Origin of the sequence: Aphanothece stagnina RSMan2012 (genome assembly GCF_046764815.1) — a bacterium.
Classification (GTDB): domain Bacteria; phylum Cyanobacteriota; class Cyanobacteriia; order PCC-6307; family Cyanobiaceae; genus NIES-981.
Genome location: NZ_JBKOUC010000014.1, coordinates 1 through 107,144, shown reverse-complemented (window position 1 = coordinate 107,144; position 107,144 = coordinate 1). Strand labels below are relative to the sequence as shown.

General features: G+C 69.6%; 117 protein-coding genes (1 of these 117 running past the window's edge). 49 read left to right on the top strand and 68 right to left on the bottom strand.

The annotated features are described in order from the left end of the window. Together ACLNEE_RS11030 and ACLNEE_RS11025 are read right to left on the bottom strand one after the other, a co-directional pair. On the bottom strand, positions 1 to 1,194 hold the 5' portion of the coding sequence (locus ACLNEE_RS11030; protein WP_411422799.1) for a fumarate reductase/succinate dehydrogenase flavoprotein subunit. It extends 723 nt beyond the left edge of the window; 1,194 of the gene's 1,917 nt are visible here — the first part of the coding sequence; its start codon is at positions 1,192 to 1,194; its stop codon lies beyond the left edge, outside the window. Then, the gene (locus ACLNEE_RS11025; protein WP_412007095.1) at positions 1,191 to 1,805 is read right to left on the bottom strand and encodes a succinate dehydrogenase/fumarate reductase transmembrane subunit; all 615 of its coding nucleotides are present in this window, start codon (positions 1,803 to 1,805) and stop codon (positions 1,191 to 1,193) included. Before ACLNEE_RS11025 ends, ACLNEE_RS11030 begins: the two co-directional genes overlap by 4 nt. Positions 1,806 to 1,918: 113 nt before the next feature. Here ACLNEE_RS11025 and ACLNEE_RS11020 point away from each other — a divergent pair, with 113 nt between their 5' ends. After that, complete coding sequence (locus ACLNEE_RS11020; RefSeq protein ID WP_411422797.1) at positions 1,919 to 2,311, top strand: transglycosylase SLT domain-containing protein; 393 nt, start codon at positions 1,919 to 1,921, stop codon at positions 2,309 to 2,311. A 36-nt stretch (positions 2,312 to 2,347) separates the two neighbouring features. On the opposite strand, the gene ACLNEE_RS11015 is transcribed toward ACLNEE_RS11020, so the two are convergent. Beyond that, positions 2,348 to 2,563 (bottom strand): hypothetical protein, encoded by a 216-nt coding sequence (locus ACLNEE_RS11015; protein ID WP_412007094.1) that lies wholly within the window; start codon positions 2,561 to 2,563, stop codon positions 2,348 to 2,350. 91 nt (positions 2,564 to 2,654) lie between these two features. Between ACLNEE_RS11015 and ACLNEE_RS11010 the strand changes: the two genes are divergently transcribed. After that, positions 2,655 to 3,320, top strand: a complete 666-nt coding sequence (locus ACLNEE_RS11010; RefSeq protein ID WP_411422795.1) for a Fe2+-dependent dioxygenase — start codon at positions 2,655 to 2,657, stop codon at positions 3,318 to 3,320. 26 nt (positions 3,321 to 3,346) lie between these two features. On the opposite strand, the gene ACLNEE_RS11005 is transcribed toward ACLNEE_RS11010, so the two are convergent. After that, entirely contained in the window at positions 3,347 to 4,903 is a 1,557-nt protein-coding gene (locus ACLNEE_RS11005; protein WP_411422794.1) for a multicopper oxidase family protein, read from the bottom strand. Positions 4,904 to 5,038: 135 nt separating this feature from the next. On the opposite strand from ACLNEE_RS11005, the gene ACLNEE_RS11000 reads away from it, so the two are divergent. Together ACLNEE_RS11000 and ACLNEE_RS10995 are read left to right on the top strand one after the other, a co-directional pair. Further along, a complete protein-coding gene (locus ACLNEE_RS11000; RefSeq protein WP_411422793.1) occupies positions 5,039 to 5,521 on the top strand; it encodes an NUDIX hydrolase in 483 nt (160 codons plus the stop codon). Between the two features lie 162 nt (positions 5,522 to 5,683). Next, positions 5,684 to 5,863, top strand: coding sequence for a hypothetical protein (locus ACLNEE_RS10995; protein ID WP_412007093.1), 180 nt, complete (start codon positions 5,684 to 5,686; stop codon positions 5,861 to 5,863). A 32-nt stretch (positions 5,864 to 5,895) separates the two neighbouring features. On the opposite strand, the gene ACLNEE_RS10990 is transcribed toward ACLNEE_RS10995, so the two are convergent. Both ACLNEE_RS10990 and ACLNEE_RS10985 read right to left on the bottom strand, forming a co-directional pair. Then, positions 5,896 to 6,288, bottom strand: coding sequence for an MAPEG family protein (locus ACLNEE_RS10990; protein WP_411422791.1), 393 nt, complete (start codon positions 6,286 to 6,288; stop codon positions 5,896 to 5,898). 106 nt (positions 6,289 to 6,394) lie between these two features. Continuing rightward, complete coding sequence (locus ACLNEE_RS10985; protein ID WP_411422790.1) at positions 6,395 to 6,826, bottom strand: RrF2 family transcriptional regulator; 432 nt, start codon at positions 6,824 to 6,826, stop codon at positions 6,395 to 6,397. Between the two features lie 182 nt (positions 6,827 to 7,008). Here ACLNEE_RS10985 and chrA point away from each other — a divergent pair, with 182 nt between their 5' ends. Together chrA and ACLNEE_RS10975 are read left to right on the top strand one after the other, a co-directional pair. Continuing rightward, a complete protein-coding gene (chrA, locus tag ACLNEE_RS10980) occupies positions 7,009 to 8,352 on the top strand; it encodes a chromate efflux transporter (RefSeq protein ID WP_411422789.1) in 1,344 nt (447 codons plus the stop codon). A gap of 107 nt (positions 8,353 to 8,459) precedes the next feature. Further along, positions 8,460 to 9,527, top strand: coding sequence for a calcium/sodium antiporter (locus ACLNEE_RS10975; RefSeq protein WP_411422788.1), 1,068 nt, complete (start codon positions 8,460 to 8,462; stop codon positions 9,525 to 9,527). 45 nt (positions 9,528 to 9,572) lie between these two features. On the opposite strand, the gene ACLNEE_RS10970 is transcribed toward ACLNEE_RS10975, so the two are convergent. From ACLNEE_RS10970 to ACLNEE_RS10960, 3 genes are all read right to left on the bottom strand, one after another. Continuing rightward, positions 9,573 to 11,375 (bottom strand): SLC13 family permease, encoded by a 1,803-nt coding sequence (locus ACLNEE_RS10970; RefSeq protein WP_411422787.1) that lies wholly within the window; start codon positions 11,373 to 11,375, stop codon positions 9,573 to 9,575. A gap of 88 nt (positions 11,376 to 11,463) precedes the next feature. Continuing rightward, entirely contained in the window at positions 11,464 to 12,168 is a 705-nt protein-coding gene (locus tag ACLNEE_RS10965; RefSeq protein WP_411422786.1) for a potassium channel family protein, read from the bottom strand. A gap of 173 nt (positions 12,169 to 12,341) precedes the next feature. Beyond that, the gene (locus ACLNEE_RS10960; RefSeq protein ID WP_411422785.1) at positions 12,342 to 13,784 is read right to left on the bottom strand and encodes a potassium transporter TrkG; all 1,443 of its coding nucleotides are present in this window, start codon (positions 13,782 to 13,784) and stop codon (positions 12,342 to 12,344) included. Positions 13,785 to 13,858: 74 nt separating this feature from the next. On the opposite strand from ACLNEE_RS10960, the gene ACLNEE_RS10955 reads away from it, so the two are divergent. The 5 genes from ACLNEE_RS10955 (at position 13,859) to ACLNEE_RS10935 (ending at position 19,817) form a co-directional block, all read left to right on the top strand. Further along, positions 13,859 to 14,491 carry a DedA family protein gene (locus ACLNEE_RS10955; protein ID WP_412007092.1) on the top strand — a complete coding sequence of 211 codons (633 nt, stop codon included), beginning with the start codon at positions 13,859 to 13,861 and terminating at the stop codon, positions 14,489 to 14,491. A gap of 100 nt (positions 14,492 to 14,591) precedes the next feature. After that, a complete protein-coding gene (locus tag ACLNEE_RS10950) occupies positions 14,592 to 16,505 on the top strand; it encodes an NAD(P)H-quinone oxidoreductase subunit F (protein ID WP_411422783.1) in 1,914 nt (637 codons plus the stop codon). Further along, a complete protein-coding gene (locus ACLNEE_RS10945) occupies positions 16,505 to 18,064 on the top strand; it encodes an NADH-quinone oxidoreductase subunit M (RefSeq protein WP_411422782.1) in 1,560 nt (519 codons plus the stop codon). Before ACLNEE_RS10950 ends, ACLNEE_RS10945 begins: the two co-directional genes overlap by 1 nt. Continuing rightward, positions 18,061 to 19,371 carry a CO2 hydration protein gene (locus ACLNEE_RS10940; RefSeq protein ID WP_411422781.1) on the top strand — a complete coding sequence of 437 codons (1,311 nt, stop codon included), beginning with the start codon at positions 18,061 to 18,063 and terminating at the stop codon, positions 19,369 to 19,371. Before ACLNEE_RS10945 ends, ACLNEE_RS10940 begins: the two co-directional genes overlap by 4 nt. A 44-nt stretch (positions 19,372 to 19,415) precedes the next feature. Further along, positions 19,416 to 19,817, top strand: coding sequence for a fasciclin domain-containing protein (locus ACLNEE_RS10935; RefSeq protein WP_411422780.1), 402 nt, complete (start codon positions 19,416 to 19,418; stop codon positions 19,815 to 19,817). A 96-nt stretch (positions 19,818 to 19,913) separates the two neighbouring features. Here the strand turns inward: ACLNEE_RS10935 and ACLNEE_RS10930 are convergent, their stop codons facing one another. Both ACLNEE_RS10930 and ACLNEE_RS10925 read right to left on the bottom strand, forming a co-directional pair. Then, complete coding sequence (locus tag ACLNEE_RS10930; RefSeq protein ID WP_411422779.1) at positions 19,914 to 20,192, bottom strand: hypothetical protein; 279 nt, start codon at positions 20,190 to 20,192, stop codon at positions 19,914 to 19,916. Positions 20,193 to 20,238: 46 nt separating this feature from the next. Then, positions 20,239 to 20,586, bottom strand: a complete 348-nt coding sequence (locus ACLNEE_RS10925; RefSeq protein ID WP_412007091.1) for a hypothetical protein — start codon at positions 20,584 to 20,586, stop codon at positions 20,239 to 20,241. Positions 20,587 to 20,705: 119 nt separating this feature from the next. Here ACLNEE_RS10925 and ACLNEE_RS10920 point away from each other — a divergent pair, with 119 nt between their 5' ends. The 3 genes from ACLNEE_RS10920 to sepF all read left to right on the top strand — a co-directional run bounded on the left by ACLNEE_RS10920 (position 20,706) and on the right by sepF (position 22,822). Next, entirely contained in the window at positions 20,706 to 21,929 is a 1,224-nt protein-coding gene (locus tag ACLNEE_RS10920) for an NAD(P)-binding protein (protein ID WP_411422777.1), read from the top strand. Continuing rightward, positions 21,929 to 22,384 (top strand): hypothetical protein, encoded by a 456-nt coding sequence (locus tag ACLNEE_RS10915; protein ID WP_411422776.1) that lies wholly within the window; start codon positions 21,929 to 21,931, stop codon positions 22,382 to 22,384. The genes ACLNEE_RS10920 and ACLNEE_RS10915 overlap by 1 nt, the downstream gene beginning before the upstream one ends. Before the next feature lie 153 nt (positions 22,385 to 22,537). Beyond that, positions 22,538 to 22,822 (top strand): cell division protein SepF, encoded by a 285-nt coding sequence (gene sepF, locus ACLNEE_RS10910; RefSeq protein ID WP_411422775.1) that lies wholly within the window; start codon positions 22,538 to 22,540, stop codon positions 22,820 to 22,822. Here sepF and ACLNEE_RS10905 read toward each other — a convergent pair. Further along, positions 22,811 to 23,077, bottom strand: coding sequence for a hypothetical protein (locus ACLNEE_RS10905; protein WP_411422774.1), 267 nt, complete (start codon positions 23,075 to 23,077; stop codon positions 22,811 to 22,813). The genes sepF and ACLNEE_RS10905 overlap by 12 nt on opposite strands. A 167-nt stretch (positions 23,078 to 23,244) precedes the next feature. Beyond that, positions 23,245 to 23,883 carry an esterase/lipase family protein gene (locus ACLNEE_RS10900; protein ID WP_412007090.1) on the bottom strand — a complete coding sequence of 213 codons (639 nt, stop codon included), beginning with the start codon at positions 23,881 to 23,883 and terminating at the stop codon, positions 23,245 to 23,247. A 114-nt stretch (positions 23,884 to 23,997) separates the two neighbouring features. On the opposite strand from ACLNEE_RS10900, the gene ACLNEE_RS10895 reads away from it, so the two are divergent. Then, a complete protein-coding gene (locus ACLNEE_RS10895) occupies positions 23,998 to 24,141 on the top strand; it encodes a chlorophyll a/b-binding protein (RefSeq protein ID WP_411422772.1) in 144 nt (47 codons plus the stop codon). A gap of 209 nt (positions 24,142 to 24,350) precedes the next feature. Here ACLNEE_RS10895 and ACLNEE_RS10890 read toward each other — a convergent pair whose 3' ends face one another. From ACLNEE_RS10890 to ACLNEE_RS10875, 4 genes are all read right to left on the bottom strand, one after another. After that, positions 24,351 to 24,827 carry a LexA family protein gene (locus tag ACLNEE_RS10890; RefSeq protein ID WP_412007089.1) on the bottom strand — a complete coding sequence of 159 codons (477 nt, stop codon included), beginning with the start codon at positions 24,825 to 24,827 and terminating at the stop codon, positions 24,351 to 24,353. A gap of 63 nt (positions 24,828 to 24,890) precedes the next feature. Then, positions 24,891 to 25,493: a hypothetical protein gene (locus tag ACLNEE_RS10885; RefSeq protein ID WP_411424737.1), complete on the bottom strand. Its 603-nt coding sequence runs from the start codon at positions 25,491 to 25,493 to the stop codon at positions 24,891 to 24,893. Beyond that, positions 25,493 to 25,903 carry a PilZ domain-containing protein gene (locus ACLNEE_RS10880; protein WP_412007088.1) on the bottom strand — a complete coding sequence of 137 codons (411 nt, stop codon included), beginning with the start codon at positions 25,901 to 25,903 and terminating at the stop codon, positions 25,493 to 25,495. The genes ACLNEE_RS10885 and ACLNEE_RS10880 overlap by 1 nt, the downstream gene beginning before the upstream one ends. An 82-nt stretch (positions 25,904 to 25,985) precedes the next feature. Continuing rightward, entirely contained in the window at positions 25,986 to 26,393 is a 408-nt protein-coding gene (locus ACLNEE_RS10875; RefSeq protein ID WP_411424735.1) for a winged helix-turn-helix transcriptional regulator, read from the bottom strand. 98 nt (positions 26,394 to 26,491) lie between these two features. Between ACLNEE_RS10875 and ACLNEE_RS10870 the strand changes: the two genes are divergently transcribed. From ACLNEE_RS10870 to ACLNEE_RS10855, 4 genes are all read left to right on the top strand, one after another. Continuing rightward, the gene (locus ACLNEE_RS10870) at positions 26,492 to 27,004 is read left to right on the top strand and encodes an NADPH-dependent FMN reductase (RefSeq protein WP_411424734.1); all 513 of its coding nucleotides are present in this window, start codon (positions 26,492 to 26,494) and stop codon (positions 27,002 to 27,004) included. A gap of 44 nt (positions 27,005 to 27,048) precedes the next feature. Beyond that, a complete protein-coding gene (locus ACLNEE_RS10865; protein WP_412007087.1) occupies positions 27,049 to 27,762 on the top strand; it encodes a pirin family protein in 714 nt (237 codons plus the stop codon). A gap of 20 nt (positions 27,763 to 27,782) precedes the next feature. Continuing rightward, positions 27,783 to 28,202 (top strand): hypothetical protein, encoded by a 420-nt coding sequence (locus tag ACLNEE_RS10860; RefSeq protein ID WP_411424680.1) that lies wholly within the window; start codon positions 27,783 to 27,785, stop codon positions 28,200 to 28,202. Between the two features lie 115 nt (positions 28,203 to 28,317). Beyond that, a complete protein-coding gene (locus tag ACLNEE_RS10855) occupies positions 28,318 to 28,557 on the top strand; it encodes a hypothetical protein (protein WP_411424681.1) in 240 nt (79 codons plus the stop codon). A 7-nt stretch (positions 28,558 to 28,564) separates the two neighbouring features. Here the strand turns inward: ACLNEE_RS10855 and ACLNEE_RS10850 are convergent, their stop codons facing one another. Further along, entirely contained in the window at positions 28,565 to 29,161 is a 597-nt protein-coding gene (locus ACLNEE_RS10850) for a DUF2808 domain-containing protein (protein ID WP_411424682.1), read from the bottom strand. A gap of 18 nt (positions 29,162 to 29,179) precedes the next feature. Beyond that, entirely contained in the window at positions 29,180 to 30,445 is a 1,266-nt protein-coding gene (locus tag ACLNEE_RS10845) for a glutathione S-transferase family protein (RefSeq protein WP_411424683.1), read from the bottom strand. A 109-nt stretch (positions 30,446 to 30,554) separates the two neighbouring features. Here ACLNEE_RS10845 and ACLNEE_RS10840 point away from each other — a divergent pair, with 109 nt between their 5' ends. Beyond that, positions 30,555 to 31,073, top strand: a complete 519-nt coding sequence (locus ACLNEE_RS10840) for a phycocyanin subunit beta (RefSeq protein WP_412007086.1) — start codon at positions 30,555 to 30,557, stop codon at positions 31,071 to 31,073. Between the two features lie 71 nt (positions 31,074 to 31,144). Here the strand turns inward: ACLNEE_RS10840 and ACLNEE_RS10835 are convergent, their stop codons facing one another. Then, positions 31,145 to 31,486, bottom strand: coding sequence for a P-II family nitrogen regulator (locus ACLNEE_RS10835; RefSeq protein WP_412007085.1), 342 nt, complete (start codon positions 31,484 to 31,486; stop codon positions 31,145 to 31,147). A gap of 172 nt (positions 31,487 to 31,658) precedes the next feature. Next, a complete protein-coding gene (locus ACLNEE_RS10830) occupies positions 31,659 to 31,883 on the bottom strand; it encodes a DUF4278 domain-containing protein (RefSeq protein WP_411424210.1) in 225 nt (74 codons plus the stop codon). Positions 31,884 to 32,389: 506 nt separating this feature from the next. Here ACLNEE_RS10830 and ACLNEE_RS10825 point away from each other — a divergent pair. Then, a complete protein-coding gene (locus ACLNEE_RS10825) occupies positions 32,390 to 33,871 on the top strand; it encodes an ammonium transporter (RefSeq protein ID WP_412007084.1) in 1,482 nt (493 codons plus the stop codon). A gap of 78 nt (positions 33,872 to 33,949) precedes the next feature. On the opposite strand, the gene ACLNEE_RS10820 is transcribed toward ACLNEE_RS10825, so the two are convergent. After that, complete coding sequence (locus ACLNEE_RS10820; protein ID WP_411424212.1) at positions 33,950 to 34,258, bottom strand: hypothetical protein; 309 nt, start codon at positions 34,256 to 34,258, stop codon at positions 33,950 to 33,952. Between the two features lie 395 nt (positions 34,259 to 34,653). Here ACLNEE_RS10820 and ACLNEE_RS10815 point away from each other — a divergent pair, with 395 nt between their 5' ends. After that, positions 34,654 to 35,544, top strand: coding sequence for a hypothetical protein (locus ACLNEE_RS10815; protein WP_412007083.1), 891 nt, complete (start codon positions 34,654 to 34,656; stop codon positions 35,542 to 35,544). Here the strand turns inward: ACLNEE_RS10815 and ACLNEE_RS10810 are convergent. The 5 genes from ACLNEE_RS10810 to acsF (ACLNEE_RS10790) form a co-directional block, all read right to left on the bottom strand. Beyond that, a complete protein-coding gene (locus ACLNEE_RS10810; RefSeq protein WP_411424214.1) occupies positions 35,493 to 37,847 on the bottom strand; it encodes a CHASE domain-containing protein in 2,355 nt (784 codons plus the stop codon). The genes ACLNEE_RS10815 and ACLNEE_RS10810 overlap by 52 nt on opposite strands. 5 nt (positions 37,848 to 37,852) lie before the next feature. Beyond that, positions 37,853 to 38,443: a LuxR family transcriptional regulator gene (locus ACLNEE_RS10805; RefSeq protein ID WP_411424215.1), complete on the bottom strand. Its 591-nt coding sequence runs from the start codon at positions 38,441 to 38,443 to the stop codon at positions 37,853 to 37,855. 119 nt (positions 38,444 to 38,562) lie between these two features. Further along, the gene (gene hemN / locus ACLNEE_RS10800) at positions 38,563 to 39,915 is read right to left on the bottom strand and encodes an oxygen-independent coproporphyrinogen III oxidase (RefSeq protein ID WP_411424216.1); all 1,353 of its coding nucleotides are present in this window, start codon (positions 39,913 to 39,915) and stop codon (positions 38,563 to 38,565) included. A 53-nt stretch (positions 39,916 to 39,968) separates the two neighbouring features. Further along, entirely contained in the window at positions 39,969 to 40,715 is a 747-nt protein-coding gene (locus ACLNEE_RS10795; RefSeq protein WP_411424217.1) for a biliverdin-producing heme oxygenase, read from the bottom strand. A gap of 91 nt (positions 40,716 to 40,806) precedes the next feature. Beyond that, positions 40,807 to 41,832 (bottom strand): magnesium-protoporphyrin IX monomethyl ester (oxidative) cyclase, encoded by a 1,026-nt coding sequence (gene acsF, locus ACLNEE_RS10790; RefSeq protein ID WP_411424218.1) that lies wholly within the window; start codon positions 41,830 to 41,832, stop codon positions 40,807 to 40,809. A 292-nt stretch (positions 41,833 to 42,124) separates the two neighbouring features. Between acsF (ACLNEE_RS10790) and ACLNEE_RS10785 the strand changes: the two genes are divergently transcribed. Genes ACLNEE_RS10785 through gorA form a run of 3 tightly spaced genes read left to right on the top strand, consistent with a single transcriptional unit; the run spans position 42,125 to position 44,435 of the window. After that, complete coding sequence (locus ACLNEE_RS10785; RefSeq protein WP_412007096.1) at positions 42,125 to 42,403, top strand: ArsR/SmtB family transcription factor; 279 nt, start codon at positions 42,125 to 42,127, stop codon at positions 42,401 to 42,403. Positions 42,404 to 42,405: 2 nt separating this feature from the next. Further along, positions 42,406 to 43,053, top strand: coding sequence for a pentapeptide repeat-containing protein (locus ACLNEE_RS10780; RefSeq protein WP_412007082.1), 648 nt, complete (start codon positions 42,406 to 42,408; stop codon positions 43,051 to 43,053). 17 nt (positions 43,054 to 43,070) lie between these two features. After that, complete coding sequence (gene gorA, locus ACLNEE_RS10775) at positions 43,071 to 44,435, top strand: glutathione-disulfide reductase (protein ID WP_411424221.1); 1,365 nt, start codon at positions 43,071 to 43,073, stop codon at positions 44,433 to 44,435. A 79-nt stretch (positions 44,436 to 44,514) separates the two neighbouring features. On the opposite strand, the gene ACLNEE_RS10770 is transcribed toward gorA, so the two are convergent. The 4 genes from ACLNEE_RS10770 to ACLNEE_RS10755 form a co-directional block, all read right to left on the bottom strand. After that, a complete protein-coding gene (locus ACLNEE_RS10770; RefSeq protein WP_412007081.1) occupies positions 44,515 to 47,265 on the bottom strand; it encodes a cation-translocating P-type ATPase in 2,751 nt (916 codons plus the stop codon). Positions 47,266 to 47,274: 9 nt separating this feature from the next. Then, a complete protein-coding gene (locus ACLNEE_RS10765; protein WP_411424054.1) occupies positions 47,275 to 47,697 on the bottom strand; it encodes a hypothetical protein in 423 nt (140 codons plus the stop codon). A gap of 99 nt (positions 47,698 to 47,796) precedes the next feature. Then, positions 47,797 to 48,330, bottom strand: coding sequence for a ferritin (locus tag ACLNEE_RS10760; RefSeq protein WP_411424055.1), 534 nt, complete (start codon positions 48,328 to 48,330; stop codon positions 47,797 to 47,799). 73 nt (positions 48,331 to 48,403) lie between these two features. Beyond that, positions 48,404 to 48,553, bottom strand: a complete 150-nt coding sequence (locus tag ACLNEE_RS10755; protein WP_411424056.1) for a hypothetical protein — start codon at positions 48,551 to 48,553, stop codon at positions 48,404 to 48,406. A 155-nt stretch (positions 48,554 to 48,708) separates the two neighbouring features. Here ACLNEE_RS10755 and ACLNEE_RS10750 point away from each other — a divergent pair, with 155 nt between their 5' ends. After that, entirely contained in the window at positions 48,709 to 49,446 is a 738-nt protein-coding gene (locus tag ACLNEE_RS10750) for a type 1 glutamine amidotransferase (protein WP_411424057.1), read from the top strand. Here ACLNEE_RS10750 and ACLNEE_RS10745 read toward each other — a convergent pair. From ACLNEE_RS10745 to cysK, 6 genes are all read right to left on the bottom strand, one after another. Beyond that, positions 49,439 to 50,512: a metallophosphoesterase family protein gene (locus ACLNEE_RS10745; RefSeq protein WP_411424058.1), complete on the bottom strand. Its 1,074-nt coding sequence runs from the start codon at positions 50,510 to 50,512 to the stop codon at positions 49,439 to 49,441. The two genes, ACLNEE_RS10750 and ACLNEE_RS10745, sit on opposite strands and share 8 nt — an antisense overlap. Positions 50,513 to 50,635: 123 nt before the next feature. Further along, entirely contained in the window at positions 50,636 to 50,797 is a 162-nt protein-coding gene (locus tag ACLNEE_RS10740) for a hypothetical protein (protein WP_411424059.1), read from the bottom strand. A gap of 129 nt (positions 50,798 to 50,926) precedes the next feature. After that, a complete protein-coding gene (locus tag ACLNEE_RS10735) occupies positions 50,927 to 51,352 on the bottom strand; it encodes a hypothetical protein (protein ID WP_411424060.1) in 426 nt (141 codons plus the stop codon). Between the two features lie 4 nt (positions 51,353 to 51,356). Then, positions 51,357 to 52,727 carry an ATP-binding protein gene (locus tag ACLNEE_RS10730; RefSeq protein ID WP_411424061.1) on the bottom strand — a complete coding sequence of 457 codons (1,371 nt, stop codon included), beginning with the start codon at positions 52,725 to 52,727 and terminating at the stop codon, positions 51,357 to 51,359. Beyond that, entirely contained in the window at positions 52,693 to 53,415 is a 723-nt protein-coding gene (locus ACLNEE_RS10725) for a response regulator (protein ID WP_411424062.1), read from the bottom strand. Before ACLNEE_RS10725 ends, ACLNEE_RS10730 begins: the two co-directional genes overlap by 35 nt. Before the next feature lie 101 nt (positions 53,416 to 53,516). Further along, positions 53,517 to 54,494: a cysteine synthase A gene (cysK, locus tag ACLNEE_RS10720; protein ID WP_411424063.1), complete on the bottom strand. Its 978-nt coding sequence runs from the start codon at positions 54,492 to 54,494 to the stop codon at positions 53,517 to 53,519. Between the two features lie 102 nt (positions 54,495 to 54,596). Between cysK and bicA the strand changes: the two genes are divergently transcribed. The 4 genes from bicA (at position 54,597) to ACLNEE_RS10700 (ending at position 59,239) form a co-directional block, all read left to right on the top strand. After that, positions 54,597 to 56,348 carry a bicarbonate transporter BicA gene (gene bicA / locus ACLNEE_RS10715; protein WP_411424064.1) on the top strand — a complete coding sequence of 584 codons (1,752 nt, stop codon included), beginning with the start codon at positions 54,597 to 54,599 and terminating at the stop codon, positions 56,346 to 56,348. 283 nt (positions 56,349 to 56,631) lie between these two features. After that, a complete protein-coding gene (locus ACLNEE_RS10710) occupies positions 56,632 to 58,182 on the top strand; it encodes a SulP family inorganic anion transporter (protein ID WP_411424073.1) in 1,551 nt (516 codons plus the stop codon). Between the two features lie 77 nt (positions 58,183 to 58,259). Beyond that, complete coding sequence (locus ACLNEE_RS10705) at positions 58,260 to 58,505, top strand: DUF1651 domain-containing protein (protein ID WP_411424065.1); 246 nt, start codon at positions 58,260 to 58,262, stop codon at positions 58,503 to 58,505. Positions 58,506 to 58,567: 62 nt separating this feature from the next. Next, positions 58,568 to 59,239, top strand: a complete 672-nt coding sequence (locus ACLNEE_RS10700; protein WP_411424066.1) for a CPP1-like family protein — start codon at positions 58,568 to 58,570, stop codon at positions 59,237 to 59,239. A 21-nt stretch (positions 59,240 to 59,260) separates the two neighbouring features. On the opposite strand, the gene hslO is transcribed toward ACLNEE_RS10700, so the two are convergent. Continuing rightward, a complete protein-coding gene (gene hslO, locus ACLNEE_RS10695) occupies positions 59,261 to 60,178 on the bottom strand; it encodes an Hsp33 family molecular chaperone HslO (protein ID WP_411424074.1) in 918 nt (305 codons plus the stop codon). A gap of 15 nt (positions 60,179 to 60,193) precedes the next feature. Continuing rightward, positions 60,194 to 60,847, bottom strand: a complete 654-nt coding sequence (locus ACLNEE_RS10690) for an ABC transporter ATP-binding protein (protein WP_412007080.1) — start codon at positions 60,845 to 60,847, stop codon at positions 60,194 to 60,196. A gap of 43 nt (positions 60,848 to 60,890) precedes the next feature. On the opposite strand from ACLNEE_RS10690, the gene ACLNEE_RS10685 reads away from it, so the two are divergent. Next, positions 60,891 to 61,442 carry a DUF3531 family protein gene (locus ACLNEE_RS10685; protein WP_412007079.1) on the top strand — a complete coding sequence of 184 codons (552 nt, stop codon included), beginning with the start codon at positions 60,891 to 60,893 and terminating at the stop codon, positions 61,440 to 61,442. 8 nt (positions 61,443 to 61,450) lie between these two features. Continuing rightward, positions 61,451 to 62,260, top strand: coding sequence for an RsmE family RNA methyltransferase (locus tag ACLNEE_RS10680; RefSeq protein WP_412007078.1), 810 nt, complete (start codon positions 61,451 to 61,453; stop codon positions 62,258 to 62,260). On the opposite strand, the gene ACLNEE_RS10675 is transcribed toward ACLNEE_RS10680, so the two are convergent. Continuing rightward, complete coding sequence (locus ACLNEE_RS10675; protein ID WP_411424069.1) at positions 62,226 to 62,627, bottom strand: hypothetical protein; 402 nt, start codon at positions 62,625 to 62,627, stop codon at positions 62,226 to 62,228. The genes ACLNEE_RS10680 and ACLNEE_RS10675 overlap by 35 nt on opposite strands. A gap of 162 nt (positions 62,628 to 62,789) precedes the next feature. Here ACLNEE_RS10675 and ACLNEE_RS10670 point away from each other — a divergent pair, with 162 nt between their 5' ends. Next, the gene (locus ACLNEE_RS10670; RefSeq protein ID WP_411424070.1) at positions 62,790 to 63,551 is read left to right on the top strand and encodes a DUF92 domain-containing protein; all 762 of its coding nucleotides are present in this window, start codon (positions 62,790 to 62,792) and stop codon (positions 63,549 to 63,551) included. Here ACLNEE_RS10670 and ACLNEE_RS10665 read toward each other — a convergent pair. Both ACLNEE_RS10665 and ACLNEE_RS10660 read right to left on the bottom strand, forming a co-directional pair. Next, positions 63,491 to 64,375, bottom strand: coding sequence for a sigma-70 family RNA polymerase sigma factor (locus ACLNEE_RS10665; protein ID WP_411424071.1), 885 nt, complete (start codon positions 64,373 to 64,375; stop codon positions 63,491 to 63,493). The genes ACLNEE_RS10670 and ACLNEE_RS10665 overlap by 61 nt on opposite strands. Positions 64,376 to 64,484: 109 nt before the next feature. After that, entirely contained in the window at positions 64,485 to 65,165 is a 681-nt protein-coding gene (locus ACLNEE_RS10660) for a GDSL-type esterase/lipase family protein (protein WP_412007077.1), read from the bottom strand. A gap of 125 nt (positions 65,166 to 65,290) precedes the next feature. On the opposite strand from ACLNEE_RS10660, the gene mnmH reads away from it, so the two are divergent. Beyond that, complete coding sequence (mnmH, locus tag ACLNEE_RS10655) at positions 65,291 to 66,319, top strand: tRNA 2-selenouridine(34) synthase MnmH (RefSeq protein WP_411424436.1); 1,029 nt, start codon at positions 65,291 to 65,293, stop codon at positions 66,317 to 66,319. Between the two features lie 76 nt (positions 66,320 to 66,395). Here the strand turns inward: mnmH and ACLNEE_RS10650 are convergent, their stop codons facing one another. The 5 genes from ACLNEE_RS10650 to ACLNEE_RS10630 form a co-directional block, all read right to left on the bottom strand. After that, the gene (locus ACLNEE_RS10650; RefSeq protein ID WP_411424437.1) at positions 66,396 to 67,961 is read right to left on the bottom strand and encodes a PhnE/PtxC family ABC transporter permease; all 1,566 of its coding nucleotides are present in this window, start codon (positions 67,959 to 67,961) and stop codon (positions 66,396 to 66,398) included. Beyond that, positions 67,958 to 68,755 carry an ATP-binding cassette domain-containing protein gene (locus tag ACLNEE_RS10645; protein WP_411424438.1) on the bottom strand — a complete coding sequence of 266 codons (798 nt, stop codon included), beginning with the start codon at positions 68,753 to 68,755 and terminating at the stop codon, positions 67,958 to 67,960. The genes ACLNEE_RS10650 and ACLNEE_RS10645 overlap by 4 nt, the downstream gene beginning before the upstream one ends. A gap of 20 nt (positions 68,756 to 68,775) precedes the next feature. Next, positions 68,776 to 69,006, bottom strand: coding sequence for a hypothetical protein (locus ACLNEE_RS10640; RefSeq protein ID WP_411424439.1), 231 nt, complete (start codon positions 69,004 to 69,006; stop codon positions 68,776 to 68,778). 53 nt (positions 69,007 to 69,059) lie between these two features. Then, entirely contained in the window at positions 69,060 to 69,956 is an 897-nt protein-coding gene (locus ACLNEE_RS10635) for a putative selenate ABC transporter substrate-binding protein (protein WP_412007076.1), read from the bottom strand. Positions 69,957 to 70,021: 65 nt separating this feature from the next. Continuing rightward, entirely contained in the window at positions 70,022 to 71,347 is a 1,326-nt protein-coding gene (locus tag ACLNEE_RS10630; protein WP_459382403.1) for a pyridoxal phosphate-dependent aminotransferase, read from the bottom strand. A gap of 249 nt (positions 71,348 to 71,596) precedes the next feature. Between ACLNEE_RS10630 and ACLNEE_RS10625 the strand changes: the two genes are divergently transcribed. The 5 genes from ACLNEE_RS10625 to ACLNEE_RS10605 all read left to right on the top strand — a co-directional run bounded on the left by ACLNEE_RS10625 (position 71,597) and on the right by ACLNEE_RS10605 (position 77,045). Beyond that, positions 71,597 to 73,285, top strand: a complete 1,689-nt coding sequence (locus ACLNEE_RS10625) for an urea transporter (protein ID WP_411424441.1) — start codon at positions 71,597 to 71,599, stop codon at positions 73,283 to 73,285. Positions 73,286 to 73,353: 68 nt separating this feature from the next. After that, a complete protein-coding gene (locus tag ACLNEE_RS10620; protein ID WP_411424442.1) occupies positions 73,354 to 74,031 on the top strand; it encodes a uracil-DNA glycosylase in 678 nt (225 codons plus the stop codon). Positions 74,032 to 74,084: 53 nt separating this feature from the next. Next, positions 74,085 to 75,329 (top strand): (E)-4-hydroxy-3-methylbut-2-enyl-diphosphate synthase, encoded by a 1,245-nt coding sequence (gene ispG / locus ACLNEE_RS10615; RefSeq protein WP_412007075.1) that lies wholly within the window; start codon positions 74,085 to 74,087, stop codon positions 75,327 to 75,329. Positions 75,330 to 75,421: 92 nt separating this feature from the next. Further along, a complete protein-coding gene (locus ACLNEE_RS10610) occupies positions 75,422 to 76,768 on the top strand; it encodes a S41 family peptidase (RefSeq protein WP_411421386.1) in 1,347 nt (448 codons plus the stop codon). Positions 76,769 to 76,787: 19 nt separating this feature from the next. Beyond that, positions 76,788 to 77,045: a DUF6737 family protein gene (locus tag ACLNEE_RS10605; RefSeq protein WP_411421387.1), complete on the top strand. Its 258-nt coding sequence runs from the start codon at positions 76,788 to 76,790 to the stop codon at positions 77,043 to 77,045. Between the two features lie 56 nt (positions 77,046 to 77,101). On the opposite strand, the gene ACLNEE_RS10600 is transcribed toward ACLNEE_RS10605, so the two are convergent. Continuing rightward, positions 77,102 to 77,260, bottom strand: coding sequence for a hypothetical protein (locus ACLNEE_RS10600; protein ID WP_412007074.1), 159 nt, complete (start codon positions 77,258 to 77,260; stop codon positions 77,102 to 77,104). Positions 77,261 to 77,341: 81 nt separating this feature from the next. Beyond that, the gene (gene mfd, locus ACLNEE_RS10595; RefSeq protein WP_411421389.1) at positions 77,342 to 80,932 is read right to left on the bottom strand and encodes a transcription-repair coupling factor; all 3,591 of its coding nucleotides are present in this window, start codon (positions 80,930 to 80,932) and stop codon (positions 77,342 to 77,344) included. Between mfd and ACLNEE_RS10590 the strand changes: the two genes are divergently transcribed. Then, complete coding sequence (locus ACLNEE_RS10590; protein ID WP_411421390.1) at positions 80,931 to 81,887, top strand: hypothetical protein; 957 nt, start codon at positions 80,931 to 80,933, stop codon at positions 81,885 to 81,887. The two genes, mfd and ACLNEE_RS10590, sit on opposite strands and share 2 nt — an antisense overlap. 33 nt (positions 81,888 to 81,920) lie before the next feature. Here the strand turns inward: ACLNEE_RS10590 and ACLNEE_RS10585 are convergent, their stop codons facing one another. Then, a complete protein-coding gene (locus tag ACLNEE_RS10585) occupies positions 81,921 to 82,739 on the bottom strand; it encodes a hypothetical protein (protein WP_411421391.1) in 819 nt (272 codons plus the stop codon). Between the two features lie 18 nt (positions 82,740 to 82,757). Here ACLNEE_RS10585 and ACLNEE_RS10580 point away from each other — a divergent pair, with 18 nt between their 5' ends. The 4 genes from ACLNEE_RS10580 (at position 82,758) to ACLNEE_RS10565 (ending at position 85,772) form a co-directional block, all read left to right on the top strand. Beyond that, entirely contained in the window at positions 82,758 to 83,594 is an 837-nt protein-coding gene (locus tag ACLNEE_RS10580; RefSeq protein WP_412007073.1) for a TerC family protein, read from the top strand. A gap of 14 nt (positions 83,595 to 83,608) precedes the next feature. Then, positions 83,609 to 83,962 carry a DUF6464 family protein gene (locus ACLNEE_RS10575; RefSeq protein WP_411421393.1) on the top strand — a complete coding sequence of 118 codons (354 nt, stop codon included), beginning with the start codon at positions 83,609 to 83,611 and terminating at the stop codon, positions 83,960 to 83,962. A gap of 336 nt (positions 83,963 to 84,298) precedes the next feature. Continuing rightward, positions 84,299 to 85,573: a DEAD/DEAH box helicase gene (locus ACLNEE_RS10570; protein ID WP_411421394.1), complete on the top strand. Its 1,275-nt coding sequence runs from the start codon at positions 84,299 to 84,301 to the stop codon at positions 85,571 to 85,573. Positions 85,574 to 85,592: 19 nt separating this feature from the next. Next, the gene (locus tag ACLNEE_RS10565) at positions 85,593 to 85,772 is read left to right on the top strand and encodes a hypothetical protein (protein ID WP_411421395.1); all 180 of its coding nucleotides are present in this window, start codon (positions 85,593 to 85,595) and stop codon (positions 85,770 to 85,772) included. Between the two features lie 12 nt (positions 85,773 to 85,784). Here ACLNEE_RS10565 and ACLNEE_RS10560 read toward each other — a convergent pair whose 3' ends face one another. The 12 genes from ACLNEE_RS10560 to ACLNEE_RS10505 all read right to left on the bottom strand — a co-directional run bounded on the left by ACLNEE_RS10560 (position 85,785) and on the right by ACLNEE_RS10505 (position 96,950). Next, entirely contained in the window at positions 85,785 to 86,093 is a 309-nt protein-coding gene (locus ACLNEE_RS10560; RefSeq protein ID WP_411421396.1) for a hypothetical protein, read from the bottom strand. 102 nt (positions 86,094 to 86,195) lie between these two features. Beyond that, positions 86,196 to 87,245 (bottom strand): methionyl-tRNA formyltransferase, encoded by a 1,050-nt coding sequence (fmt, locus tag ACLNEE_RS10555; protein WP_411421397.1) that lies wholly within the window; start codon positions 87,243 to 87,245, stop codon positions 86,196 to 86,198. 19 nt (positions 87,246 to 87,264) lie between these two features. Then, positions 87,265 to 88,662, bottom strand: coding sequence for a TldD/PmbA family protein (locus ACLNEE_RS10550; RefSeq protein WP_411421398.1), 1,398 nt, complete (start codon positions 88,660 to 88,662; stop codon positions 87,265 to 87,267). Positions 88,663 to 88,664: 2 nt separating this feature from the next. After that, the gene (locus tag ACLNEE_RS10545) at positions 88,665 to 90,104 is read right to left on the bottom strand and encodes a TldD/PmbA family protein (protein WP_411421491.1); all 1,440 of its coding nucleotides are present in this window, start codon (positions 90,102 to 90,104) and stop codon (positions 88,665 to 88,667) included. A 186-nt stretch (positions 90,105 to 90,290) separates the two neighbouring features. Continuing rightward, complete coding sequence (gene acsF / locus ACLNEE_RS10540) at positions 90,291 to 91,412, bottom strand: magnesium-protoporphyrin IX monomethyl ester (oxidative) cyclase (RefSeq protein ID WP_411421399.1); 1,122 nt, start codon at positions 91,410 to 91,412, stop codon at positions 90,291 to 90,293. 80 nt (positions 91,413 to 91,492) lie between these two features. Continuing rightward, positions 91,493 to 91,930 carry a DUF2996 domain-containing protein gene (locus tag ACLNEE_RS10535; RefSeq protein ID WP_411421400.1) on the bottom strand — a complete coding sequence of 146 codons (438 nt, stop codon included), beginning with the start codon at positions 91,928 to 91,930 and terminating at the stop codon, positions 91,493 to 91,495. A gap of 203 nt (positions 91,931 to 92,133) precedes the next feature. Continuing rightward, positions 92,134 to 92,658 carry a hypothetical protein gene (locus ACLNEE_RS10530; protein ID WP_411421401.1) on the bottom strand — a complete coding sequence of 175 codons (525 nt, stop codon included), beginning with the start codon at positions 92,656 to 92,658 and terminating at the stop codon, positions 92,134 to 92,136. 3 nt (positions 92,659 to 92,661) lie between these two features. Then, positions 92,662 to 93,330, bottom strand: coding sequence for a flavin prenyltransferase UbiX (locus tag ACLNEE_RS10525; RefSeq protein ID WP_411421402.1), 669 nt, complete (start codon positions 93,328 to 93,330; stop codon positions 92,662 to 92,664). A gap of 3 nt (positions 93,331 to 93,333) precedes the next feature. Then, entirely contained in the window at positions 93,334 to 95,658 is a 2,325-nt protein-coding gene (locus ACLNEE_RS10520; RefSeq protein ID WP_411421403.1) for an RNB domain-containing ribonuclease, read from the bottom strand. Positions 95,659 to 95,810: 152 nt separating this feature from the next. Next, on the bottom strand, positions 95,811 to 96,125 hold the full coding sequence (locus ACLNEE_RS10515) for a TMEM165/GDT1 family protein (RefSeq protein ID WP_411421405.1): 315 nt from the start codon (positions 96,123 to 96,125) through the stop codon (positions 95,811 to 95,813). Between the two features lie 19 nt (positions 96,126 to 96,144). Continuing rightward, positions 96,145 to 96,531 (bottom strand): TMEM165/GDT1 family protein, encoded by a 387-nt coding sequence (locus ACLNEE_RS10510; protein WP_411421406.1) that lies wholly within the window; start codon positions 96,529 to 96,531, stop codon positions 96,145 to 96,147. Then, positions 96,528 to 96,950, bottom strand: a complete 423-nt coding sequence (locus tag ACLNEE_RS10505) for a YkgJ family cysteine cluster protein (RefSeq protein ID WP_411421407.1) — start codon at positions 96,948 to 96,950, stop codon at positions 96,528 to 96,530. The genes ACLNEE_RS10510 and ACLNEE_RS10505 overlap by 4 nt, the downstream gene beginning before the upstream one ends. Positions 96,951 to 97,193: 243 nt before the next feature. On the opposite strand from ACLNEE_RS10505, the gene psb30 reads away from it, so the two are divergent. After that, positions 97,194 to 97,337 carry a photosystem II reaction center protein Ycf12/Psb30 gene (psb30, locus tag ACLNEE_RS10500; protein WP_412007072.1) on the top strand — a complete coding sequence of 48 codons (144 nt, stop codon included), beginning with the start codon at positions 97,194 to 97,196 and terminating at the stop codon, positions 97,335 to 97,337. A 60-nt stretch (positions 97,338 to 97,397) separates the two neighbouring features. On the opposite strand, the gene ACLNEE_RS10495 is transcribed toward psb30, so the two are convergent. Next, complete coding sequence (locus ACLNEE_RS10495) at positions 97,398 to 98,876, bottom strand: chloride channel protein (RefSeq protein ID WP_411421409.1); 1,479 nt, start codon at positions 98,874 to 98,876, stop codon at positions 97,398 to 97,400. Continuing rightward, entirely contained in the window at positions 98,876 to 100,780 is a 1,905-nt protein-coding gene (recJ, locus tag ACLNEE_RS10490; RefSeq protein ID WP_412007071.1) for a single-stranded-DNA-specific exonuclease RecJ, read from the bottom strand. Before recJ ends, ACLNEE_RS10495 begins: the two co-directional genes overlap by 1 nt. Positions 100,781 to 100,886: 106 nt before the next feature. Between recJ and ACLNEE_RS10485 the strand changes: the two genes are divergently transcribed. The 3 genes from ACLNEE_RS10485 to ACLNEE_RS10475 are packed head-to-tail and all read left to right on the top strand — an operon-like array spanning position 100,887 to position 103,002. Next, positions 100,887 to 101,624 carry an HAD-IA family hydrolase gene (locus tag ACLNEE_RS10485; protein WP_411421411.1) on the top strand — a complete coding sequence of 246 codons (738 nt, stop codon included), beginning with the start codon at positions 100,887 to 100,889 and terminating at the stop codon, positions 101,622 to 101,624. An 11-nt stretch (positions 101,625 to 101,635) separates the two neighbouring features. Beyond that, complete coding sequence (locus ACLNEE_RS10480) at positions 101,636 to 101,968, top strand: DUF565 domain-containing protein (protein ID WP_412007070.1); 333 nt, start codon at positions 101,636 to 101,638, stop codon at positions 101,966 to 101,968. Continuing rightward, complete coding sequence (locus tag ACLNEE_RS10475; RefSeq protein WP_411421413.1) at positions 101,968 to 103,002, top strand: hypothetical protein; 1,035 nt, start codon at positions 101,968 to 101,970, stop codon at positions 103,000 to 103,002. The genes ACLNEE_RS10480 and ACLNEE_RS10475 overlap by 1 nt, the downstream gene beginning before the upstream one ends. Here ACLNEE_RS10475 and rpmF read toward each other — a convergent pair. After that, positions 102,963 to 103,142 (bottom strand): 50S ribosomal protein L32, encoded by a 180-nt coding sequence (gene rpmF / locus ACLNEE_RS10470; protein ID WP_411421414.1) that lies wholly within the window; start codon positions 103,140 to 103,142, stop codon positions 102,963 to 102,965. The two genes, ACLNEE_RS10475 and rpmF, sit on opposite strands and share 40 nt — an antisense overlap. Positions 103,143 to 103,229: 87 nt before the next feature. Between rpmF and ftsH the strand changes: the two genes are divergently transcribed. Further along, the gene (ftsH, locus tag ACLNEE_RS10465) at positions 103,230 to 105,245 is read left to right on the top strand and encodes an ATP-dependent zinc metalloprotease FtsH (protein WP_411421415.1); all 2,016 of its coding nucleotides are present in this window, start codon (positions 103,230 to 103,232) and stop codon (positions 105,243 to 105,245) included. Here ftsH and ACLNEE_RS10460 read toward each other — a convergent pair. From ACLNEE_RS10460 to ACLNEE_RS10450, 3 genes are all read right to left on the bottom strand, one after another. Then, positions 105,189 to 106,148, bottom strand: coding sequence for a cupin domain-containing protein (locus ACLNEE_RS10460; RefSeq protein ID WP_411421416.1), 960 nt, complete (start codon positions 106,146 to 106,148; stop codon positions 105,189 to 105,191). The genes ftsH and ACLNEE_RS10460 overlap by 57 nt on opposite strands. Before the next feature lie 82 nt (positions 106,149 to 106,230). Continuing rightward, on the bottom strand, positions 106,231 to 106,506 hold the full coding sequence (locus ACLNEE_RS10455) for a MoaD/ThiS family protein (RefSeq protein ID WP_411421417.1): 276 nt from the start codon (positions 106,504 to 106,506) through the stop codon (positions 106,231 to 106,233). Between the two features lie 70 nt (positions 106,507 to 106,576). Beyond that, a partial coding sequence (locus ACLNEE_RS10450) for a threonine synthase (RefSeq protein WP_412007069.1) occupies positions 106,577 to 107,144 on the bottom strand: 568 nt, incomplete at its 5' end.

Below are 107,144 nucleotides of genomic sequence, written 5' to 3'. Positions count from 1 at the left end.
GATGCGCATCGGGGTGGTGCAGGGGTCGTCACCGGTGATGCGCTCGTACATCTCGAGGAGGTTGCCGTAGCGGGAAGTGATCACCGCCTCCCCCTGATCGCTGATCGCATCGCGCAGATCCAGGTAGACCGAGCGTCCTCCCGGACCCACGCCATACCCGGCGTTGCAGAGCTCCCGGGCGCGGCGGGAGGCGACATCCCGCGGAACCATGTTGCCGTAGGCCGGATACTGGCGCTCCAGGAAATAATCCCGTTCGGTCTCGGGAATCTCTGCCGGCGGACGGGTGTCCTCCTTCTGCCAGGGCAGCCAGACGCGGCCGTCGTTGCGCAGGCTTTCACTCATCAATGTGAGCTTGCTCTGGTACGCATCGCCGCTGGGAATGCAGGTGGGGTGGATCTGGGTGAAACAGGGATTGGCGAACAGGGCTCCCTGGCGATACGCCCTCCAGATCGCACTGGCGTTGGATTTGAGGGCATTGGTGGAGAGGAAATAGACGTTGCTGTAGCCGCCGGTGGCGAGCACCACCGCCTGGGCGGTGTGCACCTCCAGCGCGCCGGTCAGCAGATGGCGGCAGACCACCCCGCGCGCCACGCCCTCCACCGTGACCAGATCGAGCACATCGCGGCGGGGCAGCAGTTCGACCCGCCCAGCCGCCACCTGGCGCATCAGGGCCTGGTAGGCCCCGTACAGCAACTGCTGGCCGGTCTGCCCGCGGGCATAGAAGGTGCGACTGACCAGGGCGCCGCCGAAGCTGCGGGTGGCCAGGGTGCCGCCGTATTCCCGCGCGAAGGGCACCCCCTGGGCCACGCACTGGTCGATGATGGAGCTGCTGATCTCCGCCAGCCGGTGACAGCCGGCCTCCCGGGCCCGGAAGTCGCCGCCCCGCAGGGTGTCGGCGAACAGGCGGCTGACACTGTCCCCATCGACGGCCAGAGGGCGGGCGGCGTTGATGCCTCCCTGGGCGGCAACGGAGTGCGCCCGGCGCGGGCTGTCGTGGAAGGTGAGCACCTTCACCCGATAGCCCTGTTCCGCCAGGGTGGCCGCTGCCGAGGCGCCGGCCAGGCCGGTGCCCACCACCAGCACGTCCAGCCCGCGCTTGCGCAGGGGACTGATCAGCGGCAGCGATTCCCGGGTTCGTCGCCAGGCCTCCGCCAGCGGTCCGGCCGGCAGGCGGGGATCGGGAAGTCCGCTCATGGCTGGACACCGACCCACGCCGGGATTCCGAGCATCAGAGCCACCAGCGCAAAGCCGCCGCCGACGAGCACGGCCAGGCTCCGTCCGCTCAGGCGGATGGCGAGGGCATTCGACGGGCTCAGCAACCCCAGACTCCGCTGGGCGGCCTCGCCGCCATGGAAGAGGTGCAGGCCGGCGGCCAGTGCGCCGCAGACGTACAGCAGCAGCAGCGCCGGCTGCCGCAGCACCTCCTGCAGGGCGGCCAGCTCCAGGCCGGCGGAGGGACGCGGCCAGCGCAGCTGGACGAGATGCACCACCAGGAACCCGAGCAGCACGGCCCCTCCCCCCGCCTGGAACCGGGCTGCCCAGGCGGCCAGCGGGTCCCGCCGACGGCTGCTCAGGCGCGCGCGGTTGCCGGCCCTGGCGTTGCCCCAGGCCTTGTGCAGGCTCAGGCCGATGTGGGCCAGGGCCACCGCCAGCAGGGCGAGCTCCGCGGCCGGCAGCCAGGGGGCCTGGTGGAGGTGGGCCGCGTAGCGCTCGAAGGGGGCCGGGGCGACCACCGCCAGGGCAACACCGCCCAGGTGCAGCACCAGGAACAGCACCAGCAGCAGGCCCGTCCAGGAGAGGACCATCCTCGACCAATCCGCCACTTGCAGGGCACCCGGTTCTGGCGGCTCGATCGTAGGCAGCCCCTGGCCTGAACCCATGGGGCCCGGTACGTTCCGGTCCATCGCTCCTGCTGGAGATGGCCCTGCTGCTCCGGCCCTTAGGCCGCCCTCTGACCCTGCTGCTGCTCACGGGCCTGGGCCTTCTCGGGGCCGCGATCCCGTCCCGGGTTCTGGCCAACGAGACTCCCCGCGCCAATGCCCTCGCGGCGATCCGCCAGGTCTGGCCGGAGGAGCACATCGACAGCGCCATCCGCTTGGCCCATCTCGAGAGTGGCCTCTCGCCAACAGCCCGTGGCTGTGCCGGCGACTGTTTCGGCCTGTTCCAGATCCACTACATCGCCAACCGCCGGCTGATGGCGGCCATGGGGATCCACAGCCCCGAGCAGCTCCTGGATCCCATCGTCAATTCAACGGTGGCGTATCGGATCTTCCGCGAATCGGGCTGGGGACCCTGGGGCGTCGAGCCCTGAGCCGCCTGGCGGGCTCTCCGCGATGCTCAGGCCGTCTCAGCTCTCACCACCTTCGCCGCCTTCCCCACCTTCGCCGCCCTCGTTGTCCTTTTCGGCGTTCTGCTCGGCCGGTGAGCTGCCGGGAACGACCGTCTCCATCTGCTTGCCCCCCTGTTCACCGCCCTCCATGGGTTCCGGTGCCTTGCCGCAGCCCACGGTGGCGGCCACCAGACCAGCGGTGGCGAGGAAGAGGGCAAGGCTGGGGCGGGCCATGGCATGACACTGAGGCTGGTCCATTGTTGGAGGTGCTGCGCCAGGGGAGCTGCGCTTTTGCGACACCCCTGGGTGCCTTTCGTCACATCCGATGCGTTTCACGCTTGAGCCGCTGCTGGAGGCCCGTCAGCTGGAGGACCTCCGCAGCGCCCTGCTGGCCGATTCCGACGCCTGGCGTCCCGGTGCCGAGACCGCCGGCTGGCATGCGCGCACCGTCAAGCACAACCGCCAGCTCGACCGCACCTCTGCGCTCCAGGCCCGGCTGGCTCCGCGGGTGCTCGAGCCCTTGCTGCACCACCCCCTCATCCAGTCGGCCGCCCTGCCCCTGAGGGTGCACGGGTTGCTGTTCAGCCGCTCAGGGCCTGGGGAGGGCTACGGACGTCACGTGGACAATGCCTTCATGGCGGAGGGCCGCAGTGACCTCTCCTTCACCCTGTTCCTCAGTGATCCGGCCGCCTACGCGGGGGGAGCGCTAGTGCTGGAGTCGCCATCCGGGGAGGAGGCCCTGCGGTTGCCGGCGGGGCATGCCCTGGTGTACCCCAGCACCCTGCTGCACCGGGTCGAGCCCGTGACCCGGGGAGAGCGCCTGGTGGCGGTGGGTTGGATTCAGAGCCGCGTGCGCCATGCGGATCAGCGCGAGCTGCTGTTCGAACTCGACACAGCCCGCCGGGCGCTCTTCCGGCAGGAGGGCAAGAGCGAGGTGTTCGATCTGATCAGCCGCAGCTACACCAACCTGCTGCGCCGCTGGGGGGAGTGAGCCCCGTAGCCAGGGGGAGGGCGACCTCAGGCGATCTCCAGGATCCCCATCATCCCGCGCTCCTCGTGGTCGAAGATGTGGCAGTGGTACAGGGTGCGACCGGCAAAGTCCCGGAAGCGGATCCGCAGCCGCACGGTTTCGCCGGGACGCACCAGCACCACGTCCTTCCAGGCGCAGTGGGCACTGGGGATGTCCTGGCGGCTGATCACCTGGAAGGGGTTGATGTGCACGTGGAAGGGGTGATCCATCACCCCGTCGTTGGTGATCACCCAGTCTTCGGTCTCCCCCAGCCGCACCGTGGTGTCGACCCGGTCATGGGCGTAGGCGCGGTCATTGATCAGAAACGCCATCCCCAGCCCTGGTGCCATGGCGTGGCTGAGCCTGAAGTGTCGGGTGCGTGAGGGGGCCGGCAGGGGCTCGACCGCCAGCAGCTTCCGTGGCAGGGCCATCGGGGCCACCGATCCCTCGTAGCGCAGGGTGGCCAGGACCGCCGGGTTCTGCGCGGAGTCCCCGCGGCCCGGCCCCCTCCGCCCCATGCCGCCGTGATGGCCCCAGCCCCAGGGCCCCCCACCCATGCCGCCCCCACCCATGCCGCGCCCTCCCATCCCCTGCAGGCGGTCGTAGGGAAGGTCCAGCAGCCGGAAGCGGCCCCCCTCCCGATCGCCCCGCACCAGCACCTCGGCCCGCTCCCCTGGAGCCAGCAGCAGCTCCTCGAGCTCCACGGGGGCCTCGAGGGCGCCGCCATCGGTGGCGATCAGATGGAAGGGGTGGCCCTCCAGGGCGAGGCGCCAGATGCGGGCATTGGAGCCGTTCACCAGGCGCAGCCGCAGCAGGCCGCCGCGGGCGATCGCCAGGTCCGGCGCGAGGCTCCCGTTGACCGTGAGCACCGACCCTTCGCGGCCGAGCATGGTGTTCATGCCGGGACCCATACCACGACCCATACCGGGCCCCATGCCGGGCCCCATGCCGAAGCCCCCGCCGCTTGCCGCCGTGAGGCCGTCGGCGGGAAGGTCCTTGAGGAAGAGCACCTCGTCGGGAACGGCGCCCAGCTCCGGCAGGTCGTCGAGGCCCCCCCGCACCAGCAGCACCCCCCCGAGACCACCGAAGACCTGATCGGCCACGTGGCCGTGGCGATGGGGGTGGTAGTAGAAGGTGCCGGCCGGATGGTCGGGCGGAATCGTGAAGCTGTAGGTCTGGGATCCCCCGGGCGGCACGCTGAGGAAGACGTTGTCGGCCTGGCCATCGGGCGGAATGTGCAGCCCGTGGTAGTGCAGGTTGGTGGGCTGGCCCAGACGGTTGTGCAGCTGGAGGCGCACCCGATCCCCGGGTCTCACCTCCAGCAGCGGACCGGGCAGCAGGCCGTTGTAGGTGAGCACGGGCCCTGTCACCCCCGGAATGGGCAGGTTCCGCACCTCAGCGACCAGATCGAGCTCCAGGCGGCCGTCCACGGAGCGCAGCCGTGCGGGCAACCTGGCCGGGGGAGCCGTGCCGGGACGGCTCAGGCCCGAGCGGCCGATCAGCACCATCCCGGTGGCGGCAGCCGCCAGGGTGAGGAAGGAGCGGCGGGGCAGGGCAGGGAGCATGGATCGCGTGCCTCCCTTGGGATGGCCTCAACCTAGGAACGCCGCCGCGTCCCGGCCGCTGGCCCTCCAGGCCTTCGCTGCCTGAGGATCTCCCCGTGCCCTGTCTGCCATCAGCTGCGTGCCAGCGCGAGAACCATGACCGTGGAAGTGGCCCTGGCCGTGCTGGAGCGTCAGGAGCGTTGGCTGCTCCAGCTCCGCGACGACATCCCCGGCATCGTGGCCCCGGGAGCCTGGGGGTTGTTCGGGGGCCATCTCGACCCGGGAGAGACCGCTGCCCAGGCGGTGCGCCGGGAATTGCTGGAGGAGATCAACTGGTGGGCTCCATCCCCCCTGCCCTTCTGGTTCTGGCACCACAACAGCCAGCGCATCGCCCACGTCTTCCGTGCCTCCCTGCCCGTGCCGCTGGCGTCGCTGACGCTCCTGGAGGGCCAGGACATGGTGCTGGCCAGCCTCGAGGAGCTGCGCAGCGGCCGCCTCTGGAGTCCGCGGTTGCGGCAGCACCGGCCGCTGGCTCCCTCGCTCCAGTGCGCCCTCGCCGCCCTCGACCTGTGCCGACCCCATGGCCACGGGGCAGATGGGGGTTATGGTGAAGTGTCCGGCAGAAGCCGGCAAGCTTGAAACGCTTGCGCAGGCCGGATCCAGCACCAGACGCTCCCTGCGCTTCCTGGGGGCAGATCCACAGGTCGTGTCTCGACCTGATGTGGCTTCACGGAACCACCGCTGCTGCGGTCAGGGTCCCGGTTGTCCCGGTGCGCAATCCATATCCGATCGTCCACGTCCATGGCCAACCGTTTCTTCTCCAACCCCTCGCTTCAGCGCTCGTTGCTCGCCCCAGGGCGGGCCGGCAAGCCGACCTATCCCAGCTGCCCGATTCAGCTCGGTTCCCGTGGCGGTGCCGCGGCCCAGGGCGGCTCGGGGCACAATCCGCTCACCTGGGAAGAGCTGCTGGGCCAGCGCTGATTCCCTGCGCCGGGCACCCCCCCGGGCCGGTTTCAGCCGAGCGCCCCGAGCGCCCCGACCAGGGCCATCACCAGCAGGGCCGCGCTGCTGAGAAAGGCAATGCCGAAGCCCGGGCCCCGCTTCTCGGGAGCCTGGATGTACCCCACGGCATAGGCAATGCGGCCGGCGACCCAGAGAATCCCCAGCACGTCGGCCACGCTGCCCCTGCCCAGCAGGCTGGCCAGCCAGTAGCTGGGCAGGAAGAAGACCAGCTGCTCCAGGGTGTTCTGCTGAACCCGCACCACCCGTTCGAACTCGGCTGGCCCCGTCATGGCAGGGGGCTTGACCTTGTACTGAACCCGGGCCCGGCCCACGGCCAGGGCGGCCACCTGGTAGACGAGCAGCGCGGCAATCGTCACCAGCGCTGGAATCGCCAGGTTGGTCATGGGGGCAGAGCAAGGCCTCCCCATCCTCGCCAATGTCCCCGCCCCTGGGCGGAAAGCCCCGAACCGGCTGTGCCGGGGAGGACTCCAGTCAGATGGAGAACGCCAGTCAGATGTAGAACATCGCCGAAGCCTGCAGCTGGCTGTCCCGTTCTTCCACCAGCTTGGCCAGGGTGACGGTGCTGAGCACCTGATGCCGTGCCTGTTCCACCTTCCTCTCCAGCGAGGCCAGCACGCGGAACACCAGCCCCTCCCGATCCGGGGCCGGACTGCCCTGCCGATCGCCATCCAGGCAGGCGATCACCTCGGCGACGCTGATCGTGTCCGGTGCGCGGTTGAGCTGGAACCCTCCCCGTGGTCCGCGCACACTCCGCAGAATCCCGGCCTTGCGCAGGCTGGTCAGCATCTGCTCCAGGTAGCGCTCCGGGATGCCATGGCGGCGGCAGATCTCGGCGGTCTGGAGCAGGCCTCCGCTGCCATGGACCCCGGCCAGCTCGATCAGGGCCACCAGGCCGTACTCGGTTTTGGCGCTGAAAGCCATCGGCAGGGTCGGTACCACCCCATTCTGGCAGTCAAACAACGGCGTGCTGGTGGGGAATGTGGAAGTCGCTAGGGCAGCACTTCCCTCGTTCTCCGATCCTGGTGGCGTACTTTTTCCGGCAGACGGCAGCCTCAGGGGTTTCCTCCAGGATGGAGCCCTGACCCGATCGTGGTGCGATCCCGATGGCCCCGGCCGATGGCGTGACCCTGGCCGCAGCGTCCCGCGTCTGGTTCCGGCTCGGCCTGGTCAGCTTCGGTGGCCCCGCCGGCCAGATCGCCCTGCTGCACCGGGAGGTGGTGGAGGACCAGCGCTGGCTCTCCGAGCGGCGTTTCCTGCACGCTCTGAATTACTGCATGGTGCTGCCCGGGCCCGAGGCCACCCAGCTGGTCACCTACCTCGGGTTCCTCATGCATGGGGTGATGGGGGGGCTGGTGGCCGGGGGTCTGTTCCTGCTGCCCGCCCTGGGGCTGCTGATCGGCCTGGCCACCGTCTATGCCCTCTGGGGAACGCTTCCCCTGCTGGCCTCGGTGTTCTGGGCGCTCAAGCCCGCCGTGCTGGCGATCGTGCTGCAGGCCGCCTGGCGGCTGGGTCGGCGCACCCTGCATCACCCCTTTCTGGCCCTGCTGGCCCTGGGGTCGTTTCTCGGCCTCACGGTGGTGGGGATGGCCTACCCCCTGGTGGTCGTCCTGGCGGCCCTGGCCGGCTGGCTGGCCGGTCGCTGGCGGCCGCGCTGGGTCGTGCTTCCCGATCCGCCGGCCCCGGGGCTGGCGGAGGCCCCGATCTCTCCGGTGGAGGCTGCGCCCGCCCTGCATGACGACGCCACCGCCACGCCACCCCATGCCCGGGCAAGCGGAGCTTCCCTGGCTGCCGTGATGCTGCTCTGGGGGCTGGCCTTCGGCGTCCCCCTGGCGGGGCTCAGCCTGATCGGGGGCTGGAACGGCCTCCTGGCCGTCATGGCCCGTTTCTTCACCCAGGTGGCTCTGGTGTGCTTCGGCGGGGCCTACGCGGTGTTGCCCTACGTGGCCCAGGCGGCGGTGGAGCAGTTCGGCTGGCTCTCCGCCGCCCAGATGGTCGATGGCCTGGCGCTCGGGGAGACCACCCCGGGGCCGCTGATCATGGTGGTGGCCTTCGTGGGCTTCATGGGGGGGTGGAGCAGCGGGCTGTTCGCTCCGGCCTCGCCGTGGCTGGGGGCGGTCGCCGCCACCCTGGTGGTGGTGTGGTTCACCTTTCTGCCGTCCTTCGGCTTCATCCTGGCGGGGGCCCCGCTGGTGGAGGCCAGCCGGGGCGACCTGCGGCTGGACGCCCCCCTCACGGCCATCACGGCGGCCGTGGTGGGGGTGATCGCCAGCCTCGCGGTGCTGTTCGCCGGGCCGGTGCTGTGGCCCGAAGGCACCTTGCAGCCGGCAGGGCTGGGGCTCGCGCTGGCGGCCCTGGCGCTGCTGCTGCGGGGGGGCTGGGGGGTGACGGGGCTGATCGCCCTGGCGGCCGTCCTGGGGATGGCGCGTGCCCTGGTCAGAGGCGGCTGAGGCAGGGCGTTTCGGTTGGAAACGCTGGCCTTGGTTTGCTCAGCACCGTTCCGGGGCCTCCTGGCCTGCAGAATCTGGCGCAACGCCTTTCGCTCCCCAGAGCCCCCATGGCCCTCCTGCCGAGCTTGCTGCTGATCGTGGTGGGCATTCTGCTGCTGTTCGGCGGCGGCGAATTCTTTGTGGCCGGTGCCACGGCCCTGGCCCTGTTGCTGGGCATCCCCCAGATCGTGATCGGCCTGACCGTGGTCTCGCTGGGCACCAGCGCCCCTGAACTCTTCGTGAGCATCATCTCCACCCTGCGAGGGGACGATGCCATTGCCGTGAGCAATGTCGTCGGCAGCAACATCTTCAATGTGCTGGTGGTGCTGGGCCTCAGTGCCGTGGTGGTGCCGCTGCGGGTGAAGAGCCGGCTGGTGCGCCGCGATGTGCCCTTGCTCCTGGCCCTGTCGATGTCGGTGTGGGGGATGGCCTCGGGCAACCGCCTCTCCTGGCAGGCGGGTCTGGCGCTGCTGGTGGGCCTGGTGATCAATCTGGTGTGGGAAGCCCGCACGGCAGGCGAAAACCCCGAGGAGGTCGGTGAGTTCGACGCCAGTGAGTCGGGCAGTCCCCTGGGGGCATCGCTCCGTCTCGGTGGCGGACTGGTGCTGCTGGTGCTGGGATCGCAGTTGCTCGTCAAGGGGGCGGTCGACGCGGCCGTGGCGCTCGGCGTCAGCCAGACGGTGATCGGTCTGACGATCGTCTCGGCGGGCACCTCCATGCCCGAGCTGGTCACCTCCGTGGTGGCCGCCTACCGCGGCAAGGCCGATCTGGCGATCGGCAACGTGGTGGGGAGCAATCTGCTCAACCAGTTCCTGATCCTGGGGTCCTGCGCCCTGCTCTCGGGGGGACGGGGCCTGGCGGTGGACCCCGTGATGGTGAGCCGCGATCTGCCGATCATGGTGGCCACGACCCTGGCCTGTCTGCCGATCTTCTGGACCCGGGGGGTGATCACCCGGCTCGAGGGTGGGATTCTCGTGCTCCTCTACGGCCTCTACCTGGCCGAGCAGGTGCTCAGCAGCATCACCAGTCCGCTGAGTGATGAATTCCGGCTGGTCTCCCTGGTCGCCGTGGTGCCCGTCGTGCTGGTGTTCCTCGTCTGGCAGACCCTGCGCTGGCTGCCGCAGCGCCGGGTCTGAAGCGCGGGTCTGAGACGCGGGGCTGCGTGGATCGAGGCCCACCAGTCACAGGCCGAACTGCAGCAGCACCAGCCAGGGCACCAGCAGGCTCATCATCAGGGTGAGGGGAAAGCCATAGCGGGCCACATCGAGAAACCTGTAGCGCCCGGGTCCGAACACCATCAGGTTCGTCTGGTAACCAACCGGGCTGAGGAAGCTCTGGCTGGCCCCGAACAGCACCGTGAAGATGCCGGCCATGGGCGGGATGCCCAGGCCGACGGCGAGCTTGGCGGCCACCGGGATGAGCATGGCCACCGTGGCGGCGTTGCTCATCACCTCCGTGAGCAGGGTGGTGAACAGGAACACCGCCACCAGGGCCCAGTACAGGGGCCAGTTCCGCAGGGAGCCGAGCAGGGAGGCCGCCAGAATCTCCGCCAGGCCGGTCTTCTCCAGCGCCACGCTGAAGCTGGCCAGGGAGCCCAGCAGCAGGATCACATCCAGACGGATGGCACGCTGCAGCTCGCCGGGCCGCAGGCAGCCCGTGGCCACCATCGCCACCGTGCCCAGCAGCACGGCCGCCACGAGGGGCAGCAGCTTCAGGCCCGGCAGCAGGATCGCCAGCACGGCGATCGCGATTGCCACCCGCTTGCGGCTCACCGTCGGCAGGTCATCCTCCAGCTGTTCGAGCACCACCAGGTCGTTGTTGGCCTGCAGGCCGCGGATGGCATCCTTCGGGCCCTGCAGCAGCAGCACGTCCCCCTCTCGCAGCACGGCCTGACCCAGCCGTTCCCGCAGCACGGCGTTGCCGCGCCGCAGGGCCAGCACCGTGGCGTTGTACCGCTGGCGGAAGCGCAGATCCCGCAGACAGTCGCCCGTCAGGGTCGAGCCGGCCGGCAGGAGCACCTCCACCATCCGCTGGCCGTTCTGGGGGTCTGCGGGGTCCAGGGCGGGCTCCTCCTCGGGGGTGGGGGCCAGCACCACGGTGTGTTCCTGCTGCAGCCGCAGCAGATCGTCGCGGGTGCAGCGCAGCACCAGCCGGTCTCCCAGCATCAGGCGCCGGTCGGCCAGCGGCGGCAGGAACCGCTCCTGGCCGCGGTGCAGCTCCAGCACGTCCACATCAAAGCGCCGCTGCAGCCGGCTGCCGTGCAGCGACTGGCCCACCAGTTCGGAGCCGCGTGGAATCTGGACCTCGGTGAGGTAGCCGCTCCTCGAGAAGCTGCCCACCAGGTCGTCGTCATTGCTGCCGCGATCCGGCAGGAAGCGATCGGCCAGCAGCACCATCCCGAGGCTGCCGCCGAGCCACACCCCCAGGCCGATGCCGGTGAAGCTGAACAGGCCGAAGGCGCCGTAGCCCAGCTTGTTGCTCACTTCGCTGGCCAGCAGGTTCACCGAACTGCCCAGCAGGGTCAGGGTGCCCCCCAGCACCGTGGCGAAGGAGAGGGGCAGCAGCACCTTGGAGGGGGAGATCCGGCGCCGGTGACACCAGCCCTCGACCACCGGGAGCAGGGAGGCCACGATCGGCGTGTTCGGCACGAAGGCGGAGACCGGCGCCACCACGGCCGAGAGCAGCAGGATCATCCGGCGGGGACTGCGCACGGCATCCGAGCCGATCAGGCCGCGCAGCCGGTCCAGTCCTCCGGACCGGAACAGCCCTGCCGCCAGGGCGAACAGGCCGATCAGGGTCAGCAGGGCCGGACTGCCGAACCCCTCGAGAGCCTCGGCGGGTTTGAGCACCCCGGTGGCCATCAGCAGCCCCACGGCCAGCAGGCCGGTGACCTCGGGAGCCAGCCAGCCGCTGATGAACAGCACCACCGAGAGGGCCAGCACCGCCAGGGTGATCAGGGCCCCCGGCGTGAGCAGGGACGGCATCAGAGGCATCGGGGCCGGGGCCGCAGGCGCGGCCAATCTACGGTTTGTCGATCGGGCTTACGACTCGGCGAGTCCCGGGGCGGCCGGCCTAGCTGCCCGGCAGCTCCGCCAGGTCGTCGGTGGCCCCCATCACCACCAGCAGCTCGCCCTTCTGCAGCACATGGGAGGCCGGCGGATTCACCGTGAGCTGGTTGTCCGGACCGGCGGCCAGCACGCTCACGTTGTAGTTCTTGCGGAGGTTGAGATCCCGCAGGGAATGGCCGATGAAGGGGCCCGGCACCCGGATCTCCTCGATGCTGTTGCGGTCGTCGAGCCGCAGCCGGTCGAGCAGGTTGGGCCGCACCAGCTCCAGCCCCAGCCGCTGTCCCTGCATCTTGGAGGGGAAGATCACCCGGTCCGCCCCCACCCGCTGCAGCATCTTCATGTGAAGGTCGTTGGTGGCCCGCGCGATCACCTGCTGCACCCGGCTGCCTTCGCTGTCCTTGGCGATCAGGGTGGCGGTGATGCTCACCTCGATCGGTTCGCTCATCGCCACCACCACGGTGGTCACATCGAGCACCCCGGCCGCCCGCAGGGCCTCCTCATCGGTGCTCTCCAGCACCCGCGCCGTGATCGAAGGATCGATCTTGTTCAGCTCGTCGATCGCCCGCTGGGAATTGTCGATCGCCAGCACATCGGCCCCGGCCCTGCTCAGCTCGATGCAGACCGCCGAGCCGAAACGCCCGACGCCGATCACCGCGAAGCTGCCCTTGACGCGGCTCTCAGCGGGATTCCAGTGCCACCAGTTGCTCATGGTTCAGGGGGGTGGGTCCAAGCATGGGCCATCACGGCGAAGCGGATGGGCAGGGGGTTGAGGCGGCCGGACGTGACGCGACCGGGTTGAGGGGGGCGGGCCTGACCCGACCGATCTTGGAGCAGGGGCGAGCGATTCAGGAGCAAGCGACAGGGGCCACATCCAGGAGCCATCTAGATGAACAGCTCCTCGCGGGGATAGCCCACCCGGGAGTGGCGACGGCTGCCATACAACGCCGTGAGCAGAAGCAGGATCCCAAGTCTGCCCACGAACATGCCCACCATCAGCACCAGCTGACCCCAGCGGTTCAGCTCGGCGGTGACCCCCACATCGAGCCCGACGGTGGCAAAGGCCGACATGCAGGTGAAGAGCTTCTCCAGAAAGCTGAAGCTCGTGCCGTTGGGCACCCCCGCGGCCGTGGGACCCAGCCCGAGCAGCAGCGCCATCAGCAGCACGAAGATCAGCGAGGCGATGGTGACCCCGATGGCGCGCAGCACCACGCTGTCGGGAATCTGACGGCGATGGATCACCACCTCCTGGCGCCCCTGCAGGGTGGAGCGCGTCGCGGCCATCAGGGTGGCGAAGGTGGTCGTCTTGATCCCGCCGCCGGTCCCCCCGGGGCTGGCGCCGATGAACATCAGCACGATCACCAGCAGCAGCCCGGCATCGGAAAAGGTGGCGGCCGAGATGGGCACGCTGTTGAAGCCGGCCGTGCGGGAGGTGATCGACTGGAACAGGGTCACCTGGATTCGCTGTGCCCAGCTCAGGGGTTCCATCACCCCGCCGGTGGCGAAGTGTTCCGTGAAGAGGAGACCGAGCGCCCCGAACACCACCAGCAGCAGGGTGGAGCGCAGCACCAGGCGAGAGTGGAGGCTCAGGCGCTTCAGGCCCCGCAGCCGCTGACGGTTGGCCCACAGATCGTTGATCACCCGCCAGCCGATGCCCCCGATCACGATCATCGTGGCGATCACCCCATTCACCACCGCACTGTCGCGGTAGCGCTCGAGGCTGTCACTCCAGAGCCCGAAGCCCGCATTGTTGTAGGCGCTGATCGCGTGGAACAGGGAGGCCCAGAAGCGCTCCAGGGGGTTGGCGATGTCGGTGAACCCGAAGCTGTAGAGGACCACCGTGCCGAGCCCCATCACGCAGCTGCCGGTCAGCAGGATGCTGTTGAAGGTGGGGCCGATTCCCCCCACGCCGAACTGATCGAGGCACTGCCCCTTGTCCAGGCGGTTGCGCAGTCCGCCATGGCCCTGCACGAAGCCCTGCAGAAAGGTGGTGATGGCCATCAGCCCCAGGCCGCCGGTGATGATCAGGCCGGCCAGGGTCACCTGGCCGAAGGGGGTGAGATCGCGGCTGATGTCGATCACCGACAGCCCCGTCACCGTGATCGCCGAGGTCACCGTGAACAGCGCTTCCCAGAGGCCCACGTCCTCGGTGGAGCAGAGGGGACTGGAGAGCACCACCGTGCCGGCCGCGATCACCAGTGCCCCGGTGACGACCGTGAACTGCGGCACGGTGAGGTGGTGACGCCAGCGCTGGAAGGCGTTCCACGCGGAGGTGGCGGGCTGCAGCCGCATGGGCTGGAGGGTCTGCGGGATGTCAGGAGGCGGCATCGCCGCAGCGGCCGGGCCAGGGGTTCTTAACCTAAACCCTTTGCTCCCAAGGGATCTTGCCTGTGCCGGCAGCCTTGCCCACGGATCTGACCGGCCTGATCAGCGGTGCCGTGGAGGCCAATCCCCTGCTCGGCTACGGCGTCATCGCCCTGGTGATGCTGCTGGAGAACGTGATTCCGCCGATCCCATCGGAGGTGGTGCTGCCCCTGGCGGGCTACCTCGTCTCGCGGGGCCAGCTGGCCCTGCTGCCCACCGTGCTGGCGGCCCTGGCCGGCACGGTGCTCGGCGCCTGTTTCTGGTACGGCATCGGTCGGCTGGTGCCCGAAGAGCGGATCGAGCGCTGGCTGGCCCGCCACGGGTCGCGGCTTGGCCTGGTCTCCGAGGATCTCGCCCGCAGCCGCCGCTGGTTCGCCGCCCACGGGTCGGCCCTGGTGTTCTGGGGCCGGATGGTGCCGGGCGTGCGCACGCTGATTTCCGTGCCTGCCGGTCTGGAACGCATGCCCCAGCTGGCCTTCCTGGCCTGGACGACCGCCGGCAGCCTGATCTGGACGGTGGCCCTCACCCTGGCCGGCCGCGCCATGGGCCAGGGTTACGCCCAGGTCGCCCGCTGGCTTGGGCCCCTGGCCCAGACCGTTGAAATCGGCCTCATCGTGGCCCTCGTGGTGGGGGTGGTTGCCCTGGTCATCCGGGCGACTCGGCAGCGATAACGAACGCTTCTGGCAGGCATAGGACTTTTGTTTTCCTGCGGCGCTCAAAAGAGCCCACTGCCGCTTAGGTTTCACGCCCCACCTGGAATCCTTTGACTCCATGACCGTCGCGCTGCTGGAGACGGCCTGGCTGGTTCCGCTCTATCCCCTTCTGGCGGCCCTGCTGTCGCTGGCCTGGTCGCCGGGCCTCATTTCCCGCACCGGGCCGCGCCCCTGCGGCTACCTCAACCTGCTGATGGTGAGCGCGGCCTTCGTGCACAGCGTCGTGGCCCTCACCGCCCTCCACACCAACGCCCGTGCCGGGGCCGAGGCCCTCTACCGGCCGATCACCTTCGGCTGGACCTGGCTGGACACCGCCGGGCTACGGATCGGTTTCGACGGCCTGATCACCGAACCGGCCCTGGTGGCGATGACCGTGATCACCGGCCTGCACGTGCTGGTGCAGCTCTATTCGATCGCCTACCTGGAGATGGACTGGGGATGGCCGCGGTTCTTCGGTTCGCTGAGCTTCTTCGAGGCGGGCCTGTGCGCCCTGGTGCTCACCGATTCGCTGTTCTTCAGCTACGTGATTCTCGAGCTGCTCACCTTCGGCACCTACCTGATTGTGGGCACCTGGTACAACCAGCCCCTGGTGGTGAAGGGCGCCCGCGACGCCTTCCTCACCAAGCGCATCGGCGACCTCATCCTCCTGGCCGGGGTGATCGCCCTGCTGCCGCTCACCGGCACCTGGAATTTCCACGGCCTGCAGGGCTGGGCTGCCGATCAGATCAACAACCACAACACCCTGCCGCCGGCGATCACCCTGATCCTGCTGGCCCTGATCGCCGGCCCGATGGGGAAGTGCGCCCAGATCCCCCTTCACCTCTGGCTCGATGAGGCCATGGAGAGTCCGCTGCCCTCCACCGTGCTGCGCAACTCCGTGGTGGTGGTGGGCGGTGCCTGGGTGCTGCTGCGGCTCGAGCCCCTGATCGAGCTCAGCCCCCTGGTGCAGACCGTGCTGGTGATCGTGGGCGGCACCAGCGCCCTGGTGGGTTCCCTGATCGCCTTGGCCCAGATCGACGTCAAGCGGGCCCTCTCGTTCCTCGTGAGCAGCTGGCTGGGCCTGCTGTTCGTGGCGGTGGGCCTGGGGGGGATCGACGTGGCCGATCACCTGATGCTCGTGTACCCCCTGGCGATGGCCCTGATGCTGATGGCGGTCGGCGCGATCGTGCTGACCAACATCACCCAGGACCTCACCCAGCTGGGTGGTCTCTGGAGCAAGCGCCCCCTGATGGGCCTGGCCTTCCTCACCGGCGCGGCCGGTCTGATGGCCCTGCCCCCGTTCGGCGGTTTCGCCGCCCTGCGGGAGCTCCTGGAGCTCACGGCGGCCAGTTCCAGTCCGGCGGTGCTGGGCGGCGTGGTGCTGATCACCAATGCCCTGATCAGTGCCGGGCTGATCCGGGTGTTCGGCCTGATCTGGGCAGGCCGTCCGTCGGTGTTCACGACGCGCTCCCCGGAGGTGTTGTGGCTGATGGCCCTGCCCACGTTCGTGCTGATGGGTCTGATGCTGCATCTGCCCCAGCTGCTGGTGATCAACGGCGTGTTCTCGCTCTCGCCGCTGCCGGGATGGGGACCGCAGGCGCTGCCGCTGCTGCTCTCCACCCTGGTGGGAGGCGGTCTCTCGGCCGTCTTCTACCTGCGCCCCCACCCCCTGGCCCACCTGCCGGCCGCCCTCGGAGGTCTGCAGGACTGGCTGGCCCACGACATGCAGACGGAGCGCTTCTACCACCGCACCGTGGTCTGGCTTGTGGTCTCCCTGGCCCGTCTGAGCGCCTGGTCGGATGACCGGCTGATCGACGGCTTCAGCGGCGCCTCAGGCAGCGCGGCCATGGCCGGGGCCCGTCGCCTCAGCCTCACCACCTCGGGCCGCTCCCAGCTCTATGCCCTCACCCTCGTGCTGGGGGTGGTGTTGATGGCCATCTGGCTGCTCGCCACACCCGCCGCCGCCCCTGAACTCGTCCGCCCTTTCAGCTGATGGGACCCACTCCGCTACTGCTGCTGCTGGCCCTCCCCCTGGCCGGCACCCTGCTGCTCCCCCTCCTGCCGGCTGGCCTCGCCTCCTGCCGCGTGCGCACGCTCGCCGCCCTGCCACCTGCCCTGCAGCTGCTCCTGGCTCTGGTCTGCTGGCGTCACCCCCCAGCCGACCTGCAGCTCCCCTGGCTGCCGAAGATCGGGCTCACCCTGGGCCTCGGCCTCGATGGGCTCTCCCTGCCCCTGGTGCTGCTGAGCGCCCTGCTCACCACACTCGCCGTCCTGTCGGCCCCGGCCGACCAGGGTCGCCCACGCCTCTTCTTCGCCCTGATGCTGGCCACCAACCTCGGCGTGGTGGGTGCCTTCCTGGCGCGCAACGCCCTGCTGTTCCTGCTGGCCTTCGAACTGGTGCTGATCCCGATCACCCTGCTGGTGGCGATCTGGGGCGGTGAGCGCCGGGCCGGGGCCGCGGTGCGGTTCCTGCTCTACAGCGCCGTGTCCGGCCTGGCCCTGCTGATCGCCGTTTTCGCCTTCGCCTGGTTCAACCCGGCCGGGCCGTCGTTCGGGTTCGACGAGCTCCGCAATGCCCAGCTCCCCCCTGCGGCCCAGCGCTGGATCCTGGCGCTGCTGCTGCTCGCCTTCGGCCTGAAGCTTCCGGTGGTTCCCCTGCACGGCTGGCAGCCGTTCACCTACGGCCAGGCGTCCATCCCCGTGGTGATGCTCCTGGCCGGTTCGGTTTCCAAGCTGGGGGCCTACGGGCTGCTGCGCTTCGGTGTCGGTTTCCTGCCCGACGCCTGGGCCGCCTGGTCCCCCTGGATCGCGGCCGTCGGTGCGATCACCACGGTCTACGGCGCCCTCAACGCCCTCGCCCAGAGCGACATCCGCCGCCTGATGGCGTTCAGCTCACTGGGGCACATGGGTCTGCTGGTGTTGGCGCTCTCGGCCGCCACGCCCCTCAGCCTGCAGGGGGCGATTGCCCAGATGCTGGCCCACGGGATGATCGCCGCGCTGCTGTTCGCCTGTGTGGGGCTGATCGAGCGCAAGACCGGCACCAGCCAGATTCCGGAGCTCTCGGGCCTGATGAATCCGCTCCGGGGACTGCCGTTCACCATGGGCATGCTGCTGCTGGCGCTGATGGCGGCAGCGGGCATTCCCGGCCTGGCCGGCTTCCCTGCCGAGCTGATGGTCTTCGAGGGCAGCTGGACCGCCTTCCCCCGGGCGACCCTCGTGAGCCTGATCGCCTCAGGCATCACCGCGGTGTACGCCATCCGCCTGTTCAACCGGGTGGGCTTCGGCCGGCTCGACAACGAGCGTGCCGACTGGGCCCACACCCGCTGGGGCGAGCGGGCCCCCGCCATGGCCCTCACCCTGCTGGTGATCGCGGCAGGCCTCTGGCCCGGCTCCCTCACCGGCTGGAGCGAGGCCGAATCGGCCGGCCTGGCCCTGCGGGCCCAGCCATTCCTGGTGGATCCGGCAGCCGTCGCGTTCGCCGCTGCCCAGAGGTCACCCGTCGCGATCGCCTCCGCCACAACTCTGACCGCATCGCCCCTGCTGTCGTCATGACCCCCCCCACCGCCACGGCCCCCGAGACCGTCACCCAGCCCCTCATCCCCCCCTCCACCCATCGCTATGCCGATGTGATCCACCGGCTCGAGGCCGGCGGCTCGATGCTGCCGGACACCCCGGAGAACCTGATGCAGATCATCGGCATCTACAAGGCCTATGCCGTGCCGATGGACTTCTACTGGCGCGACCTGCTCTACATCGCCGAGCAGGTGTTCCTGGACCCGCTGCCGGCGTTCAAGTACTTCATCAGCCAGGAGTATCTGGACAGGCCCAACTCTTATCAGGGGGATCAGTCGAAGCTGCGCATCTGGCGCGGTGGCGAAAAGGCCCACCCTGAACTTCTGGAGTTCATGGCCAAGGGGGAGACCGGCAAGATGCCGAAGCTGCTCCATCACCTCTGGCACGACCGGATCAACATGGAGTTCGCCGAAGCGTGCATGGAGGCCATGCTCTGGCACCAGGGCATGGGCGGGCGCTTCTACGACTATCTCGACAGCGACACCTACCGGGCCAATGCGGATCGGGCCATCAAGGCCTACTTCCGCGGCAACCCGCTGATGCTGGGGCTGTATCGCCTGTTCCCCGAGATGTTCATGGAGCAGGTCAAGAAGATGAGCTACTACGCCAACCTGGGCTTGTTCTGGGAGGTGATGGCGCCCGTCTTCTTCGAGATGAGCGACATTTACGACGAGGGCGGTTTCAAGGGCGTCCCCGATGCCATGAACTTCCTGGTGAACGGCATCTTCGCCGTGGCGGGGCGGCCGATCTACCACCACGTGTACATCAGAGGGGAGTGCTTCGAGATCATCCCCAAGAGCGAGGGTTTCACCTGGCTCTACGAAGCGGCGCTGCCGTACGTGGAGGCCGTGTTCTACCGCACGGCACCGTTCCGCGGCACCAAGAGCTACAACGCCCAGGCCTACCAGGTGCCGGGCGATCAGGCCGACTTCCACTACGGGATTCTCTACGCCGATGTGTTCCCGGTGGGCTCCGCCGGCATCCCGCCGACCCTGCTGATGCAGGACATGCTCCATTTCCTGCCCCCCTATCTGCAGGACATGTACAGGCAGCACAGACGCGGCGAGGCCGATCAGCTGATCCAGCTGGGCATCACCTTCCAGCGCTCGATGTACAACGTGACCTCGGCGGTGATCCAGGCCCTGCGCTGCGCCCTGCTCTATCCGCTCGACGACACCGATCCGGAGCACCTGATGGCGAACCGGCGCTTCTTCGAGGCCCAGATGGACCGCTTCCTGCGGCCGGAGGCCCGGCTGCCGCAGATCCAGACCCAGGACTACCGCTGAGGGCCCCCGTCGGCTCGCTCTGTCCCACCCTGCCGTTCCCTGTCATGGCCACGATCCTCGAGACCGCCGCCGCAGCGGGCTGTTTCCAGACCCTGCTCGCCGCGGTGGATGCCGCCGGGCTGCGCGCGGCCCTGGAATCCGCCGGGCCCTTCACCGTGTTTGCGCCCGTGGATGCCGCCTTTGACGCGCTTCCCCCGGGCACCGTTCAGACCCTGGTGGACAACCCCCCCCAGTTGGCGCGCATTCTCAAGTTCCATGTCCTGGCGGGAAGCCATCGCCGCTCCGATCTGGTGCTCAAGCCGGAGTGGAGCAGCCTGGAGGGTGCCCCGGTGCCGATTCGGCGCAGCGAGCCCTTTGAGGTGAAGAACGCCACCGTGGTGACCGCCGATGTGGTCTGTGACAACGGTGTGGTTCACGTGATCGATCGGGTGATCCTTCCGGGCTGATCCCCGCCGCAGGACCGTCGCCTCCTTGGGCAGGAGTGTTCCCGGCAGGGGGGCAGGAGTGTTCCCCGCAGGGGCTTCGCCGAAGCCGAGATGCGCTCAGGATTCGTCGCGGGAGCCGGTCCGGGAGGTTCTGGACTCGATCCGGATCGCCTCCGCTTCGGTGCCGGCTTCTCCTTGGGGGGTGGCCTGCCGCAGCACCAGGTCGGCGATCACGGTGAGGAGCACGGCGGTGGCGGCGAAGCTCGCGATCAGCACCACACTGCCGAGATCCTTCCAGCTCCATGGCGGTCGTTCCCTGCGCAGCAGGGCATCCATCGGCTGGCTGCATTGGCTGCAGACCAGTCCGCCGCCCGGCTCAGCTGATTTGCTGAGCATCCGACAGCCGCATCTGGGGCAGGCCATCGGCGCCAAACAACATCCATTATGGCCGCCCGGCTCCGGAGCGCTCGCCGGCAGGAAGGGGGCCATCGCGGTCCGAGCGGAACTGCAACCGCATCCCCCCCAGGTGCCGCTCCACCAGCTCCACCAGCTTCTCGAAGGTCTGGTGGGTCTGGGGGGCACGCAGTCCCATGGCTTCGCGACTCAGCAGCACCAGCTCCAGCACCTTCCCGTCCGCCTTCGACTGCACATCGGCGAACAGCTGCATCCGCTGGCTCTCGCCACCGTGCTTCACCATGGCGCCGAGATGGGCGGAGGTGCGGTGGTCGACCTCGGCGTTCAACCCGCCGAGCACAGGGGTGAGGGCCTCCAGGATCGCGGCCGATTCCATCTGCGCTTCAGGTTTGAGAACCAGCAGAAACCGCGCCATAGGGTCCGTCGTTGATCCCGACGCTACAGCGGCTGGGGGGCTGCCATCCTGTGGGGAAGGAGCCGGGGGAAACTTCTTCGATGCCCCGATCCCGCGCCGCTTCCGTTGCCGTGATCGGGGCTGGTGTCGGTGGCTGCGCCCTGGTCGCCCAGCTGCGCCGGCGCGGCTTCCGGGGCCCGCTCAGCCTCTGGGAGACGGGCCGCGGGCCCGGCGGCAGGGCCAGCACCCGCCGCTCCCGCTCGGATCCTGCCCTGGCCATCGATCACGGCTCGCCGCTGCTCAACATCACGGCGGAGGCTGGGCCTGAGCTGCTCGCACCGCTGCTGGCGGGTGAGTGGATCACCCCTTGGTCCGGACTGATGGCCCTGCTGGAAGGGGAGTCGAAGCTGCACATCGGCCGTCCCGACGCCCTCGGTCTCGGCGCCCTCTATGCCGGCCGTGGCGGCATGGACCACCTCTGCCGGGGCCTGCTCACCCTGGCGGAGGCGGCCGGTCCGTCCGTCCAGGCCCACTACGGCACCCTGATCCGCCATCTGGAGGTCGGCCCCTCCGGCGCCTGGCGGCTGCTCGATCGGGACGGGGTCCTGCTCGCAGAGGCGGACTGGCTCGTGCTCGGCAGCACGCTGCTGGCCCATCCCCGCAGCTGCCTGCTCTTCGACTGGCCGGAGGTCCCGATGGCGCGCGCCGCCGCCGCTCTGGGGGACCTGCAGCTCGACCACGCCCTGACCACCATTGCCGGCATCCGCTGGGAGGCGCGCAGCAATCTGCTGCTGGTGTTCGATGCGGAGCGGGCCATCCCCTGGCGCTCCCTGCCCTTTGCGCTGGTGAACTTCGATGCCGCGGCCCAGCAGCGCTGGGGGCTGCGGCGGATCAGCATTCAACCGTTGCCCGATGGCCGCTGCGTGGTGGTGGCCCACTCGAGCGATTCCTTCGCCGCCGATCACCTGGATGTCTACGGTTCCCGCTCGGCCGCCGCGCGGATGCTGGCCCTCCCTCCCGATGAAGGGCGCGAGGAGACCGTGATCGAGGCCCTCTCCCAGGCCGTGGTGCAGTGCCTGGCTCCCTGGATCGACGGGGTGGAGGTCAGCAGCGCCGACTCCCAGTTGATGCGCTGGGGCGCCGCCTTCCCGGTGCCCCCCGGTCTGCCCTCGGAGCTGATGCTCTGTTCCGGCAGTCGCGTCGGCTTCTGTGGGGACTACCTCACAGGGGTCGGCTTCGGACGCATCGAGGGAGCCCTGCGCAGCGGCGAACGGCTGGCGGATGGTCTGCTGCAGGCTGGTGGCGTGGAAGGGAGGCGGAGCTGATGCCACGGCACGAGGACCGCGGCCCGGGAGCATCCCGCCGGCGTCTGCCGGGACTGCTGCCGGTCCTTGTGGGCTGGCTGATCGCCATCCTGGCTCTGGTGTCCGGCCCCGCCGTCGCCCCGGCCTGGTCGGCTGCCGCGGCGGAGAGCCGCTACCGCTGCGACGGTGACGTGCTGGTGGCGCGGATGGAGAACGGCGCGGTGGATGCCATCGGCATTCCCAACACCCTGGCCGGCACGCTGCCGGGGGCCTACGTGGTGATCGACTGGCGCGGCGAGCACCTCCAGTTGCCCCGCAGCAACCAGGCCGGCGCACCGCGCTACAGCGATGGCCGCTGGTGGTGGAGTCTGGAGGATCCGCTCAGACCGGATTTCCGCCAGCTGCGCGCCTCCGAGACCCGTTTCCACTGTGTCCCGGAGACGGGGACCACTACGCTCCCCCCTCCAGCCCGGTAGCTTGCCTGGGTCGAGGTGGACGATGCCCCCATCCCCTGGGGGTGTTTTCCGAGATGGGGCCCCCCGGGGCCCCTTTTGCTGTGTTGCGATGGCCGTACCGCCGTCGGGCATCCTCCTCCCCACCCGACTAGCGTTGAGTCACACGCAGTGGTCATGCAGAGTCCGTTCGGCGACTGGCTGCCTGAAGTGGTGGTGTTCAACCCCATGCGCTTCGAAGAGGCTCAGGCGATCGTGCTGGCCGTGCGGGAGCTCAAGACCGTGCTGGTCAACGCCGGGGCCATGGAGCGTGGGGAGGCCCAGCGTCTGATCGACTTCGTGGCCGGTGGCGTGAGTGCCATGGACGGCCAGGCGGAATGCCTCGACGAGGTCACCTTCGTCTTTGCGCCGGAAGTGATCCGCCTGCGACGGGACCGCGGTCCAGAAGCCTCAGGCGACTGAGGCCACCATGCTGAGCTGAAGCCAGCACCCCCCGGGTGCCAGCTTCTCGACCACCACGCTCTGGTGCCGCTCCAGCGCCACCTGCCGGGCAAAGGTCTCCGCGTCGTCGCGGTTCAGGAACCGTGGGGCCAGCACCTGCTGCGGCACGGTCTGTTCACGCTCGATCCGTGGACGGACCCGATAGCGCCCCAGTTCGGAAGGGCCGTCGCTTTCCTTCTGGCCCGTGCTGTCCTGCAGGCCGATGGTCGGCGCCATGCCGGCTTCTGGTCCGGCGCAACCGTCTTCCCGTGAACGCCTCGGCCCCAGGAAGCAACCGCCTTCGGAAACTGGCTTTTGCATGAAGCCATTGTGAAGCAGTCCTGGAGTCGGGGTCCTTCCCTTCAGAGTTTTGCCGGAATTGGGTCCACGGGCTCAGCCTGGGCTCAGCCTTTCAACAGCTCGGCGCTCAGACGCTCCAGGGCGATCGGCGAGCAGATCAGCTGCCGGTGGGTCCAGACGGGCAGGCATTCCCGGCGTCCCAGCGGCAGCACGGCGCGCCAGCCCGGGACCACCATCAGGTCGGCCGGCGAATAGAAGCTGCAGCAGTCCACGTCCTGCAACGGTGTGGGATCGCTGTTGAGCTCCTGGAGCAGTCGGCTGCCGAGCTTCATGTCGGCGATGCCGGCCAGCATCCAGCGGGGCCAGGGCTGGGCCACCAGGGATCCCTGCTGGGGACTGCCCACGCCGATGAAGCGGCGGGTGCGGCGGTGCCCCCCCATGCGCTGGATCCAGACGCGGCCGATCAGCCCCCCCATGGAGAACCCGAACAGATCGATCGGTTGATCCCGCCCGAAGCTGGCTTCGATCCGCACGGCCAGCTGCTCCGCCAGGGTTGCCACCGGAACCTGCCCCAGACCATGCGGAAGATGGGGGATCAGCAGGGGCTGGCGCCGATCGGCCAGCCGGCGCCTGAGCGGCTCGAACAGACGGGGCGTGTCCCAGAGCCCGTGAACCATCACCAGGGGCGTCCGGTCATGCAGGTTTGGCGCTCCCATCACGCCGGTGCCCGCTCCGGGGTCCACGGCACGGCCACCCCCCGGGGCCGCCCGCGGCAGAGGGCGGATCCCCTCACCTTCACCATGCTCCACAAACCTTCATATCCCGTTACACTGTGCCCATCCACCGCCACCTCACCCATGGCTGACACCACCAACCGCTTCGGCTTCGTCGCTTTCGCTGAAACCTGGAATGGCCGCCTCGCCATGATGGGCTTCGTGATCGGCCTGGCCACCGAAATCCTCACCGGCCAGGGCATTCTCGCCCAGATCGGCCTCGGCTGAGCCCCCCGCCAGCCCGTCCCCCTGACCCCCTGACCCCCCTGGCATCGTCAGGGGGGGTTTGCTGTCGCCATCCATGCCCGCTCCCCAGCCGTCCTCCTCCCTGGTGGTGAGGCTGCAGATCGCTGCCGCCGTGTTCCTGCCGATGGCCCTGCTGGGGCTGTGGCTCCGCTCCCAGGGATTCTGGTGATCCGGGCCGGGTCTGCCCCGCTTCAGCGCGCCCGGGGCAGCAGGTGGTGCACCGCGTGGATCACCACGCCCCAGATCAGCAGGTCGGGATCACCCTCCGCCACCGGGATGGGCGGGATGGTCGGATCACTCGCCACCAGGAGCCAGGACGGCGGGCGACCGCCCAGGCGGCGCAGCACGAAGCGGCCTTCGTGAACAGCCACCACCAGGCACCCGGGCATGGCATCCACGCTGCGGTCGATCACCAGCAGGTCCCCGTGGTGAATGCCGGCGTCGCGCATGGCCTCTCCCTCCACCCGCATCAGAAAGGTGGAGGTGGGCCTGGGAATGAGGGCCGCGTTCAGGTCGATCGTGGCCTCGATGTAGTCGTCGGCGGGGCTGGGGAACCCGGCGGCCACGGTTTCGGTGGCCAGCGGCAGCATCCCGGTGGAGGCCTCGCCGTCGATCGATCCGAGCCACACCAGGTCGGCGCCGCTGCCGCCGGCTGGAGTGGGCGCCACCTTGACCACAAGACCGCCCGCAGTACACCTGTACCATAGGCGGTTTCGTGGGCCGCGGCGTGCTCAGCCGCCGCAGCCGCGGCGGATCACCTCCACCTGGAGGTCCTCCAGCTCCGGGTCCGCAGGGGCTTCCGGCGCAAAGAGCAGCGACCAGGCCACGGGCACATCGCCGGCTTGGAGCGCCGATTCGATGGCGGCGAGCCAGTCGGAAGCCTGGCGTGCGAGCTGGCGGATCAGCCGCTCGGTTGTCGCCATCCGGGTTTCCGAGGCGCCGACCAGGTGCACGTGGGCAAAGGCTTCGGCAGGGGCCTCGCTCGGGCGGAGTTGCAGCAGGATCAGCTCGCCTGGGCCGATGGGGCTGGTGGGCCAGTCCAGGGGGGTGCGGATCGGCTGCTCGCGTGTGCCGGTGAGGATCCAGGTGGCCGCTCCCGGGCGGGCGATCCGCAGTTCAAGCAACGGCTCGACCACGATCAACCGCGGTCGGGATACCGGCACGATGCCGAGGGCATCGGCATCCTCCACCGGCTCGACCCGCGGGGTGACCACGCAGACGGCCACGGGGGGCTCCGGTTGCTGGATGGCCAGCATGGGGCTGGGGCCGGCCGCATCGGCGGGCACGACCAGCAGGCCTGCCAGCAGCAGCAGGGTCGTCAGCCGATGGGGCATCAGCTGAAGCCTGGGAAGTCGTGCAGCTGATCGCGGAGATCACCCAGTTGCGAGGGCGCGGGGTTCTGACCGTTGCGTCGCATCAGCGAGCGCAGGAAGGTGGTTTCGAAGTTGATCGATTCGGTGAACAGGGCACCGGCATACACCGCGTGGGTGAGGCGATCGACCCAGAGAATCCTGGCCTGGGAGTGGATCGGGGTCCCCACGCTGGGGTGGTGCATGGTGATGGGCCCCTCATGGCCGATCTCCACAAGGCTGGTGGTGGGGAACAGCAGACAGGCGCCGGACAGGCTCACATCCCAGAGACGACCATGCAGGGGTTTCGTCTCGATCCTGGTCTCGACACGGAAATCGACGCGGATGGACATGCTGATGGCCGGCACCACCTGACGGGGTTGCCGGCGCGGCACAAAGAAGGAGTCAGAGTTGGGTTGAAGTGGCACCGTCCGCGGTCAGGGCGAGGCACCATCTCAATGAGCCCGCGCTGCAAGCCTACGCAGTAGGACGCGACCCAGCCACGGGGGCGGTGATGGTTCTGTCAGCGGTCCTGGGGCTGCCAATCCGCTCTCCCCAGGCATGCAGACCATCCAGGACCGGCAGGAGTTCCCGTCCCAGGTCGGTGAGGGCGTAGTCCACCCGGGGTGGCACCTCGGGGTGGATCGTGCGGCTGAGCACGCCATCGGCTTCCAGTTCGCGCAACTGGGCGGTGAGGACCTTCTGGCTCACCCCGGGCAGAGCTTTGTGCAGATCCGAAAAGCGACGCACGGCCTGAATCAGCTCCCGCAGGATCAGCAGCTTCCAGCGCCCCTGGATGACCCGCAGGGCCACTTCGGCCTTGCAGTGGGTGTGGTCGTGGCTGCCCAGAAATCCCTGCTCGTTTGGATCGCCCTGCCTGTCCATGGGTTACCGCCAGGTCACCAACCCACCTTCTCGTACCGTCTTGCCCCCGTGGCGTGAGGTAGCCCACGATCGGGCGAGAGACCTTCGAGCCTCCAGCCATGACCGACCTGCTTGTCCTTGCCGCCAGTCATGGGGAGAACCTGCTGATGGCCGAGCGGTTCGCCGCCGCGGCCAGGGCCCGGGATCGCAGTGCCGAGGTGCTGGACCTCACCGAGCTGGCGTTGCCGCTGTTCACCTCCCGGAAGCAGGCCGAACCAGCCCCTCCAGGCCTGGCGGTGCTGCAGAGCCGGTTGGCGGGGGCACCCCGCTGGGTGATCTGCACGCCGGAGTACAACGGCTCCATTCCCCCGGTGCTCACCAGTGCGATCGCCTGGCTGTCGGTGCAGGGTGAGGACTTCCGGAGCCTGTTCAACCAGCGGCCAATCGCCATCGCCTCCCGCTCCGGCGGGGGTGGCCACACCGTGCTGGTCGCCCTGAGGCTCCAGCTGGCCCATCTCGGGGCTGAGGTGGTCGGCCGTCAGCTGGTGAGCACCGCGGCCACTCCCGCCAAGGACAGCTCCATCGACGATCTCGTGGACCGTCTCTTCGCCCACGCCGTACCCCGCTGCTGACCTCCGCGACGACCTCTGCGACGACCTCTGCGATGACCTCTGCGATGACTTCCGCCGACGTTCTGGCGCCCCTGCTCCTGCGCCCCGCCGCTGAACGGTTCCACAGCCAGCTGGACTGGCTGGACAGCTGGCATTCCTTTTCCTTCGCCAGCCACTACGACCCGGCCTGGATGGGCTTCGGGCCGCTGCGCGTGATCAATGACGACACCCTGGCTCCTGGCCGCGGATTTGGCCTGCATCCCCACCGCGGCATGGAGATCGTCACGGTGATGGTGGAGGGCCAGCTGACCCATCGCGATTCGATGGGGCATGCGGAGGTCCTGCGGGCCGGTGAGGTTCAGTGCATGAGTGCCGGCACCGGGGTGGTGCACAGCGAGATGAACGAGGGCGATCGGCCCTGTCGTCTGCTGCAGATCTGGATCGAGCCCACCAGCCCCGGCCTGCCACCGACCTATGCCCAGAAGGCCTTTGCGCTGGATGGGGGTTGGACCCCACTGCTCGATCCGCACGGGGCCCACGGTGCGCTGTCGGTGGGTCGGCCGGTGCGGTTGTGGCGTTCGAGGCCCGGGGCCGGTGACGTGCTGGATGTGGCGATCGCACCGGACCGTCTGGGCTGGCTGCAGCTGATCGCGGGTGACGGCCGGATGTCGGGTCGAAGCCTGCGGCAAGGCGATGGGATCGGTTTCTCCTCCGGTGCTCCGCAGCGCTTTGAGGCAGGATCGGCGGGCGCTGATCTGCTCCTGTTCGAACTGCGCTAGCCATGACCCAGCATGGAGAGGTGGTTCTCCTCCCAACCCGGCTCGCGATGCTCCAGCCTCCGCGCGGCTACCTCACCCTGGCCTGGCTGGGCCTGGTGGCGAACATCCTGATCGTGCCGTTCACGCTGGGCGTCATCCTGCTGGATCCCACCTGGCGCGGCGTGCACATCGCCGTCGGATCCAGTGCGGTGCTGCCCACGGCCGCCGTTGGTCTGGTGGGCGCGATCGCCCTGTTGCGCTGGCGGGCCTGGGGCCAGATCGTGGCGATCGTCGGCCTGTCGATGAGCCTGGCCGTGGCCCTGCCCTACGGCATCGTGCGACTGGCGCTGCTGCCCGAGGGGCGGCCGCTCACAGCGATCGCCGCTGCCCTGCTCTGGACGGTCAACATCGCGGCCCTGGTGTTCTGGTGCCGGCCCTCCATCCGCCGCTACCTCACCTGAGCCCACGGGGCCGGCTGCCGGTCAGGCCGTCCAGGACACCGAAAGATGTTGTGAAGGTGACAGTTTCAGGCTGGCACACCGGCGATGATTTCATCCAGATGTCGTGTTGTGAGAGATGGCTCCAGTCCACGCCCAGCATGTGCGCCACTACCGGCTCGTCGATCAGCAGGGGGCTCCCCACCCGGTGCTCGACGACCTCTATGAATCCCTCGACGCCGCCTGGGCTGAGGCCATGGGCTGGTGGCAGGAGCAGTTCGGGGCCACCCAGGACCCGGTGGAGATCGGCGTGGAGGTCAGCACGGCCAGTGGCGACTGGCGCACCCTCCGTTTCCCCGGTGGGTTTCCCGGCATCTGAGCCGGTTTCAGCGCCAGTCGGGGTCGTAGATCCTGAGGGTGGCGAATCCCAGCGACACGGCTGAGGGGTTGGGGCCCGCCGGCAGGGCCATGACCTGGAACAGGTAGGTGTCCGACATCGAGGGATTGGCCCATGGCTTCAGCATCACGGTGAGGGTCGATCCGGGAGGCACGGGCTCCGGAAACCGCACGGTGACCAGGCGCTCCTCCTGGTCGAACGCTGCCTCCACCGGCACGGCCGGGCCTTCGCGACGGGGTTGACCGAGAAAGGCGCGGGTGCGGCCGGGGCTGAACTGGAACTGGGTATCGACACCGCGCGTCTGGCGAAACTGCAACTCGCCGAGGGCGGCGCCGGCATCCTCCGCCAGGACCACGGTGAAGTAGTACTCGGCCGAAGGCTGGGAGACCGTGCTGTTGTAGCTGCGCAGCGTGACCTTCCAGGGGGGGCGCGTGAAATGGGTGGCCCCGCGCAGCTCCAGGGCCCTGAGCGGCGCCGGCGGCAACAGGCCCGTGGCAATCGCGCCGAGCCCTGCCGTCACGACCAGGGGAGCCAGGTGCCGCAGCAGGGTGGCGGAGACGCGGGGGGGGACGCCAGGCGGGGTCATGGCTTCGCGGGGGCCTGCTCAGACACTAGGTGGGCTGGTCAGAAAGGGCCGGGGATCCTGGTCGCGTCGGTGTCTCTGGGGCAGGGCGGTTCCCTGGCCCTGCGGGTCCAGGGGATCCCGCAGGGCGGTGTCCTCGAGGGCCTGACGCAGACGCCGCGCGGCGTGCAGCGGCATGTCGCGCGGCACGCTGATCCGGTCGCGCAGGTAGCGAAGCCCGGGGGCCGTTCCCGGCGGCGGCGGGCAGGCCATCGGGCTGATCAGCTCGGTGAGGGCACAGCGCAGGGCCGTGTCCATGGCCGGATCGGCCAGGGGGGGGCGTTGCAACAGCGTTGCGCGGTGGCGCAGCACCCGGGCCAGGGCCCGAAGGGCCGCGTCCGCCGGCTCCGCGGCGGCAGTTTCAGGGTCGGTGCCGTCGGCGAGGGTCAGGGGCCAGGGGCCGTGGTCGATGCGTCTGGCCAGCAGCTGTTGCCCGGCTGAGCCATTGGCGTAACAGCCCCCCATCTGGGGGGGGAGGTCGTGGGCATGGGTATGGAAATCGCCCTGGGTCCCGAGGTAAGTGGCGCGCTGCTCGAGGGCCCTGAACCAGCCGCCGATGGCGGGGTGCGCCTCGCGGAGCAGGAAGCCCTTGTAATAGGCCAGGGAGGCATTCATGCGCTCGAGGTAGGGCACGAACACCAGGTCGGCCGTGGACAGCTCCCCCAGCAGAAAGGGGCCGTCCCCGGCTGTGAGGGCCTCTTCCATGGTCTCGGCCCAGCGCTGGAAGCCCTGGCGCGCCTCCTGATCATCCCTGGGGCTGGACGCCGGGTAGCAGAGCCACTGGCACCAGGCACGGAACAGCATCCGCTCCAGCCGCCGCAGCGCCAGCACCTCCGGATCGCCCATGCCGCGCTGGAGGGGGCCGAAGGCCAGCTCCAGCTCCTCGAGGATCCGGTCGCTCTCGGTGATCAGGCGGCCGTCGAGCTCCAGGGCCGGCAGCATCCCGGAGGGCACCCGATGCCGGTACCAGCTCTCCTTCTCCCCGTAGCAGACCATCGTGACCTTGCGGATCCTGTAGGGGATCTGCCGTTCCTCCAGCCAGAGCCACACCTTCTGGCAGTAGGGACACCAGGCGTGGTGGTCCCGGTAGAGCGTGACGCGCACGGCGCTCTCGGACTGGCCGAAGAGCCGCAGCACGGCCTGGGCATTGGTGGGGCCATGGATCCGGGCCAGCTCCTCCTCCCCCGCCGTGGGTACGGGGGCGTGGGCCTCGAGCTCCTGCCACTCCATCACCGGCGTGGATGTCATCGGGCTGGTCAGGGGAGGCCCGTTCTAGGTGATGGCCTCGGCCTGCCGTTCGCGTCAGCCAGGCCAGGCTTCTTAGGCTTCACCACGGCAGTCCATTCCGTTCCATTCCATGTTTGACGCCTTCACCAAGGTCGTGGCCCAGGCCGATGCCCGCGGCGAATTCCTCAACCCCGGCCAGATCGATGCGCTCGCCGCCATGGTTGCCGATGGGAGCAAGCGCATGGACACGGTGAACCGCATCACCTCCAACGCTTCCAAGATCGTCACCAACGCCGCTCGCGATCTCTTCGATCAGCAGCCTGCTCTCATCGCCCCCGGTGGTAACGCCTACACCCACCGCCGCATGGCTGCCTGCCTGCGTGACATGGAGATCGTCCTCCGCTACGTCACCTACGCCATCTTCACCGGTGACGCCTCCGTTCTGGAAGATCGCTGCCTCAACGGCCTCCGCGAGACCTACCTCGCCCTCGGCGTTCCCGGCGCTTCCGTCGCTGAAGGCATCCGCAAGATGAAGGACGCCGCCATCGCCATCGCCAACGACCGCAACGGCATCACCCCCGGTGACTGCTCCGCCCTCATGAGCGAAGTCGGCACCTACTTCGACCGCGCTGCCGCCGCTGTCGGCTGATCGGCCTGATCAACCGATCGACGCCATCGCCTTACGAAGGCTCCGGGTGCCAGCCCCGGAGTCCTTCATGTTCAGCTCAACGTGCTGTCGCCCGTTTCTCCGGTGCGGATGCGGATCACGGTCTCCACGGGCGTGACGATGATCTTGCCGTCCCCGATTTCACCGGTGTGGGCGGTGGTCCTGATGGCCTCGATCACCGAATCCAAGGACTGATCGGTCACCACGGTGGTGATCTGCATCTTGGTGAGGAGTCTCGCCTCGACCTTCACGCCGCGGTAGACCTCGGTGTGCCCCATCTGTTTGCCAAAACCCTGCACCGGGGTGACGGTCATGCCGTTGATGCCGAGGGCCACCAAGGCTTCCTTGATGGCGTCCAGCTTCTCGGGGCGCACGACGGCTTGGATCTGTTTCACGCAATACAGGACCTTGTGTCCCAGGTTTAAGGGCTGATGGGGTGGCGTTCTGTAGCAATGACACCCTTCTTTGACATTGTGGCCCCTTGGTGGCCCTGTTCGTCCTGCCCCTTCCCGGCTGGCCGCTGGCCTCTGCCACCGTCAGGGCACAGCGACCGCCGGGCCATGGGCCTCAGGCGTGGCCGTTGGCCTGCTGGGTGCTTTCGCGGGAGTGGTGGTGGTAGCTGGTGCCGCGATACTGCAGTTCCACCAACGGATCCACCGGGGCGGCTTCGTGCCGCAGCGGGGCAAAGAAATGGCGGCCGCGGTAGGTGTGCTCCACCGCCTCAGCGGAGGGGTGCTCGTGCTGGTCGGCGTTGTAGGGGATGCCGCGGTAGCGCAGTTTGGAATCGCTCATCGTGGGGACCTCTTCGGAAAGGAGAGCAGACGGTCCGTCAGAGACGGCCGGGGTGAAGGAGAGGAGCGTTGCTTCACCCGGCCATGGCCGGGTTACTTCCAGCAGACGTCTTGCCGGGGATACCGCGTGCTGCCGGACGCTGATGGACAGAGGCCGGGCAGTCGAACGGGGTGGACCGGGACGTACAGATCAACGTTTTGTCCTGTTGTCCTGCAGGCCTTGTTCCACAGGGCTTGCCCTGCAGCCTGTACCTGCCAGGCCTTTTCTAGCGATTGCCGCTGTCCATGGTGAACATAATTCCGTCTTTTTAACAAAGCTTATTTCGGGCCGGCTCGGCAGTGGCGGCGCGCGCACCTTCGGTCGTCCGCGTCGCCGCCGCGGAGGTCGGCGCCTCGAGTTTTCTGTATCGAAAAGAACATCGGAGTGACCGGCTTGCGCGCATTGTCACTTCCGATGGATGTCCGATGGCATCCAACCCCACCGTGCAGCCGCCTTCTGAACTGCCCATGACCATCGCATCGCACCCTCCCAGGCGACCGAAACGCCTCAGGGAGGCGAGTTTGTCGGATGCCCCCTCGCTTTTGCTGGGTCGCATTCGTGGCCTTTCCTCCAGCCGCCTCGTCTGGTTGGCCTGCGTTCCCGTGGCCCTCTTCGGCCTGGGTGTTTTCAACCTCACCGCCCACGCCGCCGAGCTGCCGGAGCTCACCCCAGCCTTCCTCGCCAACAACTTCTTCCTGTTCATCTGCGCGGTGCTGGTGATCTTCATGAACGCCGGCTTCGCCATGGTGGAAGCCGGGCTGTGCCGTCAGAAGAACGCCGTCAATATCCTGTTCAAGAACCTGCTGGTTTTTGCCGTTGCCGTTTCGGCTTACTGGTTCATCGGCTACAAGCTGATGTACAACGCTGACTGGGTCATTCCCGGTTGGTTCAAATTCGGGGGCCTGTTCTTCGATCCCACCGTCACCCCCGAAATGGTGACCGAGGGCAAGCTGGTGCCCAGCGTCGACTTCCTCTTCCAGGCCGCCTTCGCCGGCACGGCCGCCACCATCGTCTCCGGTCTGGTGGCCGAGCGGATCAAGTTCGCCGAATTCGTGGTCTTCTCCCTGCTCCTGGTCGGCATCGTCTATCCGATCCTGGGGAGCTGGCAGTGGAACTTCCCCGATGATGCCGGTGCTGGCGGTGGCTGGCTCAGCACCCTGGGCTTCATTGATTTCGCCGGTTCCACGATTGTGCACTCCGTCGGTGCCTGGGCCGGCATCGTCGGCGCCGCCCTGCTCGGCCCCCGCATCGGCAAGTTCGTGGGAGGCAAGCCCCAGGCCATTCCCGGTCACAACCTGGCCATCGCCACCCTGGGTTGCCTGATCCTCTGGATCGGCTGGTATGGCTTCAACCCCGGCTCATGGCTCTCCCTGGCTCCTGAGGTTCCCTACATCGCCGTCACCACCACCCTCGGTGCTGCCGGTGGTGGCATCGCTGCCACGCTGACCTCCCAGTTGCCCGGGATGGGACCCGACAAGCGCCCTGGCAAGCCTGACCTCACGATGACCATCAACGGCATCCTCGCCGGCCTGGTCGGCGTGACCGCCGGTTGCGACGGCTTTTCCATGCCGGCCGCCTGGGTGGTGGGCTTCTTTGCCGGTGTGATCGTGGTGTTCTCCGTCGCCTTCATCGACGCCATCAAGATCGATGACCCCGTGGGTGCCTTCTCCGTCCACGGCAGCTGCGGAGTCTGGGCCACCCTGGCCGTGGGCCTGTTCAACACCGACAAGGGCCTGTTCACCGGCCATGGCTTCAGCCAGCTCGGCATCCAGTTCGTCGGGGTCATTTCCTACGCCGTCGCCGCGGTTGTGGCCTCGCTGATTCTCTGGTCGATCATCGGAGCCGTCTTCGGTGGGCTTCGCGTCACCGAGGAAGAGGAGATCATCGGCCTTGACATCGGTGAGCACGGCATGGAGGCCTATCCGGATTTCGCCCCCAGTGCGAAATAGGCCGCTCATCGGCTGACCCTCAACGTTGCTCCATCCCCAAGTCCGCTCCTCCAGGAGCGGACTTTTTTGATGCTGAGGTCAGTTGGTGTTGCCCGCGCCGCGCGACTTCCTGGAGCTGGAGTTGAACCCATCTTCGGAGTTTTCGGAGGCGGGCTGGACGACCGGGGCGCTGGATCGGATCCGGCTCGGCGCGGTGCTCATGGCCTGTGGATTGGAGGCCAGGCCCACCGGCGCCACCGATCGGCCGGAGCTCTTGCCCGGCTCGGCCTGCACCGGCCAGGTCCCGAGGCCGATCAACAGGGTGCTGGCCAGGATCAACCCCGCGGCGAAGGGGCGGCGGGAGCAAGCCAGGCGCGACGCCAGGCGCGAAGGGAGGAAGCGGGGCATGAAGGGTTGCCTGCCGTGGGTCACCCATCACTGTCACGGCCCAGCCGATGGGAGGCATGCCTTCGATGAGGTATCTCTGCCTCCTCCTGATCGATCACTACCACCAATGAAGTAGGCCGAGTTCCATGGCAGAGGAGCCAGGTCCGCAAGCCACTCCTGCGGTTGAACACAGGTCACGATTGATGAAGTTGGCAGCCATCTTGACCGCCCAATCCCTCGTTTTCACGATACATTGACATGCCATAGAAATCCTGGCCTTCCTTTCCTGTTGATCAACTAGCTCAACAGCCTTGGTTGTTCTTGGCGGGTTATGGCATGACAGTTCTGGCGGCCGATTCATCTCTTCGGGCCGATTCATCTCATCGGGGCGATCAAGATGGTTGATGTTGATCAAGATGGTTGATCAGGAGGATCTGGAAGCCCTCGACAGTCTGCTCTGGATGTCGAGTTCCCATCGTGCGGCCTCGATCACCCACACCAACCAGAGCACGGTCATCCGCCGCACCCATAAGGTGCTCTCCATCTTCGGTGGCCATGTGGCACGCACGCCGCGAGGCTGGCGGGTCCGCGGAGCTTCCGAGATGCTGAAGCTCGAGCGCAGGGTGCACCAGTGTTTCCGCTTCCGCGCTCGCCGCCCCCTGCGACTGCATGCCCCCTACTGGTCGTCCTCGGAGCTGTGGCGTCTGCCGATGGGGCCCTGGATCTGCAATCCTCCCGATCGCACCCATGCCTGTGAGAACCCCCTCGACCTGCTCACCGAGCGGATCATCGATGCCTGTCTGCTGACGCCCACCCAGCTTGAGGAGATCAGCCCTGAGCAGGCAGCAGCGCTGGCGATGTTCCCCATCTACCGCAGTTCGATCGATCTGCTGATCTGGGCGGGGCCGGCCACCGCGGCGGTGACGGCCGAGGCCAGGTCAGCGGATGCTGCCGGTGGCGGGGCGTCTGCGGTTCAGCTGCACCTGTTCCCGTTTCTGCCCCACTCCTGTCGAAGCCGATCTGCGGCCTGGTTTCAGCAGAACGGGGATCAGGATCTTGAGATTCCTGCGATCAGCAGCATTCAGAGGGGGCCGCGCTACCGGGCAGCCTTTCTCACCCCCGAAATGCTGAGGCCTCTGGGGCTGCAGGTCGTCACTGAGCATCAGGTTGGTCTGCCCTACACGGAAACTCTGGTGTACCTGGCCGAGCATGCCGGTGAGCCCGGCACCCATCAGTTGATCGACGTTCTGGTGGATCATTTCGCCGCGCGGCCGTTTCCGGTGGGCCGTGAGGAGCGGCGCCGCTGAGCCATGGATGCCGCGCGCTGACGGCTGCGGCGCCAACTCGGGACTGCTGGAAAACCGATCACGACCCTTGCCCCTCCCAGGGGGGATCGGCCCAGCTCAATCGTGCCCTGATGGTTCTCAACGGCACACTTCACCAGGAACAGCCCGATGCCCATGCCCTCCGGCTTGTCGCTGCTCAGCACGAGGGCCTCGATCTCCCGCATGCTCTGGGGAAATCCAGGCCCGTCATCTTCCACGTCGAGCTCCACACCCAAGGGGCTATCCCGCAGCGCGAGCCTGAGGAGGCCTCCGGGGCCGGTCGCCGCGATGGCGTTGCGCATCAGGTTGACCACCATCAGCTGCAGCTGATTTCTGTCGCCTTCGATGGGATGGGGCTGCTCCAGCCCCTGGGTCTCCAGGGTCATCGCCTGCAGCTCCAGATCTCCCTTGAGGACCAGCAGCGCTGACTCCACGGCCTCGCGGAGGTCGAGGGGCCTGAGCTGAGGCACGTCGTTGCCAAGCAGGTTGCGGATCCCGTCGAGGGCACCACTCACCTGACGGGCATCCCGCACGATGCCCTCGGCCAGGGCCGAGAGCTGATCGTCCCGTGGGCTTGCAAGACCTGATCGCTTCGGCAATCCCTGGATGGCGCGAGCCTGGAGCAGCAGGCGCGCCAGCGGCTGCTTGATTTCGTGGGCCTTGGCCGCCGCGGTGAGGCTGGTGCGCAGCTTGCGCTGCAGTTGGGCCTGACGGAGACGTTCCGTGCCGGTGGTGAGCAGCAGGAAACCTTCCAGCGGCGCACTGATCAGCAGACCCACCAGGGGGATCCAGGCGGATCGGCTGTCCAGTCCATCCATCCCCCAGGACGGTGTCGGAGTCACTTCCAGCCGCCAGGCCTGTCCGCCCACCTCGAGGGGCCTGCTGAGGCTGTTGGCGTCGCTCCGGGCTGACGGCGCGATGGCTTCAGCGGCTGGAATACGGGCCAGTTCGCCGGGCTCACGCCCCGGGCGGCTCTCCAGCAGTCGCAGTTGAAACTGCCGCCAGGCCGGATCCCTGAAGCTCTCCTTGAGCAGATCCCCCAGCCGGTACACCCCCACCACGTAGCCGCGGGGAGCCTCGATGGGAAGGATCAGCAGCACGCCCTTCTGGCCGCCACGCTCCTGCACCAGCTGGATCGGAGGTGTGGCCTTCGGGCTGCCCGCGGCACGCGCGGCGTGGAGCGTCGCGGCACGCACAGGATCGGAGCCGATGTCGAACCCCAGGGCCGCGCGGTTGGCGTTCAGCGGCTCGATCAGCGCCACCGGCACCAGGGTCGGGCGCCGGCCGGCCGCCACGAAGCTGCCATCCCGCTGGCGTTCGGTGATTCGGAAGCCGCCGCGGCCAGGGAGCTGCCGTTGACGGGCTTCGAACGAGCTCCGCCCCTGGTCGGGCACCTCCGGATTCCAGGAGAGGGCGTGGAGGCCCGAGAGCCGCTTGAGGTGGCTGGTCGTATAGCGGCTGAATTCCTCTGGCGACGGCTCCCCGGTGGCTTGGATGAGGCTCTGCAGGCCGTACAGAGCCTCCTCATGGGCCAGCAGGGTGCGGCGCAGACTTTCCTCGGCCAGCGTCGCCCGCTGCTTCAGGCGCAACGCCAGTTCGCGCTGTTCGAGCCAGCTGGCATGAAGCAGGGCCACCAGGGTGACGGCCAGAACGAGCAGGGAGGGCAGGGCCACGATGCGGCGACGCCCCCGCCAGAGGTCGCGCTGGGATGGCAGGGCCATCAGGGTGAGTGGGGCGAACACGATCACCCCGATCGCGTCGCTTGCCCACCAGGTGAGCCAGGCCCGTTCCAGCTCGGCCTCAGGGATCACCCCCGCCGCCAGGAGCGTGAGCACCCCCACCGTGGCGCCGATCAGGCAGGCCAGCGGTCCGGCCAGGGCGATGAAGTCGAGGATCTCACCGCTGCGCAGCAGGGATGGGCGCGGGCCGAGGCGTCGCCGCACCAGCTGGGCGCCCAGTTGGGCCTGAAGGGTGGTGGCGAGGCTCACCCCGGCCGCCCCCAGCAGGGTGGCCGGCAGCGTGAGGCCGCTGAGCGTGAGAACCGCAAGGCTCAGCAGGAAGGAGCCGATGGCCAGGCCCACCCGGCGGCCTGGCCGATCGGGGACCATCATCCCCAGGGCGATGCCGGCCGCCGGCCAGAGCGGGTCGGCCCAGCCGGTGCCTCGGAGCGCGGCCCAGGAGAGGGCTCCGCCCAGCAGGTAGAGCGCGCTCATCTGCAGGCAGGCCCGCAGGGGCTGGCCGGCGGGCTGTGCCAGCGTTCGCCCAGGCTCGCCGGGGTGCGGCATCGGGATCAGGCCTGCTGCGGCAGGTTCCCTGAGGCCAGCAGCACGAGTTCAGGCCCCTTGAATCCCAGCTTGGCGATGATGTTGCGCCGATGGGTGCGGGCCGTCAATGTGGAGATGGTCAGGCGGCGGGCGATCGCTTCGCTGGAGCACCCCTGCCCGATCAGGGCGAGCACCTGCCGTTCCCGCGCGGTGAGTGCCGCGAGCGGGTCGTGCTGGTTCACGGTTCCCACCCGGCGTTGGACCTCCCGCTGGAGGGTGAGGTGGAGGGTGTCCACGGCGCTGCCCTTGTCCACCACGGCCAGGATCGCCTCGTGCAGGCGGCGGGAGCAGGACAGCCGATCGCTCTGGGCGGAGAGCACGACCACCCGGGCAGTTGGATTGTCCTGCAGCAGGCATTCCGCCACCTCCACCCCCTGCCCGTCGGGGAGGAGCAGATCCATCAACAGCAGATCAGGCCTGTGGGCACGGCAGAGGCGCTTGCCGTCCTCCACGCTGTGGGCGACATCCACCACCGTGAGACCAGGGATCCGATCGAGCTCATGGTGCAGAAGCTCGGCCAGCAGAACCTGGTCCTCGAGGATCACGGTGTCAACCACGAACCTGAAAAGCCCTGGACCCATCAACCGTATCGGGCCTTTCAGGGTGGGGGATCTGATCGTCACGTTGCATCCTCAAGGATGCGCAGTCAGCATCGTTGGCGAAGCGGCCTGACGTTTCACACCAGGCGCGATCCGCTCGCCCGGCGTCGCTGCTCGGGATCGAGCACCGCGGCGATGCTGCGGATCAGCCAGCGCCCCTCCGTGGTCACGCGCACCCGTCCGACTCCCTCAGCCTGGCTGAGCTGCACCAGCCCGTCGTCGGCCAGGACCTGCAGCTCGGCCCATTCCAGGCCGAAGCGGGCCAGGTCCAGCTCCACCTGGAAGTGGCACATCACCTCCTTGATCAGCTCCCGTCGCTCGAGCACCGCCGCCTCCCGCACCGCCACGCCCCGCTCCACCGGCAGCCGGCCGGCTTCGACGGCGCTGCTCCAGGCCCGGAGGCTGCGCTCGTTCTGGCAGGTGAGGTGGGAGAACTGGCTGATCGCCGTGGGACCGACACCCAGCAGCTCCAGCTCCCCGCCGGTGGTGTAGCCCTGGAAATTGCGGTGCAGGCTGCCGTTGCGGGCCGCCACGGCCAGGGCATCGCCCCTGAGGGCGTAGTGGTCCATGCCGATGGCGTCGTAGCCGTGGTGGCTGAGCTGCCGGTTGGCGTTCTCCAGCATGGCGATGCGCTCGCGCTGGCTCGGCAGGTCGTCCGCGGCGATCCGGCGCTGCAGCGGCAGCTGCTCCGGCAGATAGGCGAAGGAGAAGAGAGAGATGCGGTCGGGCCGCAGCTCCTGCACGAGCTCCAGGGTGAGTCCGAAGCGCTCCGGAGTCTGGAGGGGCAGCCCGCAGATCAGATCCACATTGATGCTGTCGAAGGCCGCCTCGCGCAGCCACTGCATCGAGCGGCGCAGCTGCTCCACCGCCACCACCCGGTTCACCGCCTTCTGCACCTCCGGGTTGGCGTCCTGGATCCCGAAGCTGATGCGCCGGAAGCCCAGCTCGCGCAGCTGCAGGGCCTGGTCCCGGCTGAGGAACTCCGGGTTCACCTCGATCGAGGCCTCCAGGTCGTCCTCCAGCTCGAAGTGGCGCTCGATCAGCTGCCAGAGCTGGCGCTGTTCCTCGGCGTTGAGGTAGTTGGGGGTGCCGCCCCCCCAGTGCAGCTGGGCCAGCCGGCGTCGCCGGGGCATCGCCGCCGTCACCAGCTCCAGTTCCCGGGCCAGGGTGGCGAGATAGGGCGCAACCACCTTCGAGCCCCGTTGGGTGGTGACCCGGTTGCAGCCGCAGTACCAGCAGGCATGGCGGCAGAAGGGCACATGCACGTAGAGCGACAGGGGGGCCTCGCTGGGCCGGCCCAGCTGGGTGCGCAGCTGGCTCTCTCCCACGGCGTCGGTGAAGGCCGCGGCGGTGGGGTAGCTGGTGTAGCGCGGCACCGGCTTGTCGTACTTGAGCAGCAGCTCCAGCGGGGTGAGCAGGGTGGCGGCCATGGCAGGGGAGGGGGAGACGGGGTGGGCTGGAGAGGGGGGCTGGGGGCGGAGCGTCAGCGGATCAGCGCCAGTTCGGCCAGCAGCGACTGGGTGGCGCCAAAGGCCAGCTCGGCCTCCTCCAGCAGCTCCTGTTCCTCCTGGTCGGAGAGCTGCAGCTGCTCGAATCCCTCGTGCAGGGCGGACTTGAGCTCGCCCGTGGGCCGGTCGAACACCCAGAAGTTCAGGTTCGGCAGGTCGTGGCGCTCCAGGATCTGCCGCGCCTGTTCCGCCAGCTGCTGGCCTCCCGAGAGGTCCCCGCCGTAGCGGACGTAGGCATGGGCCATCAGCCGGTGGGGCGCCTGGTCCGCCAGGACGCGCAGCTGCTCCAGCCACACCGCCGCCGCTGCCGACGGGGGCGTGGCCGGCAGGCTCGCCAGGATGGCCTGGTCGTGGCGCAGGGCTGCGGAGCGCTCCAGGGCCGGCCAGGGCCACGGATAGCAGCAGGATCCGAGGGCCGCAGCCACCGCGGGGAGCCGGCTTTCCAGCAGCGCATAGGCCGGGGCCAGGTTGCGGATCAGGGCCGCCAGTTGCAGCGGTGTGGCCGCGCCGGCCAGCAGCGCCCGGGAGAAGGGCATGCCTTCGGCCTGGTGGTGGGCCCGGCCGATGCGGGCGTGCAGCTGGCGCACCCGCCGACCCAAGGTCCGGCGATGCTGGGCGTCAGCGACACCGGCGTGCTCCGAGATCGAGGGGGCTGTGGCGCTGGGTTGGCAGGTGGTGGGTCGGGAGGTGGTGGCTGTAAGGGGGCTGACGGGGGTGGCCATGGGATCACAGGGGGTGAAACCTCGCCGCAGGGAGGGGCGGGGATGGAGGGAGCGGTCAGGCGAATTGGCTAAAAACAGAACAACGATGCCGTTATTCTGTTTTGCATGGTGTGGCCATGGCGGCTGGGGTGGGCAGCATCGGCTGGGCGAACTGCCTGATCAGCAGCCCGGCCAGCTCCCAGCGCAGTGCCAGCTTCCGCAGGCCCCGGCTCTGCCGCTGCGAGCGAAACGTGGCCACGATCCGATCGCGCAGGCCGAGGAACTCACTCCCTTCCAGGTCGAACACCCAGGGGAAGGCCCTTCGGGCCGTGCGGTTGGTCTGCTGCATCACCTCGGCGTCGAACTGGTTGGGATCCATGCCGAGGATCCGGTAGAAGTCACCCCGCTCGCAGACGGTGAGGCTGTGGGTCAGGAAGACACTCCACAGGAAAAAGCGACTCAGCAACTTGCCGGGGAAGCCGCGTTTCAGTTCCGGCCAGCAACGGATCAGCATGTTGAAGATGTCGCCGTGCCGGTTCTCGTCCTGACACCAGGGTTCGAAGAAGTCGAACAGGGGTGCAAAGTTGTGATCCGGATTGGCCTTCAGGTGGCGATCGATGAGGATGTAGCGCCAGTAGCCGATTTTCTCGGACAGATAGACCGAATAGAGAACCCAGCTGAGTGGGAACCAGGTGATCGGACGCTTGCTGCTCAGGGTCGGCAGATCGATCGTGATCGCCTCGGCGACCAGGGCACGGTTCAGAAAGCCGGCGTGGCGGGCCTCGTCCCGTGCCATCAGCTGGAACAGCTCACCCAGGTCCGTCCGGCCGGCCTTGTGGAGCCTCCGGGAGAGTTCCTTGAACAGCAGAAAACCGGAGAATTCCGAGACACAGGAGCGCACGAGATAGCTTTCATAGGCTTCCTTCTCCTCCGCTGTCAGGCTGCGCAGGCGCTCGAGGGGCGCCCGGCGGTCGAAATGCTCGCGGTTGTAATCCGTCTGCATCTCCTTGAGCATGGCCTCGAAGGCGGGTCTCTGGTCCTCCAGGTCGGTTCTGGCGGCCTTGTCGATTTCCGTGGTGTAGAACCGCGGCGTGAGGAGGTCTTCGCGGAGGTGGGGCGCGGCGGCGGTGCTCGTCATGCTCGGGCGGGGACGGCGATGAAGGGGTGTCGGACTGCGGGGCGACCTGCGAAGGCCGGGCGGCCGGCTCCCAACAGATAACACCAGCGTGATTCCATGGAATCGGAGAAACTTGAAACTGTCTCAATCCGCTACCAGGTCAGCGCGTCAGCCCAGTAGAAGGAAGGCCTGTAGTGTGGAACGGCGGAGCCAGGGCTGACCCGCCCCTGCCCCCGCAGCCTCGCCTGCTGCCTGCCCTGCCCCCTCCTCTGCCCCCTCCCCTGTCATGGAAGCCCTCGCCGAGTACTTCAAGGTGTTCTCCGAGCCCAACCGGCTGGCCGTGCTGGAAGCCCTGCGGCAGGGGCCGTTGAATGTCACCGCCGTGGTCGAGCGCACCGGCCTCAGCCAGGCTCTGGTCTCCAAGCACCTCAAGCTCCTCACCATCGCCGGGGTGGTCAAGCGCAGGCCCGAGGGAAGCCTCGTCTTCTACGAGGTGCTCGACCGGAGCGTCTTCAAGCTGCTGGCCCAGGCCGAGAAGCTGCTGCTCAGCTCGCGCCGTCAGCAGCTCGATGCCCTGGCGGCCATTCTGTGAGCGTGTCCCGCCTGCCCGCCAACCTGCAGGAACTGCGTACGGCCCTGGCCGAAGGTGAACGCCGTTTCCCGGGCTTGCGGCTCGGGGATCTCGACGGCGTCGATCTCGATCTGGCCGCCTGCGATCTCCATGGCGGCTGTTTCAAGGAGGCGCGCTTCGGCCGCGCCATCCTGCGCGGGGCCAATGTCGAGGGCTGCTGCTTCCAGCAGGCGCTGATCTGGGGGGCTGACCTCTCGGCGCTGCAGGCCCGAGGCTCCCACTGGCACGAGGCCGATCTCTCGGGTTCCAGGCTGCAGGGGGCTGATTTCTCCGGCGCCCTGCTGCACCGGGCCTGCCTGCGCGGGGTGGTGGCGGCGGGAAGTCTGTGGCGGCAGGCCCGGCTGGTGGAGGCTGATTTCCGCAGCGGTCTCGACCAGCTCACCGATCTCGGCGGCAGTGACTTCCACGGTGCGGACCTGAGCTTCGCGCTGTTGCAGGGGGCCCAGCTCCATGGGGCCGATCTGCGCACGAGCTGCCTCTATGGCGCCAATTTCACGGGAGCGGACCTGCGGGAGGCCGACCTGCGGGGTTGTGATCTGCGGGATGTGCAGCTCGGTGGCGCCATGCTGGAGGGAGCCCGCTTGGATGGGGCCCCGTTCCCCCCTGCCTGAGCGCCGCGAGAGGTTGCATGAGCGAGTCCTTTGATCTGATCGTGCTGGGGGCCGGTTCGGGTGGTCTGGCCGCCGCCAAGCGGGCCGCTTCCTACGGGGCCAGGGTGGCGATCGTGGAGGGTGATCGGGTGGGCGGCACCTGCGTGATCCGCGGCTGCGTGCCCAAGAAGCTGCTGGTGTACGGCTCCCAGTACCGCCAGCTGCTCGCCGATGCCCCGAGCTACGGCTGGCATCTCGGTGCGGTGCGTTCGGACCCGGCCACCCTGCTGGCGAACGTGCGGGCGGAGGTGGATCGGCTCAACCAGTTGCACATCGGTTTTCTGGAGAAGGCCGGCGTTGAGCTGGTGCGCGGCTGGGGCCGGTTCAGGAGTTCCGACTGCGTCGAGGTCACGGCCGCCGATGGCTCGGTGCGGGAGTTGCAGGCGCAACGGATCCTGATCGCCGTGGGCGGCCGCCCCCACCGCCCCCACATTCCCGGTGCCGACCTGGGCTGGGTGAGCGATGAGCTGTTCGAGCTCGAATCCCTGCCGGATTCCATGGTGGTGGTGGGGGCCGGGTTCATCGCCTGCGAATTCGCCGGGATCCTCAACGGTCTTGGGGTGCAGGTGACCCAGCTGGTGCGGGGTGATCACCTGCTCCGCGGTTTTGACCGGGAGGCCAGCCTTGCCGTGCAGGAGGCCATGGAGGCGGCCGGCATCGTGCTGCGGTTCGCCCACTCCCCGGCGGCCATCACCGGGGAGTGTGCTCCCGGCGATCTCACCGTCACCAGCCAGAGCGGCGAGCAGTTTCCCTGTGGCGGGGTGTTGCTGGCCACCGGCCGCCGCCCGTTCCTGCAGGGCCTCAACCTGGAGGGGGCCGGCGTGGCCGTGGAGGGGCATCGCATCCCGGTGGATCCCGAGCAGCGCACCAACGTGCCCGGCATCTATGCCGTCGGCGATGTCACCGACCGGATCAACCTCACGCCGGTGGCCGTGGATGAGGGGAGGGCCTTCGCCGACAGCGTCTTCGGCGCCAAGCCCAGGCGTGTGGACCACAACCTGGTGGCCTGTGCGGTCTTCTCCCAGCCCGAGCTGGCGTCGGTGGGGCTCACCGAGGAGGAGGCCACCGAGCGCCATGGTGTGGAGGGCCTCACCGTGCACCGGGCCCGTTTCCGGCCGATGAGTCAGGCCCTGCCGGCCCGCGGTCCCCGGGTGCTGTTGAAGCTGATTGTGGAGAACGCTTCCGGCAGGGTGGTGGGCTGCAGCATGGTGGGTGAACATGCCGCAGAAATCATCCAGATGGCGGCGATTGCGATCGGGATGGGGGCCACCAAGGCCGATTTCGATCGCACCATGGCCCTGCATCCCTCGGTGGCCGAGGAGTTCGTCACCATGCCCGGATGATCCGCCGCCCGGATCTGCGGATTCCAGGGCCGGAGCCGGCTGGACCCTGACCGGGCTGGTCCCGGTGTGCTGGTCCCCTTCAGGGGGCGTGCCACCAGCGTTTGCGGGCGTCGTCGGCCAGCACGATCACCAGCGGTGTGAGCCCCATCCAGCCGAGCCAGGCCGCTGGAAAGGGCGCCATGGAGAAGAGGGCGGCCAGGGGGGGCACGGTGATCAGGGCCAGGGTGAGCAGGGTCTCGGCGCCGATCCCCAGCAGCAGCAGGGGGTTGGCCCGCCAGGTCGCCAGCCCCAGCTGGCTGAGGGCGGGCTGGCGCTCGCTCCTGCAGGCCAGCAGCACCCCCAGCTGTCCCAGCACGATCGTCGTGAAGGCGGCGGCGGAGGCCTGGTGCTGCAGGTCCAGCACGTCCGCCCCGGCGCTGCCGTCCAGCAGCGATGGGGCGAGGTGCCGCAGTGTGAGCGCGTCGACGCCCTGGGCCTGCCAGGCCAGCAGGTAGGCGCTCAGAGAAAGGGCGCCCTCGATCAGCCCCAGAAACAGATAGGCCCGCACCAGCAGATGGCGATCCAGCAGGTGCCGATCCCTGGGGCGCGGAGGCTGGCGCATCAGACCGGCTTCGGGCGGCTCCGCCCCCAGACCCAGGGCCGGCAGCAGGTCGGTGCCCAGGTCCACCGCCAGGATCTGCAGCACGGTGAGGGCGGCGGGGATGCGCAGCACCACCATGGCCAGGAACGGCAGGATCTCCGGCACGTTCGAGGCCAGGATGTAGGTCAGGAATTTGGCGATGTTGGCCACCACCGAGCGGCCGTAGCGCACCGCCGTCACGATGGTCGCGAAGTTGTCATCCGTCAGCACGATGTCGGCCGCCTCCCGGGCCACATCGGTGCCCACCAGTCCCATCGCCACCCCCACGTCCGCGGCCCGCAGCGCCGGGGCGTCGTTCACGCCGTCCCCCGTGACGGCCACCACCTCCCCGAGGCTCCGGTAGCTCCGCACCAGCCGCAGTTTCTGCTCCGGCGCCATCCGTGCGAACACCAGCCTGCTGCGGTGACGGAGCAGCTGGCGCAGCTGCACATCGCTGATCTGATCCAGATGGTCACCCTGAATCACCCGCACCGGGTCGGCGTGGACCGGATGGGCCGCACCGATGGGGGGATCCAGCAGGCCGATCTGGTGGGCGATGGCCTGGGCGGTGAGGCCGTAGTCGCCGGTGACCATGGTCACCTTGATGCCCGCCTGGTGGCAGAGGCGGATGGCCTCGGGAACCTCGGGGCGCGGCGGGTCGTAGAGGGCCACCAGGCCCACCAGTGTCAGGTTCTGCTCGAGCTCCTCCGCCGGGGCGGTGAGCAAGCTCCCCGAGCCCGGCCGACGGGCCACGGCGAGGACGCGGTAGCCCTGGCGCGCCAGGGCGTCGTTGGCCGCCGCTGCCCGGCGGCGCCCCTCGTCGTCCAGCGGCACGGCGCCACGGCCCGTGAGCTCGGCCCGGCAGAGACCGATCAGCTCCGAAGGAGCCCCCTTGGTGAGCAGCAGCAACTGCTCCCCGTGCTGCACCACCACGCTCATGCGGCGCCGGCGCGAGTCGAAGGGCAGCTCGCGCCGGCGGGGCTGCTCCGCCTGAAGGGTCTCCAGCGCGAGACCGCGCTCGAGGGCGGCCTGGACCAGCGCCGTCTCAGTGGGATCACCGATGCTGCGCAGCCCATCCGCGCTGCGCAGCAGGTAGGCATTGGAGCAGAGGCAGGCCGCCTCCAGCAGCTCGAGGTCCAGCCCCGGCTCTTCTGTGGGGAGCCAGGTGGCCTGCAGGGCCATGCGGTTGCAGGTGAGGGTGCCGGTCTTGTCGCTGCAGATCACGCTGACGGAACCGAGGGTCTCCACGGCGGAGAGCCGCCGCACCAGCGCCCGCCGTCGTGCCATGCGCTGCACGTTGATCGCCAGGGCCAGGGTGACCGTCGGCAGGAGCCCTTCGGGCACGTTGGCGACGAGGATCCCCACGGCGAAGACCAGGCTCTCCAACGGGCCCATTCCCACGAACAGCAGGCTGAGGCCGAAGGTGACCAGCCCCATCAGCAGGGCGATGGTGGTGATGGTGCGGACGATCCGTCCCACCTGGCGCTCCAGGGTGCTGGCCCCCCGCTCCGTGGCGGCCGTGAGACTGGCCACGTGACCGAACTCGGTGTCACTGGCCGTGGCGTAGACGAACGCCTCTCCCCGTCCAGCGGCCACGGTGGTGCCCGCCAGCACCAGGTTCGCCCGCTCGCGCATCGGCATGGCCGGGCCGTCGGGGGGAATCGGCTCGGCATGGCGGGCCACCGGCACCGCCTCACCGGTGAGGACCGCCAGGTCGACACTCAGCTCGGTGGCGCTCACCAGCCGGGCATCCGCGGGGACCTGGTCCCCTTCCTCGAGGGTGATCCGGTCGCCGATCACCAGCTCGGCGGCGTTGATCTCGGCCAGGTGGCCATCCCGCCACACCCGCACCTGGAGCGGCAGGGCATGGGTGAGGGCCTCGAGGGTCCGCTCGGCCTGGAATTCCTGCCAGAAGGAGAAGAGGCCGTTGAGCAGCACCACGGCCCAGATCGCCAGCCCCAGCTCGGGCGTGCCCGCGGCGAAGGCCAGGGCCCCGGCCACCCACAGGAGGATGGCCATGAAGTGCAGCAGCTGGTCGGCCAGCCGCAGGGCCAGGGAGCGCCGTTTCGGCGGCGGCAGCCGGTTGGGGCCGAAGCGCTCCAGGCGCAGTGCGGCCTCCGCGCCGGAGAGTCCCTCGGGGGCGGAGAGGAGGCCCGCCACCACCGCGTCCGGCCCGAGGGACCAGATCGGCTCGGATGCCGATAGCAGCATGCTGGAGCCCTAGGGCGTGGAGCCGGGCAGGCCCCACTGGGCCCGCAGCTGCGCGTTGCTGAGTTCCCAGGCGTGTTCTCCGGCGGCGACGCTGTGGGGGAGGCGGCGGGGAGTCAGGCCCCGCTCGGCGAACACCGCCGCGAGTTGCTCCTGATTCCGTTCCGCGGCGGCGATCAGGGCTTCGAGGTGGCGGGAACCGCCGGCCACCTTCCGCATCTCGTCATTGGCCCGGCAGAGGCGCAGATCCTCCAGGTGGAGCTCGAGCCAGGTCCACTCGTAGAGGAGCATCGGCTCGCTGCAGTGATCCAGGTGGTGGCGGTAGGGGGCTGCCTCGAGAAGCTGCGGTTCGCCGGCATCGCGGGCGGAGGTCCCGCTGGCGGCCCCATCCCGGCTGGCCCCCAGCCGCTCCATGATGTCCCGCAGGTAACTCATCGATTGCCCGACTGCTGTCCCCATTCTCGTGGGGGGGACCCGGTGGGGCCACGGCTGCCGGCGGGACCGGCACGGGACGCCCTGGCGGCGCCCGTCAGCTCAGGGCTGGTCGGTGCTGAAGCCCAGCATGGTGGCCTTCACATGGGCCAGGGCCGTGCCCTCCAGGAACTGCTGGTCGAGCAGCAGCAGGGCGGCGGCGTTGTCACCGGCCAGGCGCAGCCGTTTGCGCACGAAACGAGCCTCGGCCTCCTCCTTGATCTGTTCGGCCACGAACCAATCGAGCATGGCGGAGGCGCTCCGGTCGGATGAGGCCTCCGCCAGGCTGTAGAGGCGGTTGATCGAGGCGGTGACCTCCTTCTCCATGTCGTAGACCCGATCGAAGAGGTGCTGCACCGACTCCCAGTGCCTTTCGGGAGCCTGGATCGTGGGCAGGACCACTTCCTCGTCACAATCCACGAGGTAGGCGATCATCCGGGCCGCATGGGTCCGCTCCTCGTTGCTTTTCTCCAGCATGTAGCTCGAGAAGCCGGCCAGGTCCTTCTCCCGCAGCCAGATCGACATCGCGAGGTAGCTGTGGCTGGCCTGGAACTCCGATTCCAGGTGCGCGTTGATGGCTTGGGTGAGGTTGTTCAAGGCAGGGCAGCTCCGCTGCAGCTGGGCCGCTCCAAGGCTATGGACCCATGGGGCGCCGGTTCTGATGGCACCTTCAGCCTCGGGTGCTGGGGCGGCCCGGCAGGCTCCGGCGAATTTCCCGGGGGGACGGACGCCATGGCTGGGGCAGTTGGAGCTGCTGGTCCGCCCAGTGGGCGGTGAGGGCTGCCAGCAGGCTGAGGCGGTTGCCTTGAAGTCGAAGCATGGGCGATTCCGGGGCTGCGATCAGCCTGGCGGCTGGACCCGGCGGCAGGGTTGTCGCAGGAGACGTGGCCGGGCAACCAAAGGCACAACCCCAACGCCCGGTGCCGCAGGGCCGGGCGCCATCGCCGAGGATGGGGACCTGCCGGGCCCCAGCCGATGCCCCGACTGCTCGTTGTCCAGCACCTCGAGCGGGAGGGCCCCGGGCTCTTCGCCCAGGCCGCCGCGGCACGGGGCTGGGAGCTGCAGGTGTTCCGGCCCGATCGGGGCGAGCCGCTGCCGGAGCCAGGGCCCGGGGATCTCCTGCTCGTGCTGGGGGGACCGATGGGGGTCGCGCAGATCGGTGATCCGGCCCTCCCCTGGCTCGCGGCGGAGGTGGCCCTGCTGGAGCGGGTGCTGCGGCAGCAGCGGCCCGTGGTGGGGATCTGCCTGGGGGCCCAGCTGCTGGCCCATGCCGCGGGGGGTGCGGTGGAGCCCCTCGCGATCGGCACCGCCGCCACACCGGTGCGGGAAGTGGGGTGGGGCGCCGTGAGCTTCAGCCGCACCCCCGAGCAGGAGCCGCTGCTGGTCGGACTCGACCCGAGCGAGCTGGTGCTCCACTGGCATGGCGATCGCATCCTTCTGCCCGAGGGGGCGACCCTGCTGGCCTCCAGCCTGTTGTGCCGCGAGCAGATGTTTCGTCTGGGGAGCCGTGCCCTCGGCCTGCAGTTCCATGTGGAGCTGCTGCCCGACGATCTGGAGCGCTGGCTCCAGGAGGATGGGGCCTATGTGGAGGAGGCGCTGGGACCCGCTGGTGCGGTTCGCCTGCGCGAGGAGGCCGGCCGCTGGGGCGATCGGGCACGGCGGCAAGGGCGCCGGCTGATCGACAACCTGCTGGATGGGATGGCGCTCAGCTGAGCGGCAGGCCCGGTTCACGGCGGGGCAGGCGTGGGCCGCGGCTGGGCTGGAGGGCCTGGGGCAGGGCGTTGGGCGGGATCGGCCTGAGGGTGTTCAGGTCGTAGGTGGTTTCGCGGGCGGTGGTTGCGTCGGCGGTGGTTGCGCTGGAGCCGGCGGCGGGGAGCTCGAGCAGGGTGAGGCTCTGGCTCGGGGCTGGCGGGTTCTGCAGCAGACGTCGGGGACCACTGCCCATGGCCCCGAGGCTGAGCAGATTCAGGCGGCCGACCCGGCTGGGGAAGTAGGCGTGATGGTGCCCGCTGATGTAGGCACTCACCCCATGACGTTCCAGCAACTGCCGCAGGCGCTCGGGTTGATCGAGCACCTCCCCGGGCCGATCGCGGCCCTGGCTCACGGCGTAGAGGGGGAGGTGACCCACCACCAGCCCCAGTCGGGCTGAGCGGGCCGCCGGAGTGCCCAGCTGCTGCTCCGCCCAGGCCAGCTGCTCGGCGTCAAGCGTCGCTGAGGAGGCATCCAGCACGAGGGTGAAGACGCCGCCCTCCAGCAGGCTGTAGCGGAACGGGAAGGCCGCGCCCTCCACGACGTTCAGGCCGAGACTTGCGGCGCGGGGCCGCCAGAACGCCTGGGCCCGCTGACGGTCCAGGGCGAAGGCGAAGGCCCCGTTGCGGCGGCTGCTCGACGCATCGTGGTTGCCCATGGCCGGAGCAAAGGGGATGCCGGCGCTGCGCAGGGGGGCCAGGACCCGGTCGGCGAAACTGGCCCACATGGCATCGAGCTGGGCCTGGCTGAGCCCCGCTTTCTGCCCGGCGACCATGTCGCCGGCGCACAGCACCAGATCGGGCCGCAGGGAGAGCAGCAGCTCCACCCCGCGTGCCACCTGGGGCACGTAGTGCGTCGATCCGTAGCTGCTGTTGAGGTCGCTGATCAAGGCGATCCGCAGCGCCCCAGTGGACTGCCCTGCGGCGTGGGCTTCTCCCTGCCAGGCACGGCTGAGCAGCACCCCAGCCCCCAGGGCACTCAGCTGAAGCATCCGGCGACGGGAGAGTGCCGGCTGGTGGGGGAGGGGCATCGGGGCTGCTCAGCTGGAGCTCAGGGCCGGCCGCCATCCTCCCGCGGGGGCTCGGCGCCGGCCACCGCGGGATCAGAAGAGCGCCTCGATCAGATGAGCTCTCCGATCAGAAGAGCTCGGCGATCAGAAGACTGCCAGGGAGATGCCCAGGCCCACCACCATGGTCGCGATCAGAGCCGTGGCCCAGAGGGCGTGGGATTGGGCGTCCGCCAGGGTCTCCCCCGGCACGGCGGCGACTTCGTCGGCGTAGAGGTTGTCGTGGTTCTCCATGTCATGGGTATGCATGACGCCGTCTCCTCTCGCGGTACGGTCACCGTAGGCAGACCTCCCACGGTCGCCAGGTCGGCGCAAAGACGCGTTACAGCTCCAGCGGGGGTCCGCTTCCGATGAAGGGACCCCGAACGGCTCGCCGGATCAGGCGTCAGCCCCGCCCTTGGAGCCCTTTTTCCCTTTGCCAGGGCCACCCACCGGCGCCTTGATGCCATTGCGCTCGTAGATCTTGCGCATCTCCTCGCGGTACTGGCTGCGCAGCTGCCGGGTGGCCATGCGTTCTTCCTTCATGCAGGCGCGAAGGGCCTGCTGGTCCTTGGCCGCCTGCGTGCAGCGCTGGCCCTTCTGCTGGATGGTCAGGCGTTGCTGCTGCTGCTTGAGGAGCAGGGCCTTGCGCTCGGGAAAGACCTTCTCCTTCTGGGCCGGGGTCAGCCGCTCCGGTGGTGCCGAGTCCTGGGCGGCGGCGGGTGAGAGGGCCCCGAGGGCCATGCTGAGGCTGAGGGCGCTGGCGCAGCCGCAGGCGGCCAGCAGGCGGGGAAGGGGCATCCGGGCGGTTGAAAGGGGAGACATGGACTCAGGAGGACTCAACGCCCTTCATCCTGGTGGCTGGATCTGACGCGGATCTGTCTGGATCGCGCGAAAGTGTGACCAGATCTGACAGGGACCGACCCCGCAGGCCCAGGACGAAGCCTCCACCCTCCGGGTGTGCATGGATCAGTTCGCCGTTGTGGGCCAGGGCCGCCCGCTGGGCGATGGCCAGACCCAGGCCACAGTGGCCGTCACCGCCCCGGGCCTCATCCAGCCGGCGAAACGGCTGCAGGGCCTGCTCCCAGAGGTGCTCGGGGATGCCATCGCCCCCGTCGGCCACCGTGATCTCGAATCCGTCGCTTCCCCAGGGGCGCAGGCCGAGCCGGAAGGGCGCACGGCCATGGCTGGCGGCATTGTCCAGCAGGTTGCCGATCGCCCTGCCCAGGCTCACCGGCCTGACCCAGGCGTCAAGGGAGACGAGGTCGAGCTTCAGCGGCGTCACCGCGCTCTGGCCCGCCAGTTCCGCCAAGAGGGCATCGAGGGATACCTGAACGGGGGCTTCGTGGCTTTCCCCGCGCGCGAAGGACATGAACTGCTGGGTGATGCGCTCCAGGGCATCGAGATCCCCCTGGGCCTTGGCGGCCTCCTCGGGACGCATGGGCTGATCCTCCGCCAGATGGAGCCGCAGCCGCAGGCGGGTGATCGGCCGGTTGAGGTCATGGCCGATGCCGGCCAGCATCGTCTCCCGCTCGCGGCGGGCCTCGTCCAGCCGCCGCAGCAGGGCGTTGAAGCGTGCCGTGATCTGCCGGACGGCGCGGGTGCCGCGCTCCGGCACCGGCCGGGGATTGCGACCTGTCCCCAGCTGCTGAAGCGAGATCTCCAGCAGCTGTAGGGGGCGCTGGACTTCCAGGCTGAGCACCAGCGTCGTCAGTCCCAGGCCGGTCGCCACCAGGGAGAGCACCAGCGACAGGGTGTCGGGTGGCCAGCGGCGCGGTGTGGGAGGAGCCACGAAGAGCCAGATCGGCTCGAGCGGTGAGACCATCTCGACCCACAGCCCTCCCCCGGCGGCCACCACATCGCGGCAGTAGCCCAGCTGGCGGCAGAGTTCGGCGCGAAGGGCCAGGGCCTCGGCCCTGCCGCGTCGGCTCGACGGTGGGGGACTCTCGGCGAGTTCCAGCCCGCCGAGCTCAGCGACCGCATCCATCGGGTAGCGCTCCAGGGCCAGTTCACCCAGCCGCAGGCTGAAGGCCACCTCCGAGCCGAGCTGAACCATCTGGGACCGCGCGATCCGTCGACTCAGCAGGGCCTGGACCACGATCAGGCTGAGCAGCCACAGCACCAGGCCCCCGAGTCCGTAGCCCAGCAGCCTCAACCAGCGGTGGCTAGGCGCGGGGCCGGCCATCGGGGACGAAGACATAGCCGTAGCCCCACACGGTCTGGATGTGGCGGGGGCGGGAGGGATCCTCCTCGATCAGGCGCCGCAGCCGCGAGACCTGCACATCCATGCTGCGGGCATCGGTTTCGCTGGTCGGTCCACGGGAGAGTTCGATCAGCCGTTCGCGGGAGAGGGGGCGGTGGGGGTGCTGGGCAAAGGCCAGCAGCAGACTGAATTCACCGCTGGTGATGCTGATCGGCTCGCCGCTGCGCAGCAGGTTGCGGCTGCTGGGCTCCAGGCACCAGGGGCCGAAGCTGATCGGGGTGGCGTCGGCCACCGGTGTTCCGGCGGGGCCCTGACCCCGGCGGCGCAGCACGGCCTCGATGCGGGCGGTCAGTTCGCGGGGCAGGAACGGTTTGGCCAGGTAGTCGTCGGCGCCCTGCTCGAGGCCGATGATCCGGTCCACCCCATCCCCCCGACCGGTGAGCATCAGCACGGGCAGGTCATCCCCGGCATCGCGGAGCCGGCGCAGCAGGCTGAGCCCATCGTCGCCGGGCAGCATCAGGTCCAGCACCACCAGATCGGGGCGCTGGTTTTCCAGACGGGCCTTCAGTTGCTGACCATCCGCCAGGCAGCGGACCTCGTAGCCCTGTTCGCCCAGGTAGCGGTGGAGCATCTGCCTGAGTTCCGGATCGTCGTCAACGACCCAGATGCAGTTGGTTCGGGCCATGGCGTGGGGTGGCCTGGATCGGGCGAGGTGCGCCAATCTTGATGCCACACCCCGGTTGGGCGGTCGACGCACTGTCCCCTCCAGCTCTGGGCCCGCCGGTTTCAGACCACAGCGAGTCCGCTCTCGTTGAACACGCCTTCGAACAGGGCCGAACTCAGATAGCGCTCGCCGGAGTCCGGCAACACCACCACGATCGTCTTGCCGGCGTAGGCCGGATCCGAGGCCAGGCGCAGCGCCGCACAGGTGGCGGCACCGCAGGAGATCCCGGCCAGGATGCCCTCCTCCCGCATCAGCCGTCGGGCCATGGTCATGGCCTCCTCGTCGGTGACGGTCTCGACCCGGTCGACCAGATCGAGGTCGAGGTTGGCCGGCACGAAGCCGGCACCGATGCCCTGAATCTTGTGGGGGCCGGGCCTGAGATCCTCGCCGGCTCGGCTCTGGGAGATCACCGGACTGGTGGCCGGCTCGACCGCCACCGATTCGAGCGGTCGGCCCAGGGTCTGCTTGATGTAGCTGCTCACGCCGCTGATGGTGCCCCCGGTGCCCACACCGGCCACCAGCACATCGATGCTGCCTTCGGAGTCATCCCAGATCTCGGGCCCCGTGGTGTCGTGGTGGATGCGGGGGTTGGCCGGGTTGGCGAACTGCTGCAGCAGGACGTAACGGTCGGGTGCGGACGCGGCCAGCTCCTTGGCGGCACTGATCGCCCCGGGCATCCCGAGGCGGCCTTCGGTGAGGAGCAAGCGGGCGCCGTAGGCCGTCAGCAGTTTGCGGCGCTCCAGGCTCATGGTCTCCGGCATGGTCAGCGTGAGCGGGATCCCGCGGGAGGCCGCCACGAAGGCCAGGGCAATGCCGGTGTTGCCGCTGGTGGGCTCGATCAGTTCCTTGCCGGGTCCGAGCAGTCCGTCCTGCTCGGCCTGCCAGATCATCGCCGCCCCGATGCGGCATTTCACCGAATACGCCGGATTGCGGCCTTCGATCTTGGCGAGCACCCTGGCGTGGCAGCCCCGGGTGACCCGGTTGAGCTGCACCAGGGGAGTGCGGCCGATGCTGAGGCTGTTGTCGGCGTAGATCGCCATGAAAGAGCGCCGTTCCTGCCGCCCAGCCTAAAGATGCTGCCGTCAGCTTCCCAGCGATCCCCTCGTTCCTAAGGTTCGCCCAGACCCGCGGCTGAGCGCGCCATGGCCACAGTGACGGCGCCACCCGGGCGACCCGCCTTCCGCCTGCTGAACCACTTCAGCAGCAGCAACATCAGGGGCGACCTGTTCGGTGGCGTCACCGCGGCGGTGATCGCCCTGCCGATGGCCCTGGCCTTCGGGGTCGCCTCCGGCGCCGGTGCCGCCGCCGGCCTCTGGGGCGCCGTGCTGGTGGGCCTGTTCGCGGCCCTGTTCGGCGGCACCCCCACCCTCATCTCCGAGCCCACCGGCCCGATGACCGTGGTGATGACCGCCGTCATCGCCAGCCTGATCGGCCAGGCCCCCGACCGGGAGACCGGCCTGGCCATGGCCTTCACCGTGGTGATGCTGGCCGGGGTCTTCCAGATCCTGTTCGGGGTGCTGCGCCTCGGCCGCTACATCACCCAGATGCCCTACACGGTGATCTCGGGCTTCATGAGCGGCATCGGCATCATCCTGATGGTGCTGCAGCTCGGACCGTTCCTCGGCCAGGCCATCCCCAGGGGCGGCGTGCTCGGCACCCTCACCAACCTGCCGGGCCTGATCGCCGCCACCCGACCGGCGGAAGTGACCCTGGCCCTGGTGACCCTGGCCATCCTCTGGTTCACGCCGGCCCGCATCAAGAAGGTTGCCCCGCCCCAGCTGATCGCCCTGATCGCCGGCACGATCCTCTCGCTCACCCTGCTGCGCGGCGCCGATGCCTCCGCCGAGGTGGAGGGCATCCGCCGCATCGGCGCGATCGCCTCAGGCTTCCCCCATCTGGTGACGCCCCACTTCGCGCTGCCCCAGCTCCAGCTGATGCTGGTGAACGGCGCCGTGCTGGGCATGCTCGGCTGCATCGATGCCCTGCTCACCGCCGTGATCGCCGACAGCATCACCCGCACCGAGCACGACTCCAACAAGGAACTGATCGGTCAGGGCCTCGGCAACCTCGTCTCCGGCCTCTTCGGGGGCATCGCCGGCGCCGGCGCCACCATGGGCACCGTGGTCAACATCCAGGCCGGCGGCCGCAGCGCCCTCTCCGGCCTCAGCCGCGCCCTCATCCTCATGCTGGTGATCCTGGTGGGCGGTCGCCTCGCCGCCCAGATCCCCCAGGCCGTCCTCGCCGGCATCGCCCTCAAGGTCGGCTTCGACATCGTCGACTGGAGCTTCCTCAAGCGCGCCCACCGCATCTCGATCACCGGCGCGCTGATCATGTACCTGGTGATCGCCCTCACCGTGCTGGTCGACCTGATCGCCGCGGTGGGCATCGGCGTGTTCATCGCCAACATCCTCACCATCGACAAGATGAGCGCCCTGCAGAGCAGGGCCGTCAAGTCGGTCTCCACCGGCGATGGCGACCTGCTGCTCGAACCCGAGGAGAAGCGCCTGCTCGATCAGGGCCAGGGCCAGGTGCTGCTCTTCCAGCTCACCGGCGCCATGATCTTCGGGGTGGCCAAGGCGATCGGCCGCGAGCACAACGCCATCGGCGACTGCAAAGCGGTGGTGTTTGATCTCAGTGAGGTGTCCCACCTCGGTGTCACCGCCGCCCTGGCGGTGGAGAACGCCGTCGAGGAAGCCATCGAGAAGGGCCGCCAGGTGTTCGTCGTCGGCGCCACAGGCACCACCCGGGCGCGGCTCGAGAAGCTCGGCCTGTTCGCCAAGCTGCCGCCGGAGAACGCCAGCCTCAGCCGCTCCGAGGCGCTGCAGCGTGCCGTGGATGGCCCCGGGGCCAATGGCGCCCCGGGGCGTGACTCCGCTCAAGGCCTGAGCCCGTAGGGCTCGGCGGCGGCGGCGCTCAGCGTCGGGAACCGATCGGCCTGGGACGGAAGAACTCCGGGTCGTAGTGGAGCCGCTCGATCAGGTCGGCGTAGCTGCGCCCCAGGCTCCCCTCCGGCTGGGGTGGCATCGGGACGGGCTCACCCGGTCTGAGAAGGTGGAAAGGGTGTGGTCCGGCTCCGGCTCCCTCCCGGGTGACAACACCCGCCAGCTCAACGCGGTGGAGCCCCGGGATGGCCCGACTGCCATCCACGCTGTCCTCCCGCGCTTGTCTTCTCCCGCGATGCTGTTCCCGTTGCGTGTCTCGCTGCGTGAGTGGTGGCAGCAGCCCCACCGCGACATTCTCTCCGGACTGGTCGTCGCCTTCGCCATGATCCCGGAGGCCATCGCCTTCTCGGGAATTGCCGGCGTGGATCCGCGGGTGGGGTTGTTCGGGGCGTTCGCCCTGGCGGTGACCCTGGCGGTCGTGGGCGGTCGCACGGCGTTGATCACCTCGGCCACGGGCTCCACGGCCCTGCTGATGACCGGCCTGGTGTCCCAGGGGGAGGCCCTTGGCGAGGGCCTCGGGCTGCAGTACCTCCTGGCCGCCGGCCTGCTCACCGGTCTGCTCCAGATCGCCTGGGGCTACCTGCGGCTGGCCCACCAGATGCGCTTCGTTCCCCAGCCGGTGATGGCCGGTTTCGTGAACGCTCTGGCCATCCTGATCCTGCTGGCCCAGCTGCCCCAGCTGGGGCTCGACGTGTTCCATCCGGAGAAGGTCGTGGTCCAGCCTTCCCAGCTGCCGGCCGTCTGGTTGCTGATGGCCCTCACCCTCCTGCTGATCTATCTGCTGCCCCGCTGGACCCGGGCAATCCCGTCGGCCCTGATCGCCATCCTGATCACCACGGGGATCGCCATCGGGTTCCGGCTCGATGTGCCCACGGTCGCTTCCCTCGGAAGCCTGCCCAGCGGTCTGCCGGTCCTGGGTCTCCCCGCGGTGCCCTGGGATCTCAACACCCTGGGCATCATCCTGCCGACCGCCCTGGCCATCTCCCTGGTGGGGCTGATGGAGACCTTCCTCACCCAGGACATCCTCGACGATCTCACCGACCAGACCAGTCCGAAGGATGTGGAGGCCAGGGGCCAGGGCATCGGCAACATCGTCAGCGCCCTGTTCGGTGGGATGCCGGGCTGTGCCCTGGTCGGGCAGTCGGTGATGAACGTGGGCTACGGGGGGCGGACCCGCCTCTCGACCCTCACATCCGGTGTGAGTCTGCTGGCCATGATTCTCCTGGCCCAGGAGTGGGTGAACCGGATCCCGATGGCCACCCTGGTGGGGGTGATGATCATGATCGCCATCAACACGGCCAACCTTCGCTCGATCACGGAGATCCGCCGGATTCCCCGCAGCGACACCGCCGTGATGGTGGTCACCGTGGTGATCACCGTGCTCACCCACAACCTGGCGATCGGCCTGCTGTCGGGTGTGGCCCTGGCCGGCATCCTGTTCAGTCGGAAGGTGGCCAAGGTGATCGAGGTGGCGGCCCATCGCGAGGCCGACGACCATCGCGTCTACACCGTGCGAGGACAGCTGTTCTTCGTCAGCAGCATCTATTTCCGGCAGGGTTTCGACGTGCATGAGCATCCCGCCCGGGTCACGATCGACATGGGTGACGCCCACATCTGGGACCAGAGCGGCGTCGCCGCGCTGGACCAGGTCATCCGTCGCATCAAGCGAGGCGGAAGCGCCGTGCAGGTGATCAACCTGAATCCTCCCAGCGCCGATCTCTTCGCCCGCATCGGCGTGGCGGAGGAGGCCGGAGGCCGCGGTGGTGAACCGGCCCCAGCCCACTGATCGGCGAGTGTGGCCGCAGGGCGTCCACACTCGCCCTGCGGCCGCGCCAGACTGGTCTGTAACGAACCATCACGGCGATGCCCAAGCCGCTCTGGCTGGTGCGTCCCCGCCCGGACGGGGGATGCGACTACGTGAGCTTTCAAGTCGATTCGGTCACCGGCTCTGCGCTGGCTCCCAGTGTCGAAATGCGGGAAGGCAGCCATCTCCCCCCCCAGATGCCGCTGCTCAAACGGCGCCATCGCCTCGACCCTGACGAGGCGGAGCGCTGCCAGATGCGCCTCCAGAAAGAGGGAGGTTTCCGTTGCAGTGAGCCGCTCTTCTAGTCAGGCCTCGATACGCTCGGAGCAGGCGAACGTGCCCACCGCTGATCCCGCTGCTGATGGTGATGTCCGACCCCTCCGACCAGCAACCTCCGGGGGCCGAACCTTCCGGCCCCTACGAACGCCTCGGCATCACCCCTGAGGCGTCCTTCGAGGAGGTGCAGGCGGCCAAGCAGGCTCGCCTCGCCGACGCCGGCGACGATCCGTTGGCCCGCTCCAGGGTCGAGGCGGCCTATGACGCCCTGCTCATGGAGCGCCTGAAGCAGCGCCAGGCCGGCAAGGTCAGCACCGCCGCCCGTACGGCTTCGGCCCGCGAGCAGCTCGCGCCACCACCACCTCGGCTGGCCTTGCCCGCCCTGCCCCAGCTGCCCATGCCCAAGGTGGCCGCTCCGGCGATCGGGATGCCCCATTTCGCCCTGGCCGAAGGACAGGACCTGGCCCTGACACTGGGGGGCTTCGGCCTGCTGCTGGGCCTGCTGCTGCTGTTGCCCAACGCATCCGTCGAACTGATTCTCGCCCTCACCACCGCGCTCTGTGTGGTGTGCCTGCAGCGCCGGCGCCGCCGCTTTCTCGCCGCGGTGGGCTGGGGCTTCGCCGCCCTGACGGTGGGCCTGATTCTCGGTGGGCTGGTGGCCGGGGCCACTGGGCTGCCTGCCGGCTTGCCGTTGACGGATCAGCAGATCCAGGGACTGCCGGCCCTGGCGCTGCTGTTCCTGGTCTCCCTGCTGGTCGCCTGAGCACGGCTGCCGTGCCGCGCTTCAGGCGGCGGGGCTGAGCTCCTCGATGAGCCCCTGCAGTTCATCGGCATTCACCCGGTACACGGCACTGCAGAAATGGCAGGTGAGTTCGGCCTGGCCGTCCTCTTCGAGCATCGAGCGGAGCTCCTGGCGCCCGAGCAGTTTCAGGGCTCCGAGGCTGCGGTCCCGGTTGCAGGGGCAGCGGAAGCGGACCGGTTGCAGCGGCGTGTCGCTGCCGAGAGGTTGGGGATCGAGGTCCGGGAAGATGTCCTCGAGCAGGGTGAGCAGGTTGCCCTGGCAGGCCTCCAGCCGGCTGCTGAAGCCCGAGATCTCGCGGCAGCGCTCCTCCAGCAGGGCCACCAGCGCGGGCTCGCGCGCGGCCTTGGGCAGCACCTGCACCAGCACGCCGCCGCTGCAGCGCACACCGCTGCTGTCGATCCGTTCCCCGACGAACACCGCCGAGGGGGTCTGTTCGGAGTGGGCCAGGTAGGAGGCGATGTCATCGCCGATGCCGCCGCTCACCAGTTCCACGGTGGAGCTGAACGGCTCCCCTTCCCCCCAGTCGCGCACCACATGCAGGTAGCCGGTGCCGGTGGCGGTGCCGAAGTCGAAATGGCGGCTTCCATCCGGCTCCTCGACCAGATCGAGTTCCAGTCCTGGGTTGCCGACGTGTCCCCGCACGGTGCCGTCCCGCCCGGCATCCACCATCAGACCCTTGAGGGGGCTGTCGGAGGCGATGCGGAGATTGACCCGGCCATGGGCGATCTTCATCGAGCTCGCCAGAAGCAGCCCGGCACTCATCGCCCGGCCGAGCAGGGCGGTGGTGAGAAAGGAGAGCTGGTGCCGCTGGGCAGCGGTGCGGCTGGTCTCGGTGGTGGTCACCGCCACCATGCGGATGCCGCCCCCGGCAGCTGTGGCCCGCAGCAGCTGATCCCCCACACTGGCTCGATGCACTCAGGGCATCGTAAGGAGGGGGGCCGGCGCCAGCGGGACCAGAGTGCCGTCCTCCAGCCGCCAGCCGGCCGTCACGGCTCCCCGGAACAGCTCCGGTTCGTGGGTCACCACCAGCACGGCCCGTTCCCGACCCAGCACCTGGAGCAGGCTGATGATCTCGGCCCGCACGGCCCAGTCGAGGCCGGCGGTGGGCTCATCCAGCAGCAGCACCTGGGGGTTGCGCAGCAGCTGCACGGCCAGGGCCAGCCGCCGTTGCTGGCCGCCACTGAGCTGCTCGGGCAACTGCCGGGGGGAGAGGCCGCCGAGGCCCACCTGCTCCAGCACAGCCTCCACCCGCCCGCTGTCCAGCCGCCGGTGGCCGAGCTTCAGTTCCTGCCCCACGGTGAGGCCGAGAAAGTGGCGTTCGGGAAATTGGAACACCAGGCCGCACAGCCAGCGCCGTTGCCGCGAGCTCAGGGGCTGGCCCTCCCAGCTGATCGTGCCGCGATCGGGTGAGGCCAGACCGCTGATCACCTCGAGCAGGGTGGTCTTGCCGCCCCCACTGCGGCCCGCCACCAGGCCGATCGAACCTGGGGCCAGAGACAGGTTGACGTTCTGCAGGATCGGCCTGGTGGCCGTGGCCGGCTGGTATCCGACGCCGCACAGTTCGAGCATGGGCCCAGCATGGCCCGGCGGCAGCCGGCACCCCATCCGCCCCATGCGCGCCGGCGTCGTGGTGGATGTCGTGGGGGATAGTGAGGCCATGTTGCCGCGCGCGGGCCTGCCGCGTGTCCTGGTCATGGAGGTGCGCTTCCGCGAGTTCGATCCCTTCAACTGCTGGATCTGGATGCGCTTCCCCAGCACCCCGGGCCAGGGGGAGCGCGGCTATGTGGAGACCGCCTTCGACAGCTGGTTCTTCCTCGGCAAGCTGGGCGGGTTCAACGCGGAAAATCTTCAGGCCCATGAGGAGGGGGCCGAGCTGAGCTGGATGGCGTACGACAGCGACGGCGCCGCCACGGCGATGCCGGCTCTGATGCACAACATGGGGCCGATGGAGTACGAGGGCGCCTGGGCCCGCTGCTGGGTGGATCTCGGCACCAGTGACGCCTTCGGCCTGGACGTGCTGATCAACACCCTGCGGCAGCTCGACAACGATGTGCTCGAGATCGAGGAACTGCTGATCGGCGGTGTCAACGAGGACTGGCCCATCGAGGAGCAGCCGGAGGCGATGTTCCCCATGCTCGACGGCCTCTCCGATGACGCGGACTGAGCGCAGGCGTGGTGCGTGAACTGAGGCGGGTGCTGCTGGATCCGCTGCGGCTTGCGGCCGCAGCGACGGAGGGCCGGGTGTCCCTGGAGGCTGCCGAACGCCACTACCTGAGGCGGGTGCTGCGGCTGCGGCCTGGCCAGGCGTTCGGCGTGGTGGACGGCCGGGGGCATCTCTGGTCAGCCCAGCTGGCCGAGGGAGCCAGGGCGGATGGGGCCTGGGCCGTGCTGGAGCAACCGCTGGCGGAGCCACTGGCCCGAGAGCCTGCGCCCTGGCCCTGCCTCGGGCTGGCGGTGGCCCCCCCGCGCCGCGACACCGGCGTCCTGCTGCGCATGGTCTGCGAGCTCGGCATCGATCGGCTCCAGTGGCTGCAGGCCGAGCGCAGCGTGGCGGCGGCTGAGGCGATCCGCGCGGATCGTCAGGAGGCCGTGCTGCGCGAGGCCCTGGAGCAATGTGAACGGCTCTGGCTGCCCAGCTGCCTCGCGCCGGAACCCGCCTGCGGCTGGCTGGCGGCGGCTCCGGGGCAGGGACTGGCGTTGTTGGCCACGACGCGCAGGCCTGGGCTTCGTTCCCTCGGAGCGGTGCTGCAGGACTGGGCCGGACCCACGCCACCCGATTCGGTGACCGTGGCGATCGGTCCGGAGGGAGGCTGGAGCCCCAGCGAGGAAAGGGTCGCCGAGGCCGCGGGGTGGCGGCCGGTCAGCCTGGGGGAGGGCATCCTGCGCAGCTCGACCGCCGCCGTGGCGGCGGCGACACGGCTGGCCGCCTGGCGGGAGGACCTGCCGGTCAGTTGCGGAACATCCCCGAGGCCATGCCCTTGAAGACGGCCAGGTTGGCGCCCGGGCGGCGGCGGCGCATCGGCAGGGCATTGGCCGGGTTCAGGCACTCCGGGGCATAGGTCGCCATGGAGGGGGGGGGCAGCGCCTCCTGGGCGGCCCGCAGCTCGGCGGCGATCGCCTCGGCCGTGGTCAGGGGGGAGGCTCCACCGGCGGGGCTGCTCTGCTGGGCTCCAGGCTGGGCTGCCGTCTGGGCAGGAGCAGGTTGGGAGCCGGCCGCCGCCGCGGGTTGGGCTGAGGTGGCTTGGGCAGCGGGCTGTTCGGCGATCGCCACCTTCACCGGCTTGGCCTCCTTGGTGCCGCCCTCACCGCTCAGATCGAGGAAGAAGGAGCCCTTGCGCTTGAACACCATCGCGTCGGAGACGGCAACGTCGTGGGCTGATTATCCGCTGGACCGGCCGCCCCGGACGGCCGGCTTAGGGCAGTGCAACACATCCGGCCAGTCCAACCCAGCCGAGCCGTGCAACCCAGCCGGATGCCCCGCCCCGTCAGCGCCTCCCTGCAGACTGGACCTGTGACTGTGCTGTCCCTTCCCCCCCAGCTGCCGCTCACCTGGGGGAGTGCCCTGCTGATCAATGGAGCCCTGATCGCCGCCGTCCAGCGGCTGCCCTTGCTCACACCGGCGGGCTGGGTGCACGCGGGGATCCTGGGCACCGTGCTCTGGGGCACCCTCGGCCCGCGGGGCTGGCTGGCCGTGGTCGCCTATCTGCTGCTCGGGTCCCTGGTGACCCGGCTCGGCCTGCGCCGCAAGCAGCAGGCGGATCTGGCGGAGCGCCGCGGCGGGCGGCGTGGCCCCGAGAACGTCTGGGGCTCGGCCGCCACCGGTGCGGTTCTGGCCGTGCTGGTGGTGCTGCTTCCCGCCGCCTGGCAGCCGCCGCTGCTGGTGGCCTTCGCCGCCAGCTTCGCCGCCAAGCTGGCGGACACCTGGGGCAGTGAACTCGGCAAGCTCTGGGGCCGTCACACCCTGCTGATCACCACCCTGCGTCCCGTGCCCGCGGGCACGGAGGGGGCGATCAGCCTGGAGGGCACGGCGGCCAGCCTGGCCGGCGGTGCGCTGATGGCGGGGGTGATGCTGGGGCTGGGGCTGATCAGCGGCTGGCGCGACTGGTGCCTGGTGAGCCTGGTGGCTCTGGTGGCCACCCTGCTCGAGAGCTGGATCGGTGCCACCCTGCAGCCCCGCTTCCATTGGCTCACCAACGAGCGAGTCAACGCCATTCAGACCACCCTGGCCGCGCTCCTGGCCCTGCTGCTCTGGAGCGTGCTCGCCTGGCGCTGAAGCCTGGCCAGCAGCTGATCGCCCCGCCGGCGACAACGCTGGGGGGGCTGGCGCAGTTCAGCGGCCAGGTCCCGCCAGCTCAGGCCCTCCATCCAGCGCCCCTCGAGCAGCCGTCGATCGGCCAGGGGCAGCCTGGCGAGCTGGTCTTCCAGCCAGCTCAGTTCGGGATCCACCTCGGGGCACGCGCCCGATCCGGGGCAGGCGGCGGGGTCCGCCAGCTGGTCGAGCCAGCAGCCGGCCGCCCCATCGGCTTCGCCACCCTCCGGCGGCCCATCGAGGCTGCGGAGCTGCAGGGCCCGCTGCACCCGGCCCGCCTCCTCGAGCTGCCCCACACTGCACTGCAGCGCTGCAGCCATGGCGGCGTTGCCGGCCGGGGGCAACCCGGCGGCGCGCCGTTCTTCCATCCAGCGCTCCGCCCGCCGGTGGAGTTCCCGCAGGCGTCTGGGGGTCTGGATGGGTTGCTGCCGGTCGCGCCGGTCCTGGAGCATGGCGCCGCGTACGCAGGGCACGACATAGGTGCTCAGGCTCACGGCCCGCCCGGTGTCGAATCCCTCGACCGCCCTGACCAGCCCCTCGTAACCGGCCGAGCAGAGCTCATCGAAGGGCTGACCGGTGCGGCGGCTCTCCCGCTGGGCCACCATCCGCACCAGGGCCATGTTGTTTTCCACCAGGGCATTGCGCCACTGCAGGCGCGCCCCTGGCCGGCGGCAGCGGCCCAGCTGCCGCAGCAGGGCCCGGTTGCGGATCTGGATGGCGTTGGCCGCCTGGGGGTCCCGTTGAAGCGGGTCGAGGGTTGCGGAGGGATCCCGGGGATGGGAGCGCATGGGGTGGTGGAGGGCTCTCCTTCACCGTCCCCCCGGGCGGCGGGGAAGGGCCTCGCCTCCCGGGGGGATCCTGCATCGCTCGATCGGGTGAGGGGTCAGGGGCCCAGGATCATCCCGACACGCCGGTGACCGCGCGCAGGGGCTCCAACCCAGCCCAGGCGAGCAGGGCCGGCCAGTCGCGCACCCGCCGGTACACCTCCCGGTGCCCTGCGCTGTTCAGGTGCAGACCGTCGCCGCTCAACCAGTCGGGCCAGGCCGGGTCACTGAGCAGCTGACGCAGCAGCGGCAGAAACGGCACATCGGCTTCCAGGCAGGCCTGCTCCAGCAGGGCCTCATAGCGCCGGACCTGCTCGAGGCTGTACCAAAGCACATCGGCAAAGGGCATCGCCTCCTCCTGCACCGGGCTGAGACCGAGCACCAGCACGGGAGCCAGTTGGGAGGCCCTCTGCAGCAGCTGCTCCAGGCCGAACAGGAAGCCATCGGCATCGAGCTGCGGCCGTCCGTCCGGGCGGCCCACCCGGGCGGTGTCGTTGAGCCCCACCGCCAGCAGAATCCCCTGCGGCTGCTGGCGACGCAATTCGCCGCGGCAGCGCACGTCATGCTCGAGCCGGGCCGCCACCCTCTCGAGGCCATCGCCCCGGACCCCGAGGGGGTAGACCACCGGTCCTTCGGGCAGCCCCATCCAGTGGCGGCGCAGCCGTTCACACCAGCCCCCCTCCTCCGGGTCGCCCCAGCCGTAGACCCCGCTGTCCCCGATCACGATCAGCTTGCGCGGAACGGCGACGGCCATGGGCTGAGCGAGCGGCGGCATGGACGCCGATCCTGCTGCAACGGAGGCCGAGGGCCGGCGGGCGCAGGGCCGGCGGGCGCAGGGCGGCTGCCGGGGAAGATGGGGGCCGTTGTGCCCCCACCGCCATGGCCGCCCGCCAGCCGGTTGGCGATTTCCTGCTCCAGGGGGGACCGCTGCTGGATGTGCGCACCCCGGCGGAGTTTCTGCAGGGCCACATCCCCGGCGGCCGCAATCTGCCGCTGTTCAGTGACGAGGAGCGGGCCGAGATCGGCACCCTCTACAAGCAGGAGGGGCGCCAGGCGGCGGTGCGGCGGGGCCTGGCGCTGGTGGGACCGCGCCTGGAGAGCATGGCGGCGGAGCTGCTGGCCGTGGCCCAGGCCAGTCCGGGTGTTCCCCTGCGGCTCACCTGTTGGCGGGGCGGGATGCGCAGTGCCAGCGTCGCCTGGCTGGCGGAGCAGCTTGAGCTTCAGGTCCTGCTGCTGGAGGGTGGCTACAAGGCCTACCGCCGCTGGGTGCTCGACCTGTTCGAGCAGCCCTGGCCCCTGAGGTTGCTGGGGGGACGCACCGGCACGGGCAAGACGGACCTCCTGCTGGCGCTCGCCGCGCGTGGCGCGGCGGTGGTGGATCTGGAGGGGCTGGCCCACCATCGGGGCAGCAGCTTCGGGGCCCTGGGGCTGCCGCCCCAGCCCAGCAGTGAGCACTACGAGAACCGCCTGGCGGCGGCCCTTGCGCCCCTCGCCTCGGCGGGGGAGATCTGGCTCGAGGCCGAGAGTGCCCAGGTGGGTCGCTGCCGGATCCCGCTGGCCCTGTGGCGGCAGATGCAGGGCGCCCCGGTGCTCGAGGTGCAGCGGCCGCTGCAGGAGCGGGTGGAGCAGCTGGTGCGCATCTACGGGACGCAGGATCCCGATGCCCTGGCCGAGGCCACCCGTCGGATCGCTCGGCGCCTCGGACCCCAGCGCACCGCCCTGGCCCTTGAGGCGATTGCCGCGGCGGACTGGCCCGCGGCCTGCCGCCAGATGCTCGACTACTACGACCGCTGTTACGACCATGAGCTGAGCCACCACCGGTGCCACCCGGTCGATCTGGGCGGCCTGGATGCCGCGGGGGCCGCCGGGCTGCTGCTGCGCCAGGGGCTGGTGCGGCCCCGGGCCTGACGGACTGGTGGGCTCAGCGACGCCCCGCTCAGGCACAGCCGTGCTCAGGGACAGTGCTGCTCAGGCACAGCCCTGCTCAGTGGATCGGGCCCGTCAGCCGCTGCCTGGCGCGGTCACTGAGGTGTTCCCCCACCAGGGTGAGCGTGGCGAAGGCCAGCGTGAGGGCCAGCAGTTGGTCGAAGGCGAAGGAGCTGAGTGACTCCAGCAGCTGGCTGCCGAGGCCGGTGGCTCCCACCAGGCCCACCACCACCGATTCCCGCAGGATCACATCGGCCCGGTAGGCCCCATAGGCGAGGTAGGGGCGTGCCAGCGGGCTGAAGCGGCCGTAGAGCAGGGCCAGGCGTGGACCGCTCCCGGCGCAGGCCAGGGCCTGCTGGGGGGCGGAGCCGGTGCCTTCGGCGGTCTCCAGCAGCAGCCGGCCCAGGATGCCGAGATTGTGCAGACCCAGGGCGAGGGCGCCGGTGAGCACTCCGGGCTTCAGCACGAACAGCAGCAGCAGGGCCGTCAGGGGTGGGGGCCACAGCCGTCCCAGGGCCCAGGCACCGCGCAGGGCCAGCCTCCCCCACGGCCAGGGCTGCACCAGCAGCAGCAGCAGCGGCGCCCCACCCACCGCCAGGCAGGCGGCCAGGGCCGTGAGCAGCAGGGTGTTGGCGATCAGACCCGGCCACGGCAGGGCCATCACCGCCGCCCAGTCGGGCGGGGGGAGCGGGGGCATTCCGTCCCAGCGCAGCAGGGCGGCCGGATCCACCTGGAGGGCCCAGGCCACACCGGCGAGCAGGGGAAGCAGGCACAGGCTGGCCAGCAGGATTTCCCGGCCCTGGTGGCCGACGCTGCGCTGCTCGAGGGCGAACCGGCCGGGCATCGACCAGCGCCGCCGCAGCCAGCCCACCAGGCTTTCGAGGCTGAGCATGGCCGCCAGCAGCACCCACAGGGCCGTCCAGAGTTCATGGAAGGCCAGCGACTGGAGGGTCAGACGCAGCTCCGTGCCCAGTCCGCCCAGCCCGAACACCCCCAGCAGGGTGGCGCTGCGCAGGGCGCATTCCAGCCTGTAGCCGCCGTAGCTGATCACCTGCGGCAGCAGTGGCGGTCCCAGGGCGGTGAGCAGGGCGGCCGGGGCCGGGGCACCGCTGTTGCGCAGGGCCTCCAGCCCCTGGGTGGGCAGGGCGTCGAGCTGATCGCTGACCACGCGGGCGACCAGGGCTCCGAAGGGCAGCGCGATGGCGGCGACCGCCACGACCGGCTGCAGGCCCACCAGCTGCAGCAGGGCCAGGCCCCAGAGGAGTTCATGAACCGAACGGGGAAGGGCCAGGACCCGGCGGATCCATGCCGCCGCTGCCGCACTGCCCGTGCAGGTCCGCCAGACCAGCCGTGAGCTGAGGATGCCCAGACTGAGGCCGATCACCAGGCTCCCCGCCCAGCCGAGCAGCGCCATCCCCAGGGTCATCCCCAGACCCTCCAGCACCGAGCGCAGCACGGTGGGATCGAGGGAGGGCTGCAGGGCCGCCCCCAGGAACTGCCCCACCAGCTCCCAGCCTCCGCCGTGGCCGATGGCGGGGAGCAGCAGCAGCACCGGCACCAGCACCAGGGCCGGCATCAGGACCCACAGGGGAGCCGCCGGCCGCAGGGGGATGGCCTGGGTCATGCGCCAGCTCCAGCTCCAGTGCTGGCAGTGGAAGTGGCCCCCCTGTACAGGCCCTCGAGCTGCTCGTGCTGCAGCTCCTTCACCGGCAGGTCGAACTGCACCCGTCCCTGCCGCAGGCCCACCACCCGGTCGAAACCGTCCACCAGATCCGGTCGGTGCAGGCTCAGCAGCAGGGCCCTCGGGGCGTCCCCCTGCGCCAGCAGCAGGGCCAGCAGGTCCCGGGCCAGGCGGGGATCAAGGCTGGCGAGGGGTTCGTCAGCCAGCAGCAGGACGGGGTCCTGGCGCAGCAGCCTGGCCAGGGCGACCCGCTGGCGCTGCCCTCCGGAGAGGGCGCAGACCGGCTGGTCGAGCAGCAGAGGATCGAGGTCGAGCCGCCGCAGCACGGCCCGGCAGGCCTCGCTCTCCAGGGGCAGCAGCAGGTTCAGCAGGGCCCGGGGCCAGCCCCAGACCGCCAGGCGGGCGGCGTTCAGGTTCTGCTGGACGGTGAGCTCCTCGATCAGGCGGAGGTCCTGCCAGAGGGTGCCGATCCTGGCCTGCTGGCGTCGCCGCTGCCGGCTGGAGCGGGCCATGGGCTCCCCCTGCCATCGCACGGTCCCCTGCTGGGGTGGGAGCAGGCCGTTGGCAACGGCCAGCAGACTGCTCTTGCCGGCGCCACTGGGGCCCAGCAGCGCAACCCGTTCGCCAGGCCGGAGGCGCAGGGAGACCTGATCCAGCCGAGGCTGCGTGCGGCCCGGCAGGCTGATCTCCTCCAGTTCCAGCACCGGGGTGGCCGGTGGTTCCGCCTGCGTGGCCATCGGGCCATGCTGCCTGGCGGTCAGTCCAGTGCGGCCAGCTTCTCCGCCAGCAGCTTCTCCAGGTCGACCCGCTGGGCCGGGTCTCCGACCAGCCGCAGTTCGCCGGAGCCGGGCCACCAGTTGAGCCGCAGATTGCTCTCGCCGTCATCGAAGACGGCCATCTCGAACGGGCCCTTGTGCTCCCAGTGGCAGGGCAGGCCGAGGCTGGCCACCAGCGCCTGCAGGTCCTGGAGCGATCCGTGGAAATGCATCGGACTCACCGCAGCGGATCGAACCTAGGACCGGGTCCAGGCCAGGGGCGATCTCAGCGGATCTTGCCGATCTGCCGGCCCACCTGCTCGATCTTGGCGTAGGCCGCCGGGTTGACGGTGGTGAACTGCTGGGCTCCGAACAGGCCGAGGATCTGCTTCTGCTCAGGATCGCTGGGGCGCCAGCTGAGGATGGCCTGGCGAACCTTGCGGCTGAACCCCTGGCCGAAGCGCTGATCCAGGTCGGGCTGGCCGAGCCAGAGGTAGTCGGGGTAGCTGGGGGTGCGCCAGATCTGGATCACCTTGGCGCGGTTCGCCTTGCCGCTGCGCAGGCTGCTCTTCCACACCTGCTCGTTGACGACCCCGGCTTCGTAGGCACCGCTCTGGACCAGGGCGATGGTGGCATCGTGGCTGCCGCTGAATCCCGGCGCCCCGCCGGCGAACTTGTTGAGGCCCACGCCGGCCTGGCTGAGGAAGTACTGGGGCATGAGCCGGCCGGAGGTCGAGCTCTCCGAGCCGAAGGTGAAGCGCCTGCCGATCAGCGCCGTCAGTCCCTTCTGGTTGCGGATCGGCTGGATGCCGCTGCGGGCGTTGGCGATGAACACGCTGTAGAACTGGGCATCGATGTCCCGTTGGGCGAGCATCTGGGCGCCGGGCTTCTGCAGCCTGGCCTGGACACCGGTCAGGCCCCCGAACCACACCAGATCGAGGTTGCCGGTGCGGAAGGCGCTGACGGCGGCGGTGTAGTCGGTCACAGGGACGTACTGGACCTTCACCCCCAGCTGCTGGGAGAGTTCGTCGGCGACGAGGCGGTAGAGCCGGTTCAGCTTTTCCGGATTCTGGTCGGGGATCGCTCCGATCCGAAGCACCTTCTGGCTCTGGGCCTGGGCCGGCGGCAGCGGGTCGGCGACCAGGGGCAGGGGCCGGGGTGCCACGGCTGGCACCAGGGCCATGGTGAGGCCGGCAAGGAGGCCGGCCCAGCGTTGTCGGGAGCGCATCGGGGCTGAAAAGACGGGAGTCAGAGGCCGACGAGGAAGCGCTGGAGGCGCGCCAGGCCGTCCTGAATGGTGGCAGGCGAGGCGGCGCAGGAGAGCCGGATGCAGCGGTCATCCCCGAAGGCCACGCCGGGAACCACCGCCAGGCCCACCGCATCGAGCAGACGGCTGCAGAGGGTCATCGAATCGAGCCCGTAGGCGCTCACGTCAGGAAAGGCGTAGAAGGCACCCTCCGGGGGTTGGATCATCAGGCCGGGCAAGGCCATCAGTCCCTCGGTGAGCAGGGTCCGGCGCTGGTTGAACTGGGCCGCCATCTCCTGGACGCAGCTGCGCGAACCCTCCACCGCGGCCAGGGCGCCGTACTGGGCAAAGGTGCAGACGTTGCTGGTCGTCTGGCTCTGGAGCGCACTGGCGGCGGCGACCACGGTCTGGGAGCCGGCCAGCCAGCCGATGCGCCAGCCGGTCATGGCCCACCCCTTGGCGAAGCCGTTCACGGTGAAGATCCGATCCGCCAGGTCGGGTGCCACCGCCGCGAAACTGTGGTGGACGTGCCCCGGCGCCAGCAGAAATTCATAGATCTCGTCGCAGACCACCGCCACCTGGGGATGGCGTCGCAACACGGCGGCGACGGCCTCCAGTTCGGGACGGCTGAGCACCATGCCGGTGGGATTGCCCGGGCTGTTCAGCACCAGCAGCTTGCTGGCGGGCGTGATGGCCCGCTCCAGCTGCTGCGGATCGAGCCGGAATCCCTGGGCCGCCTCGCTGGCCAGCACCCTGACCGAGGCCCCGGCCAGGCGGGCGATCTCGGGGTAGCTCAGCCAGTAGGGAGCCGGCAGAAGCACCTCATCGCCCGGACCCAGCAGGACCTGGAACAGGTTGTAGAGGGCCTGCTTGCCCCCATTGGTGACCAGCACCTGGTCGGCGCGGGTCGGGACGTGGTTCTCGCGGCTGAGCTTCTCGGCGATCGCCTCCCGCAGGGCGGGTTCCCCGGCGGCGGGTCCATAGCGGGTGTGACCGTTCTCGAGGGCCCGGGCCGCTGCCTGCCGGATGAAGGCCGGGGTGTCGAAGTCCGGCTCGCCTGCGCTGAGGCTGCAGATGTCGCGGCCTTCGGCGCGGAGCTGCTTGGCCTTGGCGGCGATGGCGAGGGTGAGGGAGGGCCGCAGGGCCCGGGCCCGATCCGAGAGCCGCAGTGGCTCGGCCTCCGGCCGGCCAGAACTGGCGACGGCGCTGCCGATGGCCCTGGCCTGTGGTCCTTCCACCGAGGCGGCGGAGCGGTCAGCCCTGGCCGCAGCGGCGACAGCACCGGTGGCGAGTGAACTTGCAGCGACAGAATCGGCGGAGGCCAGCATCCCTGAATCCGACATCGGCGGGGGGCCGACGCTCGAATGGCGCGGCTTCAGCTTCTTGGCCATCCTGCCTCAGGCCCAGACCCGGCCGGGTTCAGGCGCTCACCATTCGCCATGCCGCCCATCGGGCGCCGGCCTGGGCGGTCCCGGTAGCCAGGGTGACGGCGCTCCCGGGCGGGGCGAAAGAGATTCGAGGCGTTCTGCTCCAGGGATCGCGGAGTACGCCGCGGCGAAGCTCGCCATGACCTCGCCATGACCTCGCCTGTGACCGGAACAGAGGTGGAGAACGGCTCCCAGGCGACCGCCTACGGACTGCTCCAGGCTCTGCTGCCCGAAGTGCCCCGCTCCAGCAGTCGTCTTGAGCGGCTCCTGCCGACCAGCGGAACCTTGCATGCCCTCACGGATCCCTGGATCAGCGGACGTTCCCATCTCGCCGAGCTCTTTTCCGGCCTGCGTTCCGTAGGCCAGGTCATTCTGATCAACAATCCCCTCAGCGGGGCTTTGCTGCTGCTCGCTCTGATGCTGCAGTCCGGCCGGATGGCCGCGTTCGCTGTCCTCGGCATTGCCGGTGCCCAGGCCATGGCCATGGCCATGAGCTGGGATCCAGCCTCCAGGAGGCAGGGGATCGTGGGCTTCAACGGGGCTTTGGTGGGTTGCGCCGCTGCCACGCTTGCGCACCCTGCCGGCTCCGCCCTGGCGATCTGGCTGGTGCTCGTACCGCTCGCGGGCGCTTTGAGTGCGGTCCTGCTGGAGGGTCTGAGGAGCTGGTGGTTCGGGAGGACAGCCTTGCCCCCCCTTTCCCTGCCGGCTTGCCTGATCGGCTGGCTGCTGCCGCTGGTGCTGGCTGGTCTCCGGGGAGCCGGCCTGGATTCCGATCCGCTGACACCCTCTCTGGCCTTGTCAGCGGCCGGGGGGATCTCCTCGATGCCGTGGCTGCTCCAGGCCGTCGTGCGTGCCTTCGGTCAGGTGTTTCTGTGTACGGGCATTAGCAGCGGAATGCTGGTGCTCCTGTCGGTCCTTCTGGCCAGTCCCGTAGCGGCACTCCTCGGGAGCCTGGGGGCGCTCACGGCGGCGCTGACCGGCCTGTTGCTGGGGCTGAACTCGTGGGAAGAGGTGATCTCCGGGGGGTTCGGCTTCAACGCTGTCCTGGTTGCCATCGCCTTGGGCGGCATCTTTTTCGCACCCACCCGCCGGAGCCTGCCGATCGCCCTCGCCGGCGCAGCGCTCACCATTCCGCTGGAACGGATCCTCCTTGCGCCGTTGACCAGGGTTGGCCTGCCCCTGTCCTCCCTCCCCTTCGTGTTCACCACCTGGCTGCTGCTTGTGATGGTGCGCAGACGACACCCGGCCCTGGTTCCGGTCGCCCTTCACGCGATCCTCACCCCTGAGGAGCATCGCCGTCGTTTTCGTGTGGCACGCCGTCTGCTCGCCGACTTCCGCCTGCGCCTCCAGCATGCGGCCTCCCCGGGGGCCGCTGCGGGGCCATCCCTGGCCTCCTTGATGGCACCCGATCGGCTGGGGAGATTGCGGGATCTCTTCCGCCAGCTCGACCTCGATTCCAGCGGCTGTCTATCCCTGGAGGAGCTGCATCGTGCGGTGGCCGGCGATGGTGCTCAGCCGAGTTCGTCGAAGGTCACAGCCCTGCTGGATCGGGTGCTGCAGCACATGGATCTCAACGGAGACGGCCGCCTGGATGAAGCGGAATTCGTGGAAATGGCCCTGCGTCTGCAGCGCCTTTCCCAGGGACACGAGCGGCTGCTGACCTACCTGCTGCCCCTCGATGCCAATGCCGATGGTCACCTCGATCAGGCTGAACTTCGCCGGTTGCTGCACAGTGTCGGTGCCCGTCCCCTTCAACCGGAAGAGGAGGTGAAGCTGTTCGGTTCGCAGCAGCGCCCCCTGAGCTGGGGCGACTTTGTCGATCGGCTTCTGCTCGGCTGAGCCGTAGGGTCAGGCTCGGCAGCCCGGCGATGCCCTGAAACAGGATTCCAAGGAACGGTTCGCGGCCGATGAACCCTTTGCCCCCTCCCGAGAGGTCCAGCAGCCAGCGTTCTTTCACGCCAGGCGCTTCAAACCCGGCCCTGCTTTCCACCAGCGAGGATTCATTCGCTGAGCTGGCAGCCGCCTGCTCCGACTGCCGCTGCTGCGGCCTGGTCGAGGGGCGGCAGCAGGTGGTGGTGAGCCGCGGCAATCCAGCGGCTCGGCTGATGGTGATCGGTGAGGGCCCCGGTGCCCAGGAGGATGCCCAGGGACTGCCGTTCGTGGGACGGGCCGGCCAGCTGCTCGATCAGATGCTGGCGAGCGTGGCGATCGATTCGAACCGGGACGCCTACATCTGCAACGTGGTGAAGTGCCGTCCACCGGACAACCGCAAGCCCAGCGCCGAGGAGATGGCGGCCTGCACCCCCTGGCTGGAGCGGCAGATCCATCTGGTGGACCCGCCAGTGATCCTGCTGGCGGGAGCCACGGCGATGCAGGGGGTCCTGGGAATCAAGGGGGGGATCACCCGACTGCGGGGCCAGTGGCGGCAGGGCAGCGGGCCGGTGCTCGGCGGCCGCTGGCTGCTGCCGATCTTCCACCCCTCCTATCTGTTGCGAAACCCCTCGCGGGAGCAGGGGAGTCCCAAATGGCTCACCTGGCAGGACCTGCAGGACGTGCGGCGGCGCCTCGATCAGCTCGCCGCTTGAGCCCCGTTTTGTGACAGGCTTTGGCCCGTCCGACCAATCGGCCCCCCCCCGCCATGACCGGCACCCTGGCCCGTCCCGACACCACCCCAGCGGAGCTCCCCGCCGACTGGGCCAGCAATCCGCGCTACGACACGGTGATCCGGCGCCGCAAGACCCGCAGCGTGCGGGTGGGTGACGTGTGGGTGGGCAGCGACCACCCTGTGGTGGTGCAGTCGATGATCAATGAGGACACCCTCGACATCGAGGGGGCGACCGCCGGCATCCGCCGCCTGCATGAGGCCGGCTGCGAGATCGTGCGGCTCACGGTGCCGAGCCTCGCCCATGCCAAGGCCGTGGGCGAGATCCGCAAACGTCTGGAGGACACCTACCGGCCGGTGCCCCTGGTGGCGGACGTGCACCACAACGGCATGAAGATCGCCCTCGAGGTGGCCCAGCACGTCGACAAGGTGCGCATCAACCCGGGCCTCTACGTGTTCGACAAGCCCGACCCGAACCGCACCGAGTTCACCCCCGAGGAGGTGGCCGCGATCGGCGAGCGCATCCAGACCACCCTTGAACCGCTGGTGAGCCTGCTCAAGCAGCAGGACAAGGGCCTGCGCATCGGCGTGAACCATGGCTCCCTGGCGGAGCGGATGCTGTTCACCTACGGCGACACCCCCCTGGGGATGGTGGAGAGCGCCATGGAGTTCATCCACATCTGCGACCGCCTCGATTTCCACAACATCGTGGTGTCGATGAAGGCCTCCCGTGCCCCGGTGATGCTGGCCGCCTACCGGATGATGGCCGACCGCATGGATGCCGAGGGGTTCCCTTACCCGCTGCACCTGGGGGTCACCGAGGCGGGCGACGGCGACTACGGCCGCATCAAGAGCACCGCCGGCATCGCCACCCTGCTGGCCGAGGGCCTGGGGGACACCATCCGCGTGTCGCTCACCGAGGCGCCGGAGAAGGAGATCCCCGTCTGCTACTCAATTCTGCAGGCGCTGGGGCTGCGCAAGACGATGGTGGAGTACGTGGCTTGCCCCAGCTGCGGCCGCACCCTCTTCAACCTGGAGGAGGTGCTGCACAAGGTGCGCTCCGCCACCGCCCACCTCACGGGTCTGGACATCGCCGTGATGGGCTGCATCGTCAATGGCCCCGGCGAGATGGCCGATGCCGACTACGGCTACGTGGGCAAGACCCCCGGCACCATCTCCCTCTACCGCGGCCGGGAGGAGATCCGGCGGGTGCCCGAGGCCGAGGGGGTGGAGGCCCTGATCGCCCTGATCCGGGAGGACGGGCGCTGGGTCGATCCCTGATCCGCCCTGACGACGGTTATCCAGCCCGTGGGTTCGCCGTTCGGGGGCGCTAGCTTGAAGCTCAGTTAGCCGGGCCTGCAAGGCTCTACGAGATGGGCAGCGCACGCACCAGCCTGATCGTGCTGGTCGGACTTGGTGCCTGCGCAGCCACGGCGGTCGTGGCGCGCGAGGCGGTCACGCCCCCCGGGGGGACCAGCCGCATCACCGACAGTCCGAAGGAGGTGATCGACCAGACCTGGCAGATCGTCTTCCGTGACTATCTGGACATCAACGGCAAGTACACCCCGGATCAGTGGCGCAAGTTGCGCAAAGACGTGCTCGCCAAGAGTTACGACACCCCCAAGGATGCCTACGAGGCCATCCGCGGCATGCTCGGCACCCTGGATGACCCGTACACCCGTTTCCTGGATCCGCGCGAATTCAAGGAGATGCAGATCGACACCTCCGGGGAGCTCTCCGGGGTGGGAATCCAGCTGAGTCTCGACAAGGACACCAAGGACCTGGTCGTGGTGGCCCCCATCGAGGGATCGCCGGCCTCCCGGGCCGGGGTGCAGCCCAAGGATGTGATCACCGCCATCGACGGGAAGAGCACCAAGGGGATGAGCACCGAGGATGCGGTCAAGCTCATCCGCGGCCAGGCCGGCACCACGGTGACGCTCACCCTGCGCCGCAAGTCCCAGGTCCTGGAACTCCCGCTGGTGCGAGACCGGATTGAACTCCATGCGGTCGACCACCAGATCAACGCCACCCCTGATGGGGTGAAGGTGGGCTACATCCGTCTCAAGCAGTTCAACGCCAACGCCACCAAGGACATGCGCCTGGCGGTGAGGGATCTGGAGGAGAAGGGCGCCCAGGGCTATGTGCTCGACCTGCGCAGCAATCCCGGCGGCCTGCTGGGCGCCAGTGTGGAGATTGCCCGCCAGTGGCTCAATGAGGGCACGATCGTGTCCACCAAGACCCGCAACGGCATCACCGATGTCAAGCGGGCCACCGGCCGCGCCCTCACGGACAAACCGCTGGTGGTGCTGGTGAACGAGGGCTCGGCCAGCGCCAGTGAGATTCTCTCCGGTGCCCTGCAGGACAACAAGCGCGCCGTGCTGGTCGGTCAGAAGACCTTCGGCAAGGGCCTCGTGCAGTCCGTACGTGGCCTCTCGGATGGTTCCGGCATGACCGTGACCATCGCCAAGTACCTCACCCCCCGGGGCCGGGACATCCACAAGCACGGGATCGATCCCGACGTGCCCGCCAAGATGACGGAGCAGGAGGCCCAGCGCCTGCGCCTGGAGGACCTGGGTACGGCCAAGGACACCCAGTACCGCGTGGCCGAATCGACCCTGCGCAAGCGTCTTCAGGCGACCAACACCGTGGGTCGCTCCTACAACCCCGCCAGCACGAACCTGCCGGCCGCCCTGGGCGCCTCGGCCCGGCCGTCCAACTGACGCCTCGGCCGCCTCTGACGTGCTGACCAAATCGGAGACGACCCCTGCGCAGGCCGGCCCCTCGATCTGGGCCTCGAAGCCCTGGTGGTGTCAGCCCTGGAGCATCGTGCTCACCGGCATGGCCGTTCCCACGGCGAGCTGGGTGACCCTGCACCGCTGGTGGATCACCGTGCCTCTGGCGGTTGGCGTGCTGCTCTGGTGGTGGCTGTTTCTGTTGGTCGTGCCGGCGGCCTACCGGCGGGGCGAACTCGAACCACAGGAAGGTCCACCGGCCTGATGCACGGGTGCCTGATGGAAGGGTTCCCGGCCTCTGGAACGGCTGATCCGGTCGGCTCAGGCGACGGGCTGCATCAGGCCGCCACCCGGATGGGAGTCGTCGTCGTCGTTGTTTTCACCGGGGGTGCTGAGCAGGGCGTAGAGACCCAGGACGAGGCAGCTCAGGACCATGCCGATCAGGCCGATATCCGAAGAGAGGCCGGCTCCTGTCGTCATCACCTCACCCATGCCGGCCCGTTCATAAAACTCTCAGGATCGTAACGAAGGTTTGCGCTCTTTGGGGGCGCTCCGGCGGCATCAGACCGTCAGCACCGCCTCGTTCTGGGCTGAGGCCTGCTCCGCCCGCTGGGCATCGGTGAGGCCATCGCTGCCGGGGATCTGCTCGGCCATGGCCTTGAGCCAGGTCATCAGCTCCTCCACCTGCTTCTCCATCGGCAGCACCGCCAGGCCCCGGGCCAGCACCTTGGCGGTGCTGCCCGCTCCGGCCTGGTACACGAGCCTGCCGTGCAGATGCTGGGGCAATCCCTGGCGCAGCAGCCGGAAGGCCGGTTCCTCCATCGGCGTCTCCAGGGCGATGTTGGGTTTCTCGGGCTTGATGCGCGAGAAGCCGCAGCGCCTGGCCAGCAGCTTCAGCTCCATCAGCTGCAGCAGGGAGATCACCGGTGCGGGGATGGCCCCGTAGCGGTCCACCCAGCCGGTGGCCAGCTCCAGCAGCGCCACGGAGCTGTCGCAGTCGGCGGCTGCCCGGTAGGCGGCCATCTTCTCGTCGTTTTCGGTGATCCAGTCGCCGGGGATGAAGGCCGTGATCGGCAGGTCGATCTGGGTGTCGTCGACCGCCGGGATGTCCTGACCCTGGATCTCGGCGAGCGATTCCTGCAGCATCTCCATGTAGAGGTCGAAGCCGATGGCCTCCATCTGGCCGCTCTGCTCCACCCCCAGCAGGTTGCCCACGCCGCGGATCTCCATGTCGCGCATGGCCAGCTGGTAGCCGCTGCCCAGCTGGGCGAATTCCTGGATGGCCCGCAGCCGCTGCCGCGCCGCCTCGCTCAGGGAGGCATCACCGGGATAGAACAGCCAGGCATGGGCCTGGATGCCGCTGCGGCCCACCCGGCCGCGCAGCTGGTAGAGCTGGGCCAGGCCGAACCTGTGGGCGTCCTCGATCAGGATCGTGTTGACCCGCGGGATGTCCAGGCCGCTCTCCACGATCGTGGTGCAGAGCATCAGATCGGCTTCGCCGGCATTGAAGGCCACCATGGCGCTCTCCAGCTCCCCCTCGGCCATCTGGCCGTGGGCCACCAGCAGCCGCAGGCCGGGGATCATCAGCCGCAGTCCCTCGGCCACCTCCTCGATGCCCTCCACCCGCGGCACCACGTAGAAGATCTGGCCGCCGCGGTCGAGCTCCTGGCGGATGGCGCTGCGCACCGCCTCCTCATCCAGGGCGGCCAGGTGGGTCTTGATCGGGCGGCGCAGCGGCGGCGGCGTGGTGATCAGGCTCATCTCGCGCACGCCCGAGAGGCTCATGTACAGCGTGCGGGGGATCGGCGTGGCGCTGAGGGTGAGCACGTCCACGTCCTTGCGGAGCGCCTTGATCTTCTCCTTCTGGTTCACGCCGAAGCGCTGTTCCTCGTCCACCACCAGCAGGCCCAGCTGCTTGAACGTGGTGCTCTTGCCCAGCAGCTGGTGGGTGCCCACCACCACATCCACCGTGCCCGCCGCCAACCCCTCCTGGATCACCTTGCGTTCGCCGGCGGTGCGGAAGCGGTTCAGCAGGTTCACCTTCACCGGATAGGGGGCGAAACGCTCCGAGAGGGAGCGCCAGTGCTGCTGGGCCAGCACGGTGGTGGGGGCGAGCATCGCCACCTGTTTGCCCGCCGTCACGGCCTTGAAGATGGCGCGGATCGCCACTTCGGTCTTGCCGAAACCCACATCGCCGCACACCAGCCGGTCCATCGGCTGGGGCCGCTCCATGTCGCGCTTCACCTCGGCGATCGCCTTCACCTGATCCGGGGTGGGCTCGTAGGGGAAGGAGTCCTCCAGCTCGTTCTGCCAGGGGCCGTCGGGGGGGAACGGGAAGCCAGGAGCCTGGTGACGCTCCGCATAGAGCTTGACCAGATCGAGCGCCACCTTGCGCACCGCCTTGCGGGCCCGCTCCTTGGCCTTGCTCCAGGCCGTGCCGCCCATCCGGTTGAGGTCCGGCGGGTTGTCGCTGGTGGCGCGGTAGCGGCCCAGGCTGCCGAGCTGGTCGGCGGCGACCCGCAGCAGCCCATCGGCGTACTGGACCACCAGGTAGTCGCGCTCCTCGCCGCCGATGGCCAGCTTCTCGAGCTTGAGGAAGCGGCCGATGCCGTGGTTGCGGTGCACCACGAAGTCGCCCGGCTGCATCTTGTTGGGATCCACCGTGCGGCTGGCGGCCTTGCGGCGGCGGCGCACGTAGCCGGTGGCGGCCAGGGCGTGCTGGCCGAAGAACTCCCGATCGGTGATCAGCACCAGCTTCCAGGCCGGCAGCTGCAGGCCCTCCAGCTCGGCGGTGCCCCGGGTTTTCAGGGCCACCGGGGTGTTCTGCTCGATCAGCCGCTCGATCGCCGGGGTGTCGGCCGGGTTCGGCACGAAGCGGGTGATGCAGTCGTGCTCCTCGAGCAGGGCCACCGCCCGGGACGGCTGGGCGGAGAGCAGCCACACCCGCGCCTTCTCCTGCTGGAACCCCTTGATCAGGGAGGCCAGCTTGCCGAAGGCGTTCGGGTGGGCCGGCACCGAGCGGGACGCCAGATCGAAGCTGTTCGGATGGCTGTCGCTCTCGTGCAGTTCGGCCAGATCGAAGCCCGCCAGGGCCGTGGCATCGGCCAGAGCGCTCTCGGGGGAGCGGTGCAGCTGTCCGGGGAGCAGGGAGGCGGCCGCCGTGGCATCGCCGTGGCCGAGGCGTCGGGCCAGCTCGGCGCAGACATCGCCATGGTGCTCGCTGGCATGCTCGAACCACTGCTGGCCATGGGCCAGACAGTGGCGCCGTTCATCGATGGCGATGAGGGTGTTCTCGGGGAGGTAATCCAGCAGGGAGGCCGGCCGGGACCAGGCGAGTCCCATCAGGCGGCGCATGCCCTCCGGCGTTCCCCCTTCGAGCAGCTCCTCGGTGGCCTCCGGGCTGAGCAGATGCTCGAGACCCTCCGGGATCACCTCCCGCAGGGCGGCGGCGATCAGCGGGCCGTACCCGGTGGGCGTCAGGCGCACCACCTCGGTGGGGTCGAGCGAACGCTGGCTGGTCGGATCGAATTCGCGCAGCTTCTCGAGGTCCTCGCCGAAGAACTCCAGCCGCACCGGCAGTTCGGCGCTCACCGGGAACACATCGACGATGTCGCCCCGCCGGCTCCAGGTGCCCTCCTGGTCAATCGTCGGCACCCGCTGATACCCCAGCCGGGTGAGCGTGTCGCCGAGGCTGTCGAGGTCGAGGCGCTGGCCTTTGCGCAGGCTCAGGCAGCGGGCCCTGAGCGTGTCGGGTGGAGGCAGATGGGGCTGCAGGGCCCGTTCCGTGGCCACGATCGCCATGCGTGCGGGGCCCGGGTCCAGCAGCTCGCCGAGCACCTGCAGCTGGCCCCAGGTGATCTCACTGGTGGGGTCGAAGGGCTCGTAGGGGCTGCCCTCGCTGGTGGGATAGAGCTGGCTGCTGTTCCAGCCCATCAACTCGAGCAGAGCAGCCCAGCGCCCGGCCTCCTCCAGGGTGGGCACCACGACCAGCAGCGGAGCCTCGGCCACCCCAGCCAGGGCACTGCTGATCAGGGCCCGGGTCGCCCGTCCCGCGCCGCTGAGCCTCAGCCGCTCCGGGCGTCGGATCCGCTCGAGAACCTCCCCGGTCAGGGGCACCTGCTGCAGCTGACGCACCAGGGCGGAGAGGGGCATGGCGACGGTTCCAGCGATCCCCGATCTTGCCAACCGGCACCACCGCGATGCAGTCCCTGGTCAGAATGGGCAGGTGGCGCGCTACGTCTGCCCCTACTGCCGTCCCCGGCCGCTGGCGATGCTGCGCCGGCCCGATGGGATCTGGATCTGCGCCCGCTGCGGCGATCCGCTGCAGCGGCTACCGGCGGTCCGCCCTCTGCCGGCCCTGGCCGGCCTGCTGGTGGCCCTGGGCCTGGGGGTGGCCTTTCTGCCCTGGCGGCGCTCCCTGCCCCTTCCGCCGGCCCCCGCCCTGCAGGAGCTGCTCCAGCCGCCGCCGGAGGCCCTCGCCGCCCTCTCGGCCCCCGGCGGGCTGGAGGGCATCGACGAAGGCAACCTGCTGCAGCAACTCGAGGTGGCCGATGCGGCCTGGACCCCCCGCGTCGAGCTGCTGCCGGATGGCCGCACCCGCTACCACTACCAACGGCATGCGGGGGAGCCCCGCCTCTCCCTGAGTGAGATCCGCCAGCGGATCGCCGACCCCCCCAGCTTCCGACTGGAACAGGCTGCCATCAGCCAGCTTCTGGCGGTTCTGGGCCGGGCCGGGGTGCGTATCCAGCTGGTCCAGCCCCGCAAGCAGGGGGCCGCAGCCGAGTGGGACCCCGGTTCGCGGACCCTGCGCATCAAGCCGCGGGTGGTGGCCAGCGGCAGCCGCGAGTTCGCCCGGGTCCTGAACCATGAGGCCATCCATGTGGCCCAGAGCTGCAGCCGAGGGCATCTGCGCGCCATGCCCAGGCCGCTGGGACTGTCCCAGCAGCTTCCGGTCCATCTGGCGGGTGTCCTGCGGGAGTCGGTGTACCGCCAGGCCTCGCCCCAGGTGCAGTTGCTGGAGCGGGAGGCCTATGCGAACCAGCACCGCCTCGGGTTCGGCGCCGACCTGGTGGGTCGGCACTGCCGCTTGCGGGGAGCTGGGGCCTGAGGCCTGGCCGGAATCCGGCCCGCCGGGATGTGATCAGGGCCCTGCGGCAGGCCCGTGCATCGCGGCAGGCCCGTCCATCCCGGCAGGGCCGTCCTTGTCGGCAGAGCCGTTCATCAGGGCCTCTTCCAGGAGCATGTTGAACTGCAGCAGCTGGGTGTCGCTGAGCTGCTGACGACTGGTGAGCGAAAAGTGCTGTTCCAGGCACTGCCTGCCGCGGGCGGCATCCCAGCCGAGCTGACCCAGCAGCTGGTCGCACTGGGCCAGCAGGTCCCGGCGTCGCAGGGGCACAGGGGCACTCTCCGGGTGACTGTCCGGCGGCAGGGCCCGGAGGGCCTGCAGGTAGGCCTGCAGGTCGGCGTAGGTCGTGAGTCTGTGGCGGCTCGGATGGCCGAAGGCCCGCTCGAGGTAGGCCCCCTCCTGCTCCCGTTGCCAACCCAGGCCCCGCAGCAGCAGGTCGATCTCGGCCAGCTCACTGCTCCAGTCCTCGGGATCGGCCGGCGGCTCCAGTCCGCGCTCGGCCGCCGGCATCGCCCGTGCCGGACTGGTGGCAGGGGATTCGGCCGGTGCCGATGGAGGGGCCGCAGTGGCCGATGGGGCCGATGGGGCCGATGGGGAGGGGGCCGGTGCCGATGGAGAGGCGGCCGGGGGCAGGGGTGCCGGTGGTGGGGCCGGGGGACGCTGCGGCGGATGGCCCAGCCGCCGCTGCAGCCGTTCGAGGGCCCGGTCTTCCGCCTCCTCCGCCGTGGCGGCTTCGCCGAGGGCGCTCCCCAGCAGCGCTCCGGCCTGGTGCGCTGACACCTCCACCACGCGGGATCCGGATTCGGCGTGCACCAGGCGGGCCTGCAGCTGCATGGGGCACTCGAGGCTGGGTTGGCACTTCCTACAGTGCAGCCTCCGCTGGCCCCGATGGAAGCCGAGTCGATTCAGAGCCTGACCCCGCTGTTGCGCGAGGTCGACCAGTGGCATGAGCTGCTGCTGCTGCTGCCCCTGCTGGTGGCTCTCGAGGCCGTTTTATCCGCTGACAACGCCATTGCCCTGGCGGCCATTTCCAGGCGCCTGCATGACCGGGCTCGCCAGGAGACGGCTCTCAACCTCGGCCTGCTGCTGGCCCTGGTGTTTCGCCTCGGCCTGATCCTGGCCGCCGAGTGGGTGCTGGATTTCTGGCCCCTGGAATTGCTGGCGGCGGGCTATCTGCTCTGGCTGTGCGGGCGCCATCTGGTCACCGTGTTCCAGGAGGGCGAAGACGTCGAGGACGATGGGGCCGACATGGCGAGCACCCTGGCGGCCGGAGCGGCTGTGGCGGATGGTCACGAGACGCACCACCATCACCACCACCACGCCACCGCCAGCCTGGGGAGCGTTGTGGCCACCCTCGCCGTGACGGATCTGGCGTTCTCGATCGACAGCGTCGCCACGGCGGTGGCGGTGAGTGATCGTCTGGCTCTGGTGATGGCTGGAGGGGTGATCGGCGTGATTGCCCTGAGATTGACGGCCGAGTTGTTCATCCGCTGGCTGGAGATCTTCCGCCATCTCGAAACCGCCGGCTATCTGGCCGTGGGTCTGGTGGGCGTGCGGCTGCTGTTTCGCTTGGCACTGCCTGAGCTGGTGCCCCCCGAATGGGCCCTGCTGCTGGTGGTGGCATGCCTCTTCCTATGGGGATTTTCGGTGCGGAACGCTCCCCGCGATCCCCTGGCCCCGGCCGACTGAGGGGAGAGGCGGGGATGCGGGTGGAACTGCGCCAGATCGGCAATGACCGGCTGCTCGAGACCCTCGAGGTGGAGGCCCTGGCCGAGGTGCCCCAGCCGGGTCGCTGGCTGGAACTGGGCAGCCGCAGTTTTCTCGTGCTGCAGCGCCGCCACCGCTATCAGCTGCGGCGCGGCCGCTACGAGCTGGTGGCGGTGGCCCTGCAGGTGAAGGTGGAGGCCAGGCCCGTCGATGCGCGGCGCTGGGGTCATGGCTGGGTGATCGGTGATCCCCGCTGCCGCTTCAATGCCCGCAGTCCCCTGCTGCGCTGCGCCGTGCTCCCGGATGGTCCCTGCGAGCAGTGCGCCCACTTCTCCCCCGGCATCGGCTGATCCCGCCCCCGACGCTCCGAGCCGGGGGCGACGGACGATCGCCTCGCTCCCCCTGCCGATCCCGCCAGCGCCGAGGCTGAACGTCTGGACGTGCCGGCGATGGCACGGTGGCTCCAACGGCGGCCCAGGCGAGCCGGCGGGCTGGCAGGGCCGCCCGTAGGGTGAAGGCACGATCGCGCCCCTCTTTCCCCCATCGCTCCTTCCTCCCGTTCCGCCGCCTCCCCAGCCGCCAGTCAATCCAGCGCTGAGGCCCTCCCCCTCGCGGCGCCCGCCTCCGGCGGAGAGGGCGGCCCCGGGTTCGCCGATCTGGGTCTGGGGCTGCCCATCCTCAAGGCCGTGAGCGAGAAGGGCTACACGACCCCCTCGCCGATCCAGCAGCAATGCATTCCCACCGTGCTGGCCGGCCATGACGTGATGGCGGCGGCCCAGACAGGCACCGGCAAGACCGCCGGGTTCACCTTGCCGATGCTGGAGCGGTTGCGCCACGGACCCCATGCCCGGGGAGGGGTGGTGCGCGCCCTTGTGCTCACCCCGACACGGGAGCTGGCCGCCCAGGTGGCCGACAACGTGGCGGCCTATGGGCGTTACCTCGACCTCCGCAGCGACGTGGTGTTCGGCGGCGTGAAGGTCAACCCCCAGATCCACCGGCTGAGGGCCGGAGCCGACATCCTCGTGGCCACGCCGGGGCGGCTGCTCGATCTGCAGCAGCAGGGGGCCCTCCGACTCGATCGCGTCGAGATCCTCGTGCTCGATGAAGCCGATCGGATGCTCGACATGGGCTTCATCCGCGACATCCAGAAGTTGATCGCCCTGATGCCTCCGAAGCGCCAGAACCTGCTCTTCTCGGCCACCTTCAGTCCGTCGATCCGCAAGCTGGCCCACGGGCTGCTGCATCAGCCCGTGCAGCTGCAGGCCACACCGGAGAACCGCACGGCTGCCACCGTGGAGCACCTGCTCCACCCCTGCGACATGGCCCGCAAGCCGGAGTTGCTCTCCCACCTGATCGCCGGCAACGACTGGCAGCAGGTGCTGGTGTTCGCCCGCACCAAGCATGGGGCGAACCGCATGGCCGAGCGGCTCTGCCAGGAGGGCATGGTGGCCGCGGCCATCCACGGCAACAAGAGCCAGGGCGCCCGCACGCGGGCCCTGGCAGGGTTCAAGAGCGGTGAGGTGCGGGTCCTGGTGGCCACGGACCTGGCGGCGCGGGGCATCGACATCCACCAGCTGCCCCACGTGATCAACCTCGATCTGCCGAACCAGGCCGAGGACTACGTCCACCGGATCGGCCGCACCGGCCGCGCCGGCCACCCCGGCCATGCCATCTCCCTGGTGGCGGCGGAGGAATGCGAGCTGCTGCGCGCCATCGAACAGCTGATCGGCACCCGTCTTCCCAGTGAGGAGGTGCCGGGCTTCGAACCCACCGTGCTGCGCGCTCCCCCCCTGGATCTCAGCGGCGGTCGCGGCGGGCGGCGACCGGGGGACGCCCGCCGGAGTGGCGGTCGCGACGCCGGGCGGCAGGGGGCGGGTGGACGGCGGGCCGGCGCTGCTCCCGCTGTGTCCGCAAATGGCAGCAAACGACACAACCGGGGACGCGGGCCTCGGCTCGGATAGGGCCGCAACGACTTTCCCCATGCCCTACGAGCCCGGATCCCCTGAATGCCGCGTGCTGATCGACTGCAAGAGCCAGATCGAGTCGATGCTGCTGGCCCTGGATCGCATCGAGAACAGTGCCCACATCCGTGACCAGCTCAGATCCGTCCACAACCAGCTGGAGGGCCTGCACGCGCTGTACCGGCGGTCCAGCCCCTAGCCGAACCGGCTCCTAGGCCGTGCGGGTGGCGCTGTCCGAGCTGGCGAGAAGCTCCAGCTCCTTGCACAGGCCGTAGGCGCAGGCGAGGGTGGGTGCCTGTCTCGGCACCTCCGGGAACTGTTCATGCCGCACCACGTAGTGGCCGGAGGTCTGGCGGAAGATCCGGCAGCCTTCGCCGCCATCGGCCACGTAGGACAGTTCGGTGACCCAGCCCTCCGGCGATGGGGCCCGCTCCCCCGGACCCCTGGACTCCGGTTTCTTCCGGGCCGCGGAACCTGTTGAGGCGGCCTTGAAGTACCAGTTGAAGGAACCGATGGCCATGGGTCCACTCCCAGCACTTGCTCCAATCTGACCCCGCGATCAGGTGGCGCTCATGTCAGGGGACCCTGACCACACACAACTTATCGATGGGTTCCCGCCGCTTCAGGCCCCCGCCAGCTCGGAGAGATTCCCTGCCCCCTGACCGAGCTGATCCCCTGGACGTGCGTCGAGCTGCTGGATCAGCCCCTGGCCGCTGCAGGCCCGTTTGCCCTCCAGCTGGGCTTCGCGGATCAGCAGCGGGCAGCCACTGCTGGCCACCACCAGACCGCTGCGGCTGTCCAGGGCCAGCACGGTCCCCGCTGCGCCGCTGCCGCTGGGCCAGCGACCGCACAGTTCAGCGCCTTCCGCCGAGAGCTGCTCACCCAGACGGGCCACGAGCGGTTCGGTGGCCAGCAGCTTGAGTCGACGACCCCGCCAGAGGGAGTGCGCAGCCGGATAGAGCCCCATCACCTGGCGGTGGATGGCCAGGGCCGGCCGGTTCCAGTCGATCAGGTAGTCCGCCTTGTCCAGCTGACGCGCGTAGGTCATGCCCTCCTGGCTCTGGGTGCGCACACCCAGCCGCTGCAGGCGTTCGGCTTCGGGCCCCGGCCCCACGGCGGCGATCGCCGCCATCGCTTCCACCAGCAGTTCGCCCGTCAGGTGGGAGAGGCGGCGGGCGAGCTGGTGGGCGTTCTCCAGCAGACCGATCGGGATGCGTCGCTCCAGCAGCACCGGACCGGTGTCCAGGCCGGCCTCCATGGCCATGATCCCGACGCCGGTTTCTCGGTCGCCTTCCAGCAGGCTCCATTGGATCGGCCCGGCCCCGCGCCAGCGCGGCAGGAGGGAGCCGTGGCCGTTCCAGCAGCCGAGGGGTGGCTGGGCCAGCACATCCGGGGGAAGGATCTGGCCGAACGCCACCACCACGTAGACATCCGCTCCCAGCCGGGCGAGGGCGGCCTGGCACTCGGGTTCGCGGCGGATGCGCTCCGGGGTGAACACGGGCAGCTGCAGCTCCACGGCCCGTTGCTTGACCGGTGAGGGCACGAGCTGGTTGCCTCGCCCGCGGCGTCGATCCGGTTGGGTCACCACCCCCACCAGGGTGTGGCCCGCCGCCACCAGGGCATCCAGGCTCGGGACCGCGTAGGCGGGGGTGCCCCAGAACAGGATCCGCATCGCCCCGTCCCGGCCCCCCTCAGGCTTCGCCGGTGACAGAGAGACCTTCCACCCACACCAGCGGGCAGAGGCCATCCGGCGTCAGCTTGGCTTCGCCCTCGAAGCCGATGATGCCCTGCAGCACCTGCCGGATGTCGCCGGCCACGGTGGCAGCCTCGATTGATCGCGCCTCGCCGTTCTGGATGAGCCAGCCGTCGAAGGGAAGGGAGAAGGCCCCCTGGCTGGCCTTCACGCCGGCATGGAGAGCGGAGAGCGAATCAATCCACACCAGGGGTTGGTCGGCGCGGAACCGATCCAGTCCCTGCTGGCCGCCGCCACTGCCCGGGGTTGGGCCGATCTCGAACCAGTCCGGTCCCACGGACACCTTGGCGCCGAGCCCGGCGTGACCTGTGGGGGCGACACCGAAGGCCCGCGCCGTGGCCTCGGAGTGGAGGAAGCTCGTCAGCACCCCGCCCTCCACCAGGGTGAGCCGCCGGGTGGGGGTCCCCTCGCCATCGAAGGCGGAGGCCCCGATGTTGCCGGGATGCCGGCCGTTGTCGTGGATCGAGAGAAACGGCGCCGCCAGCTGCTCGCCCAGGGAGTCGCGGTGGCTCAGGCTCACCCCATCCAGCACCGCCCGGGCATTGAACACACTGCTGAAGGCGCCGACCAGATCGAGGAAGGCCTCCGGGCTGAACACACAGGTGTAGCGGCCGGTCGCGATCGGGGCGTAGTCCAGGTGGCTGATCGTGCGTTCCGCGGCCTCGTCGATGCAGCCCTGGATGTCCAGCTGGGAGGCGCCATGGGCCAGGCGGACGGCTCCGGCACTGCGGGGCTTGCGCCCGGTTTCCTCGGCCCGGGCGTAGAGGTAGAGGCTGGCTGTGGTGAGCTGCTGATGGCGGCAGGCCCCGGCGCTGTTCAGATAGAGGCGTTCACTGCTGCGCTGGGCCAGCCCGTTGTAGGGCACGGTGGCGAAGGCGCTGTGCCGGCCGAGCAGGGAGGCTTCCGCCTGCTTCAGCGTGTCCAGCAGCTGGAGGATCGGCTGCGGGGCATGGCGGGGCTGGTCCAGGGGCTCCAGCGGAGCCGTGGCCAGGGGGGAGAAGGCCGGAGTCTCGGCGGGATTGCCGAAGGCGCTGGCCCCATGGGCTCCGGCCAGGGCCTTGGCCAGGCCTTCCTCGGAGAGATCGGAGGTGCTGGTGATGCCCACCAGTCCGTCGCCGTTCCAGACGCGGATCGTGATCGCGCTGCGCTGGGCCCCCTTCATCTGCTTGGCCTCGCCGCGGTCCACCTGGACCGAGGTGTCGGTGCTGCAGGAGGCGCCCAGGTCCCATTGGCCGACCCCGTGCTGCCGGGCCAGGGTCTCCAGCCGCTCCCGCAGCTGGGGGCCATCGAGCCCGGGGGCCTGATCCGGCATGGTGCCGGCCGTTGCGGTGGCCATGGTCAGCGTCCCCCCACGGTGATCGAATCGACCTTGATGTGGGGCTGGCCCACGGTCACGAAGATGCTGCCACTCACGGAGCCGCAGAAGCCGGCCGCGAGGTCGAGGTCGTTGGCGCACATCGAGATGCGAGGCATCACCTCTCGGGCTTCGCCGATCAGGGTGGCCCCCTTGACCGGTTTGGTCAGCTGGCCGTTCTCGATCAGGTAACCCTCCTCGACTGCGAAGTTGAACTGTCCGGTGGGACCGACGCTGCCGCCTCCCATCGACTTGCAGTACAACCCTTGGTCCACCGAGGCGATGAGCTGCTCCGGCGTGTGGGGACCGGCGGCGATGTAGGTGTTGCGCATGCGACTGGCGGCCGCAAAGGTGTGGCTCTGGCGGCGGCCACTGCCGGTGCGGGCGTGGCCGGTGCGCAGTTCCCCGGCGCGGTCGCTGATGAAGCGCTGCAGCACCCCGTTCTCGATCAGCACCGTGCGCTGGGCCTCCATGCCCTCGTCGTCGATCGAGAGGGAGCCGAAGGCCCCATCGCTCAGCCCCTCATCAATCGCGGTGACGGCGCTGTGGGCAATCGGTTCGCCCACCTTGTCGGCAAACGGGGTGGTGCCCCGTTCCACCTGGGTGGTCTCCAGCAGATGGCCGCAGGCCTCATGGAAGATCACCCCCCCGAAGCGGTTGGCCAGCACCGCCGGCATCTGGCCGGCCTCCACATAGTCGGCGTAGAGCATGGTGGCGGCACTGGCGCAGACCTCCTGGGCACTGGCGTCGGCATCCCAGTGGCGCAGATCATCGGGACGGCCGGAGGTGCCGTAGCGACGTCCCAGCCCCGCCCGGTGGTCACCGTCGGCCACGAGCACGTTGAGGCCCAGGGATTGATGCAGCCGGATATCCCGCGCAAAGGTGCCATCGCTGGCGGCGACGAGAATCTCCTGCCAGTCGCGGGCGTAGCTGCCGCGGCGGACCTGCAGATGGCGGCCGTGCTGCTCCAGGCGCGCCGTGCCCTCCAGCAGTTTGCGTCCCGCCTCCGCCAGGGCAGGGCAGCGCTCGAGCCAGTCGGCCTTGGTGGTCCCGAAGTCCCGCAGGGCGGGCAGGCCGTCGAAGCCTGCACGGCCGTGCTGGAGGCGCTGCAGCCCCAGCATGCCGAGAGCCTGATCCAGCGCGGTCAGGAGGCCCCGCTCACTGAGGTCGTTGGTGCTCACGAAGCCGTCACGGTGGCCGAGGAAGACCCGGATGCCCGCGCCCATGCCGAAGGATGGGCTGACGCTGGTGATGCTGTCCTGTTCGGCCAGCAGGCCCAGGTGGTCGGTGCGCTCCAGAAAGACTTCCACCAGGTCGGCACCGGCGGCTCGGCCGGCAGCCAGGAGGGGCTCCAGCCGCGCCATCCAGGACTGGTCCAGGCGCTGCAGGCTGGGCGGAGCTGTCGACACGACCACGGTGTTCAAGGCGGTGTTGAGGGCAGTGTTCAGGGTGGCGTTGAGGGCGGTGACCCGGTCGCTGATCGGGGGGCGGGGAGAGCCGGGCTGAGGTCCGTCCGGAGGGGTCCTAGCCAAAAGGCCCCGGTTGCGGTGACCGGGGCCCTGGGGAGTGACCGCTGCAGGCGGTGGATGTCAGGGGAAGGGGCCTGCCGATCAGCGGACGGCGGGCTGGAACTCCTCGCTGCGGATGGGTTTCATCAGGAAGAGTGCGGCCATCTCGGCAGCATTGGCGATCCAGTAGGGGAGTTTGCGGATCGCCTTGAGCGGGGCCGGTGCTCTGCTGGCGTCGGCGCTGCTGAGCTTGGCGTTGTTCTCCACCAGCCGCTCCAGTCGGTCCCAGAATCTGGGGTTGCGGACGTCGAGAACCACGGGGAAGACCCTGGCGGAGGTCTCGTTGGTCTTGTCGATCACGTACTTGTCGTACGCGCGGGCATCGAGACCGAGGGCTTCGTAGAACTCCTTGCGGGCCACGTCGCGCACATACATGGTGGCGAACACGGCGAGCAGGAAAAAGCGGCACCAGAGCCTTGCCCGCAATCCCCGGACGGTGTCGGGCTGGGCCTTCATCAGGGCATCGAAGAAGTCGCCATGGCGGTTCTCGTCCTGGCACCAGTTTTCGAAGAAATTGAAGATCGGGAAGATCTTGCTCTCCGGGTTCTTCTCCAGGTGCCTGTAGATGGCGATGTAGCGCCAGTAGCCGATCTTTTCGCTCAGGTAGGTGGCGTAGAAGATGAATTTGGGCTTGAAGAAGGTGTAGGCCTTGTTGGCCGTCAGGAAGCCCAGGTCAAGCTGGAGGCCGAAGTCGCTCATCGACTTGTTGAGGAACCCGGCATGGCGGGCTTCGTCGCGGGCCATGTGGGCGAAGCACTCGGCCAGCAGAGGATTCTTGTCCTTGATGCGCCGGCTCAGCTCCTTGTAGAGCAGAAATCCGGAGAACTCGGAGGTGCAGCTCTGCTCCAGGAACTCGACGAAGACCTTGCGGGTTTCGGGATCGAGTTTGTCGGCGGCGCCCTCGAACTCCTCGTTGCGGACGAAGTGGTGGCGGTTGTAGTCCTTGCGGAACTCTTCGCAGATGGCTTCCAGTTCGACCTCGTTCGGCCGCAGGTCCATCGCGGCCATCGCGTCGAAGTCGGTTGTGTAGAACCGGGGCGTCAGGATGGTGTCCTTCACCGGGTCCTTGATCGCCGGGGAATCCGGGGTGCCGACCGGCTGGCCGGAGCTCTGGCCGGACGCAGGTGCGGCGACGGAATTGGCTACAGCGGTGGGTGGCACCATCAGGTGGAGCGGCACAGGGCGTGCCTGCATCGTAGGTGGCGCGAGTCCGAGCGGGGCGCGGATGTAACGCCGGCGCCCGCTCAGTTGGCCCCCAGCCACTTCTGGCCGTTGAGCCGCTGCACCAGGCGCGAGACCAGCAGCGCCAGGGTGATCTTCTTCTCGTCGATCAGGAAGGACTCCACCAGGCTGGGCTCGGCTCCCGCCTCAGCCACCAGCACGGTCTTCGGCGCGTTGAGGCTGGGGCTGGTGAAGCAGAGCCAGAAACGCCGTTCCCCCGGAAGAACGCCGACCACCATCGAGCAGGGGCTGCCGATCACCGGCATCGGCCCCTCACGGAAACTGAGGCTGGGTTCAGCACCGCCATAGCTCTGGATCTCCTTGACCAGGGCCGGGATCAGCAGCGAGGGGATGAACGTGTTGAAGGGGGTGTCTTCAGGGGCAGGAGGCTTGGCGGCCGGCTTGGCCGCGGCTTTGGCGGCCGCGCCAGCGGTCTCCGGAGACTTGGTGGATTCACTCACCGGACCTGGCCTCGATCGTCGTCTCGGCAGACTTTAGGTGGCTTCGATTCGGTGGTAGTGATGAGGTGGATCCGATGAGGTTGTTCTGATCCGTGGGCTCGGATCGCTGCTTCCGATCACTGGCCCGGATCCCTGGCTGCACCCGGCGGCCACGTCTCCCGCCCCTGGCGGCCACGTCTCGTGCCCACCCGGTCGCGGGATCCCTACCAGGCGTCGCTCGGCGCCTGATCCCAGCCATCATCGGCGCTCCGATCCCACCCCCCAGGGACCGGGCCGCTGGGGCTGCTGCTGCTGGCTCCGGCCACGGGGGCCTGGTCCTGCCCCCGTCGGATCACCCGGTAGGGCACGGCCACGGTGGGACTCGCCTCCCCGGCGGCCCGGGTCGGTCCTGCCGTCGCCCCGGGCCAGGGGGCGGGCTGGGCTGGTTCGGGAGCGCGCCTGCGGGGGATGTCGCGATCGCTGGCGGTTTCGGGCGTGCTCAACGGCCGGCGCACCTGGCGTTGCAGCCGTCCTGGGGCGGTGCGCAGGGCAAGGCCGGTGCCCAGGGCACTCAGACCGGCACCACCGGCCGCGGCCACCATCAGCCAGACCCCGATCGGCAGGGCCGGGGACGTCCAGGTGAGCAGCCGCAGGGCGACGGGGGGCCTGGGGTTGAAGGCCCCGACCAGAAGCACCGCCAGCAGAGGGGCCAGCAGGGGAAGCAGCAGCAGCTGTCGCACCAGGGCCAAGACTCAGGGCAGCGGGAGCAGGGAGCCTGGAGACTCCTGGGTGGACGCGTTCGCCGAGTCTGCTCCCCTTCCAGGGCCCTGCCAACGCTGCAGCTGGCCCAGCTCGAAGCCGAGCAGGTCGAAGGTGCGGATCACCAGAAAATCCACCATGTCCTCGATCGTGCGCGGCTGGTGGTACCAGGCCGGTACCGGTGGCGCGATCCGTGCTCCGGCCTCCGCCAGCGCGGTGAGGTTGCGCAGGTGCACCAGATTCCAGGGCGTTTCCCGCGGGCAGATCACCAGCGGGCGCGCTTCCTTGAGATGCACGTCGGCGGCCCGCTCCACCAGGTCCAGCGCCACGCCGGAGGCGATCCGGCCGACGGTGCCCATCGAAGCCGGCAGGATCACCATGCCCCGGGTGCGGTAGCTGCCGCTGGCGATCGCCGCGGCCTGGTCATTCCAGCGGTGGCAGCGCAACCGGCCGGTGCGACAGCCCGTTTCCTGGCGCCAGAACCGTTCCTGGGCCTCAGGTTCACTGGGGACGCGCAGCCCCAGTTCCGCCTGCCACACCCCGATGGCTCCCCGGCTGGTGACCATCTCGACGGCCTGGCCGGCCTCCAGCAGCAGCTGCAGGGCCCGCCGCGCCAGGGGCTGCGCCGAAGCGCCCGAGACGGCCAGCACGACGGGGTCCATGGCTCAGGCCTCGCTCAGGACCGGGATGGTCTCGAAGGCCGTGGAGGTGGTGTCGTCATCGTCGTTGTCGCCGCCATCGTCGCCGTCGTCCTCGTAGCCCTCGGGCAAGAGAACCCCCAGGTCGATCTGGTGCCGCAGCGCGTCGACCTTCTGGATCTCCACGTCCACCTGATCCCCGAGCATGTAGGTGCGGCGGTTCTTGCGACCCACCAGCCGGTTCTGGCGGGAGCGGTACTCGTACCAGTCGTCCTTGAGCGAACTGACGTGCACCAGGCCCTCGACATTCGAAGGGGGCACCTCGACGAAGAAGCCGTAGCTCTGAACCCCGCTGATCACACCCGGCAGCACCTGGCCCACCAGCGGTTCCGCCTGACGGGCCTGGGCCATGGCCAGGAGGTCGGCTTCGAGCTCCGCCAGGAACCGCCGCTTGCCGTTGAGGCGCTGCAGAAGTCCGTGGGTATGGGCCTGGAGGAACGGCTGCAGGGCACTGTTGGGCAGCAGGGGCCAGTCGATGGCGCCGTGGCAGGAGTCTGAGGCCAGATCCACGCCGATCTTGTGACGCACGCTGGGGCGGTCCTTCCCTTCGGTGAGCAGAAGCACCAGCAGCGACTGGTTCCAGAGGTCGGCGTAGTGGAGGGTGGGGCAGCTCCAGGGCGCCAGGGCGGCCTCGTCGCCGTGCAGGCCGGCCAGGGCATGGTCCCCGGGTTCGCTGGCCAGGGAGATCGGCCTGAGGATCGCCTTCATCTGCTGCTGCAGGGATCGGCTGCGGTCGGTGGCGGCGAAGGCGGCGGCCAGCTCCGCCCCGCTGGCGTTGCCTTCCTCACCCAGCTCCAGGGGAATGTCGAGGGCCAGGGCGGCCTTGGCCACATCGTTGAGGTCACTGGCCTCCGCCGGAGGATTGACGGCATAGATGGCCGGCAGTTCGAGCGCCCGGAGGTGCTGCCCCAGGGCCCGGTCCGCCAGCAGCAGGGCCTCCCGCAGGATCGCCATCGGGTGATGGGGCGGCAGCTGCACCATCCATCCCCGGGTGGCGGCGTCGGGTCCCGGAATCGCCAGGTCGCCGAGACTCTCGATCGGGGGCATGGGCAGGTCGAGGTCGATGGACCCCTGATCCAGGCGTCGCTGGCGGAGCAGCTCGCCCAGGGCGATCAGCTGCTCGAGCTGCTCGATCTGGTCCTTGAGCGGTTTGAGGGCCGCGGGGGTGGTGCGGCTCTTGGGCTTGCGCTCCGCCAGGGCCGTCAGGGCGCTGGCCCCGACGACGGCGGCAGGCTTGATCTGGCTGAGGCAGAACCGGTAGTGCTCCAGGACCCCCTCGCTGGAGAGGTCCAGTCCGACCGAGACGGCCGCCTGCGCCTCGCCGACCCTGAAGGCCGCGGCCTTGGTCAGGGCGGGGCTCAGCAGCGGCAGCCACTGACGGCCGAGGCAGAGGGCATCCGCCTGGTCCCGCAGCCAGTGGTCGAGGCTGCTGCCGAAGCCCAGCCGCTCGGCCACGGCGGGGGTGTGGATCCAGAGGGTGCAGCCACCCTCGCGCTGCTCCAGGGCGAGGGCCGGCAGGTCGGGGGCCTCCTTGCCCTGCCAGTCACTCAGCAGCAGGCTGTTCTGGGCGGTGAGATCGGTGCGCTCCTTCGGCGCCGGCAGCTTGAGGGTGGCCCGGGGGGCGGCGGGTCGCGCGTGGAGGCGGTGCTTGGTCAGCAGCAGATCCCGATCCGCCGCTTCACCGCCGTTCACGGGCAGCCGCCGGGCCACATGGCCCTGGGGAGCGAACTGGGCCACGGGGTACCGGTCGATCTGCACCTCCACCACCGAGGCGTGGTCGGGATCGAGATAGGCCGCGTCAGCCTCGGGGAGGCGCACGCTGGTCAGCAACCGGTCGTCGAGGGGGGTGGCCACCAGCTGATCCTGCTGCTGTTCGACCTGGGCCAGCAGGGATGGGGTCTGCCGCTCCAGGATGCACTGCACACCGCCCTCGGGGGAGCGCCGGCGTCCCCCCTCGCGGGTGACCTTCACCAGGACGCGATCGCCGTTCCAGGCGTGGTTGAGCTGATGGTCGCGGATGTAGATGTCCTCTCCGCCGTCTTCACGCAGGGCGAAGCAGAAGCCCTTGCTGGAGCAGCGCAACCGGGCCGGGATGAGCTCGGGGTTCTCCTGGCGCCGCAGGCCTGAATCCTCCTGGGCGAGGAGGCCGAGCCTGATGAGCGCGTCGAGTCCGATCTGCAGCTGACGCTTGTCCTGGTCACCGCTGAGGCCCAGGGCCTTCTCCAGCTTGACGATGGGCAGGGGCTCCCCGGCGGGAAGCTGGTCGAGCAGGTCGGCGACCGTGAACTTCATCGAATCAGCGGCTGGTTGGCGTGGTCCGCCGGGGGGAGCCCAGGGGGCCGGCGGAGGGGTGCATGGGGAGCGGGCCCTCCGGACTCGGAGCGATGCCCACGAAGCCCCTGCTCCCTGATCGGCTGACTTTAGGCAGGCGAGTGGCCAGGGGCCTAGGCCTGGCCGGAATCCTCGCTTGCCTCGGCTTCCGCCTCGGCGGTCGCCTTGAGGATCAGCCGGATCCCCAGCACCAGGAAGCCCGCCGAAGCGGCCAGTTGGAGGGCATTGGTGGGGATCACGGCGGAGAGGGATCCCCCCGCCCCCGCCCCCAGCAGGCTGGCCAGCACCAGGGCGGTCGAGCTCCCCGCGAACACCGCGCCCGGGCGTGGTGAGGTGCCGCTGATGGTCACGATGGCCAGCTGGGTCTTGTCGCCCAGTTCGGCGAGGAACACCGTGGCGAAGGTCGAGGCGAGGAGGGGGAGGTCCATCGGAACGGGAGGCAGGGCCTCAGCTCAGGGGCAGATCGGCGGGCGAGGGGGCCAGGTTGACCACCGCCTGGCGCCCCAGCCAGAGCCCCAGGGCCACCATCAGGATGCCGGCCAGCCGTTCCAGCTGCTGGGCGGGCATCACCCCGGCCAGCCAGCGTCCCAGCAGCACCCCGACCAGGCTCGAGCAGATCAGCGCCAGGGAGGCCCCCACGAACACCAGCACGGGCTGGCCCGACTGGGCCGAGAGCAGCAGCGCCGCCAGCTGGGTCTTGTCGCCCAGTTCGGCGAGGAACACCGTGGTGAAGGTCGTGATGAAGGCCACGCCCCAGCTGCTGCCCCGCGGAGAAGGGGCTCCCGCCGCACCGGCCTCAGCACCGGCTTGATCGTCTTCGGGATGGCTGCTCATGCCCGGCCGCGGATCGCCCGCAGAAATCGACGCATCACCTTGCCACGTCCCCCATGCTCACAGCGGATCTGCTGGGTGCAGCAGCCGATCGCCAGCTGATCAAAGGACGCCGGCGGATCACCCGGCCCGTCGCCGAACAGACCGAGCAGGTTGCTGACCCGGCAGAAGTCGGGCCGGCTCTCGTAGATCCGGCAGCGGCGCCCGCCGGTGTCGAAGTGGATGCACCATCCGTCGGGACCCACCATGGCCAGGTAGGTGGCGCGCTGCTGGGGATCCAGCGCCTCGAGGGCCTCGTGGCGCTGGGCGGGATCCAGACGGCAGCAGGCGCCACAGCCGCTGATGCATCGCCACTGGGTGTGTTGTCGTGAGGCCACCTGTGCCGCTTCCTCGGGGTGCGCTGCCTGGAACCATTCAGTCACAGCTTCCGGTCAGTCCGAGCAAGCGCCCAATCTCGACGTCCGGCAGCGATTCGGCTCCCGACCAGCCCGCCTGGCGGTTCCCGCTCCACCGCTCTGGCGGTTCCCGCTTCGCCGCCCTGCCGGCGCCGCTCCGGGAGGCTGCGCCTCTGGCGTGGATCTGAAGGGGATCTGAGGCCGGGGGGCTGTGACAAGCCGTCACAGTGGGTGCCCAGGGCCCTGGAGCCTGCAGATCAGCGCCTAAGTTTGCCGGCAGCGACCTGGGCTCCCGAGCTGGCCACCATGGGCATCGACTTTCACCTGATTGCGAACTTCGCCGCACTGGCCCTGATCACCCTGGCCGGCCCTGCCGTGATCTTCATCCTCTTCTACCGGCGCGGCGCCCTCTGAGCCTCCCAGGCGCCCTCTGAATCGATCAGCCGGCGGCTGAACGGTCGGGACGTGGATCCCTCAGCCCCCATCCCCCTCAGGCTCAGAGTTTTCCAGCCCTTCTTCAGCGGCCAGCTCCGGCGGCGTGGGCTCCAGCTTGATCTGCGCTCTGTTCTGACTTCCCTGTCGGCGTTCCCTGTGGCGGGCGTGGGCCTCATGGTGGACCTTGGCCAGGGCGTGATAGATCGGCTCGCTCTGGAGTCTGCGGCCCGCATAGGCGCCCACGACGGCGCTGAGCAGAAGGCCGAAGAGCCATTGCTGGTCTCCGGCCATCCGCAGCGAGAACAGCACCGTCATCAACGGAAGCTGGGTCGCACCGGCCAGGCCCCCGGCCATGCCCAGCGCCACGCCGAGCTGCACGTTCGCTCCGAGGATGGCCAGCAGCCCGCCGCCGAACACGGCACCGATGCTGAAGGCCGGATCAATCAGGCCGCCGGGAATCCCTGAGGCGAGCGCGAGCACCGGAGCGACCAGCCGCGCGGCGAGCACCAGCCCCCAGCCCAGGATCCCCAGCGGAGCGCCCGGGACCGGCAGGCAGCCACGGCCCTCCAGCAGCTGCTCCATGACCGCTTCCCCGTCGCCGCCGCTCCAGCCGCCGCTGAGCACCGCCATCAGCCCCAGGGCGGCGCCCAGGATCAGCCCCCAGCGCCAGGGATGCTGAAGCACCTCCGGCCTCAGCCAGCGGCTGGCCTGCAGCAACCATCGCGCGAACAGGCCGCCGAGCAGTCCGGCCCCGACACCGATCGGCAGGGACAGCAGCAGCTGTTGCCACTCCGGGTCGTCCGTGCTCACCAGGCCGAGCGTGAACAGCGGGCTGCCCTCGAGGTTGCTGGTGAGGGCGGCGGCGGAACACACGATCAGGGCCGGCCACAGCACCGTGCTGCTGTAGCGCCCGGTCAGCTCCTCCATCACGAAGATCGCGCCCATCAACGGGCTGTTGAATCCCCCGGCCAGGCCCGCGCCGGAGCTGATCGCCAGCAGGTCCTGCGGCTCCACGCTCCGCAGGAGCCCCGGAAATCGCCGGCGCAGGGCCTGGGCGACCGACGCCCCGAGGTGAACCACGGGACCTTCCCGGCCCAGGGGCATCAGGGCCAGGCTGGCGGCCGACCAGAGGCTGAGCCGTGCCAGCAACGGCCGGGGAGCCAGCAACGCCTCGGCGGCCTCCGGTTCCTGGAGGCTTCTGATCGTCTGCGGGATTCCCGAGCCCGAGCCGTTGGCCAGCGGGTGGGCCTGGAGCCACAGCAACAGCGGCATCATCACCAGGGGCGCCAGGGCGATGGCCAGGGCCACCGGGCTCCAGCCCCCGCCGCTGAAGCTCGGCAGCTGGAGCTGCAGCTGGTCCTGCCAGCCGTCCACGAGGTTCAGGGGCCAGCAGGCCAGCCCCACCAGCGCTCCCACCACGGCCAGCTGCAGCACGGTGCTGACGTCGCGTCGATGCAGGGGGGATGGACCGAAGGGCGACGCCCGCTGGGGGGAGGGGCTCTGGAGCGATCCGGGCATCAGGCGACAAGACCGAGAGCCATCGCAGCATCCTCCAGAAGGGCCCGCAGGTAGGGGTGCTGGGGATCGCTGCTGCTGTGCAGTTCTTCGCCCTGGGCATTGCGCACCACCAGTCCGTCCCCCAGCCGGCGGCACCAGTAGGTGCGGGCGTTGCGCTGCAGCTGCACCTCCCAGTCGGTCTCGGGTGCGGCACCCCGGCGGACACCCACCAGATCGAGCTGGATGCGCTCCTGCCCCTGCCAGCGGTTCAGCGTGAGCCGGTAGGCCACATCCAGCCACTCGGGCAGGTCGGCCCCCCCTTGCCAACGCCATCCCATCGCCCGCAGCCGGCGCTCTCCCTGGGCCAGCTCCAGCTGCAGATGGCCGCCCCGCAGCAGCTTCTGACCCTCGACACGGCAGGCGGCGCTCCAGAACACCGGCTGGGGATGGGCGATGCCGAACGGCTCCAGGCGCCGCTGATGGGCGAGGAACTGCCGATCGATCACCTCGAAGTGCAGCAGGGCCTCGGGTTCGACCGGATGCCCGCCCCCATGGCTCTCCCGCCATTCGGTGGCCAGGGCTTCGAGCCGTTGCTGCAGCGATGCCACGTTTTCGGCGCGCACCGTGAAGCCTCCCGCGGCGGGATGGCCGCCATGGCGCTCCAGCAGATCGGCACAGCGGCTGAGCGCCGCATCGACGGCAAAGCCCCGCGGTGCCCGCACCGAGGCGCGGAGCAGCCCGCCGCCCTCTGCGGCCAGCAGGGCGGCGGGCAGGCCCAGCCTCTCGACCAGACGGGCCGCCACGATGCCGATCACGCCGTGGTGCCAGTGGCTCTGGGCCAGGAGCACGAAGTTGGAACGCGCCGGGCCATCCGCTTCCAGCAGGGCCAGGGCTTCCGCCTCGATCGCCTCGCAGAGCTCCCGGCGTTGCCGGTTGAGGCCCTCGCAGGCCTGCGCCAGCTCCAGGGCCCTCTCCCAGTCCGGGGTGGTGAGCAGCTCCACGACCAGCTGGGGATCACCCAGCCGCCCGACCGCATTGATCCGCGGCGCGATCTGAAACCCCACCACCTGGGCATCGAGTGGGGTGTCCTCCGTCCCCGCCAGCCGTTGCAGGGCCTTCAGACCCGGCAGGGAGGATCCACCGAGGCGGGGCAGCCCATCCATCAGCCAGCGACGGTTGACCCCCTCGAGCGGGGCCATGTCGGCGATGGTGCCGATGCAGAAGAGATCCCGCGCCATGGCCAGTCCGTCCTCCCGCCGGCGATGGCGGCAGAGGCCGGCGGCCAGCACATAGGCCAGGCCCACCCCCGCCAGTCCCCGGAAGGGTGATCCCGGTGGCGTGCGCGCCGGGTGCAGCAGCGCCAGGTGCGGGGGAATCCGTTCCGGAATGGTGTGGTGGTCCGTGAGGATCACCTCCACCCCCAGCGCCTCGGCCCGGTCCAGCGCCGCTTCGGCGGCAATGCCGTTGTCGACCGTCACCAGCAGCCGCACACCCTCGGCGGCCAGCCGCTCGACCATGGCGGGATTGAGGCCGTAGCCCTCGTCGAGCCGGCTGGGGATCGCCGCCAGGGGCTGGGCCCCCAGCCGTCCCAGCACGCCCACCAGCAGGGCGGTGCTGGTCATGCCGTCGGCGTCGTAGTCCCCGCAGATCGCCACCGGTTCCGCCTGGATGCAGGCCCGGTCCAACCGTTCGACGGCCTTGGTCAGATCCGGGAAATGGGCATTCGGGGCCGGTGCCGCCTCGGGCTCCAGCAGCTGGGCGATCGCCGCGGCCGTGCGCCGGCCGCGGCGGGCCAGCACCGCCAGCAGCGGCAGCGGCAGTGGCTCCACCCCGTCAGGGTTCAGACGCCCGAGGTGTTCAGGATCGGCCAGCGCACCGAGGGGCGCCGGGAGCTGCCAGCGTTGCTCGGAGAGGGCGGGGAGCAACGGGCCGATCAACGCAGGACAGCCCATTCTGGGGGGGCTTCCAGCCGCTCCCGGGCCGGGCAGCGTGGAGGGCGGCCTAACCTCGGCCGTCCGCAGCTCCGGGTCGATGTCCCTGCGCGCCCTGCTCTGGGATGTGGATGGCACCCTCGCCGAGACCGAGCGCGACGGCCATCGCGTCGCCTTCAACCGCGCCTTCGCCGAGCGCGGTGTCGGCGTTCACTGGGACCCAGACGGCTATCGCCACTGGCTTCGCATCTCCGGTGGCGCCGAGCGCATCCGGGCCTGTCTGGCCGAGCTGGAGGGCCAGGATCCCGAACCGGCCCGGGTGGCGGCCCTTCAGGCCTGCAAGCAGCGCCACTACGGCGCCCTGGTGCGCGATGGCCTGCTTCGCCTGCGCCTCGGGGTCGCGGCCCTGATCACCGAGGCGGCCGCGGCTGGGCTGTCCCAGGGCCTCGTCACCACCAGCGCCCGGGGGGCTGTGCAGGAGCTGGAGCATCGCCTGCTCGGCGATCTGGCCCAGGCCTTCAGCTTCCGGATCTGTGGGGAGGATGTGCGCCGCAAGAAACCCGATGCGGAGGCGTACCGCCTGGCTCTGGCCCATCTGGGCCTGCCCGCCCGGCAGGTGGTGGCGATCGAGGATTCGCCCCAGGGCCTGGCTGCCGCCGTGGGGGCGGAGCTGCCCTGTCTGGTCACCCTGAGCCACTACGGAGCCCAGATGCCTGCCGAGCACTATCAGCAGGCCCGGGCCGTGGTGAGCGAGCTCGGAGAGGGCTGCCAGGTGCTGAACGGGCCGGCTTGCCAGAGCGGCCGGGTCACGCTGTCGTACCTCGAGGACCTGCTCTGACTCCGCCTCCCTTGCAGCCCACCCGCTTCAATCAGCTCAGCGAGGCCGCCGCCGCCGCCGTGCTGGGCAACCTGCGGGGCAGCTGGCGCTACCGCAGCGTGGTGCTGCTGTCCCTCCTGGGCGGGTTCTACGCGGGTGGCAATCTCACCACCTACGTGATGCTGGTCTTTCCGGGCGGCCGCCCGATGGCGGTGCTGGGGCTTGTGCTGGGGCTGGAACTGGTGGTGAGGCTGCGCAGCCGCCTGGTGCGGGAGCGGCCCGGGCTGGGCTGGGTGATCGCCGACAACCTGCGCATTGGCCTGGTCTATGCGGTGGTGTTGGAGGCGTTCAAGCTCGGCACCTGATGGACCCCGACCTGCAGCGGCATTGCGGCATCGAGGACCCCCTGCAGTGGCGACTGGTCTGTGGGGCAGGGTCTCCGCTGGAGACCCCCATCCACCCGAGCCTTGTGGAGGGCTTTGCGCTGCCCCTGCTGGCGAGACTCCTGCACGGTGTCGAATCCGGCGGGCGTCCGGCCGTGGCGATCAACGGTCCGGTGGGGGTCGGCAAGAGCAGTCTGGCCCGGGTGCTGCAGGTGCTGGCGGCCCGGCTGGGTCTGCGCCTGGGGGTCGCCTCGATCGATGATTTCTATCTGCCCTGGCAGGCGCGGCTCGATGCGCTGGCCGGCAACCCGTTCGGTGTGAGCCGGGTGCCACCGGGCAGCCATGACATCGGCCTGCTCGAGGAGAGTCTGCGGCGCTGGCGGGGGGGAGGGGCATGGGTGCGCCCCCGCTTCGATAAAAGTCTGCGGGGCGGCCAGGGCGACCGCGCCGGGGTCGATCGGATCGCCTGTGACGCGGTTGTGGTCGAGGGCTGGTTGATGGGCTGTCGTCCGCTCGGCCTGGAGGCCGACACTGCGGTGGTGCAGGCCGAGCGCCTGGCCCCTGGCCTCGCGCCGGCGGAGCTGGCCTGGCTGCCGCACTGGGATCGCCAGCTTGAGGGCTACCAGGGGGCCTGGAGCGCGTTCGGGGAACTCTGGGTGCTCCGTCCGACGGACTGGTCGCTGCCGCGCCGCTGGCGCTTTCAGGCCGAGGCCCGGCAGCGGCGGGCCCTGACGGCTGGCCAGCGGCGGGGCCGGCTGGATGCCGGTGCGCAACAGTCAGCCATGGGCGGCGGCGGCGCGTGGCTCGAGCCTCGGGCCCTGGAGGCGCTGGTGCGCTCCAGCCTGGCGAGTCTGCCGCCAGCCCTCTACCAGGACCCCCTGCTCGAGCAGAGCCTGCCGGTGCCCACCAGAGCCGTGGCTTGGCTGGACAGCCGCCGCCGCTGCGTGGCCTGCCGGGCTCCTCTCCTGGGCCGGGATCAGGCCTCTGAGGCCTCCTCCTCGTCCTTGATCGGATAGACGAAGCCCTGGGCCCGGCCGCTCAGCACGGCCTTGCCGATCGAGAGAGCCTTCTGGGCGGCCGTGGCGGCCTTGGCCTTCCAGTGGGCATGGCGCTGGTTGCGCTTCCCTTTCGAGGTCTTCTTCTTGGGAACAGCCATCCCCGTTCACTCACAGCCAAACGAGGATCCTCCGCTGCGGGCTTGCCTTTCGTCAAATCGCTAAGCTCCTGCGAAAGCCGCAACCCCGTGAGCAAGAGCCTTCCACCGGCTGCTGCAAGCGCCGCTGAGACGGCTGCGGCAGGGTCCGTTCAGGCGACTGCAGCAGGGTCCGCCCAGGCGGACAAGCCAGGGCCGGCCAACGACGCGGCGACTGCGAAGCCCAGCGCCACCGAGCCGGCGACCCCTGCCCGGCCCGTGGTCGAGTCGCTGGCCGATCGTCTCGGTGGAGGGCGTGTCCCCACGCCCTCCTACAGCCAGCTGTTGGCCGACCTGAAGGGTGGAAAGGTCAAGGAATTGCAGCTGTCCATCGCCCGTCGGGAAGTGGAGGCGCGCTTCGCGGACGGCCGGGTGGCGCGGGTCCCGGTCTTCAACAACGACCAGCTGCTGCTGCGGACGGCGGAGCAGGCCCGGGTCCCGCTCACGGTCCGGGACGACCGCAGCGAGGCGGCCACCGCCTCGCTCGTCTCCAACGGTCTGCTGGTGCTGCTGCTGCTGATCGGGCTGGGGCTGCTGCTGAAGCGTTCAACCCAGGTGGCCAGCCGGGCCATGGGCTTCGGCAGCAGCAAGCCCCGGCTGCAGCCGGAGAACACGGTCACGGTCCGCTTCGAGGACGTGGCCGGCATCGCCGAGGCCAAGGAGGAGCTCCAGGAGGTGGTGACCTTCCTGCAGTCCCCGGAGCGCTACACGGCCATCGGTGCCCGCATCCCCAAGGGCGTGCTGCTCGTCGGTCCCCCGGGCACCGGCAAGACCCTGCTGGCCCGTGCCATCGCCGGGGAGGCCGGGGTGCCCTTCTTCTCGATGGCCGCCTCGGAATTCGTCGAGATGTTCGTGGGCGTGGGGGCGAGCCGGGTGCGGGATCTCTTCCGCAAGGCCAAGGCCAAGGCCCCGTGCATCATCTTCATCGACGAGATCGATGCGGTCGGGCGCCAGCGCGGTGCCGGGATCGGCGGCGGCAACGATGAGAGGGAGCAGACCCTCAACCAGCTGCTGACCGAGATGGATGGCTTCGAGGAGAACTCCGGCGTGATCCTGGTGGCGGCAACGAACCGACCGGATGTGCTCGATGCCGCCCTGATGCGGCCTGGCCGATTCGACCGTCGCATCACCGTCGATCTGCCCGACCGCCGTGGGCGGGAGGAGATCCTGGCCGTCCATGCCCGCACCCGCCCGCTGGACGAGGCGGTTTCCCTGGCCGACTGGGCCAGCCGCACCCCCGGGTTCTCCGGTGCGGATCTGGCCAACCTGCTCAATGAGGCGGCGATCCTCACCGCCCGCCGCCAACAGAGCGCCATCGATGAGGCGGCCCTCAGCGATGCCCTCGAGCGGATCACCATGGGCCTGGCGGTGGCCCCCCTGCAGGACTCGGCCAAGAAGCGCCTGATCGCTTACCACGAAGTGGGTCATGCCCTGCTCACCACCCTGGTGCCCCATGCCGATCGGCTGGACAAGGTGACCCTGCTGCCCAGGGCGGGCGGGGTCGGCGGTTTTGCCCGCACCATGCCGGACGAGGAGCTGCTGGATTCCGGCCTGATCAGCAAGGCCTACCTGCAGGCCAGGCTCGTGGTGGCCATGGGCGGCCGGGCTGCCGAGCTGGTGGTGTTCGGGCCCAGTGAAGTGACCCAGGGAGCCGCCGGTGACCTGGAGATGGTGTCCCGGATCTGCCGTGAGATGGTCACCCGCTACGGCTTCTCCTCGCTTGGTCCCCAGGCCCTCGAGGGGGAGGGTGTCGAGGTCTTCCTCGGCCGCGACTGGCTGCGATCCCAGCCCGCCTATTCCCAGGGGACGGGCAACCGGATCGATGCGCAGGTGCGTTCCCTGGCCCAGGCGGCTCTCGACCGGGCCGTGGACATGCTCAGGCCCCGTCGGGACCTGATGGATCTCCTGGTGGACCGGCTGATCGCCGAGGAAACCATCGAGGGGGAGGTGTTCCGCCGTCTGGTCGAAGCGCATGACCGGGGCGCCGGGGCCCCGGCCCCTCCGGGTTCATCAGGCGGCCAGCCCGCTGCTGAAGCGGATGTCGAGGCTGCGCAGGTAGGTGTGTAGGCCGGCGTCCTGAATCGGCAGCAGCAGGGCCTCCCGGCCACTGTCGTTCACATGGCTGTGCCAGTGGCCCGGTGGCGTCACGAAGGCGGCGCCGGGTTCCCACTCCATCCGCACCGGGTTGCGGATCGTGCCGTCCGGGTTCAGCTCGGGCCCCGAGAGCGTGGCGCAGCCGGGGGCACAGTCGATCACCAGATCCAGGGCCACCGACTGGTGCCGGTGGGGCGGTTGCACGGCTCCGGCCGGCACCAGGCCGTACATCGCCCAGAGGGTGTGGGTCACGGTGCGGCTGGCCGGCAGATCGCTGTTGGCCAGCAGCAGGCTGAGCCGGTTGCTGCGGGCACTGCTGGGGTCGTCCGACAGGGCCGCCAGTTCCTGCCGCAGCCACGCGCCGGGGTAGTGGGTGGCCTCGAAGCGGGGGCGATCGGCGCTCACCCCCAGGTGGCTGAGCAGGGGAGCATCGTGAACCCAGTAGAGAACGCTCTCCTCGACGGCTTCCAGCTGGGCGGCCTCGCCGGCGGGCAGCACGAACAGATCGCCCTGGCGCCAGTCCTGGCTGAAGTCGTGGCCCCCTGGCGAGGCCGGTTGACGGCAATGGCCGGTTCCCCTCCACACATAGAAGAGGGAGCTGGTGGCGTTGGCACCGGCGCTGATCGACTCGCCCGCGAGAATCCGCACGAAGTTGGCGCTGAGGGCCGGGCTGGTGGCCGGCCCCTGGCAGCCCAGCTCGCGGCTGAGATCGAGGGGAAGGATGGCGCTGGGTCCCCGGGCATGCAGCTCAGGTCCCCAGCGTCCCTCCGGGATCGGCTCGGTGAGACCGCGGCGCACCGGATTGGCAGCCTGGCGGTAATCGAACAGCTGGGCCTTGCTGCTGGCCGCGGCTGGGGCCTCGGGCGTAAGGGTCATGGCTCAAGCCACAGGACGATCGGTGGCCGAGCCTATGCAGCCCGGGCCGGGGCTGGGGTGCTCGCGGGCACAGGACGGGGCCTCAGCCCCCGGCCACCGCGGGCACGATCGACACCTCATCGCCGTCCTTGAGACCGGTGGCCTGGTTTTCCAGAAAACGGATGTCCTCGCTGTTCACGTAGATGTTGAGGAAGCGGCGCAGCTTGCCGTTCTCATCGCAGAGGCGGGCCTTCAGCCCGGGGAACTGGCCGTCGAGGGCGTCGATCAGGGTGTCGATGCTGGCGGCCTCGAGCTCCACGCTGGCCTGGTCATTGGTGAACTTCTGAAGGGGAGTGGGGATCAGAACCTGAATGCCCATGGATCGGCGCGACGTTGGGAAAGGGAAAGGGAGAAGTGGAACAGCAGGCAGCCCATGGGCTGCAGGAGGGTCAGCCCCGGTGGTCGGCCTGGGCCTGCTGCCAGGCGGCCTTGAAGCTCTCCAGCTGGGCTTCGATCGTGTAGGGCGCTCCGATGGCATCGACCACGGCCTCGGTGGTCTTGAGGCCGTTGCCGGTGATGTAGGCCACGGTGCGCTCCTCGGGATTGATCCTGCCCTGCTCCACGAGCTTGCGGAGCACCGCGATCGTGGTGCCACCGGCGGTCTCGGTGAAGATCCCCTCCGTCTCCGCCAGCAGCTTGATCCCGTCGACGATCTCCGCGTCGCTCACCGCGGCGATGCTGCCGCCGGTGCGGTTGGCGATGTCGATGGCATAGGGGCCGTCGGCCGGGTTGCCGATCGCGATCGATTTGGCGATCGTGTGGGGCTTCACCGGGGTGATGAAGTCCCGGCCTTCGGCGAAGGCCTGGGCGATCGGGCTGCAGCCCTCGGCCTGGGCGCCGCTGAAGCGCACGGACTTCTCCTCCACCAGGCCGCACTGGATGAACTCGTCGAAGCCCTTGCGGATCTTGGTGAACAGGGATCCGGAGGCCAGGGGAGCGACGATGTGGTCAGGCAGT

Excerpts from the sequence above, each read along its gene's own strand:
- ACLNEE_RS11025 (WP_412007095.1), bottom strand. The coding sequence starts at position 1,805 with ATGGTCCTCTCCTGGACGGGCCTGCTGCTGGTGCTGTTCCTGGTGCTG.
- ACLNEE_RS11020 (WP_411422797.1), top strand. The coding sequence starts at position 1,919 with ATGGCCCTGCTGCTCCGGCCCTTAGGCCGCCCTCTGACCCTGCTGCTG.
- ACLNEE_RS11015 (WP_412007094.1), bottom strand. The coding sequence starts at position 2,563 with ATGGCCCGCCCCAGCCTTGCCCTCTTCCTCGCCACCGCTGGTCTGGTG.
- ACLNEE_RS11010 (WP_411422795.1), top strand. The coding sequence starts at position 2,655 with ATGCGTTTCACGCTTGAGCCGCTGCTGGAGGCCCGTCAGCTGGAGGAC.
- ACLNEE_RS11005 (WP_411422794.1), bottom strand. The coding sequence starts at position 4,903 with ATGCTCCCTGCCCTGCCCCGCCGCTCCTTCCTCACCCTGGCGGCTGCC.
- ACLNEE_RS11000 (WP_411422793.1), top strand. The coding sequence starts at position 5,039 with ATGACCGTGGAAGTGGCCCTGGCCGTGCTGGAGCGTCAGGAGCGTTGG.
- ACLNEE_RS10995 (WP_412007093.1), top strand. The coding sequence starts at position 5,684 with ATGGCCAACCGTTTCTTCTCCAACCCCTCGCTTCAGCGCTCGTTGCTC.
- ACLNEE_RS10990 (WP_411422791.1), bottom strand. The coding sequence starts at position 6,288 with ATGACCAACCTGGCGATTCCAGCGCTGGTGACGATTGCCGCGCTGCTC.
- ACLNEE_RS10985 (WP_411422790.1), bottom strand. The coding sequence starts at position 6,826 with ATGGCTTTCAGCGCCAAAACCGAGTACGGCCTGGTGGCCCTGATCGAG.
- chrA (WP_411422789.1), top strand. The coding sequence starts at position 7,009 with ATGGCCCCGGCCGATGGCGTGACCCTGGCCGCAGCGTCCCGCGTCTGG.
- ACLNEE_RS10975 (WP_411422788.1), top strand. The coding sequence starts at position 8,460 with ATGGCCCTCCTGCCGAGCTTGCTGCTGATCGTGGTGGGCATTCTGCTG.
- ACLNEE_RS10970 (WP_411422787.1), bottom strand. The coding sequence starts at position 11,375 with ATGCCGTCCCTGCTCACGCCGGGGGCCCTGATCACCCTGGCGGTGCTG.
- ACLNEE_RS10965 (WP_411422786.1), bottom strand. The coding sequence starts at position 12,168 with ATGAGCAACTGGTGGCACTGGAATCCCGCTGAGAGCCGCGTCAAGGGC.
- ACLNEE_RS10960 (WP_411422785.1), bottom strand. The coding sequence starts at position 13,784 with ATGCCGCCTCCTGACATCCCGCAGACCCTCCAGCCCATGCGGCTGCAG.
- ACLNEE_RS10950 (WP_411422783.1), top strand. The coding sequence starts at position 14,592 with ATGACCGTCGCGCTGCTGGAGACGGCCTGGCTGGTTCCGCTCTATCCC.
- ACLNEE_RS10945 (WP_411422782.1), top strand. The coding sequence starts at position 16,505 with ATGGGACCCACTCCGCTACTGCTGCTGCTGGCCCTCCCCCTGGCCGGC.
- ACLNEE_RS10940 (WP_411422781.1), top strand. The coding sequence starts at position 18,061 with ATGACCCCCCCCACCGCCACGGCCCCCGAGACCGTCACCCAGCCCCTC.
- ACLNEE_RS10935 (WP_411422780.1), top strand. The coding sequence starts at position 19,416 with ATGGCCACGATCCTCGAGACCGCCGCCGCAGCGGGCTGTTTCCAGACC.
- ACLNEE_RS10930 (WP_411422779.1), bottom strand. The coding sequence starts at position 20,192 with ATGCTCAGCAAATCAGCTGAGCCGGGCGGCGGACTGGTCTGCAGCCAA.
- ACLNEE_RS10925 (WP_412007091.1), bottom strand. The coding sequence starts at position 20,586 with ATGGAATCGGCCGCGATCCTGGAGGCCCTCACCCCTGTGCTCGGCGGG.
- ACLNEE_RS10920 (WP_411422777.1), top strand. The coding sequence starts at position 20,706 with ATGCCCCGATCCCGCGCCGCTTCCGTTGCCGTGATCGGGGCTGGTGTC.
- ACLNEE_RS10915 (WP_411422776.1), top strand. The coding sequence starts at position 21,929 with ATGCCACGGCACGAGGACCGCGGCCCGGGAGCATCCCGCCGGCGTCTG.
- sepF (WP_411422775.1), top strand. The coding sequence starts at position 22,538 with ATGCAGAGTCCGTTCGGCGACTGGCTGCCTGAAGTGGTGGTGTTCAAC.
- ACLNEE_RS10905 (WP_411422774.1), bottom strand. The coding sequence starts at position 23,077 with ATGGCGCCGACCATCGGCCTGCAGGACAGCACGGGCCAGAAGGAAAGC.
- ACLNEE_RS10895 (WP_411422772.1), top strand. The coding sequence starts at position 23,998 with ATGGCTGACACCACCAACCGCTTCGGCTTCGTCGCTTTCGCTGAAACC.
- ACLNEE_RS10885 (WP_411424737.1), bottom strand. The coding sequence starts at position 25,493 with ATGCCCCATCGGCTGACGACCCTGCTGCTGCTGGCAGGCCTGCTGGTC.
- ACLNEE_RS10875 (WP_411424735.1), bottom strand. The coding sequence starts at position 26,393 with ATGGACAGGCAGGGCGATCCAAACGAGCAGGGATTTCTGGGCAGCCAC.
- ACLNEE_RS10870 (WP_411424734.1), top strand. The coding sequence starts at position 26,492 with ATGACCGACCTGCTTGTCCTTGCCGCCAGTCATGGGGAGAACCTGCTG.
- ACLNEE_RS10865 (WP_412007087.1), top strand. The coding sequence starts at position 27,049 with ATGACTTCCGCCGACGTTCTGGCGCCCCTGCTCCTGCGCCCCGCCGCT.
- ACLNEE_RS10855 (WP_411424681.1), top strand. The coding sequence starts at position 28,318 with ATGGCTCCAGTCCACGCCCAGCATGTGCGCCACTACCGGCTCGTCGAT.
- ACLNEE_RS10850 (WP_411424682.1), bottom strand. The coding sequence starts at position 29,161 with ATGACCCCGCCTGGCGTCCCCCCCCGCGTCTCCGCCACCCTGCTGCGG.
- ACLNEE_RS10845 (WP_411424683.1), bottom strand. The coding sequence starts at position 30,445 with ATGACATCCACGCCGGTGATGGAGTGGCAGGAGCTCGAGGCCCACGCC.
- ACLNEE_RS10840 (WP_412007086.1), top strand. The coding sequence starts at position 30,555 with ATGTTTGACGCCTTCACCAAGGTCGTGGCCCAGGCCGATGCCCGCGGC.
- ACLNEE_RS10830 (WP_411424210.1), bottom strand. The coding sequence starts at position 31,883 with ATGAGCGATTCCAAACTGCGCTACCGCGGCATCCCCTACAACGCCGAC.
- ACLNEE_RS10825 (WP_412007084.1), top strand. The coding sequence starts at position 32,390 with ATGACCATCGCATCGCACCCTCCCAGGCGACCGAAACGCCTCAGGGAG.
- ACLNEE_RS10820 (WP_411424212.1), bottom strand. The coding sequence starts at position 34,258 with ATGCCCCGCTTCCTCCCTTCGCGCCTGGCGTCGCGCCTGGCTTGCTCC.
- ACLNEE_RS10815 (WP_412007083.1), top strand. The coding sequence starts at position 34,654 with ATGGTTGATCAGGAGGATCTGGAAGCCCTCGACAGTCTGCTCTGGATG.
- ACLNEE_RS10810 (WP_411424214.1), bottom strand. The coding sequence starts at position 37,847 with ATGCCGCACCCCGGCGAGCCTGGGCGAACGCTGGCACAGCCCGCCGGC.
- hemN (WP_411424216.1), bottom strand. The coding sequence starts at position 39,915 with ATGGCCGCCACCCTGCTCACCCCGCTGGAGCTGCTGCTCAAGTACGAC.
- ACLNEE_RS10795 (WP_411424217.1), bottom strand. The coding sequence starts at position 40,715 with ATGGCCACCCCCGTCAGCCCCCTTACAGCCACCACCTCCCGACCCACC.
- acsF (WP_411424218.1), bottom strand. The coding sequence starts at position 41,832 with ATGACGAGCACCGCCGCCGCGCCCCACCTCCGCGAAGACCTCCTCACG.
- gorA (WP_411424221.1), top strand. The coding sequence starts at position 43,071 with ATGAGCGAGTCCTTTGATCTGATCGTGCTGGGGGCCGGTTCGGGTGGT.
- ACLNEE_RS10770 (WP_412007081.1), bottom strand. The coding sequence starts at position 47,265 with ATGCTGCTATCGGCATCCGAGCCGATCTGGTCCCTCGGGCCGGACGCG.
- ACLNEE_RS10765 (WP_411424054.1), bottom strand. The coding sequence starts at position 47,697 with ATGAGTTACCTGCGGGACATCATGGAGCGGCTGGGGGCCAGCCGGGAT.
- ACLNEE_RS10755 (WP_411424056.1), bottom strand. The coding sequence starts at position 48,553 with ATGCTTCGACTTCAAGGCAACCGCCTCAGCCTGCTGGCAGCCCTCACC.
- ACLNEE_RS10750 (WP_411424057.1), top strand. The coding sequence starts at position 48,709 with ATGCCCCGACTGCTCGTTGTCCAGCACCTCGAGCGGGAGGGCCCCGGG.
- ACLNEE_RS10745 (WP_411424058.1), bottom strand. The coding sequence starts at position 50,512 with ATGCCCCTCCCCCACCAGCCGGCACTCTCCCGTCGCCGGATGCTTCAG.
- ACLNEE_RS10740 (WP_411424059.1), bottom strand. The coding sequence starts at position 50,797 with ATGCATACCCATGACATGGAGAACCACGACAACCTCTACGCCGACGAA.
- ACLNEE_RS10735 (WP_411424060.1), bottom strand. The coding sequence starts at position 51,352 with ATGTCTCCCCTTTCAACCGCCCGGATGCCCCTTCCCCGCCTGCTGGCC.
- ACLNEE_RS10730 (WP_411424061.1), bottom strand. The coding sequence starts at position 52,727 with ATGTCTTCGTCCCCGATGGCCGGCCCCGCGCCTAGCCACCGCTGGTTG.
- ACLNEE_RS10725 (WP_411424062.1), bottom strand. The coding sequence starts at position 53,415 with ATGGCCCGAACCAACTGCATCTGGGTCGTTGACGACGATCCGGAACTC.
- cysK (WP_411424063.1), bottom strand. The coding sequence starts at position 54,494 with ATGGCGATCTACGCCGACAACAGCCTCAGCATCGGCCGCACTCCCCTG.
- bicA (WP_411424064.1), top strand. The coding sequence starts at position 54,597 with ATGGCCACAGTGACGGCGCCACCCGGGCGACCCGCCTTCCGCCTGCTG.
- ACLNEE_RS10710 (WP_411424073.1), top strand. The coding sequence starts at position 56,632 with ATGCTGTTCCCGTTGCGTGTCTCGCTGCGTGAGTGGTGGCAGCAGCCC.
- ACLNEE_RS10705 (WP_411424065.1), top strand. The coding sequence starts at position 58,260 with ATGCCCAAGCCGCTCTGGCTGGTGCGTCCCCGCCCGGACGGGGGATGC.
- ACLNEE_RS10700 (WP_411424066.1), top strand. The coding sequence starts at position 58,568 with ATGTCCGACCCCTCCGACCAGCAACCTCCGGGGGCCGAACCTTCCGGC.
- ACLNEE_RS10690 (WP_412007080.1), bottom strand. The coding sequence starts at position 60,847 with ATGCTCGAACTGTGCGGCGTCGGATACCAGCCGGCCACGGCCACCAGG.
- ACLNEE_RS10685 (WP_412007079.1), top strand. The coding sequence starts at position 60,891 with ATGCGCGCCGGCGTCGTGGTGGATGTCGTGGGGGATAGTGAGGCCATG.
- ACLNEE_RS10675 (WP_411424069.1), bottom strand. The coding sequence starts at position 62,627 with ATGGTGTTCAAGCGCAAGGGCTCCTTCTTCCTCGATCTGAGCGGTGAG.
- ACLNEE_RS10665 (WP_411424071.1), bottom strand. The coding sequence starts at position 64,375 with ATGCGCTCCCATCCCCGGGATCCCTCCGCAACCCTCGACCCGCTTCAA.
- ACLNEE_RS10660 (WP_412007077.1), bottom strand. The coding sequence starts at position 65,165 with ATGGCCGTCGCCGTTCCGCGCAAGCTGATCGTGATCGGGGACAGCGGG.
- mnmH (WP_411424436.1), top strand. The coding sequence starts at position 65,291 with ATGGCCGCCCGCCAGCCGGTTGGCGATTTCCTGCTCCAGGGGGGACCG.
- ACLNEE_RS10650 (WP_411424437.1), bottom strand. The coding sequence starts at position 67,961 with ATGACCCAGGCCATCCCCCTGCGGCCGGCGGCTCCCCTGTGGGTCCTG.
- ACLNEE_RS10645 (WP_411424438.1), bottom strand. The coding sequence starts at position 68,755 with ATGGCCACGCAGGCGGAACCACCGGCCACCCCGGTGCTGGAACTGGAG.
- ACLNEE_RS10640 (WP_411424439.1), bottom strand. The coding sequence starts at position 69,006 with ATGCATTTCCACGGATCGCTCCAGGACCTGCAGGCGCTGGTGGCCAGC.
- ACLNEE_RS10635 (WP_412007076.1), bottom strand. The coding sequence starts at position 69,956 with ATGGCCCTGGTGCCAGCCGTGGCACCCCGGCCCCTGCCCCTGGTCGCC.
- ACLNEE_RS10630 (WP_459382403.1), bottom strand. The coding sequence starts at position 71,347 with ATGCTGGCCTCCGCCGATTCTGTCGCTGCAAGTTCACTCGCCACCGGT.
- ACLNEE_RS10625 (WP_411424441.1), top strand. The coding sequence starts at position 71,597 with ATGACCTCGCCTGTGACCGGAACAGAGGTGGAGAACGGCTCCCAGGCG.
- ACLNEE_RS10620 (WP_411424442.1), top strand. The coding sequence starts at position 73,354 with ATGAACCCTTTGCCCCCTCCCGAGAGGTCCAGCAGCCAGCGTTCTTTC.
- ispG (WP_412007075.1), top strand. The coding sequence starts at position 74,085 with ATGACCGGCACCCTGGCCCGTCCCGACACCACCCCAGCGGAGCTCCCC.
- ACLNEE_RS10610 (WP_411421386.1), top strand. The coding sequence starts at position 75,422 with ATGGGCAGCGCACGCACCAGCCTGATCGTGCTGGTCGGACTTGGTGCC.
- ACLNEE_RS10600 (WP_412007074.1), bottom strand. The coding sequence starts at position 77,260 with ATGACGACAGGAGCCGGCCTCTCTTCGGATATCGGCCTGATCGGCATG.
- ACLNEE_RS10590 (WP_411421390.1), top strand. The coding sequence starts at position 80,931 with ATGGCGACGGTTCCAGCGATCCCCGATCTTGCCAACCGGCACCACCGC.
- mfd (WP_411421389.1), bottom strand. The coding sequence starts at position 80,932 with ATGCCCCTCTCCGCCCTGGTGCGTCAGCTGCAGCAGGTGCCCCTGACC.
- ACLNEE_RS10585 (WP_411421391.1), bottom strand. The coding sequence starts at position 82,739 with ATGCAGCTGCAGGCCCGCCTGGTGCACGCCGAATCCGGATCCCGCGTG.
- ACLNEE_RS10575 (WP_411421393.1), top strand. The coding sequence starts at position 83,609 with ATGCGGGTGGAACTGCGCCAGATCGGCAATGACCGGCTGCTCGAGACC.
- ACLNEE_RS10565 (WP_411421395.1), top strand. The coding sequence starts at position 85,593 with ATGCCCTACGAGCCCGGATCCCCTGAATGCCGCGTGCTGATCGACTGC.
- ACLNEE_RS10560 (WP_411421396.1), bottom strand. The coding sequence starts at position 86,093 with ATGGCCATCGGTTCCTTCAACTGGTACTTCAAGGCCGCCTCAACAGGT.
- fmt (WP_411421397.1), bottom strand. The coding sequence starts at position 87,245 with ATGCGGATCCTGTTCTGGGGCACCCCCGCCTACGCGGTCCCGAGCCTG.
- ACLNEE_RS10550 (WP_411421398.1), bottom strand. The coding sequence starts at position 88,662 with ATGGCCACCGCAACGGCCGGCACCATGCCGGATCAGGCCCCCGGGCTC.
- acsF (WP_411421399.1), bottom strand. The coding sequence starts at position 91,412 with ATGGTGCCACCCACCGCTGTAGCCAATTCCGTCGCCGCACCTGCGTCC.
- ACLNEE_RS10525 (WP_411421402.1), bottom strand. The coding sequence starts at position 93,330 with ATGGACCCCGTCGTGCTGGCCGTCTCGGGCGCTTCGGCGCAGCCCCTG.
- ACLNEE_RS10520 (WP_411421403.1), bottom strand. The coding sequence starts at position 95,658 with ATGAAGTTCACGGTCGCCGACCTGCTCGACCAGCTTCCCGCCGGGGAG.
- ACLNEE_RS10515 (WP_411421405.1), bottom strand. The coding sequence starts at position 96,125 with ATGGACCTCCCCCTCCTCGCCTCGACCTTCGCCACGGTGTTCCTCGCC.
- ACLNEE_RS10510 (WP_411421406.1), bottom strand. The coding sequence starts at position 96,531 with ATGAGCAGCCATCCCGAAGACGATCAAGCCGGTGCTGAGGCCGGTGCG.
- ACLNEE_RS10495 (WP_411421409.1), bottom strand. The coding sequence starts at position 98,876 with ATGCCCGGATCGCTCCAGAGCCCCTCCCCCCAGCGGGCGTCGCCCTTC.
- ACLNEE_RS10485 (WP_411421411.1), top strand. The coding sequence starts at position 100,887 with ATGTCCCTGCGCGCCCTGCTCTGGGATGTGGATGGCACCCTCGCCGAG.
- ACLNEE_RS10475 (WP_411421413.1), top strand. The coding sequence starts at position 101,968 with ATGGACCCCGACCTGCAGCGGCATTGCGGCATCGAGGACCCCCTGCAG.
- rpmF (WP_411421414.1), bottom strand. The coding sequence starts at position 103,142 with ATGGCTGTTCCCAAGAAGAAGACCTCGAAAGGGAAGCGCAACCAGCGC.
- ACLNEE_RS10460 (WP_411421416.1), bottom strand. The coding sequence starts at position 106,148 with ATGACCCTTACGCCCGAGGCCCCAGCCGCGGCCAGCAGCAAGGCCCAG.
- ACLNEE_RS10455 (WP_411421417.1), bottom strand. The coding sequence starts at position 106,506 with ATGGGCATTCAGGTTCTGATCCCCACTCCCCTTCAGAAGTTCACCAAT.